Genomic DNA, 100,310 nt, shown 5'->3' with positions numbered 1-100,310 from the left:
CCCCCCCCCCCCCCCCCACCCCCAACGGGAGAAATTGCACCGTCAGGTGCTGGTTCGACGGGCGGGAGAACGCCGCTGAATTCAGGCCAGTCCGGCTTCTTCCAGCAGGTGCAGAACATTGGTTTCCGGGCGCGGGCCGATATGGCGGATCACTTCGCCTGCACAGATGCAGCCCATCCGGGCGCAGACTTCCAGGCTGCGGCCAGTGGCCATACCGAACAGGAAGCCGGCGGCAAACTGGTCGCCCGCGCCGGTGGCATCGACAGGCACAATGGCTTCGACCGGGACGTCGATGCGCACGCCGTCATTCAGCACGGTCACCCCGTCGCTGGACCGGGTGCAGACCACCAGCGGGCAGATTGCGGCGGTCGATGCCATCGCGGCCTCCAGGTCATCGGTTTCAAACAGCGCGCAAATTTCGTCCTGGTTGCCGATCACAAAATCCAGTTCGTTGCCGATCAGGTTCAGGAAGCTGTCCCGGTGCCGTTCAACGCAGAACGGGTCGGAAATCGACAGGCCGACCCGGCCGCCGCCCTCGCGGCACTTGCGGGCCGCTTCCATGAAGGCGGTCTTGCCCTTGTCCTTGTCGAACAGATAGCCTTCCAGGAACATGATCCTGGCCTTCCCGGCGGCGTCTTCGGGAACATCCTCCGAACTCAGCTCGGAAGAAATCCCCAGATAAGTGTTCATTGAGCGTTCACCGTCGGGCGACACAAAGATCATTGACCGTGACGTCGGCTGCTTGCCATCCGTAACCGGCGGGTTCACAAAGGCGACGCCTTCGTTGTTCATCGCGTCGGCATAGAATTGTCCCAGCGCATCGCCGCGGACCCGGCCGATAAAGGCGGCCTGCAGCCCCAGCGCGCCGGCGCCCGCAATGGTATTAGCGACCGAGCCGCCCGGGGTCAGCACCCGGTTGCCCATCGCAGCATAAAGATCCTCGCAGCGGTCGCGCTCGATCAGCTGCATGATGCCTTTTTCGATGCCCTGTTCGGCCAGGAAACTGTCTTCGCATTGTGCAATCACATCGACGACGGCGTTGCCGATACCGACGAGCTGATAGGTTTTGGTCATGGTCCCTCCTCGGGAAAATCCGGAGCGGTTCCGGTTCGGAAAATATGCCGCGCCAAAGGTTTATAGGTTCTTGTCTTCATACATGCACAGATCTCGGATCAGGCAGCTGCCGCACATCGGTTTGCGTGCCTTGCAGTGATAGCGGCCATGCAGGATCAGCCAATGGTGGGCGTGCTGCTGGAAATCCGCCGGGATGTTATCCTCCACCGCGCGTTCGACGGCGTCCACATCCTTGCCCGGGGCAATGCCGGACCGGTTGCCAACGCGGAAGATATGGGTATCCACTGCTTGTGCGGGCTGTTTCCACCACATATTCAGCACCACATTGGCAGTCTTGCGGCCCACCCCCGGCAGCGATTGCAGTGCGGCGCGGGAATTGGGCACCTCGCCGCCGTAGTCATCAACCAGGATCTGGCTGAGCTTCATCACGTTCTTGGCCTTCTGACGGAACAGGCCGATGGTCTTGATGTGTTCGGTCAGCCCTTCAAGCCCCAGATCCAGCATTTTTTGCGGGGTATCGGCGATCTTGAACAGCGCGCGGGTTGCCTTGTTCACACCGGCATCGGTCGCCTGCGCCGACAGCGCCACTGCCACCACCAGCGTGTAGACATTGACATGTTCCAGCTCGCCCTTGGGTTCGGGCTCAGCTGCCTGGAAGCGCGTGAAAATCTCGCGCAGCGTATGATAGTCGAGTTGCTTTGCCATGGCAGCGCTTATGTACAGGTCAGACCTTAAAGAGCAATTGAAATTGCGGTGCCGGGGCAGTTTGCGGCGGCATGTAAGAGAGCAGGCGGGCAGCTTTTAATGCTGCGTTTGCGGCAGCGGATTTTACAGAATTTTTTCGGCCCGGCACTTCTGTGATTGCCGCCCCGGTCCCGCTTTTCCAAGCGAGCGCGCGGGGCAGGGGATTTCGCAAGTTCCGGGTCGAACGGCCGGAGCGGGCGTAGTAAGTTGGTCCATAAGTCAGAACAGGTTGGGCCGATGAATATCGAAACACGGGAAAACACCTATCATTACGGCGTCATGCGCCGGGCGATTGAGCTGATCGACGACGGCGGCGAGGATCTGACGCTGGAGCAGCTGGCCGCCCGCATGGATATGAGTCCGGCGCATTTTCAGCGGCTGTTTTCCTCCTGGGTCGGTGTTTCGCCCAAACGCTACCAGCAGTATCTGCGGCTGGGCCATGCCAAGGCGCTGCTGCGCGAGCGGTTCACCACGCTGGAGGCCTCGCACGCTGTGGGGTTGTCGGGGTCCGGCCGGCTGCATGATCTGTTCCTGCGCTGGGAGGCGATGAGCCCCGGCGAATATGCCCGCAAGGGGGATGGCCTGCGGATCTTTTGGGGCTGGTTTGACAGCCCCTTTGGCCTGGCGCTGGTGATGGGCACGGAAAAGGGCATCTGCGGGCTGGGGTTTGCTGCCGAAACCGGGGCGGAACCAGCCATGGCGGACATGCGCGCGCGGTGGCAGCAGGCGGAATTCGTCGAGGATCCCGCAGCCCTGCGCCCGCTGGCAGAGGCTGCATTTGCCCAAAAAGGCGAGACCGCGCTGCACATGATCGGCGCGCCGCTGCAGATCAAGGTCTGGGAAGCGCTGCTGCGCATCCCGTCAGGTCACGTCACCACATATTCCGAGCTGGCGCAGGCAATCGGATCCCCAAAGGCAGTGCGTGCAGTTGGAACTGCCGTCGGGCGGAACCCGGTCAGCTGGCTGATCCCCTGCCATCGGGCCCTGCGCAAATCCGGGGCGCTGGGCGGCTATCACTGGGGCCTGCCGGTCAAGCGCGCGATGCTTGCTTATGAGGCGGCGCGGGACGAGGAGGCTGCGGCAGATGATATGCGCGCTGCCGGCTGAACAGGCGCCGCAGCAGGCCCGGATGTGACGGTTTGGCCGGTAACCGGGCTTCGTGGCGCTGGCGGGCGGCTTCGCGTTCCGCTTCATAAGGTTTCGGCAGATGGTGCTGCGTGTCCCAGCGGTCTTTGCCCAGGGTGATCATGGAAATCCATTCATAAGTCAGCATTTTGTGTCTCCTTCTTGGAGGTGCAGAAAACCAGACCACTGCTGACAGCCTGTTGTCAGTGGATTGTGCTAGGGTGTCAGCAGACTGTCACAGGAGCCTGCCCATGCCGCGCACTGGCCGCTTGTTCGAAATCATCCAGATCCTGCGATCCGCCGCAGCCCCGCTGCGGGCCGAGGATCTGGCAGCGAAGCTGGAGGTTTCCAAACGCACCATCTACCGCGATATCTCTGCCTTGCAGGCGATGCGCACCCCGGTCGAGGGGGAGGCCGGGATCGGTTACATGCTGCGCAAAGGCTATGATCTGCCGCCACTGAATTTTGACGAAGAAGAGCTGGAAGCGCTGCACGTGGGTCTGGCGATGCTGATGCGCACGGGGGACGGCGCCTTGCAAAAGGCCGCGGAACGGGTCAGTCACAAGATCAAGGACGTGCATGCCACCGCCGACTGGTTGCAGGTGGCTCCTTGGGGGGCACCGCTGGATGATCCCGAACTGGGCTGTGTGTCCAAGGCGCTGCTGCGCCAGGCGGTGCGGGACAGCTGCAAGCTGCACCTTACCTATCTAAGCCCGGAGCGGGGTGAAAGCCGCCGGACCTTGCGCCCCCTGGCGCTGATCTACCACATTGAATGCACCATGCTGGCTGCCTGGTGCGAGCTGCGCGGCGGGTTCCGGCATTTCCGCACTGACCGGATGCTGGCAGCGGAGTTGCTGGAGGATAGTTTTGCACCAGAGGCCGGCGCCTTGCGCAAGCTGTGGATGGAGCAGGAAAGCTGGGACTTTGCCTTTGCTCCATAACAAGGGCTTAGGCGGATTTTGCGCGGTATTTCGCCCATGATTGCGGATCCTGACTTGAGATGGCGGCGCCGCACCCCGATATTCGTTCGGAATGCCGGGCGTTGCCCGGGACTAAGAAAACAGAAGGCAATTTGATGATGCAGATGAAACTCACCACGGCAGGTATTGTTGCCGCAGCACTGGGCCTGGGCGCCTGCACCGATCCGGCAACCGTTGGCACGCCGGGCAGCAACACCCAGCAGGGCGCGATCCTGGGCGGCATTATCGGCGCCGGCGTCGGCGCTATTGCCAATGATTCTGACCGCGGCCTGGGGGCGGTGACCGGTGCACTGGTCGGGGCCACTGCGGGCGGGGTGATCGGCAACCAGCTGGACGCGCAGGAACGCGAGCTGCGCCAGACCCTGGCCAATGACGATATCACCATCGTCAACACCGGCGACCGGCTGATCCTGTCCTTCCCGAACGATCTGACATTTGCCACCGACAGCGCCGCAGTGGCGCCGGCTGTGCAGGGCGACCTGCGCCGAGTGGCCGACAGCCTGGTGCGCTATCCCAACAGCACCATCCAGGTGATTGGCCATACCGACAGCGATGGCGATGCCGGCTATAATCAGGGCCTGTCCGAGCGCCGCGCCAATGCGGTGGCCAGCCAGATCCAGGCCGGCGGGGTGCCCTATCACCGGATGCGCATCATCGGCCGCGGCGAAGAGCAGCCGGTGGCCTCGAACCTGACGCCCGACGGCAAAGCACGCAACCGCCGCGTCGAGGTGGTGGTGATCCCGCAGGCGGCCTGATCCGGCACCTGACTGTATGTTCGGCAGCCCGCCCCCTCCCGGGGGCGGGCTGTGTTCGTTTCAGGGGGTGCCGGTTTACGTAACGCTGCACAGGGCCTGCGCGGTGATTGCTGTTCCCTGGTACGGGCTGCTTCATACATGATGAGGGCAACAGAGACGCGAACAGAAGGAATACCCCATGGCTGATCCCGTATTGCTCACCCTTTCCGGCTCCCTGCGCCGCGAGGCCACCAACCGCAAACTGCTGGCCGAAGCTGCGCGGGTATTCGGGCCTGCGACCGTGGTCGAGGCGGATCTGCACCTGCCGCTGTATGACGGCGACGCTGAAGCGGCGGACGGCATCCCGCCTGCTGTGCAGCTATTGGCGGATCAGATCGCGGCAGCGGATGCGGCGGCGATCTCTACCCCGGAATACAACAAAGGCCCGTCCGGCGTGCTGAAAAATGCGCTCGATTGGGTGAGCCGCACCGAGGGCAACCCCTGGGCGGACAAGCCGGTGGCGGTGATGTCGGCGGCGGCAGGCCGGGCCGGGGGCGAGCTGGCGCAGGCGCTTCTGCGCGGTTTTCTGGTGCCGTTCCAGCCGCGGATCCTGACTGGGCCGGGGGTGCATCTGGCGGGATCCAGCAAGGAGTTTGATGAGACCGGCAGGCTGACCAGCGGTCACTATGAGGCGACGCTGAGCAAGCTGATGCTGAAGCTGCGCGGTGAACTGGACCGCTGAGCTTGCCTTGCTGCAGCGCGGGGTTAAGGTGACGGCATGAAACGTGATATGGCCTTCACTCCCGTGCAGCATTCTATGGACATGATAGACCCGGCCCGGGCGGCTGCCTTTCAGGCGGCGCTGGGACGGCGTATGGACATCTCGGCGGGCAGTGTGCTGCCGCCGTTTTTTCATCAGCTCTACTTCTGGAAGCCGCTGCCGCCCACGGATTTGGGCCGCGATGGCCACCCTAAGGTGGGCGGCGCTGGTCTGATCCCGGACATGGGCCTGCCGCGACGGATGTGGGCCGGCGGGCGGCTGCGCTTCGCGGCGCCCTTGCGGGCCGGGATTGCGGCAGAAAAAACGTCCGTGCTGGAAAGAGCTGAGAAAAAAACGGGCCGCACCGGGCCGTTGGGGCTGGTCACATTGCGTCATGAGATCCGCCAGCAGGGGGCGCTGTGCCTGACGGAATGGCATGATCTGGTCTACCGCGAAGACCCGGATCCGGCGTCACCCAAGCCGGTGCCGCCTGCGGCCCGCACTGATGAGACAGAGGTGCGGCAGATCTCGTTCAACTCGACCCTGCTGTTCCGGTATTCTGCGCTGACTTTCAATGGGCACAGGATCCACTATGACCTGGAATATGCCCGTGAAACAGAGGGCTACGCGGGGCTGGTTGTTCACGGCCCGCTGCTGGCGCAGCATCTGATGCTGCTGGCGGAAGAACTGATGGGACCGCTGGCGGAGTTTTCCTTCCGGGCGTCTTCACCGCTGATGCATTTCGAGACCGCCAGCCTGTGCTGCAATGGCCAGGACCTGTGGGTGAGCGGCCCGGACGGGCGGCAATGCATGAGCGCAGTCGCAGTGCCCAGAGGCTGAAACGGGGGGCTCCCGCGCCCCAAGCTGCCCTTGCCGGGCAGATTAGCGGCTTGGGCGTGGCGCTGCTGCGCAGCGCAGGGAATATTGCTGAGAAGCGCTTGACGGGCAATGCTGCCCCTCAAGGCGCGAATTCAATTGTGAACTGCCCGTTGACGCCTCAAGGGTGAACCGCGCGTGCCGCGCGACGGCTGCGCCGCCCTTGACCCGCCAAAGGGCAGGAGGCGCGCGCAGGTCAGAGATTGTTTTCGACGCGGAAACCTTCGGGGATGCTGTCCGCATCCTCCAGCAGCAGATCGGCCATCACTTGGGCCGCTTTGGGGGCCATGCCAAAGCCGATCTTGAAGCCCCCGTTGGCGATGAAATGACGGTCGCGTCCAGGCCAGGCACCCAGCATCGGGGCGCGGGACTTGGCGCGGGGGCGCACGCCGGCCCAGCGTTCGATCACCTCGGCGCCGTGCAGCACCGGCACCGCGGTGCGGGCGCGTTCGACGATATCGTCGAGCTGGGCGTCGGTCGTCTTGCCGTCCTCAAATTCACGCTCGCTGGTGGAACCGATGGCCAGGGTGCCGTCGGCGTGCGGAATGATGTGCAGGCTGTCGGCGTAAAGCTGCGGCACCGCGCCCTCGTGAAAGCGCAGGAGCGCGGCCTGGCCCTTGACGCCGCCGCCCACAGTTTTGCCGAACGCCTCGTTCAGCTCCAACAGGCCGGCGTAGCCTTTGGCGTGGACCACCTTGCCCTGATCGGCGGCCTCCGGCTGCACTTCGACCCCCATCACAGCAAGGGCAGAGACCAGTGCCGCACAAGCGCGGCGGGGGTGCATCCGGGCGCTGAGAGTGTCGTGAGTGACATAGCCCGTTGCGCTGGGCGGCACCCAGGGGCCGAGGCTGTCCGCCTTGCAGACGCGCCATTCGGCGGCGTCCTTCCACAGCTCGCGGGCGGTGATTTCGCGCTGACGGGCAAGTTCCAGCGTGCGCGCGTCATTGATCGGCTGCAGCCGCCCGGTGCGGCCGTAGCCTGCGGAGACGCCGCCGGCCGCCTCGACCCCGGCCCAGAAACCTTCGGCCATCAGCAGGCTTTCCAGCTGAAACTGCTTCTTGGCGTTCCAGTTCTCCGGCACATGCGGTGCCAGCGCACCGACAAGACCACCGCTGGAACCGGCGCCTGCTCCGAACGGGTCCGCGATCTGCACATGCGCGCCGCGCCGGGCGCAGATCCAGGCGATGGACAGGCCGAATATGCCAGCCCCGCGCACCGTTACATCTGCCATTGCCATTTGAGGATCCTTTCGCCAGTGTCGCGCCGTTCCGGACAACCACTTAGGGGATTATAGCATGGCAGACCAGCAGGCCCGCCTCAGCTGGCGCGATGGCACCGTGCCGGTGTCGGACCAGTTCGATGATCCCTATTTCTCGCTTCAGGACGGGCTGGCGGAAACTGAGCATGTGTTTCTGGCCGGCAACGACCTGCCTGCGCGCTTTGCGCCCGGATTCCGCATTGCCGAACTGGGGTTCGGAACCGGCTTGAACATGCTGGCTGTCTGGCGCGCCTGGGAGGCGGCAGGGCAGGCAGGGCCATTGCACTTCACCAGTTTCGAGGCTTTCCCGATGGCGCCCGCCGACATGGCCAAAGCGCTGGAGGCCTTCCCCGCGGTTGCCCCCTGGGCCGCGCGGTTTCTGGAGAAATGGCAAGGCACTGGCACCTGTGATCTAGGCAGCCTGCAACTGGAGGTGATTGCCGGCGACGCGCGCGTGTCGCTGGCGGAGTGGACAGGGCAGGCGGATGCCTGGTTTCTGGACGGGTTCTCTCCGGCCAAGAACCCCGAATTGTGGGAAGAGGCACTGATGGGCGAGGTTGCGGCGCATACCGCGCCGGGCGGTTCGGCGGCGACCTACACGGCGGCAGGTTTTGTGCGCCGCGGGCTGGAGGCCGCAGGATTCGAGGTGACCCGCATCCCCGGTTACGGGCGCAAGCGGCATATGACAAAGGCAGTGAAGCCATGACACAGGCAGCCCCGGCCCGGGCCCAGACCAATAACGTGCCGCTGGGCATTCTGCTGATGATTGGCGCGACGGTTGTCTTTGCATTGCAGGATGGTATCTCGCGCCATCTGGCGGGCACCTACAATACCTACATGGTGGTGATGGTACGCTACTGGTTTTTTGCCGCCTTTGTGATGTTCCTGGCAGCACGGGCGCCGGGCGGCATCCGGGCTGCGGCGGGGACCGATCAGCTGTGGCTGCAGATATTCCGCGGTGTTTTGCTGGTCGGTGAAATCTGCGTGGCGGTTTACGGCTTTACCGTGCTTGGCCTGATTGAGAGCCAGGCGGTGTTCATCTGCTATCCGCTTCTGGTGGCGGCCCTCAGCGGGCCGGTGCTGGGCGAAAGCGTCGGCTGGCGGCGCTGGGCGGCGATTGGCGTCGGGTTGATTGGCGTGCTGATCATCCTGCAACCGGGCATGGGGGTGTTCAACCCCGCGGCAATCATCCCGTTTATCTCGGCGCTGATGTTTGCCGTCTACGGTCTGGTCACCCGCTATGCGGCGCGCAAGGACAGCACCGCCACCAGCTTCTTCTGGACCGGGGTTGCCGGCATGGTCTTCATGACCGCCATCGGTATCTGGTACTGGGAACCGATGAGCCAGACCGACTGGTTCTGGATGGCGCTGCTGTGCGTGTCCGGCGTGACCGGCCATTGGCTGCTGATCAAATGCTACGAGATGGCCGAGGCCAGCGCGGTGCAGCCTTTTGCCTATTTCCACCTGATCTGGGCGGCGGCGCTGGGCATGGCCGTGTTCGGCGAGGTGATCCGCACCAATGTCGCCATCGGCGCCGGTATCATCATCGGGGCAGGCCTGTTCACCCTATGGCGCGAACGCGTGAAGGGTTGAGCCGCGCAGTTCCTCTGAGAACGGGACGGGCAGCGGCGCCTTGCCCAGCCGGGCGCGATAGACCGGCAGGCTCTCAGTAACCCGCATTACATAGTTGCGGGTCTCGTTGAACGGGATGTGCTCGATCCAGTCGACGATATCCGGGCTGCCTTCGCGCGGATCGCCATAGCGCTGCATCCACGCTGCGGGCCGGTGCGGCCCGGCATTATACCCTGCTGCCATCATCACCACATTACCGCGGAATTTGCCGGCCAGCCCAGCCAGGTAATTGGCCCCCAGCTTGGCGTTGTAATCCCATTCGGCGGTCAGGCGGGAGGTCTTGTGGCCTGCCAGGATGCCCAGCTCGGTGGCCACCAGTTTGGCTGTGGCAGGCATCACCTGCATCAGCCCGCGCGCGCCGGCATGGCTGATCACCGCCGGGTCGAACTCGCTTTCGCGGCGGGCGATGGCCAGGGTCATTTCCTCGGCCATCGGCAATTGCCGCTTGGCCACCGGGTGCAACGGGTAGTAGGCGCCTTCCAGCTCCACCCCGCCGCGGGCCGCGCGTTTAGAGATCATCACGGCCAGATGCGGCTGGTTCAGCTCCACCGCCATCTGCCCGAGCTGGCGTGCCTGCACCGGCGGCAGCGTTTCGACCAGATGGGTGAAAAAACGCTCGGCCAATGCCAGATCGCCAGCTTTCAGAAGTTCGAGCCCGGCCCTGGTGACCGAGGATTTGGCAAAACCGGCCTTGCTCCAGTCCGGCAGGTCAGCCGGTTTCACCAGCGCCGGATCAAACGGGCGGCCCAGCTGTTCGGCGGCCAGCAGCCCATAGAATGACGTCTGGTACTCCGCACCCTTGGCATAGGCCTCATGCGCCTTGTCCGGCTGGCCCATCGCCGCATAAGCGCGGCCCAGCCAATAGCCGCCGCGTCCGATCGAAATCGGGGTCTCGACCGAGGCCAGGAAGCGCTGAAAATGCACCGCGGCCAATTCCGGGTCCCGCAGTTTTTGCAGGGCGATATATCCCGCCAGCCATTCACAGTCCGAGTAGCCATAACCGTCCTCGGGTGAGGAGAAATGATAAGCGGCCAGCTGATAGGCGCGTTCGTAATCCTTGTCCCGCATCACTTGCCGCGCCAGATCGCGGCGGCGGCGCAGCCATTTGGCTGGTTCGCCCAGTTTTTCGGCACTGGTGCTGCGTTCCATCAGCATCTGAATGGCGCCATCCTGCAGCCGCTTGCGGTCGCGCCAGGCAAACCGGTCATAGGCAAGGCCTGCAGATCCCTTCAGCCGGTCCGGAACGGCCTCGATTTTGGCATCCACTCCGGGCGCGCGTTCCTGCAGGGCGATGCGTGCCTCCGCCAGCTTGCGCTCGCCCTCGGGCACCAGTGGCAGCATCCGTTTGGAACTGACCAGATGATCCTCCCACAACAGCCGGTCCAGCCGCGCCGTATGATGCGGTTTCAGCAGCTTGGAAAAATCCCTCAGGTATGCCTTTTGAATGGCGCTGCCCATTGCCTTGGTGCGCCAGGCCAGAACGATCTCCGCCTCGCCATCGCCGCGCCGCCCGGCGGCAATCAGCGCCTTGCCCAGGCTCAGCGCGCCTTCGGCGGTCTGCGGGCGTTCATCTGCGTAAAACGCCAGAATGGCATCGCGGCCGGCGGCCGCAATTGCATCCTCGTTCCGGCGCCGCAGATAGGCAAGACCAGGCCAATCCCGCCGCCGCTCCAGAAACGCCATCACGTCGCGGGCCGAGCCCAGCCCGGCCCGCAGCCGGTGCCATTCGATGATATCGCGGGCGGTGCTGTGCCGCTGCCCGGCTTCGCGGGCGGCCAGATCCCATTTCTCTGCCCGCATCAGATCCAGGGCGGACCCAAGGCCGCGCGCCAAGGCAGGCGACCCGGGAAGGGCCGCCGAGATTAGCAGAATAAGGGCCAGGATGCGTGTCATCTCTTGCATTTTCCAGCGGTCCGGGGATAGAGGCTTGAACGTTACTCATTGGCGTGCCGGTATCAACTCAAATCCCCGGCATTCTATATCTTGACGGCGGCGGATTGCCGCCTGCACCTGCAGCAAAGGGAGCGTGCCCATGTTCAAAGGCTCTATGCCAGCACTCGTCACCCCGTTTTCGAACGGCGAGCTGGATCTGGATGCGCTCAAACGCTTGGTGGAATGGCAGATTGCCGAAGGCTCCACTGGTCTTGTGCCCGTCGGCACCACCGGCGAAAGCCCGACGCTGACCCATGACGAGCACGAGCTGGTCATTGCGGAAACGGTCAAGGCGGCAGCAGGCCGGGTGCCGGTGATTGCCGGTGCCGGCTCCAATAACACCGTCGAGATGATTCGATTCGTCGAGTTTGCCAAGAAGGCCGGCGCCGATGCGGCGCTGGTTGTGACCCCCTATTACAACAAGCCGACCCAGCGCGGGATGGTGCAGCATTTTACCGCAGCCCATGACTGCGCGGATCTGCCGATCATCATCTACAACATTCCGGGCCGTTCGATCGTCGACATGACCCCGGCCACTATGGGCGAGCTGGCCAAGCTGCCGCGCATTGCGGGTGTGAAGGATGCCACCGGCGATCTCGCCCGTGTCAGCCAGCAGCGCGCCTCCTGCGGTGCGGAATTTGTGCAGCTGTCCGGCGAAGACGCCACCGCGCTGGGCTTCAACGCCCATGGCGGGGTGGGGTGCATTTCGGTCACCGCCAATGTGGCGCCGAAACTTTGCGCCGAATTCCAGGCCGCGACCCTCGCGGGCGATTACACATCGGCGCTGGCCTATCAGGACAAGCTGATGCCGCTGCATGAAGCGATCTTCATCGAGCCGGGCCTGGCTGGTGCCAAATACGGCCTGTCGAAACTCGGCATGTGCGGCGAAGAGGTCCGCTCGCCGCTGACCACGCTGGAAGATAGCACCAAGGCCGCCATCGACGCTGCCATGGGGCATGCCGGCCTGCTGTAAGTCTCGGGTCACTGTCACAAAATCAAGGGCGGCCTCCGATGGAGCGCCGCCCTGTTTGCTTCTTTCTGGTCTTCAATACCCCGGGGTGAATTGCCCCTTGAGGGGCAAGAGGGGCTGGCCCCTCTCTCCCGCTCAATCCAGTGCTTTGGCCAGATGCCGCGTCTTGTCGGGATTGCGGGTCACGTAGATCCGGGAAATCCGGCCATCCCGGATTTCCAGCGCTGTTGCTTGCAGAATGCCGTCCTCTGCCCAGTTCAATATGGCCGGCTGGCCGTTCAACTGGCAGAACCGCCAGCGGTCCGGCGTCCTGCGGCCGGATTTGCGGGCAAGCCCCTCAAGCAGCCGCAGCACCTTGTCCCGCCCGTAGATCGGGTTGAGAGCCGCCATTGCCTTGCCGCCGCCGTCGGAGATCAGCTGAACCTCCTGGGTCAGCAGCCGGGTCAGCGCCGCTGTGTCGCCGGTCTTGGATGCGCGGAAAAAGGCTTCGGTCAGATCGCGTCCCTGGTCCGGATCCGCGGGGGCATGCGGCCGAAGCTTCTGCACCTTGCGCCGGGCCCTTGCCGCGAGCTGGCGGCAGGCCTCCGGGGTTCGGTTCAACGCCGCGGAAATGTCCTCATAGGCGTTGTCGAAGATATCGTGCAGCAAAAAGGCGGCGCGTTCCAGCGGCGACAGGGTCTCCAGCGCCAGCAGCAGGGCAACGGTGACATCGTGATCCAGAAGCTCGGTCGCGTCTTCTGTCAGAATCGGTTCGGGCAGCCATTCACCAGGGTAGGTCTCGCGCCGGGCGCGGGCCGATTTCAGCTGGTCCAGGCACAGACGCGTGGTGATCCGTATCAGATATCCGGTCGGATCCTGCACCTGCGTTTGCGGGGCTGCCTGCCAGCGCAAAAAGGCATCCTGCAGGATGTCCTCGGCGTCGCTTACGCTGCCCAGCATCCGGTAGGCGGCCGCAAATAATCGCGGCCGCGCTTTCAGAAACGCATCGGTTTCGTCTGTTTCGGGGTTTGCAATCACGCGGCAGTTGCCTCCTGTCCGGCAGGATGCGAGGTGCGGAAGCCGATTGCAATCCGGTTCCAGGCGTTGATGGTGGAAACCACCAGTGTCAGCGCCGCCTGTTCACGGGGGGAAAACTGCTGTGCGACCAAATCATAATCCGCGTCCGGCGCCGCAGTGGCTTCAATCCTTGTCAGGGCTTCGGTCCAGGCCAGGGCGGCCTGTTCCCGTGCGGAGTAAAGCGAGGACTCCCGCCAGGCATTCAGCAGATGCATCCGGTCTTCGCTCTCACCTTTCGAGCGCATATCATGCGTGTGCATGTGAATGCAGTAAGCACAGCCGTTGATCTGCGAGGCCCGCAGTTTCACCAATTCAATCAGACTGTGTTCCAGCCCGCTGTCTTTGAGCGTGGCTTCAAGCGTCAGCATCGGCTGAAACAAGTCGGGGGCGGCTGCGAAGTAATCAAGGCGCTGGGTCATCATTCTGTTCCTTTTCAGATGGCTTCAGGAACAGGACGAGACAGCAGGGGCGTTTGTGACATGCCGCCGTAAAAATACACAAAAAAATCGGGGCGCCGCAGTGGGCGCCCCGGAATATGTCAGCGTTTGCCGTAGTAGAGGCCGACCACATGTTCGGCCTGCGCAAAGAACAGCCAGCGCGATACGGCGATGCCAGCGATGTGCGAAATGACCGCAAGGGCTGCAAAAAGATGTTTGATCACCACACCCTGAACCGGGGTCAGGATCAGCAGCAGGGGCAAGGCAAAGCCCAGCACAAATGCGATCATCCGCAGCTTCTGCGCGTGTTTGCGGCCCACCACATGCACAAATTCGCGCAACAGGTAGTTGGAGCCGGTGTGCGGCGGTTCAAAGGCGCGGACCGTACCGCGCTCGCCCAGACCGGTGGCGGTGCCGATGTCGGTGCCGGAGGCCTCCAGCGCGCGGTCGCCCTTGGCCCAATAGGCCAGTTGCACAGCACCTGCGATGGCCAGCAGCCAGGGCGCCACGGCCTCGGCCCCCGCCAGCAAGGCGCCGCCAGCAAGGCTGAAGGAGAGGAACATCACCGGTGTCAGTTCCATATTCCAGCGCGGGATGGTCTTGAGCTGTGTGTAGATCATCGAGGTGGTGAATACCGTGGCAAGGCTGAGAGCGGCGCCGATCCAGCCCAGCAACGTCCATTGGCTGTCCAGGAACACCGCGCCAAGCGCGTAAAGCCCCATGACCAGCAAGGCACCGACGGCGCAGACACCCTCGCGCGACAGCCAGCTGGTTTTCCACTGGGTGAATGCACGCCAAGCACGCTCCGGGCGGCCAAGGTGGAAGGTCGAGGCCATCAGGCCGCCGCAAGCCAGGCCAAAGGCGATGGCGTAAAAGACAAAGGCCACTGTGCCGGTCACCGCGGGTTGGCCGAGACCAAGGAATGCCAGCAGGCCAAAGCCCAGCCCCGACAGTGTGGTGAAGATGATGACGGATGGTGCGGGATGCATCAGTTCGCCCCCCCTGAAGATCGGCCTGAAGATTGACCTGGAATTTTGTCGAGTGCCTTGTCCAGCCAGCCCAGGAAACCCTGAGGTTCTTCAGCGACTGGCGCCAGCAGCGGGGCGAGGATGTCGATCTCTTCTTCGATTGTGTCCTTGGGCCGGGGCGGCAGGTATTTGTTCACCGGTTTGGTGCCCATTTCCGGCATCAGATCCATGCCGCCGCGCTCCGCCACCAGTTTGGAGACATCGCTGCCGGGATCGCCAAGGTCGCCGAAATGGCGCGCACCTGCCGGACAGGTCCGAACACAGGAAGGAACGCGGTCCACCTCCGGCAGGTTTTCGTTATAGATCCGGTCCACGCAAAGCGTGCATTTCTTCATCACACCTGCGGCCAGGTCCAATTCGCGTGCGCCGTAAGGGCAGGACCAGGCACACAGGCCGCAGCCGATGCAGTGGTCCTCGTTCACCAGCACGATGCCGTCTTCCACCCGTTTGTAGCTGGCGCCGGTGGGGCAGACGGTGACGCAGGGCGCGTCTTCGCAGTGCAGGCAGGATTTGGGGAAATGGATCAGCTGCGCTGCCGGGTCCGGCTGGCTGCTGCAGGGGGATGGCTTCACCTCATAGGAATGCACCCGGTTCAGGAAGGTGCCCGAAGGGTCGCTGCCGTAAGGATCCTGGTCCGACAAGGGGGCACCATAGTTTTCGGTGTTCCAGCCTTTGCAGGAAATCACACAGGCATGGCATCCAACGCAGGTGTCCAGGTCGATGACCAGACCCATTTTGCGGTCGGTCTTGGCGGGAAGCTCAGTCATTGCATACTCCGTGTGCGGCTTGCGGAGCCAAGAAAATTTGAATTTTCTTGGCAATTTTCTTCGAAGAAAATTGCGCCCGTCATTTGCCTACTTTCCACTTCAGTTCTTTCGGGCCGGTGCCAACGGGCGACTCCTGAGCAGGGAAGGCCGGCTGGCTTTCCTGCAGGTCAGCCGGGGCTGCGGCCTTTTCGATTTTGACTTTCAGGTCGAACCAGGCCGCCTGGCCGGTGATCGGATCCGAGTTTGCCCACCGCATGCCGTCGCCCTTGGGGGGCAGCAGTTCATGGATCAGGTGATTGAGCAGGAAACCCTTGGAGGCCTCCGGCGCGTCTTCTTCCAGCGCCCAGGCGCCCTTGCGCTTGCCGATGGCGTTCCAGGTCCAGACAGTGTTGTCGTTGAGCGCCGCCATTTCCATCACCGGCACGGTGATCGACCCATGCGGCGAGGTGACCTTGGCCCAGTCACCGTCCTGCAGGCTGTTCTCGCGCATCAGCTTGGTTGGAACATACAACGGGTTACGGCCGTGCAGCTGGCGCAGCCAGGCGTTCTGGGTGCCCCAGGAGTGGTACATCGCCATCGGACGCTGGGTCAGCGCGTTGACAGTGAAGCCCTCGTTTCCCTGCTGGTCGGTCTCGTACCATATCGGCAGCGGGTCCATCACGTCCTTGACCCGCTGGCGCAGATGTTCGGGCGGCTGGCGGTCGCCATGGCCTTCGGCGGCCAGCTGGAACTTGCGCATCGGCTCGACGTAAAGCTGGAACAGATAGGGCTGCGGGCTGTCATAGATACCCATGTCCACGGCCCAGTCCTGATAGGCAGTGTTCCAGGGTTTGTAATACCCTGCCTCTTCGGGGATGTGGGCCACATGGAAGCCGCCGTTTTCGATGTATTGGTTCAGCTGTTCCGGGTTCACTTCGCCGCGGCCGGTCTTGCTGCCGTCTGTGCCGCGGAAACCGGACAGCGGGCCAATCCCCGGCTTGCGCTCGTGGTTGACGATGTAGTCGGCGTAGTCTTTCCACTTGGCGGTGCGGTCTGCATTGGTGAAGCCCGGCAGCTTCATCCGGTTGGCGAGCTGGACCAGCACCGTCTGGAAGCCGCGCACATCGCGGTCCGGCTCAATCACCGGCCAGCGGATGGCATCGGCTGCGGCATCCGCCTCGCAGATCGGGCGGTCCAAGAGTGAAATACAGTCGTGGCGCTCCAGATAGGTGGTATCGGGCAGGATCAGGTCGGCAAAACTCACCATCTCCGAAGAATAGGCGTCCGAATAGATGATATGCGGGATCTTGTAGTCGCCGTTTTCATCCTTGTCGGTCAGCATCTCCATCACACCTTTGGTGTTCATGGAGGAGTTCCACGACATGTTGGCCATATACATGAACAGCGTGTCGATCTTGTAGGGGTCGCCCGCATGCGCGTTGGAGATCACCATATGCATCAGCCCGTGGGCCGACATCGGGTTTTCCCAGGTGAATGCCTTATCGATCCGCGCCGGGCTGCCGTCTTCCTTCAGTGCCAGATGTTCCGGTCCGCGGACAAAGCCCAGGTGCGGACCGTCCAGCGGGGTGTCGGGGGTTGCCTTGCAATGCGGGGTCGGGTGCGCCTCGACCGGTTTGGGGTAGGGCGGTTTGAAGCGGAAACCGCCGGGGACCTCAACCGTGCCAAGGATGATCTGCAGCACATGCAGCGCGCGGCAGGTCTGGAAACCGTTGGCATGGGCCGACACACCGCGCATCGAGTGCATCGAGACCGGGCGGCCGGTCATCTTGGTGTGTTTTTCACCACGGAAATCGGTCCATTCGACGTCCAGCTCAAACGCCTCGTCAAAGGCGACGCGGGCCAGCTCGCCCGCAATGGCGCGAATGCGTTTGGCCGGGATGCCGCATTTTTCCGCGACGGCTTCGGGGGTGTATTCGTCGGCCAGGTAACGCTCGGCCATCTGGTGGAACACCGGACGGTGGGTGACGCCATCTGCCTCGTACACAGCCGACAGGTCGGGGCGCACGCCGGGCTGGTCGAACGGGGTCAGCTTGCCGGTGTTGCGGTCGATCACCAGCATCTTGCCGTCATCGTCCCGCAGGAACAGGCCCTTGTCCGGCCCTTCGGAGGCATTCACCAGCACCGGAGCATTGGTGTAACGGCTGAGATAGTCGAGGTCGATCTTGCCGGCCTTCATCAGCACGTGAATCATCGACAGAATGAACAGCCCGTCGGTGCCCGGCGTGATACCGACCCATTCATCTGCAATCGCGTTATAGCCTGAGCGGATCGGGTTGACGCCGATCACCCGTGCGCCGCGCTTCTTGATCTTGCCCAGACCCATCTTGATCGGGTTGGAATCGTGGTCCTCGGCGACGCCGAACAGCATGAACAGTTTGGTGTGGTCCCAGTCGGGCTGGCCGAACTCCCAGAACGCGCCGCCCATGGTGTAGATGCCCGCGGTCGCCATGTTGACCGAGCAGAAACCGCCGTGCGCCGCATAGTTCGGAGTGCCGAAGCTTTGCGCCCAGAAGCTGGTGAAGCTTTGCGACTGGTCGCGGCCAGTGAAGAACGCCAGCTGCTCGGGCGCCTCGTGGCGGACCGGCTCCAGCCAGCCCACCGCAATTGCCAGCGCCTCGTCCCAGGAGATTTTCTTGTATTGGCCCGAGCCGCGCGGGCCGGTGCGGATCATCGGCGCCTTCAGCCGTGACGGCGCGTTGACCTGCATAATGCCGGCCGACCCCTTGGCGCAGAGCACGCCCTTGTTCACCGGGTGGTCGCGGTTGCCCTCGATATAGGCAACCTTGCCGTCTTTCATATGCACGTTGATGCCGCAGCGGCAGGCGCACATGTAACAGGTGGTCTGCCGGATCTCGTCCGAGACCTTGGGCGACGTGTTCAGGATTGGCTGCTGATGGGTCATGGGCGGGTCCTGTTGGGTGTTTCGGGCGACCGTATGACGGAAAGCCTCAATTTGGGAATAGTGTTCTGCGAGGGTTCGGATTTTTGGGAGGATGGTTCAAATATCCGGACCCGGGGCGCCTGCGGCCTGCAGGATGGTGACGGCGATAATCTGGGTGACGTCTTCGGCGCTGCAGCCGCGCGACAGGTCGTTGGCGGGTTTTGCCAGCCCCTGCAGCACCGGGCCGATGGCGGAGTAACCGCCCAGCCGCTGGGTGATCTTATAGCCGATGTTGCCGGCATCCAGATTGGGGAAGATCATTACATTGGCCTGGCCCGCCACGCTGGAACCGGGCGATTTGCGTTCCCCGATGGCAGGCACAAAGGCGGCGTCGAACTGCAGTTCGCCATCAGCCTGCAGATCAGGATGCGCACTCTGAAACTGGCTCAGGGCCTCGGTCACCTTGTCCACCGCCGGATGCTTGGCGCTGCCTTTGGTGGAGAAGCTGAGGAAGGCCAGTTTCGGATCCACCCGCAGCAGCGCGCTGGCTGACCGCGCCGAGGCGGCGGCGATTGAGACCATCTCAGCCGGGTTCGGATCAATCACCAGGCCGCAGTCGGAATAGAGCATCGCCCGGGCGCCATCGGGGGCGCCGTCGGGCGGGTACATCAGAAAGAAAGAGGAGACCATGCCCGCATCCGGCGCCATGCCGATCACCTGAATGGCACTGCGCACCACATCTCCGGTGGTGTGGACTGCACCGCCAACGGTGCCGGTGGCGTGGCCCAGACGCACCAGCATGGCGGCATAGACCAGCGGGGTTTCGGCAGCGGCGCGGGCCTTGGCCTCATCCACGCCCTTGTGCTTGCGCAGGCTGTGGTACTCAGCCGCGAAGGCCTCGGTCAGCCCGGATGCGGCCGGGTCATGAACCGCGACGCCCTCGCTTGCGCTGGCACCTTCGGCTTGCAGGGCGGCGGTGACGTCGGCTTTGGGACCGATCAGGATCACATCGGCGATACCGGCCTGATGCGCGGCCAGGGCACCCGCCACGACGCGGGGATCGCTGCCCTCGCTGAGCGCGACAACAGGACGGATGGCCGGGGCTTCGGCCTGCAGCAGTTCGAGGGGCGAGAGTGTTTTGGTCACGGGCATTGGTCCTGTAGCTGCGGTTCGGGGCGTCGGGCGTTCAGAACGCCAGCCGCGCAATATTGATCAGCGAAAAGGCGGTCAGCATCAGCACCACCGCGCGCCGGAACAGTCTTTGCGAGACCGCATGAAAACCGCGGGAGCCGGCCCAGATGCCAAGCCCCAGAATGGGAAAGGCCAGCAGGATGCCGGTCAGCGTTTCCGGACCAACCAATCCGTTTGCGGCCATCACCGGCAGCGCCATCAGGTCGATGCCGGTCAAAAATACGATCATCGTGGCGCGGAACACCGCAGGCGGCACCGGTTGTGCCGTCAGGAAGGCCGCCACCGGCAGCCCGCCGACCCCGGCGCTGTTGGCGATGCCTGCAATGGCGCCGACGCCTGCGGTGCCATTGCGCCCGACCGGGCGTTCCAGTTGCCAGCCGCTCAGCAGTACCAGGCTCAGCACCAGGATCAGGCACGAGATCGCCAGCCTCGCCTCATACTCTCCCAGCCGGGCCATGATGGCGATGGCGGGCACGGTGGCGACCGCGGCACCGGCCAGCAGGGCAAAGGCGCGGCGCCAGTCGATATGCGGGCGGATGCCGCGCGCCTGAAAGACGGTCATGGCGATTTCGCAGGAAAACACCACCGGGATCAGCGGCAGCGGATTGGTGGTCAATGCTGCCAGAATGATAAAGATCGCGGAAAATCCAAAGCCGGAAAAGCCGCGGATCAAGGCCGCCGCGAATAACGCGGCGGCCAGATAGGCCCCCTGGCCCATTGAAAGGTCAAAGGGCAGGGGCATCAGGTTCAGACCTGCTGCGGACGCATGTCGTCCTTGCTGATGCCAGCAACGGCGACCGGTTTCTTCATTGCGTCGCGGCGGAAGGGCTCACCCAGTTCCTGGTTGATCATCGCTTCGATCAGGGTGGTGATGCCTTTCTTCTGGTCTTCGCAGGCCTGACGCAGGGCGTCGGTCAGCTCGTCCTGGGTGCGGGCAATCACACCTTTCAGGCCGCAGGCATTGGCGATGCCGGCATAGGAGACCTGCTGGTCCAGTTCTGTGCCGACAAAGTTGTCGTCGAACCACAGGGTGGAGTTACGCTTTTCCGCGCCCCACTGGTAGTTGCGGAAAACAACCTGGGTCACGGCGGGCCATTCTTCGCGGCCGATCGCGGTCAGCTCGGTCACTGCGATGCCGAATGCGCCGTCGCCCGAGAAACCGACAACCGGAACGTCGGGGCAGCCGATTTTCGCGCCGACAACTGCCGGCAGGCCGTAACCACAGGGGCCGAACAGGCCGGGGGCCAGGTATTTGCGGCCGTCTTCAAACGACGGGTAGGCGTTGCCGATGGCGCAGTTGTTGCCGATGTCCGAGGAGATGATCGCATCTTTCGGCAGGCCGGCCTGGATTGCACGCCATGCGCGGCGCGGGCTGAGCCAGTCGGGCTTGGCAGCGCGGGCACGTTCGTTCCAGGTGGTGCCGGGATCGTCCTGCTCGCTGTCCATCGAGGACAGTTCCTGGGCCCAAGCCGACTTGGTGTGCGAGATCAGCGCCTTGCGCTCATCGCGGCCCGCGTCGCCTGCAGTGTCTGCCAGTTGGCCAAGGATCGTGTCTGCAACGGTTTTTGCGTCGCCGACGATGCCCACGGATACTTTCTTGGTCAGGCCGATGCGGTCCGGGTTGATGTCAACCTGGATGATCTTCGCGTCGGTCGGCCAATAGTCGATGCCGTAGCCGGGCAGGGTCGAGAACGGGTTCAGGCGGGTGCCAAGTGCCAGCACCACGTCAGCCTTGGAGATCAGTTCCATGCCGGCCTTGGAGCCGTTGTATCCCAGCGGGCCTGCAAACAGCGGGTGCGAGCCGGGGAAGGCGTCGTTGTGCTGGTAGCCAACGCAGACCGGGGCGTCCAGACGCTCGGCCAGGGCCATGGACGCGGGGATCGCGCCGCCGATGACAACGCCGGCACCGTTCAGGATGACCGGGAACTTGGCGTTCGACAGCAGCTCGGCTGCCTGGCTCACCGCATCCGCGCCGCCGGAGGGCAGTTCAAAGTCGACGATTGCAGGCAGGTCGATGTCGATCACCTGGGTGAAATAGTCGCGCGGCACGTTGATCTGGGCCGGCGCCGAGTTGCGCTTGGCCTGCATGATCACGCGGTTCAGGACTTCGGCCATGCGCGAGGGGTCGCGCACTTCTTCCTGGTAGCAGACGCAGTCGGCAAACATGCGCATCTGTTCCATTTCCTGGAAACCGCCCTGGCCCATGGTCTTGTTCGCGGCCTGCGGGGTGACCAGCAGCAGCGGGGTGTGGTTCCAGTAGGCGGTTTTCACGGCGGTCACAAAGTTGGTGATGCCGGGGCCGTTCTGGGCAATCATCATCGACATCTTGCCGGTGGCGCGGGTGTAGCCGTCCGCCATCATGCCGCCGGAACCTTCGTGGGCGCAGTCCCAGAAGGTGATGCCTGCCGGCTCAAAGATATCGGAAATCGGCATCATGGCCGAGCCGATGATGCCAAAGGCGTGTTCGATGCCGTGCATTTGCAGGGTTTTGACGAAGGCTTCTTCGGTGGTCATTTTCATGGCGGGTTCTCCTGAGTGAGACGCGGAATTCCCCCGGGCGCAGTGCCGGGAATTGACTCTGGTTTAGGGGGCGGGGGGAGGCCGGGTTAGGGCCAGTTACCAAACCCGGATAGGTCCAAAACTGGCAAGATGAAAATAGCAAAGGTGGATTTTCATATACGCTTCAGCCGGTCACGCTGTGCAGGCGCATGAATACAGATGGCGCGGCAAATGATACGTTTGGTATCATTTGCCACGCCATTCTCAGCTGAATTCCGGGTTCAGCCTTGCTTCAGTGCCTTGGCAATCAATGCCAGGCCAGGCTCGATCCTTGTGACGGGTATTGAAGAATAGCCAAGCCGGTAATAATTCTGCTGCCGGTGCTCGGCGCCAAAAAACGGTGCGCCGGGCTCAATGATAACGCTCTTTTCCTTCAGCCGTTCTGCAACAGTGGTGGTATCCACCCCGTCCGGTGCCCGCATCCACAGGGCCGAGCCGCCAAAGCTGCCGACGCCGGCAATGGCGAGGCCGTGCTTGCGGATGGCATCCTCGATCACTGCGCGGCGGTCATGCAGTACCTTGGCGGTACGCCGGATCTGGGCGTCGTAATGGCCCAGCGACAGGAAATAGGCGACGGTGCGCTGGACATGGCCCGGCGGGTGCCGCAGCACGCTGGCGCGCAAGGCCCGGGCCTGGCGGATAAACGGTTCCGAGCCGACCAGATACCCTAGCCGCAGCCCGGGAAACAGCGATTTGGAAAAACTGCCGGCATAGATCACCCGCCCTTCGGTATCGAGAGACTTCAGCGAAGGGGAAGGCGCGCCCAGAAAGGACATTTCGAATTCGTAGTCATCCTCGACGATCACCGCGTCGATTTCACCGGCCCGCTGCAGCAACTCCTTGCGCCGTTCCATCGGCATGGTGAAGGTGGTCGGGCTTTGATGGCTGGGGGTGCAGAAGATCACATCGGTGTCTTGCGAAATCTGCTCGGGCGGCAGCCCGCCGTCATCGACCGGAATGCAATCCACCTGGCAGCGGGTCTGCACCACCTGGTCGCGCAGGGTGTAATAGGCCGGATCCTCCACCGCAGCCCGCCGCCTGCGGTTCAACAGCAGCTGGCAGGTGATCCACAGCGCATTCTGGGCGCCCAGGGTGATCAAAACCTCTTCAGGCCGCGCAGTGATCCCGCGCCGCGGCAGCGTGTGGCGGGCGATGTACTCGATCAGCAGCGGATCGTCCTGGTCAAAATAATCATTTGCCAGCGCGGCAAAATCCTTTTGCCCCAGCGCCCGCAGCGCGCACAGCCGCCAATTGGCATGGTCAAACAGCGAGGCATCGGCTTGCCCGTAGATGAACGGATAGCGGTACTCGCGCCAGTTCTGTGGTTTGCGCGGGGTGTCGCCGCCGGTAAAGCTGCGCGCCAGCACCTTGCCCCAATCCATCGCATCGCCGGACTTCTGCTGCGGCGTGTAGGAGGGCGGCACCGGCGCATTGTCGGAAACAAAATACCCCGACCGCCCGCGCGAGGTAAGGTAGTCATTGGCCAAAAGCTCGGTATAGGCCAGCGTCACGGTGATCCGGCTGATCCCCAGATGCGCCGCCAGTTTGCGCGACGACGGCAGCTTTTCCCCGACCCGAAACCGGCCGGACAGAATGCCCTCGGCAATCATCTCCTGGATCTGCGCTTGCAGAGTGCCCTGGGCGTCAGGGTTGAGGAAAAAGGTATCGACGGAAATGCCCATGCGCGCCACCTTAGGGTGGACTTAAACGCGGTGCAATCTGGACTTAGGGCCAGTTTCGGGAAATCTGCGGCTTGCTTTGGTCTAGCTGGGAGTGGCAGCTTGCCGCCATGCTTAAAGTATTAGGTCATTTGGCAATTGTTGTTCTTTTTACGATTCTCAGCCAATTGGGCGGCATCGCTTGGTTGACCGCGCTAGTCTTCCGGCGGCGGCTGTTGGCGTTCCTGATCTTATACACAGGCCTCAGCATGGCTGCCGTTTGGGTAGCGCCGCATTTCGGCCGGGTAGTACTCAGCTGCGGGGGGCGCGGGCCTTTGCATGTGCAATCCTGGGTCTACTGCGCCTTGAACCGGAACTACGTGACGCCAGAACTGGCAGAGTTGCTGCAGGACACCGCCGTGGCTATGAATCAGGCCTTTCCCGGCACGGTGACACAAGTACTGGACGCGAATTTCCCCGTGCTGCCCGGGTTCCCGCTGCTGCCGCATCTGTCCCATGACGATGGCAACAAGGCCGACCTTGCCTTTTACTATGCGGATGCCGAGGGGTATGCGCCTGGGGTTACCCGGTCGCCCTTGGGCTATTTCGCATTTGAGCAGGGGCCAACGGACTGTCCCGGCAACTGGCTGACTCTGCGCTGGGATATGGGCCTCTTGCAGCCGCTCTGGCGGGATTTGAAGGTCGACGCCGGCCGGACCGGCCATCTGCTGCAGGTCTTGGCAGCGGATAAGCGGGCCGGAAAGATTTTTTTGGAACCGCATTTGCAGGACCGCTTAGGGGTTCGCTCCAGCAAGTTGCGCTTCCAGGGTTGCCGGGCGGCGCGGCATGACGACCATATTCACTTGCAACTCTGATCCGTGCTGCCTGCTTATGCTTCTCCGGGCGCAGCGCTCATGCGGCCAAGAAGTATCAGGTGAGCCGGGCGGCACTGGTGTTTTGACCCGTTTCTTGCGGTTTTAAACACCCGGCGGCGGCAAGCGCAAGAAACGGGTCGAGCGCAGCTGGGCGGGGCGTTTAGGTCAAAGCCATTCAACCACTGGAGGCTTTGACGATGGAACTGAAAAACAAGACACTTATCATTACCGGCGCCAGCAGCGGCATAGGCGCCGCCGCGGCACTGCTGTTTGCAGCAGAAGGGGCCAATGTTGTGCTGGGGGCCCGGCGGCAGGCCGAACTGCAGACCCTTGCCGGGCAGATCAATCAAAGCGGCGGCAAGGCTGCCTGTCTTGCCGGCGATGTCACCAGCGAAGCCTATTCGGCAAACCTGGTGGCGCTTGCCGTGGAAGAATTCGGCGGGCTGGACGGGGCCTTCAACAATGCGGGCATGATGGGCGATATGGGGCCGGTGGAGCAGATGGACGCCGCCAATTGGAACGCGGTAATCGCAGCCAATCTGACGGGGGCATTTTATTCGGCCAAGGCGCAGATTCCGGCGCTGAGGGCGCGGGGCAGCGGTTCGATTGTCTTTACCGGGTCCTTTGTCGGCGTCAGCAACGGCGGCATGCCCGGCATGGGGGCCTATGCCGCGTCCAAGGCCGGGCTGGTGGGGCTGGTCCAATCGCTGGCCTCTGATCATGCGGCCGAAGGCATCCGGGTGAATGCCCTGCTGCCGGGCGGGACCAGGACTGCGATGGCCGGCGATGATCCGGATACCCACAGCTTTATCGCCGGGCTGCACCCGATGAAGCGGATGGCCGCCCCGTCTGAAATTGCTCAAGCCGCGGTGTTCCTGTTGTCGGACCGGTCCAGTTTTGTGACCGGAGCGCCGATGGCTGTGGACGGCGGGGTTGCCGTGCGGCTGGTCTAGGCCCCTGCACCTAAAACCTAAAACGAAAAAGCGCCCCGGAATTTCCGGGGCGCAGTTTGTTCGTCCAACAGGGAGAGGTTGTCAGCCGAATACTTTGGTCAGGGCCTTGTCGACCGCATCGCAGATCTGGTCGATGTCATCCGCAGTGGCGATCAGCGCCGGGCTGAAGCACAAGGTGTTGTTGCGGCCCGGCAGCGAGCGGTTGGTGACACCGATGATCACGCCCTGCGCGCCGCATTCCGCGACAACCTGCTGGGCCAGCTTCTCGTCCACCGGCTCTTTGGTTTCGCGGTCGGCAACCAGCTCGGCGCCCAGGAACAGGCCCTTGCCGCGCACATCGCCGATCACTGCATGCTTTTCTTTCAGCGCGGCCAGGTTGCTGAGCATCCGCTCGCCCATGGCGGTGCAGTTGTCCAGCAGGTTCTCTTCTTCGATGATGCGCATGTTTTCCAGCGCAGCAGCGGGACCTGCGGTGCAGCCGCCAAAGGTCGAGATGTCGCGGAAATAACCCATCGGGTCCGAGGCATCTTCCTTGAACATGTTGAAGACTTCCTCGGTGGTCACCATGCAGGCAATCGCCGCATAGCCCGAAGCCACGCCTTTGGCCATGGTCACAAAGTCGGGTTTAATACCGTACTGCTGGTAGCCGAACCATTTGCCGGTGCGGCCAACGCCGCAGACCACTTCATCGATGTGCAGCAGCACGTCGTGCTTCTTGCAGATCTCCTGCACGCGCTCCCAGTAGCCTTCGGGCGCTTCGATGACACCGCCGCCTGCGGTCACCGGCTCCAGGCACAGGGCGCCCACGGTTTCCGGGCCTTCGCGCAGGATCACTTCCTCAATAGCGTCTGCCGCGGCAATGCCGAACTCGCGGCCGGACAGGTGTTCCAGGCCCAGTTCATGCTTGCGGTATTCCATGCAGTGGGGGACGCGGACAAAGTCCGGTGCAAAGGGCCCGTACTGCGCGTTGCGCTCGTCCTGGCCGCCCGCCGACATGGTCGCCAGGGTAGAGCCGTGATAGTCGCGGTCGCGGTACAGGATCTTGGTTTTCTTGCCGCCGTATTTCTTGTGGGCGATCTGGCGGATCATCTTAAAGGCCTTCTCGTTGGCCTCGGATCCGGAGTTGGTGTAGTAGACGCGGGTCATGCCCGGCATCTTCTCGATCAGTTTTTCGGCAAACAGCGCACCGGGGATGGAACCGGCGGAGTTGGCGAAATAGCAGATCTTCATCATCTGTTCGTAGACAGCTTTGCAGACGCTTTCGCGGCCATAGCCGACGTTGACGGTCCACACGCCGCCGGAGACCGCATCCAGGAACTCCTTGCCGTTCTGATCCCAGACGCGCATGCCCTTGCCTTCGACAATGATGCGCGGGTCAGCAGTTTCCAGCGCCTTGTGCTGGAACAGGTGATGCCACATGTGGGCCTTGTCGGCCTCAACCACACGGGAGAGATCGTTTTCGTTGAACGTGCCGTCCATGACATGTCCTTTCGGCGTTAGAAGTGAAACTGGCTGCCCGGAACCCTACAGGGCTTCTGAGGCGTATTATGTACCAGAAACGTCAGATTCCGGGAATTCGTTAGGGCCAGAGCATGTGCTTGCTTAGGTCCAGAGACGTCCGGTTCAGCGAATTAGCGGCGCGGCGCCGACTGCGGATTGCCCTGGAACAAATGTTCTGAAGTTACCGGCTTGAGAGCGGATGTCCCAAAGGGGCAAGCTGCAGGCATCCTGGGCGCAAGTCGCGGCTGGGCGGACCGCAAAGGAGGTAGCCGGTGGCGGAATACAGATTGATGGTGGCCCCGAACGGCGCCCGCCGCGGGCGTGGCGATCATCCTGAATTGCCGGTGACGCCGCAGCAGACGGCAGCGGCGGCTGCAGCCTGTTATGCGGCCGGCGCCCAGGCGCTGCATCTGCATGTGCGCGACGATGCCGGGCGCCATTCGCTGGATGCGGGCCGTTACCGCGAAGCCCTTGATGCGGTGCGGGAAAGCGCGCCGGGAATGGCGGTGCAGATCACCACGGAAAGCGCCGGTGTCTACGACGCTTCTGCCCAGCTCGCCTGTTTGGAGGCGTTGCGCCCTGCTGCGGCTTCGGTTTCCATCCGGGAAATGGCCCGGGACACCAGCGTCGCCGCGCGGGCCTATGCGCTGTGCGCGGAGGCAGGGACGCAGGTGCAGCACATCCTGTATGGTCCGGACTGCATCGCTCAGCTGCGCGTCTGGTATCAGGACGGCACCGTGCCGGGCCGTATGCGTGATGCGGTCTTTGTTCTGGGCAAATACATCCCGCCGGTTCTGGCGCAGCCTGACGGGCTCGCGGCCTTCCGTGACGCGGCGGCAGATTTGCGCCTGAACTGGACTGTCTGCGCCTTTGGCCGCCACGAGCACGCCTGCCTGCTGGCCGCCATCGCCGCGGGCGGGGATGCGCGAATCGGATTTGAGAATAACATCGAAACACCGGAAGGCGGGCTGCTGGCCGACAATGCAGCCTCGGTTGCCGCCTTCGTTCAGGCCGCGCGGGATGCGGGCCATCGCCTTAAGGAGTGCTGATCATGTCCCACGTCTTTCCCCGCCACACCAAGGCTGCGCTGCCCACCGCCGTCGCGGGCGAGGGCTGCTATCTGATCGACGCAGACGGTAAGCGCTATTTCGACGGCTCTGGCGGTGCTGCGGTGTCCTGCCTCGGCCATTCCGACGCTGATGTGATCAAGGCGGTTCAGGATCAGGTCGGCAAGCTGGCCTTTGCCCACACCGGTTTCCTTACCTCGGATCCCGCCGAGGAGCTGGCGGATCTGCTGGTTGCCCATGCGCCGGGTGATATCGACCGGGTGTATTTCGTCTCCGGCGGCTCCGAGGCGACTGAGGCGGCGATCAAACTCGCCCGCCAGTACCATCTGGAACGCGGCGAGCCGCAGCGCTGCCGCATTATCGCCCGCAAGCAAAGCTACCATGGCAACACCCTTGGGGCGCTGGCCGCAGGCGGCAACGAATGGCGCCGCACCCAGTTTGCCCCGCTGCTGATCGAGATCTCCCACATTTCGCCCTGCTACGAATACGTCGGCCGGGGTGACGGAGAGAGCAGCTTTGACTATGGCCAGCGGGTGGCAAATGAACTGGAGGCGGAAATCCTCCGCCTTGGCCCCGAGACCGTGATGGCCTTCATGGCGGAACCGGTGGTCGGGGCAACCTTAGGTGCGGTGCCGGCGGTCGCGGGCTATTTCAAACGCATCCGCGAGATCTGCGACAAATACGGCGTGCTATTGATCCTGGATGAAGTCATGTGCGGCATGGGCCGCACCGGCCATCTGTTTGCCTGCGAGGCGGACGGCGTGGCGCCGGATATCCTGTGCATCGCCAAGGGGCTGGGCGCCGGTTATCAGCCGATTGGTGCAATGCTTTGCACCCGCCAGATATATGAGGCGATCGAGCACGGCTCAGGTTTTTTCCAGCACGGCCACACCTATATCGGCCACCCGGTGGCGACGGCTGCCGGCCTTGCCGTGGTCAAGGCGATGCTGGAGCGCGGGCTGGTGCAGCGTTGTGCCGAAATGGGAGAAAAGCTGCAGGCAGCGCTGGAGGACCGGTTCGGCCGGCACCCCAATGTCGGCGATATCCGTGGGCGCGGGTTGTTCCGCGGGGTCGAGCTGGTCGCCGACCGCGACACCAAGGAACCTTTCGATCCGGCGCTGGGTCTGGCCAAGAGTATCAAGAAGGCAGCGTTTCAGGCCGGATTGATCTGCTACCCGATGCCGGGCACCCGCGACGGTCAGAACGGCGACCATATCCTGCTGGCACCGCCGTTCATCATCACCGATGAGCAGATTTCCGAGGTGGTGGATAAGCTGGAGGCCGCCATCACCCAGTGCCTGCCGCAAGCTTAAGCTGCTCAAAGAAATACTAACCGCCTGGCCGCAGGCCGGGCAGCGCCCGCCCCATGGGCGGGCGCTGCCCTCAGCGCATTTTGCTCCCGGTATTGCCTAGCTGCTCCAGAATGCCGGCGTAATTCTCCACCCCTTGCGCACCGGTCACCAGATGGCGGCCATCAAACACCATCGCAGGCACACCGCGGATGCCCTGGCTCACCCAGAACGCTTCGCGCTGGCGCACGCTGTCGGCATGATTGCCGCTGTCCAGCGCAGCACGGGCTTCTGAACCGTCCAGGCCTAGGTTCCCGGCAGCTTGCGTCAGAACCTCCGGATCGGAGACATCTTTGCCATCGGTGAAATAGGCCGCCAGCAGCGCCTGTTTCATCTCATGGCCTTTGCCGCGTTCTTCCGCCCACTCGATCAGCTGATGCGCCTGGAATGTATTGTAGATCCGCATCCCGTCAAAGAAGCGGAAGGTGAAACCCAAGGCCTCCCCCAGTTCCGTCAATTGCCCCCTGACCTGCGCCGATTGTTCCGCCGTGCTGCCGTATTTCGCGGCCAGATGCTCCCTCAGGTCTTCACCTTCCGCCGCCATGTCCGGGTTCAATTCAAACGGCTGCCAGTGGATGTCGAGAACCGCCCCGGCGCGGCGGGCGGCAAAGGCCAGTTGGTTGTACCCCACCGCGCACCAGGGGCAAACCACGTCCGAGATGATATCCACCCGGAGGGCGGGGCGGGCTTCGGAAGTTTCCATGAAGCGGGTCCTTTTATTTTCAACGCGTTGAAGGGGAGATGGGGGCGGCGCATCCGGAAAGCAACCTGCGAGCGGCGCCCCATCTATGCAGAATAGGCCTGGTTACGGGCTCGCCGCGAAAGGATCAGCGGACTGGAGCGGTTTGGGCGTGCCGGTATCCTTGCCGGCGGCGGCCTCGCCCGGGGCAGCGATTGCGCCGGCTTGCCAGGATTGCAAATTGCGTACAGCCTTAGTTCGGGCCTGACTGCAAGCCGCCCGCTTTGCCCGGCCCCGTCAAAGGAGACTGCTATGCCCCGGATCGACACGCTCCTCTCTGCCTTCCCCCGCGCAAGTCTACTGGGCGGACCGACACCCCTGGAACGTCTCAACCGGCTGTCCGCTGAGCTGGATATCGACCTGTGGATCAAGCGTGACGACCTTACCGGTCTGAGTTTTGGCGGCAACAAGACGCGCCAGCTGGAGTTCTATATCGGTGCTGCGCGCGCGGCTGAGGCCGACACCATCCTGATCACCGGCGCGGTGCAATCAAACTTTGCCCGCACGGCCGCCGCCGCGGCTGCGAAATACGGCATGCAAGCGGTGCTGCAGCGAGAGGAGCGGGTGCCGGGCATGGATCCGCTCTACCATAGTTCAGGCAATGTTTTCCTATCTGACATCCTTGGTGCCGGGGTGATGAGCTATCCCGGGGGTGAGGATGAGGCCGGCGCGGATGCCGCGCTGGAAACCCGTGCCGAAGACCTGCGCGCCGAGGGCCGCAACCCCTACATCATCCCGCTTGGCCTTGGCCATCCGCCGCTTGGCGCGCTGGGCTATGTGCAGGGCGGGGCGGAACTGGCAGCGCAGATTGGCGGCTTTGATGCAGCCGTGGTGCCGTCGGGCAGTGGAGCGACCCACGCCGGGTTTCTGACCGGAGTGCGTCTTGCGGGCATCACCTCGCCTGTCTTTGGCATCTGCGTGCGCCGTGATGCTGCGTTGCAGAAAGAACGGTTGGGGACAGTGGCGGATGCGCTGGCAGACCTGATAGGCATCCCGCGCCCATTTGGCAGCGACGGAATCCTTACCTGGGACGGTGCGCTGGCACCGGGCTATGGCCGCGCAGGCCCCGCCACCCGCGCCGCACTGCAGCGCATGGCCAGGGCAGAAGGGATCCTGCTGGACCCGGTCTATTCTGCCAAGACCTTTGCCGGTCTGCTTGGCCTTTTGGAGGAGGGCAGCATCCGCAAAGGCCAGAAGGTGCTGCTGTTGCACACCGGTGGGCTGCCGGCGCTGTTTGCCTATCAAAACGACCTTGGATTTGGCGGCGCGCAGGCACCATGACCGGCTGCCAACGGATATCGTGCAGGCCCTGGGCTGAACTTTTTCGCCGCTGTCCCCGCGGGGACACGGCGGAGTAACTACGGGCCGTGAAACGGCCGCCGGTCATGGCAGGAGCAGAGCTGACCGGTGGATTTTGCGGTGACCTAACCCTTGCCGAGCTGGCTTGCGTCCCGCGCAACTGCTTCGATTGCTGCCCAGTTGCCAGACTTGACCAGATCGGCAGGCGCCACCCAGCTGCCGCCGGCGCAGACCACGTTAGGCAGGCTCAGATAGGTTTCCGCATTGGCGGGGCTGATGCCGCCGGTGGGGCAGAAGGAGATTTGCGGCAAGGGCGCGCCGATCGCTTTCAGCGCGGGCACGCCGCCTGAGGCTTCTGCCGGGAAAAACTTCAGCATCCCATAACCGCGCGCCAGCAGGCGCATCGCCTCGGTTGCTGTCGCAGCACCGGGTAACAGCGGCAGGCCGATGGATTCGCAGGCGTCCAGCAAGTCATCCGTCGCGCCGGGAGAGACGCCGAACTGCGCGCCGGCCTCCTTGGCGGCTTCGGCGTCTTTAGGGGTGATCAGCGTGCCGGCCCCGACCACACCGCCCTTGACCTGTGCCATCTCGCGGATCACATCCAGCGCAGCACCTGTACGCAGGGTGACCTCCAGTGCCGGCAAGCCGCCCGCGATCAGCGCTTCGGCCAAGGGGCGGGCATGGGCCGCGTCGTCGACCACCAGCACCGGCATTACCGGCGCCAGGGTGCAGATCCCGCATGTGCGCAGGCTGGCGTCCTGAGGGGTTATCCGCGTCATTTCAAACTCCAAAAACGCTGGCGCCTTCGTCGGCCGAAGCGACCGAGCGGCGGAATAGGGAAAACAGCTCACGCCCGGTGCCGTGCTGATAGGCGCTGAGGTCGGCAGTGGCGGTATCGCGCTCCAGCACGCCTTCGGTGAGGATTTCCATCGTGCCGCGCACCGCGTCCAGCCGCAGCATGTCACCGTCCTTGAGTTTGGCTATCGGGCCGCCGTCCAGCGCTTCGGGCACCACATGGATCGCGGCAGGGATCTTGCCGGAGGCCCCGGACATCCGCCCGTCGGTGACCAGCGCCACCTTCTGGCCCTTGCCCTGCATGATGCCCAGCATCGGGGTCAGGCTGTGCAATTCCGGCATGCCGTTGGCCTTGGGGCCCTGGAAGCGCACCACAACAATCACGTCGCCGGTCAGCTCACCTGCCTTGAAGGCGGCCTTGGCTTCTTCCTGGTCATGAAAGACGCGGGCGGGGGCCTCGATCACTTGGTGCTCCTTGGCCACTGCCGAGACCTTGATCACTGAAGTGCCCAGGTTTCCGGTCAGCCGCTTCAGCCCGCCGGTCGCCTGGAACGGCGCATCTGCCGGGCGCAGCACCGCGTCGTTCAGGCTTTGCCCCGGACCGGCGCGGAAAGTCAGGCCGTCTTCGGACAGGAACGGTTCCATCACGTAATTTTCCAACCCGTCGCCTGCCACGGTTTTGGTGTCGGGGTGCAGGCAGCCGGCCTTCAGCAGTTCGCCGATCATGTAGCCGAGGCCGCCGGCCGCGTGGAAATGGTTCACGTCAGCAAGGCCGTTGGGGTAGACCTTTGCCAAAAGCGGCACCGCTTCGGACAGATCTGCAAAGTCCTGCCAGTCCAGCAGGATGCCGCCCGCACGGGCCATTGCGATCAGATGGATCAGCAGATTGGTGGAACCGCCGGTGGCCATCAGCCCGACGATGCCATTGGCATAGGCTTTCTCGTCCAGAACGTCGCAGACCGGGGTATAATTGTTCCCCAATGCACTGAGCGACAGCGCACGTTTGGCGCCCTCAACCGTCAGCGCCTCGCGCAGCGGTGTGCCGGGTGTGACAAAAGAGGAGCCGGGCAGGTGCAGGCCCATGAACTCCATCAGCATCTGGTTGGTGTTGGCGGTGCCGTAGAAAGTGCAGGTGCCGGGCCCGTGATAGGCCGCCATTTCTGCCTTCAGCAACTCTTCGCGGTTGATTTCCCCGGCCGCAAACTTCTGGCGGATCTTGGCTTTTTCATCGTTGGCGAGGCCGCTGGTCATCGGACCTGCCGGCAGGAGAACCGCCGGGATGTGGCCGAACGCCTGGGCGCCGATCACCAGCCCCGGCACGATCTTGTCGCAGACGCCAAGAAAAACCGCGGCGTCGAATACATTATGGCTGAGCGCGATGCCTGCGGCCATGGCAATGGTGTCGCGGGAAAACAGGCTCAGCTCCATGCCGGCCTCGCCTTGGGTGACGCCGTCGCACATGGCAGGCACCCCGCCCGCCACCTGGGCGGTGCCGCCGGCCCGGCGCACAGCGTCGCGGATCAAGCCTGGGTAGGTTTCAAACGGCTGATGCGCCGACAGCATGTCATTATAGGCGGTGACAATTCCCAGATGACCCTTGGCACCCTGGGCCAGTGTCTGCTGATCCGCCCCGGTGGCGGCATAAGCATGGGCCTGGCCGGAGCAGGACAGATGCGCCCGCGCAGGTCCCTTGCCGCGGGCAGCAGCCATCCGTTCCAGATAGGCCGAGCGGGTGACCTCGCTGCGGGCGATGATACGGTCGGTGACGGCGGCCAGGGTGGGGTTCAGGGTCATGGGGTGCCTTTGTAGCAAACTGCGGGGGCAAAGGGGAGGGCAGTCATCTCAGGTTCCGATACTGCGCCAGCGGCGGCCGTCGCGGTGGATCAGCAGCAACGAGTCATCAGGTCCCGTGCTGCCGCTGTCATAGGGCTGCGGCGCTTCGCCCGCGTCCTCCCAGCCGGCGATGATCGGGTCGGCCCAGGCCCAGGCGGCCTCAACCTCGTCGCCGCGCATGAACAGGGTCTGGTTGCCGCGGATCACATCCATGATCAGCCGCTCATAAGCGTCCTGCGGGCGGCCCGATTCAGGCAGCTCATCCGCAAATGTCATGTCCAGATTGGCCCCCGTCAGGCGCATGCCGCCCGGGCCGGGGTCCTTGATTGTGGTCTTCAGCGTAATGCCCTCATCCGGTTGCAGACGGATCACCAGCACATTGCCATGCACGGTGCCGGAACCTTCGAAGATGTTGTGCGGCGGGTCGCGGAAATAGACGGCGATCTCGCTCACCCGCTCGCGCAGGCATTTGCCGGTGCGCAGGTAGAAGGGGATCCCGGCCCATCGCCAGTTCGCCACTTCAACCTTGAGCGCGATATAGCTTTCGGTGCGGCTGGACGGGTTGGCGGCGTGGTCACGGTAGCTGCCGCCGGCTTTGCCGCCGTTCCGGCTCCGGTACTGGCCGCGGGCGATGCTGGATTGGGGCACCGGGCGCAGCGCCTCGATCACTTTGACCTTTTCATCGCGCACGGCGTTTGGGGTGAATTGCGCGGGCGGCTCCATCGCTGTGAGGCACAGCAGCTGCATCAGATGGTTCTGCACCATGTCCCGCATGGCGCCGGATTTATCGTAGTATTCCCCGCGCCCTTCAACGTCGATGCTCTCAGCCACGGTGATCTGCACATGGTCGATGTGCGAGGAGTTCCACAAGGGTTCAAACAGCGAATTGGCAAAGCGCAGCGCCATCAGGTTCTGCACGGTTTCCTTGCCCAGGTAATGGTCGATCCGGTAGATCTGCCGTTCCTCGAAATGGGCCCGCAGCGCGGTGTTCAGGGATTGGGCTGAAGCCAGATCATGGCCAAAGGGTTTTTCCAGCACGATGCGGCTGTCCGGCGTGGCGATGCCGGTCTCGCTGAGGCGGCGGGCAATGTCGGTGAACAGCGGCGGGCCGACCGAGAGGTAGAAGGCGCGCACCGCATCGTCGCGCAGTTTCCCGTGAATCACATCCCAGCCGGCATCGCCGCGTGCATCTACCGCGACATAGTCCAGAAGGGCGGTGAAAGCGGCGATTTCCGCAGGCGTGGTCTCTACATCCTGGCCGAAATCGCGGATCGCATCGGCGGTCTGGGCGCGGAATTCTTCGGCGGTCAATGTGCTGCGCGAACTGCCGATGATACGGCACGCATCGCTGAACTGACCGATCTGGAAGCGGTGAAACAAGGCCGGCAGGATCTTGCGGCGGGCCAGGTCGCCGGTCGCGCCAAACAGCACGAGGTCAAAGGGTTCAACGGGGATGACGCGGGAAACCATTGATTTTACATCGCTGTTCTACAGAGGCCAGGCCATTGTGCCGCTTGGGGCGGGGCAATTCAATTGCCTCTGTTGCCATACGGCTGGTTAAAGTTGAGTTATCGCTAACATATGGGGCCGGTGAGGGCCATCCGGAAAAATGAGGCGGCTGCCCGCTTGCAAACAGGTCAGCCTTGCTGCCGGAATGTTTCGCGTGCGAAACATTGGGTCAACAGTACTGATCAATTGTTGCCCTGTCCCGGACTTCCCGCTTGAATTGACCGCCGGCTTGAGGAATTGGGAAGCCATGAGCATGTTTCACTGCCCCAATTGTGCCAGCCCGGTGACCCCGAAGGCCGCCACGGTCAAGCTGACCGCTTGCGAGGCCTGCGGCACTACCCTGTTCATCGAGGATGCGCAGGCGCGGCTCGCAGGCGACGCAGGTGTCATGCATGACACCCCGCTGCTGTTCGGCCTTGGCAGCGCCATCCGGTTAGGCGGCCACCAGTTGCAGATCCTGGGCCACGCGCGGTTTTCCTATGGGCGCGGATATTGGGACGAGTTTTGGGCGCTGGATGACAAAGGCGCGCCCTGCTGGGTCTCGATAGATGAGGGCGACATCGTGATGCAGCGGGTGCTGCAGCGCGCAGCCTGGCCGCGGTATGACGGCTATCTACGGCTGGGGCAGCGCATTGACCATGACAGCGTGGAGTTCGCAGTTGCCGAAGAAGACGATGCCGAATGCATCGCAGTGCGCGGCAGTTTCGATCAGCCCCTGCTGGTGGGCGAGCGCTATCGCTTTGTAAACTTGCAGGGCGATGACGGCACGCTGTTGTCAGCGGAGTTTCAGGGCAGCCGCCGCGAATGGTACCATGGCCAGTGGTATGACCCGTTTGAGGTCGAGGTGCTGGCATGACCCGGAACGCTGAATTGAAGGCGGTCAACTGCACCTCCTGCGGCGCAGGGCTGGATATCCTGGGCGGCGGCCGGGTGACGGTGCATATCTGCCCCTATTGCGGCACTGAACTGGACGCGTTGGACAATTACCGCGCTGTTCGCACGTTCAACGATATCAAACGCCCGATCAGCCCGTTCGCAATCGGCATGACCGGCACTCTGTTCGGTGCAGACTACACCGTGATCGGCACATTGCAGCACGAGGAACGCTGGGGCGTGCGGACCTGGATCTGGGTGGATCACCAGCTTTTTTCCCCGACCCACGGCTATGCCTGGCTGACGATTGAAGATGGCCATTTGGTTTTCACCCGCCGTTACCGCCGCCCGGTGTGGATGTCGGTGCATTGGGTGGAGCGCTCGGAACACCGGCCAAAGGTGCATGCGGGATCCCGGACGTTTCAGTATTACGGCACCTCGACCAGCCGGATCACCTTTGCCGAAGGGGAGTTCACCTGGTCCCCGAAAAAGGGTGAAAAAACCACAACGGTCACTGCGCTTGCTGATGACGCGATGCTGAGTTTCGCCCAAACCGGCAGCGAGCGTGAAACTTGGCTGTCGCAATACTTGCCTGCCGGGGATGCTGAAGCAGGATTCGGCATCCAGACCGGGTTGAAGCCGCATGGCACACATCCGTTGCAGCCCTTTAAGACCGGGCCGGATTTCGACTTCATAAAATGGGCCTCTGCCGCCTGTGCCGTGGTGTGCCTGATCATCGGAATGAACTTGCAGGGACGCTCTGGCGAGGTTGCGCTGAAGCGGACGGTTCTGACGGCTGCTGACCTGCCGGCAGAGCTTCCTGTGATAGTCAGTGAAGCCGGCAAGCTGACACGCATCAGACTCGCAGGAAATACAAATAACAGCTGGGCTTTTGTCGGGATTGAACTGACCGACCCGGAGGATGAACCCGTGTTCCAAGCTGGACGCACGGTTGAGTATTATCATGGCCGCAGTTCGGATGGGAACTGGAGCGAAGGCGACAACAAGGCGCAGCTGACCTTCCGGCCGCTGATGGCCGGCACCTACACGCTGAGCCTGGAGGTTGAGGAAAGCGGCCACTGGACGGAGCTGAGCTACCCGCAATCCACGCAAGCGCGCCCGAAAACTGCGGCACAAAACCGGCCGGCGCTCAGCAAACTTACGGTTTCAGCGAAATCCGGATTGTCCTCCGGGCTATATATGGGCTTTCTGGCCATCGCATTCGGCCTGCTGGCCGGGCAGGGTTTCCTGCGCGCCTGGTGGCATCGCAAGGCGCGCTGGCGCGGCAGTGATTGGGTGGAAGACGACGACTAATGAACCTGTTCCGCATCATCTTTCTGGTCATGTCCGGCCTCTCCATCGCCGGGGCTGCTTATGTCTCGTATCAGGGCTACGGCGGCGAGAGCCGCGACCTGGACACATCCATCCGCGCCGCCAGCGGCGGGCGCTATTCAAACGGCAACGTCAAATAACCGGGGGACCCCATGGAGTATTTCTCTGCCATCCAAGCCGCTGAGCTGATCAGCACTGTGTTTTATACCTTTGTCGGCGTGGCGCTGATGGGGGCGGTCTGGAAAGTGATCGACTGGATGACGCCCTTTCCGATCATGAAGGAGATCGAACAGGACCAGAACATGGCGCTGGCGGTGCTGATCGGCTTTCTGTTCCTGTCCATCTCGATCATCATTGCGGCTGTCATCCTGTCATGACCGGCGCGGCCCCTGACAGCGGGGGCGTGCGGCTGCGCGAGTTCTGGCTGCTGGCGGCGACCTTTCTGGTGGCGGTCTCGGGGCTGATTTACGAGCTGATCGCGGCGACGCTGTCCAGTTACCTGCTGGGAGATTCCGTGCGCCAGTTCTCGCTGGTGATCGGGGTGTTCCTGTCTGCGATGGGGCTGGGCGCCTGGCTGTCGCGTTTTGTCGGTCAGGCGATGAGCGGCTTTATCTGGGCGCAGATCGGGCTGGGGGTGGCGGGCGGTTTCATGGCGCCGGCGATCTTCTTTTCCTATGCCTGGATGGAGAGCGTTTCGGTGCCCCTGTACGGGCTGCTGGTGCTGGTTGGTGTGCTGTCTGGGATGGAAATCCCGCTGATTGCGCGGGTGCTGAAGCAGATCGGCGCGCCGGAGTTCCGGTTCGAGAATGTGCTGAGCGTGGATTATGCCGGCGCGCTGGCGGCCTCGGTCGCCTTTCCGCTGCTGATCATTCCGCAGCTGGGGCTGATGTCGGCCAGCCTGAGTTTCGGGGCTTTGAATCTGGGTGTCGCCGGCCTGTCGCTATGGGTGTTCCGCGCTGATGCCAGCCGGGCGCAGGCCGCAGTCTGGGCCGTGGTTTTTACCGCCACGCTCGCGGGCCTGTGGCAATCCGAGCGGCTGGTGTCGGTGGCCGAAGCCGATCTGTTTGAGGACGACATCATCCTGAGCGAGGCAACGCCGTATCAGCAGATCACCGTGACCCGCTACAAGGACCGGGTGCGGCTGTTTCTGGATTACTCGATCCAGTTCGATACGTTGGATGAGCACCGCTATCACGAAAGCCTGGTGCATCCGGCGATGGGGCTGGCGCCGCGGCGCAAGGATGTGCTGATCCTGGGCGGCGGCGATGGCATGGCAGTGCGCGAGGTGCTGCGTTGGGCGGAGGTGGAAAGTGTCACGCTGGTGGATCTTGACCCGCGGGTGACAGAGCTGTTCCGCGGCCATCCGCAGTTGTCGGCGCTGAATGGCGGGGCGCTGAAGGATTCACGTGTAACCATCCGCAACATGGATGCGTGGAAGTTTGTAGAGGGGACGGATCGCGTCTTTGACGTAATCATCGCGGATCTGCCGGACCCCAAGAATCTGGCGTTGTCCAAGCTGTACACCCGGCAGTTCTATGGCGCGCTGATGGAACGGTTGAGCGCGCAAGGGGTGGTGGTGACCCAGGCCGGCTCGCCTTTGTTTGCCCGCAGCGCTTTTTGGTCGGTGGCGGGGACGCTGAAGGCGGCGCGCAATCCCTACCGTTTGGGCGAGGGGCTGCAGGTACTGCCGTATCACGCCTATGTGCCAAGCTTTGGCGATTGGGGATTTGTGCTGGCCACGCCGCAGGCGCTAAGGCCGCGGGAACTGACACTGCCTGCGGGGCTGAAGTTCTTGAATGCCGCTGTCTGGCAGGCGGCGCAGGTCTTTGGGGATGACACCGGGCCGGTTGACGTGGCGATCAACTCGCTGCAATCCCATGCGCTGGCCGGGTATTATCAGGACGGCTGGGACCAGTGGTTTGAGTAAGGCCGTATCCCGGCACGGGAAACAGCTCGGAACATATCTGATTTTGGCGGCCGGCCTGTCGCGGGACCCGGGCAAGCGTTGATTTGATCAAATCTTGCCCGGAGCTGTTTCAGCCGTTAAGCATATCCAGCAAAGACCAAGGCACCAACAGGGAGGAATGCCCATGACCCCGCTAGCCGGCCTTAAGGTGGTTGAGCTTGCCCGTATCCTGGCCGGGCCCTGGATCGGCCAGTCGCTGGCGGATCTGGGCGCTGAGGTTGTAAAGGTGGAAAGCCCGGACGGCGACGATACCCGCAAATGGGGGCCGCCGTTCATTGAGCGGGACGGCGATAAAACCGCCGCTTATTATTATGCTGCCAACCGGGGCAAGGACTGTGTCGTTGCTGATTTCCGGACTGAGGAAGGCAAGCAGACTGTCCTTGATCTGATCCGTGACGCAGACATTCTGATCGAGAACTTCAAGGTCGGCGGTCTGAAGAAATACGGACTGGATTACGACAGCCTGGCGCAGATCAACCCGCGGCTGATCTACTGCTCGGTCACCGGTTTTGGCCAGGACGGGCCTTATGCCAAGCGGGCGGGCTATGACTTTCTGCTGCAGGGCATGTCAGGCTTGATGTCGATCACCGGCGCGCAGGATGGTCAGCCGCAGAAGGTGGGGGTGGCGATCACCGATATTGTCACCGGGCTTTATGGCACGATCGGCATTCTTGCGGCGGTGGAGCAGCGCCACACAACGGGCCGCGGCCAGCATCTGGATATGTCGCTGATGGACTGCGCGACGGCCTTGCTGGCGAACCAGGCGATGAACTATCTGGCGACCGGCGACAGCCCGGTGCGGTTGGGCAATGACCATCCGAATATCGCGCCTTATCAGGTGATGGCAGTGAAGGACGGCCATGTGATCCTGGCGGTGGGCAATGACGGGCAGTTCCTGCGGCTGTGCGATGTGCTGGGGCTGGCCGAGGCCAAAGCGGATGCGCGGTTCCAGACCAACCAGCTGCGGGTTGCCAACCGCAAGGTGCTGACGGCGGTTCTGGAGGAGGTGCTGGCGGCCTGGACGCAAACGGATCTGCTGGCAGCGCTGGAGGCGGCAACAGTGCCCGCGGGGCCGATCAACACCATCGGGCAGGCCTTTGAGGATCCGCAGATCCAGCACCGGCAGATGCAGATCGCGCCGGAAGGCGTACCGGGGGTGCGGGGGCCGTGGACGTTTTCGGAAGCGGAGCTGGCGCTGGAGAAATCAGCGCCGACGCTGCCGGAGTAACCTGCAGCCCGGCACGCGGCAGAGCGGGTGCGGTTATACCTGAGGGCCTGTGCTCAGGCTCAGCGGCGGTTGTTCTCCCAGCAGGCGCCGTACCTTCGGGTCAATGCGGGGGCTGGCCTCAGGGTAAGCACCGGTTGCGGCAAGCGCCTCGCGGGCCGACGTCCTTTCGCCGATCCGCACCCAGACGGTGTTTGTGGCGAAGGGCGCCTGGCCGGGGCCTGCGGAGATCCCCAGGGTCAGCCCCTGCAAGTAGGAGACCTGCTGCGGATGGGCGGGCATCAGCACTGTTTCGGACAGATAGCCGCCGCCGCGGCGGGGCGTTTCATACATGCAGATCCGGTTGTTGCGGAGGGTGGCCATGCCGGCATAGCGGCTGCGCTGGCGAATACTGCCGTCGCGGGCAATGGCGCGCTCAAACGTGTGGGTAACGGCGCAGCCGTCCTGCGGGCGCAGCCAGATCAGCGTGCGCAGAATCTGGCCGGGCCAGGTCGGGGTGCGGAAATAACCGTGGTAGACGCCCATGAAACGGCGCAGCCGCCGGGCCTGATCGCGGAACAGGCTGCCGAATTGCAAGGCCGGGGCCGAGACCGCGGCGGCAGCACCCCTTTGCTGGCGAAAGTCCTGATGCGGGGTAAACAGCGCCTCCTCCTCCAGCCCGAAGTAACGCGCGATGCGGTGCAGATTGTGGGCCGAAGGCAGGCCGTGCCCGTTGAGATACCGGTTAAACTGCTGCCGGTTCATACCTATCTCGCGGCAGACTTGGGCGATGCTGCCGGTATCGGCGCACAGCCTTCGCAAATTGCGGGAAAAATCGTCGGGCATCGGTGCGGGCTTTCACGGAATGGCTGTCTGACTGCGTACACTCGCTTACATATGCGTACAAGTGATCACTTTTCTTTCGATGCCGGTTTGGCAAGAGTACCGCCAAAGGGCACCGCCCGGAACTGAGACAAGGAAGACCCAATGCCCGGCACATTCAGCATCATTGAAAACACCTGGATCACCCTGCCGGACGGGCGCAAGCTGGCGGCGCGGATGTGGATGCCCGAAAGCGAGGGGCCGTTTCCGGCAATTTTGGAGTATTTGCCCTATCGCAAGCGCGACGGCACAGCGCCCCGCGATGAAACCACGCATCCGGTTTTTGCCACCGAAGGCTATGCCTGCATCCGGGTGGATATTGCCGGCACCGGCGACAGCGAGGGCGTGTTTGACGATGAATACTCCGAGCAGGAGCTGAGCGATGGCGAGGCGGTTCTGGCCTGGATCGCAGCGCAAGACTGGTGCGATGGCAGTATTGGCATGATTGGCATCAGCTGGGGCGGTTTCAACGGGTTGCAGCTGGCGTTCCGCCGCCCGGAGGCGTTGAAAGCGGTGGTCTCGGTTGCCTCGACCGTGGATCGTTATGCCGATGATATCCACTACATGGGCGGTTGTCTCCTTAGCGACAACGCCAACTGGGGCAGCCAGATGTTTGCCTATCAGTCGCGCCCTGCGGATCCTGAGCTGCGCCCGGACTGGCGCGCGGATTGGATCAAGCGGATCGAAGAGATGCCTTTCATGGCCGCGGACTGGCTGCGGCAACAGACCAGGAATGGCCAGTGGAAGCATGGATCGGTCTGCGAGGACTGGCCGGCGATCCAGGCACCGGTGCTGGCAATCACCGGCTGGGCGGATGCCTATGTGAATGCGCCGCCCGCGCTGGCCGCCAATCTGACCGTGCCGGCCAAGGCGATGATCGGCCCGTGGGAACACCGCTATGCCCATATCGCCAAGCTGGATCCGGCGGATTTCCATGGCGAGGTGCTGACCTGGTTCGGCAAATGGCTGAAGGGCGAGGAGACCGGGGCGGAAGACCTGCCGGACTACCGTGTCTACATGCAGGAGCATTTCAATCCGTCGATGCAGAACAAACCGCGTCAGGGGCGCTGGGTGGCGGAAGCCGCGTGGCCCTCACCCAATGTGCAGGAGCGGGTGATGCATCTGGGCACGGGCGTGCTGGCCGGAGAGGCTGCAAGCGGCACTCAGACAGTCAGCAGCCCGGCGACGGTGGGGCAGGCGTCGGGATATTTCTGTCCGGGGATGCGGTTCGACAATGAACTGGCGGGCGATCAGGCTGGCGACGATGCGCTGTCTGCCTGTTTCGACAGCGCACCGCTGGCAGAACCGCTGGAGCTGCTGGGCCGGCCGCGGGTCAAGGTGGCGTTCAGCGTCGACAGGCCGGTGGCGCAGCTGGTGGCGCGGCTGTGTGATGTCTCGCCTGAAGGTGTCTCGCAACGGATCACCTTCCGGCCGCTGAACCTGACCTGCCGCAACGGGTTTGAGGCGCCGCAGAAACTGGTGCCGGGTGAGCGGTATGAAGCGGAAATCGAGCTGAATGAATGCGCGCACCGTCTGAAGGCGGGGCACGTGCTGCGGCTGGCGCTGTCGACGTCCTACTGGCCGATTGTCTGGCCCGCGCCGGAGGCAGCAAAAGTCACGCTGCATCTCGAAGCTTGCACGCTGGTGTTGCCTGAGCGGCGGGTTTCGCAAGAGATCGACCCGCAGGCCCCTGGCGCGCCGCGGGACTATCCGGTGCTGCAGGCGGAGCAGCTGCGGGCGGCTGGCGGCACCTCCAGGACCTGGACCCGGGAAGACGGCGCGCTGGTGCTGGATACCTTTGACGATTACGGCAAGGCGGTGGATCCCAGCCACGGCATGAGCGCAGGCAGCCATGTCTCCATGCATTACGAAGTGCATCCCGATGATCCGGCCACTGCAGCCTTTGCCAGCGACTGGAATTTCGAATTCGAGCGTGGCGGCTGGCAGGTTGCAATTGACACTGAAAACAAGGTGACCTGCGACCGGGAGAATTTTTACCTCTGGCGCCGGGTGACGGCCTATGAGGGCGCAAACAGGGAAGTGCTCCTGACCAAGGAATGGCAGGAAGTGATTCCGCGCGGCGTGCTGTAATCCAGGGCGGGATGCGGGCGGGTTTTCGGCAATTCGTCCGCATTTGCCTTGGTTTTGACATAGTGCGTTACCAAAAACACACAGGCCTTTAACCATTTGATTGCAAATTAAACCCTCAGCGGGCTGCCGTTGCCTTGGCCGTGCGGGCCAGTATCTTGGTTAACGAGCGGTTAACAAACAGTATTGGGGGCGAGAAAGTGCAGCTTTCCGTTGTTGTGCCCTGCTACAATGAAGAAGAGTCGGTCCCCATGCTGGTGGAGCGGCTGGTGCAGGCCATTGAACCATGGGCGCAGGACGCCGAGATCATCCTGGCGGATGACGGATCCAGCGACCAAACCTGGGCGGCGATAGAGGCGGCCCATGCCAAATATCCTGTGGTGCGCGGCATCCGCCTGTCGGCGAACCGCGGTCATCAGGTGGCGCTGACTGCGGGGCTGGAGGCTGCGCGTGGCGCGCGTGTCTTTATGCTGGACGCCGATCTGCAGGACCCGCCGGAAATCCTGCCGGACATGATGATGATGATGGACCGCGGCTATGACGTGGTTTACGGGCGCCGGGCTGAACGGCAGGGGGAGACCCTTTTCAAGAAGATCACGGCCTATGGGTTCTACCGTTTCCTGAATACGCTGTCGGATGTGGATATCCCCAAGGACACCGGCGATTTCCGTCTGGTCAGCCGCCGCGCGTTGGACGCAGTGCTGGCAATGCCCGAGCGCGCGCGGTTCATCCGCGGCATGTTTGCCTGGGCAGGCTACAAGCAGATCGGGTTGGAATATGTGCGCGATGCGCGGGTTGCCGGTGTCACCAAATACCCGTTCCGGGCCATGCTGCGCTTTGCGACGGACGCGCTGACCGGGTTCTCCACCAAGCCGCTGAAAATGGCGACGCGGTTGGCGTTCCTGAGCCTTTATGTGACTTTCCTGATGGCGGTCTATGTGTTCCTGTCGCTGATCCTTCACAACACCGCGCCGGGCTGGGCGTCGATGCTGCTGGCGATTTCCTTCTTCTCGGGCATTCAGCTGCTGACGCTGGGGATCATGGGGGAATACATCGGCAGGCTCTATATGGAGAGCAAGCAGCGGCCCATGTACTTTTTGTCGGAAGAAACCGGCACTGCGGCGGCGGCTGATCCGGTGAACATCGAAACGGCCCCCCGGCACAAGGAAGCATCGTAAGGATGGCTGTTTTGGGGGGCGATTCCGGTCAGGTTCTGCGGTTCTCGATTGTGGGCGCGACGGTCGCGGGGCTTTATGTGCTGGGCTATACCGCGTTGCTGGCATCGGGGCTGGCACAGGCGTCCGCAAATGTGCTCGCCTTTGCCGTTGCTGTCGCTGTTCAATATGTACTGCAAACGGCTTGGACCTTTCGCCGCCCGTTGGGCATGCCGGAGCAGATGCTGCGCTTTTCCTGCACCATCGCTGCGGGATTTGCCGTCTCGGCGCTGATCACCGGTGTGATCGGTCCGGCGTTGGGCTGGGCGGATTGGCTGTCCGCCGCTGCCGTCACGGTGATCCTGCCGGTTCAGAATTTTATCATCTTCCGCCTCTGGGTGTATGCCGCGGCTGGCTGACAATCGATCGGAGCAACTATGTCCCATATCTATTCCAACGAGTTTTACGATTACATCGACCAGGGCGCGCGATCTTCGGCGCAGGCGATGATTTCGGTGGTGCAGCCGCATCTGCAAGCGGGCAGTGTGCTGGATCTGGGCAGCGGCCGTGGCGTTTGGCTGAGCGAATGGATCAAGGCCGGTGTGATGGATGTGGCCGGCGTTGATGGCGATTATGTAGATCGCGACCGGCTGGCAATCCCGCGTGAGCAGTTTCACGCAGCTGACCTGACCAAACCCTTTGACCTGAAACGCAAGTTTGACCTGGCGCAAAGCCTGGAAGTGGGTGAGCATCTGCCCGAGGCGGCCTCGGAGCGGCTGGTGGATAGCCTGACCTGCCACGCCGACCGGGTTCTTTTCTCAGCCGCGGTGCCGGGGCAGGGAGGGGAATTTCACATCAACGAAAAGCCACTGTCATTCTGGCAGGAGATGTTTGCCGCGCGCGGCTTCTCTGCCTTTGACTTTGCCCGGCCCCAACTGAAGGACATCGACGGCGTCGAGCCTTGGTACCGCTATAACACCGTTCTATACGCCAATGCCGCTGGGCGAAAAAACCTGCCGCAGGCGGTGCTGGCTGCGGAAGTACCGGCTGGACAGAACGTGCCGCTGGCTGGCAGCCTCGGCTGGCGGATGCGGAGGGGGATCGTCTCGCTGATGCCGCAGCCAGTGGTCACCAGAATTGCCCAGGGCCGCGCTGCGGTGCTGGCCCGCCGTGCACGCCGCCTGCAGGAGGCGGCAGGATGACACTTGCCACCGCCGGCAGTACTGCTACGGGGCGACCTGCAGTGCCGCAGTTGCTGGTAACGGTAGCTGCGGTCTTTGCCTTGATGCTGTTGGCCGCGCTGTTCCAACTGCATGATCCAATGATCCGGCATGACGACTATCCGGCGCTGCTGGCGGATCCATCATTGTTCTATTCCAAAACTCTGACCGAAGGACGTTGGGTCAACTATCTGTGGCATTTGCGCGGCGTAGTGACGCCGGCCTGGGTTAACTTCCTGGCCTACCACCTGCTGTGGGCGATCTATCTGGGCTGTCTGGTGCATAATGCTCTTGGTCGGCAAGCTGAGGTCTGGCAGCGGGTGATGGTAGCGTTGATTGCCGGGCTGTGTCTGCCATCGGTGCTGATCTCGCTGTGGTTCAACACATTGCTTCCGGGGCTGGCGATTCTGGCGCTCTATGGCTGGCTTGCCACCCGGCTGAGCGAACGGGCGTGCCGCTGGCTGATGCTGGTCTTTGTTCCGGCGGCGCTGATGTCTTATACGACCTACCCGTTTTTGATCCTCGCGATGAGCCTGACCCGCGCAGACGCCGCGCGTTCGGCAAAGGATCTCGCGGGTTTGCTGATTTTGTTCATCGCCAGCTTTGCCCTTGGAATGCTGGCAATCTACGCGCTGAACTATGCCGAACACGGGGTGTTCGGCGTGCCGATGGCAGACTGGCGCAATCCCAGCCCTGCGACGGATCTGGCCTCGGCATTGAAAAATTCCAAACTGGCCGCGGATTTCCTGGTGAACCTGGTGCTGAAAGGCGGTTACAGCATCACCGGGCTGGCGCTGCTTCAGACTGCGGTGCTTGGCTGTGCCGTGTGGGCCCTGTGGAGCCGGGACAAATGGCGGGCGCTGTACATGCTGTCCGGAGCCGGGCTGGGGCTGGCGCTGATCTGCCTGCAGGTCATTCGCAGCGGCATCGACATGCCGGTGCGGTCCGGCGGGTTTCTGTGGGCATTTGGCGCAGTCTTTGTCGGCTTGTTCGCCCTTCAGCTGCGTGACGGCGGGCGGGCCCGGCTGAGCCGCAACCTGCTGTTTGGCTTCACGGCCCTGTATGTGATCTTTGCCGGGCTGACCCACTATTTCTCTACCGAATGGAACCGGTTGAGCCAGGACATGGCGGCAGAGCTGGCTGACGGGGAGGGGACGGTTTATGTCACCGGAACCTATCTGTCCCTGGAAGCGGCCAACAAGTCGGACCTGCAAAAGGATCAGTCAGTCGAATTCCGGCTGAATTACCTGACGGGGCGGGACATCGTGATGTGCGAAAGCCGGCCTGAAGCCTGTGCCGGCCTGCCCGGGGAGCTGCGCGGCGGCTTGCTGGAGGGGCAGGGCTATGAGGTGCGTCATATTGATGGCGGTTCTTCGGTGCTGATGCTGTCGCCCAAGGCGCTGCGTGAAGGCAAGCTGGAGGCCGCCCGGAAAAACCGCCAGGCTGACGAATAACGCCGGGCACTGGCCCGGCGGTATGATCCGGCGGTTCGGGGCTGCCTTAGAAATCGAGGCCCAGATCCAGGGTGCGCGCCGAATGTGTAAGCGCGCCGGAGGAAATGTAATCAACCCCGGTTGCAGCCACTTCGGCAATGCGGTCAAGGCGCATGTTGCCAGAGGCTTCGGTCACCACCTGGCCCTTGGCGATCTCCACAGCCTTGGCCAGGGTGGGGGTATCCATGTTATCCAGCAGAACCACATCGGCACCGCCGGTGGCGATGACTTCGGTCAGCTGCTCCAGAGTATCGACTTCGATTTCCACCTTCATCATGTGGCTGACGCTGGATTTGGCGGCGTCCAGAACGGCGCGCACCCCGCCAGCCGCGGCGATGTGGTTGTCCTTGATCAGGATGGCATCCGACAGGCCGAAACGGTGGTTGTAACCGCCGCCATGCAGAACCGCCTGCTTCTCGGCGATGCGCAGGCCCGGCGTGGTCTTGCGGGTGCAGGTGATGCGGGTGGCGGTGCCCTTGGCCTCGGCGGCAAAGGCAGCAGTAAGGGTGGCAATACCGGTCAGCCGTCCGGCAAAGTTCAGCGCCACACGCTCGCCCGACAGTATCGAGGCGGCAGAGCCGTCGATGGTCATCAGCGTGTCGCCCTTACGGCAGGGGCTGCCGTCGGGCAGGAGCGTTTCCACCTTCAGCCCGGTATCCACCAGGTGAAAGGCGATCCGGGCGATCTGCATGCCGGAGACCACGCCGTCCTCGCGGGCGTTAAGCCGGGCGGTGTAGGCGGCGGTGGCCGGGATCACAGCGCGGGTGGTGATGTCGCCGTTCTGGCCTAGGTCTTCCATCAGCGCTGCACGCACCATCGGTTCCAGGATCAAGTCGGGCAGGGTGGCGAATTGGGTGCTCATGTCGGCTCCTTCACGGCCCGGGGGCAATCCGGTCACGGATCGCCATGGCCTCGTCCAGGGTGATGCGGGTGCGGTGGGCCTGCGCAGGGTCGGCCGTGGGGAAGTCGTCGCGGAAATGACCGCCCCGGCTTTCCTTGCGCTGAAGCGCAGCGGCGGTGATCAGCGTGGCGGTAGCGCACATATTGGCGAAATTCTCGTCTGCGGCCTGCCCGGCTTCGAGCCGGGCTATGGCTGCCAGCGCCTGTTTCAGGCCTTGGGCGGTACGTCGCACGCCGGCATGCGCGGTCATGGTTTCCCGCAGGTTTTTGACCGCTGCAGCGTCCAGATTCTGTCCGCCCGGCGGGAAGCTCGGGTGGATCTCATCCACATTTACGGGGGTATCCAGCGACGCGATGTCCTGAGCTGCGTTGCGGGCATAGACCAGCGCTTCCAGCAACCCGTTAGAGGCCAGACGGTTGGCGCCATGCAGGCCGGTGGAGGACGCCTCGCCGCAGACCCAGAGGTTTTTCAGGCTGCTGCGGCCCTGCATGTCGGCCTCGACCCCGCCCATGTGGTAATGTGCGGCGACGGCAACCGGGATCGGGTTCTGCACCGGGTCGATGCCCGCACGGGCGCAGGTTTCTGCGACCGTGGGGTAGCGGGTCAGCACCGCGGCGCCGAGTGCTTCGGTTGTGTCAAGCATCGGGCGGCGGCCGCCTTGGGTTTCGGCGAAGATTGCGCGGGCAACGATGTCACGGGGGGCCAGTTCGGCGTCCGGGTGCTCAGCCAGCATGAAGCGTTCACCATCCGCGTTGATCAGCACCGCGCCTTCGCCGCGCAATGCTTCGGTCGCCAGCGGGGCCGGGTCCTCGCCGATGTCAAAGGCGGTGGGGTGGAATTGCACAAATTCCGGGTCGGCGATGCGGGCGCCGGCGCGGGCGGCAAAACCGATCACCTGACCGCGGATGCGGGGCGGGTTGGTGGTATGGGCATAAAGCCCGCCGGAGCCGCCGCCGGCCAGCAGCACGCCGGGGCATTTGACCAGCACCGGGGCAGAAGGCGTATCGGCGCGGGTGATCCAGATGCCGGTAACGGTATTGCCTTCGGTTTCCAACCGCACAGCCTGGGTGTTTTCCAGCACCTGCACGGACGGCGCTGCGCGCACGGCAGAAATCAATGTCTGCATGATCTTGCCGCCGGCCTGGTCGCCCTTTACGCGCACCACGCGGGCGGCGGAATGGGCCGCTTCGCGGCTCATCACATAATTGCCGTCCGCATCGCGGTCAAATGGCGTGCCAAGGTCGGTCAGGTCGACGATATGCGCGCGCGCGACCCGTGTGACCATCGCGGCCACCTTAGCATCGACCGTGCCGGCGCCTGCCTGCAGAGTGTCGGCGGCGTGGGCCTCGGGCGTGTCATGATTGGCCATGGCTGCCGCGACGCCGCCCTGCGCCCAGGCAGAGCTTGCGCCCTTGCCCAAGGTTTCCGGTGAGATCACCAGAACCGGCCGCGGTGCCAGCTCAAGCGCGGCGTAGAGCGCGCCAAGACCTGCGCCGGCAATAACAATGCGGCCGGTTTCGATCACAGATCAGACGCCAAGTTTCTGGCTGAGGTCAATCATCCGCTGAACCGCCACACGGGCCTTTTCGGCCACAACTTCATCGACCACGACCGGCTCGGACATGGTGTGCAAAGACCAGAGGATTTTCTCCAGCGTGATCTTCTTCATGTAAGGGCACATGTTGCAGGGGCCGACAAAATCCACCTCGGGCAGCTGATCGGCGATGTTCGAGGCCATCGAACATTCAGTGATCAGCATCGCCTTTTCCGGCTTTTCATCAGTCACGTATTTAAGAATGCCGCTGGTGGAGCCTGAGAAATCGGCCTCGTTCACCACATCGGGCGGGCATTCCGGGTGGGCGATCAGCCGCGTGCCGGGATTCCATTCGCGGAAATCGCGAAGATCCTGGGCGGTGTATTGCTCGTGCACGATGCAGGAGCCTTCCCACCAGACCACGTTTTTCTGCGGCACCTGTTTGGCGACGTTCTGGGCCAGATACTGGTCCGGTGTCATGATCACGGTGTGGCTGTCTTGCGCCGCGACGATCTGTGCCGCGTTCGACGAGGTGCAGCAGATGTCAGATGCGGCTTTCACCTCAGCTGTTGTGTTCACGTAGGACACGACCGGTGCGCCGGGGTATTTGGCGCGCATTTGTTCGATGCCCTCGGCGGTGATTGATTCCGCCAGCGAGCAGCCGGCCTCCATGTCGGGAATCAGCACCGTCTTGTCCGGGCTGAGAATCTTGGAGGTCTCAGCCATGAAATGCACGCCGCACTGGACGATCACATCGGCCTCGACGTTTGCCGCCTCGATCGCCAGCTGCAGGCTGTCGCCAACCACGTCCGATACGCCGTGATAGATCTCGGGCGTCATGTAGTTATGCGCCAGGATCACCGCATTGCGCTGCTTTTTCAGCTCAAGGATGGCTGCAACATAGGGCGCATGGGCGACCCATTCGATGGGGTTCACCACACGGTTCATCCGCGCGTAAACATCCGTCATCTTTTCGGCAAGGGCAGGATTGGGCGCCAGATCATACTGGCTGGCGAGTTGATCCCGCATGGATTGCAGGTCGAACATGGCAAGTCCTCAAAGTTGCGTCCAAGGGGACACTTTGGACGGGGGTTGTTTCATGTTCATTTGGCGCACGCAAGCACGCGAGAAGGCTTTTGCAGCCAAAAGCGGTGATTTGGCGCTAACAGGCGGCATCTTCGGGAAGCCGTTACTTCTCAAATGGGTATCGGGGGCAGAATTTTCCAGCCGGATTGCCGTTTTTGGCTGTCCCGGCGTCTGCTCCTGTGATTTGGAGCCGCGCAAAGCCATGTTAGACCGGGCCGGCAGTTGGCCTTTGGGAGAGTGACCGGACGCGATGAATGATCTGTGGGCAGGACTGAGCCAGGCCTTTTGGCTGCTGGCGGCGCTGGACGCGGATCTGGTGGAAATCACCCTGCGCTCGCTGCGGGTGACGCTGACTGCGCTGGCGATTGCCTGTGCCATTGCGCTGCCCTTGGCGGCGTTTCTGGCGGTGCGCAGGTTCCGATTGCGCCGGGCCACAATTGCGGTGCTGAATGCGCTGATGGGGCTTCCGCCGGTCGTAGTGGGGCTGGTGGTCTATGTGTTCCTGTCGCGGGCCGGACCGTTTGGCGTGTTTGGCCTGCTGTTCACACCCACAGCGATGATCATCGCGCAGGTGATCATTGTTGTGCCCTTGGTAGCCTCGATTGCGCATCAGTCATTGCGGGAACTGTGGAGCGATTACCACGATCTGCTGATCTCGATGAACGCAACCCAGCTGCAGCGCATTCGGGCGCTGTTGTGGGACGGGCGGCGGGCGCTGCTGACTGCGGCGCTGGCGGGCTTTGGCCGGGCGATTGGCGAGGTTGGCGCGATCATGGTGGTGGGCGGCAATATCGACCACGCAACGCGGGTGCTGACTACGGCAATAGCGCTGGAAACCGGCAAGGGCGAGTTTGCCATGGCGCTGGGGCTGGGATTTGTGCTGATCGCGCTGGCAATTGCAGTCAATTTGGCGATCCACTGGCTGGGCCGGACGGAGAGCGAGGGGCGTTGGTGATGCAGATGTTCCCGCTGGTGGCCAAGGGCGCTTTGGTGCGCCGCCGCAGCAAGCTTCTGGTCGGGCCGGTGGATCTGACGCTGGGCGGGCAGGGTACCTCGATTGTGGTGGGTCCCAATGGGGCGGGCAAAACGACGCTGCTGAAGATGCTGCATGGCATAGTGCGGATGAACGGCGGCAGCCTGGAGTGGGCCTGCCCGCTGGAAGAGGCGCAAAAGCACCAGGCCTTTGTGTTCCAGACCCCGGTGATGATGCGGCGCTCGGTGATCGAGAACATCGCCTATCCGTTGCGGTTGACCGGCCTGGCCCGCAAGGAAGCGCGTGCACGGGCGGCGGATTGGGCCGGCCGGGTGGGGCTGGGGGCAATCCTGGAGCGCCAAGCGACTATGCTGTCCGGCGGTGAGCGGCAGAAGCTGGCTCTTGCGCGCGCCCTGGTGCGTGAGCCGCAGGTCCTGTTCCTGGATGAGCCCTGCGCGGCGCTGGACGGCCGCGCCACCCGCGAGATCGAGGATATTCTGGCCCATGCATCGGAAAGCGGCACGCGGCTGGTGATGTCCACCCACAATATGGGCCAGGCCCGGCGGCTGGCGGATGAGGTGATCTTTGTCCTGCAGGGCCGCATTCATGAATTCAGCCCGGCAAAAGATTTCTTTGCCGGACCCGGAACCCCTCAGGGACGCGCATTTCTGAACGGAGATATTGTAGAATGAAACATCTGATTATTGGTGCGGTTGCCTCAATGGCAATGGCCACGGCAGTGCTTGCGGAAGAGATGAAGATGGCGGTGACCACTTCTTTCCACAATTCCGGCCTGGCCGGGATCCTGCTGCCGGAGATCAAGAACGATCTTGGTCTGGATCTGCAGCTTTTGGTAGTTGGCACCGGTCAGGCGCTCAGGCTGGGCGAAGCCGGTGACGTCGATGCGATTCTGGTGCATTCCAAGACGGCTGAGGGAAAGTTCCTGGCTGGCGGGTACGGCACCCACCGCCGCGAGATCATGTATAATGATTTTGTCTTCATTGGTCCAAAAGCGGATCCGGCCGGCGTGTCCGGTGCCGCGGATGCTGCAAGCGCGCTGCAGAAGATTGCAGGCGCAGAGACCGCCTTTGTCAGCCGCGGCGACGACAGCGGCACCCACAAGAAAGAGCTGAGCCTGTGGGCATCGGCCAGCCTTGATCCTAAGGATTTCGGCGACTGGTACCGCGCGGTTGGTGCGGGGATGGGGGCTGCTCTGAATACGGCGTCAGGCATGGACGGTTACATCATGTCGGACCGTGCAAGCTGGCTCAACTTTGGCAACAAAGGCGGCTTGGCGCTGCTGTTTTCAGGCGATCCGGTGCTGTTCAACCAATACGCCTATATCCCGGTGAACCCGGAAAAACATGGTCACGTGAAGAACAGCCTGGCGGTGCAATTGGAGGCTTGGCTGGTTTCTGACAAAGCACAAGAGCTGATCAACGGGTATCAGATCAATGGCGAGACGCTGTTTGTGTTCAACGCCAAACAATAGCGGTTTTTGATCTGCACGCTAAACCTCTGCTGTCAGCGGGGGCCTGTTCCATTGCGGTGGTACTCCCGCCCGTTCCGGGTATCAAAGATACCCTGCAATGGTTGGGCGTGGCAGCCGTGCTGCGCACGCCAGGGGGCGTTGCAATTGAACAAACTGCAATTGAGGTCGAAGTGGTTGCGCGCCGCGCGTCAGCGCGGCGCGCGGCCCAACTGAGAGGTGCATTTTCAAAATGCGCCGGAACAGGCGGGAGCTTTTTGCTTCAGGTCTCGCCGCCGACGGTCAAGGTGACCCGATCGCCGGCAAACCAGGTTCGGCCAAACTCGACGGGGCGGTTCTCAGGATCTGTATTGATGCCGGTGGTGCGCAGGATCGGGCTGCCTTCGGCTATCTTCAGATGCAGGGCCTGGGTCGCGTTGGCGAGTTTGGCCGTGATCCGGGTTTCGGCGCGGGTGTAGTCCTCAACACCCTGTTCTTGCAATGCGGCCGTGACCGAGCGCAGGTCTTTCAATGCGTTCAGAATCCCCGGAAACCGGTCCGCGGGAAAGATGCTTTGAAACAGGGCAATGGGCTGGCCGTCAGCAAGGGACAGGCCGTCATAGACATGCACCTGGGCGCCGGGATCCAGCTGCAGCGCATTGGCTTCACGGGGCGCCGCGGCGCGGGTCTCCAGCATCAGGATCTGTTTGGCAGGGCTGCGCCCCTCGCGGGTCAGGTTCTGGTGAAAGCGCACCCGCTTGCCGATTGGATAATCCGTCGGCTTGGCCGCCACGAACACTCCGGCGCCGCGGCGCGGGTGCACCAGGCCCTGTTCCGCCATATCGGCCAGCGCCCGGCGCACAGTGTGGCGGTTCACTCCGAAACGGGCCGACAGCTGCGCCTCGGCGGGCAGCTTGCCGCCAGTCTCGTAGCGGCCCTGTGCGATGTCGTCTGTCAGGGCAATGGCGATGGACTTCCAAACGGGGGTGCGGGCCATGTCATGTAACTTTCACAAGTCTTGGATTGCGTCGGCAGGGGCGACTCAGATAGTATTTGTCTAGTTGTATAGCTTATATAGACAACCTGGCCAAGAGGCTTAGACAAATGAACAAAGAATTTTCCACAGAAGACCGCAAGGGCTGGATGAGCTTGCTGGCCTCTGCTGATGAGGTCCGGCTCGCTGAGCTGTGGCAAGAATACGGGGCCGATCCCGCCTGTGAATGGCTGCGCGCGCCGGAGGCGGGCGGCGTTATGGTCCGGGGCCGGATTGGCGGGTCCGGCGCCTCGTTCAATCTGGGTGAGATGACCATCACCCGCTGTGCGCTGTCATTGGAGGACGGAACGGTTGGTCACGGCTATGTGCAGGGCCGCAGCAAGTCAAAGGCCGGAATGGCCGCCAAGATTGACGCGTTGATGCAGACCGGTGCGGCGGCGGGCCTGCGTACTGCAGTGCTGGAACCGCTGGCCGCCGAACGCAAGGCCTGCAAGACGGCCCGGGCCGCCAAGGCTGCGGCAACCAAGGTTGAGTTTTTTACAATGGTGCGGGGGGAAGACTGATGCCTCGGCAGTCTCAGAATATGGCCTATGCCGGCGGGTTCAGCAATCCGCCGGTGGTGTCGGCCCAAGCGTTTCGCGCAGCGATGAATGCGATGGCACGGCCTGGTCGGATCGAAGATATCACCGGCGCCATACCGCCCGACGGGATATCGGTTGCTGCTGGAAGCCTGCTGCTGACCCTGTGCGATCCGGAAACCGGTGTCTATCTGGCCCCGGACGTGGACAGCGAAGCCTTGCGCTGCTGGCTGTCATTTCACACCGGCGCGCCTATCGTGGCGGCGGAACAGGCGGATTTTGTCCTTGGCAGCTGGGCTGCGCTGATGCCGCTTGACCGCTTCCGCATCGGGACGCCGGAGTATCCGGATCGCTCTGCCACCCTGATTGTGGAAGTGCCGGCGTTCGGCGCGCCCAATGCCGTCCTGTCCGGGCCCGGTATCAAGGATACCGCAAAGATGGCGCTGCCTGAGCTGGAAGCCTTGCAGAACAACGCGATGCTTTACCCGCTGGGGATGGACTTCTTTTTCACCTGCGGGGCGCAATTGGCTGCGCTGCCCCGGTCCACCCAAATCAACGCGGAGACCTGAACGATGTATGTTGCAGTAAAAGGCGGCGAGCGGGCGATTGACAACGCCCACGCCTGGCTGGCGGAAGAGCGCCGCGGTGATAGGGATGTGGCGGAGCTGTCTCTTGTCCAGATCCGCGAACAGCTAAGTTTGGCGGTAAACCGGGTGATAGCGGAAGGGTCTCTTTATGATCCGGATCTGGCGGCGCTGGCGATCAAACAATCGCGCGGCGACCTGATTGAGGCGATCTTTTTAATCCGCGCTTACCGCACCACCTTACCGCGGTTCGGCTATACGCTGCCGGTGGAAACCGGCGGGATGGCCTGCGACCGCCGGATTTCCGCGACCTTCAAGGATGCCCCGGGCGGCCAGGTGCTGGGGCCGACGTTTGACTATACCCATAGGCTTCTGGACTTTAAGCTGGCTGCGGACGGCGAAGTGCCCGAGGCTCCGGTTGCCGACCCGCGCATGGAAGAAACGCCGCATATCACCGGATTTCTGCAAGGCGAGGACATTATCGAGCGTGAGCCGTCCTCGGACACTGGGCCGGGGGATTTGACCCGCGAGCCGATGTCCTTCCCGGCGAACAGATCGGTGCGGCTGCAGTCGCTGACCCGCGGGGACGAGGGCTTTATCCTTGGCATGGCGTACTCCACCCAGCGCGGCTATGCCCGCAACCACGCCTTTGTCGGTGAGCTGCGCATCGGCACGGTGCCGGTGGAGATGGAAATCCCGGAGTTGGGCTTTGCCATCGAGATCGGCGAGGTGGAGCTGACCGAATGCGAAACGGTGAACCAGTTCAAGGGTTCCAAGACGGTGCCACCGCAGTTCACCCGCGGCTATGGCCTGGTGTTCGGGCAGTCAGAACGCAAGTCCATCGCCATGGCGCTGGTTGACCGCGCGCTGCGCTGGAAGGAACTGGGCGAGGACAACGTCGGCGCGCCTGCGCAGGATGAGGAATTTGTCCTGAGCCATGCCGACAACATCCAGGCCACCGGGTTTCTGGAGCACATCAAGCTGCCCCATTACGTGGATTTCCAATCCGAACTGGAACTTGTCCGCAAACTGCGCCGGGAAGCGGCGGAACTGGCAGAGACGCTGGCGGCACGGGAGGCTGCGGAATGAACGACTACAACTTTGCATATCTGGATGAGCAGACCAAGCGGATGATCCGCCGGGCAATCCTCAAAGGGCTGGCGGTGCCGGGCTATCAGGTGCCTTTTGCCAGCCGTGAGATGCCGATGCCCTATGGCTGGGGTACAGGCGGTGTGCAGGTCTCGGCAGCCACGCTGACGCCGGATGACACGCTGAAAGTGATCGACCAAGGGGCCGACGACACCACCAACGCGGTGTCGATCCGCAAGTTCTTTGAAAAGACTGCGGGTGTTGAGACCACTGAGGAAACCGAGAAGGCCAGCATCATCCAGACCCGTCACCGGATCCCCGAGGCGGAGCTGACCGAAGATCAGATTCTTGTCTATCAGGTGCCGATCCCGGAGCCGCTTCGGTTTCTGGAGCCGCGGGAAACAGAAACCCGCAAAATGCATGCCTTGCAGGAATACGGGCTGATGCATGTGAAACTGTATGAGGACATCAGCCAGCACGGGGCGATTGCCACCGCCTATGCCTATCCGGTGAAGGTCGAAGGGCGCTATGTGATGGATCCCTCGCCGATCCCGAAGTTCGACAACCCCAAGATGGAAATGGCGGCGATCCAGCTGTTCGGCGCAGGCCGGGAACAGCGCATTTACGCGGTGCCGCCCTATACCAATGTCGTTTCACTGGATTTTGAGGACTACCCGTTTGAAGCCAGCAAAGCGGATCACGCTTGCGATCTATGCGCGGCGGAAGACAGCTATTTGGACGAGGTGATCCTGGATGATGCGGGCAGCCGGATGTTTGTCTGTTCCGACACTGATTACTGCCGCTCGCGGCGCGGCGCAGGCCATACCGGCCACCTGGGTGAGGAGGCAGCGCAATGATACCTTTGCTGCAAGTGAAAAACGTTGCCAAAATGTATGGCGCGCGGATCGGCTGCACGGATGTGAGCTTTGATCTCTACCCCGGCGAGGTGATGGGGATCGTGGGTGAAAGCGGCTCGGGCAAGTCGACGCTGCTGAACAGCCTGGCGGGCCATCTGACGCCGGACCGGGGAGAGGTGATCTTTGACACCCGCGGTGATGGTCCTGTGGATACCGTCACCATGTCCGAGCCGGAACGCCGGATGCTCAGCCGCACTGACTGGGCGTTTGTGCATCAGCACGCCCGCGACGGGCTGCGCATGTCCGTCAGTGCCGGCGGTAACATCGGCGAACGGCTGATGGCAGTCGGGGACCGCCATTATGGCGCGATCCGGGAACGCGCTGCGGACTGGCTGGGCCGGGTGGAGATTTCCGGCAACCGCATTGATGACCGTCCGTCAGCCTTTTCCGGCGGCATGCAGCAGCGGCTGCAGATCGCCCGTAATCTGGTAACCGGCCCACGGCTGGTGTTCATGGATGAACCGACCGGCGGCCTAGATGTCTCGGTCCAGGCGCGATTGCTGGATCTGCTGCGGGGGCTGGTTCGCGAAATGGGGCTGAGCGCCATCATCGTCACCCACGACCTGGCGGTGGTGCGTCTTTTGGCGGACCGGCTGATGGTGATGAAGGACGGCCATGTGGTTGAAACCGGGCTGACCGATCAGGTGCTGGATGATCCCCAGCATGGCTATACCCAGCTGCTGGTCTCCAGCGTGCTGCAAGTCTGAGGACAGGGTGATGATTGAACTGAATAAGGTAAGCAAAAGTTTTACCCTGCACAATCAGGGCGGCGCAGTGATCCCGGTGATGGAAAACGCCACGCTGCGTGTAAAGCCGGGCGAGTGCGTTGGCCTGACCGGCGCGTCCGGGGCGGGTAAGTCCACCCTGATGCGGGTGATCTATGGGAACTATCTGGCAGCGTCCGGCAGTGTGATGGTCGGCGGGGTGGATGTTGCCAAAGCCGCGCCGCGTGAGATTCTGGCGCTGCGCCGCGAGACCCTGGGATATGTCAGTCAGTTCCTGCGCGTGGTGCCGCGGGTTCCGGCACTGGATGTGGTGGCTGAGCCGCTGCTTGCGGTTGGCACGCCAATAGAACAGGCGCGTGATACGGCGGCCTCGCTGCTGGCGCAGCTGAACATTCCGGAACGGCTGTGGAGCCTTAGCCCGACCACATTTTCGGGCGGGGAGCAGCAGCGGGTGAATATCGCCCGCGGCTTTGCCTATGGCTATCCGGCGCTGCTGCTGGATGAGCCGACAGCGAGCCTTGATGCCAGGAACCGCGCCATCGTGCTGGGTTTGATAGAACGTGCCAAGGCGCGCGGGGCGGCGATCATCGGCATTTTTCATGATGAGACGGCGCGCCAGCAGGTTTGCGACCGGTTCGTGGATGTGTCGGGCTTTGCGCCCCAGGCCGCGGCATGAGTGCGCCTTCTGAAAAGGGACCCGTCATCGCGGTGGTCGGGCCATCGGGGGTGGGCAAGGATAGTCTGATGTCTGCCCTGGCGGTATCCGGCCCGCAGCTGCGGCTGATGCGCCGGGTTATCACCCGCGCGCCAGAGGCGGGCGGAGAGGACTATCAGGCGGTTACGGAACCTGAGTTTTCTGCGCTGGCAGAAAATGGGGTCTTTGCCCTGCACTGGCGGGCACACGGGCTGCACTATGGCATTCCACGCGACATTGAAATGCTGCGGGAAGGATCGGGCGGCGTGCTGGTGAACCTTTCGCGTTCCGTGCTGCTGAAGGCACAGGACGTGTTCGGGGATTTCATCGTGCTGTCAGTGACAGCCGCGCCGGAGGTTCTGGCCGACCGTCTGCTGGCACGCGGGCGGGAAGATGCGCAAGAGGTGCGGCGCCGTCTGACGCGCGCCGCCAATCCGCTGCCTGAGGGGCTGGCCCGTGTGCATGAGATTGACAACAGCGGTGCGCTCAGCGCGGCGGTGCAGGCCGCGCTGGCCGTCATTCAGCCGGAAAGGGCGTAGCGATGGATCAGGTGGAACCGGCCGTCCGCTGCTTCGCCCACCAGCGCCAGATCCCGGATCACGAAGGGAGCAGGCAGCAGCGGGAGGAGATGCGTGTCGAGCGCGTCCTGCACCGCGGGCAGCTGCGGCTTGGGCAGCTTGCCGGTCAAGGTGATGTGAAAACGGAACTGGTCCAGAACGTAAGGGTAGCCCCAGCGGCTGAGGTTTGCGTCCTGCTCCGGGGGCAGCCCCGCGCCGCGGCGGCGCTCCAGCTCAGCCTCAGAGGCAGGCGCGCGGAACCGGTCAAGCTCTGTCACGCAGGCGGCGGCCAGCGCCTTCAGCGCGGTATCGTCTCCGGCAGGGCGCAGGGCCAGGAAACGGCCCAGCCGCGCCAGTTGCAGACCGTCCAGCGTGACCGGTTTATGCGTGGCGGCCAGCGCCGCGCAGGCGTCTTCAAGCGCCGAACGGGTCTGCCCCTCGGCGAGGCGCATCGGCGGTTTCAGGGTGGCGTGCAGCCCGTATTTGCGCGGCACATCGGTGATTGCCGCCACATCCAGCCCGTGAACCTGCGGGTGAGGCATGTCCAGACCCGCTTCCATGTCCCAGCCCAGCCAGCCGGCGGTAAACCGGCTCCATGCTGCCCCGGCAGGCGGGGCGTAATAGATCGCGTATCGCGTGAATGTCACATTGGCCTCCTAAACGTGGCCTTCCATAGCTCGAAAGATGTGAAGTTCAGATGACAGAAGATTTAATCCTTGCCAATGCCATGCTGGTGCTGCCGGGCGAGACCCGGACAGGCAGTGTTAAGGTCACCGGCGGTGAAATCACTGATATTGCCGAAGGGGCTTCGATCCCGGCAGGCGCAATTGACTGCGAGGGCGACTGCGTCTGCCCGGGGCTGGTGGAGTTGCACACCGATAATCTGGAACGCCACATCCAGCCCCGGCCCAAGGTGGACTGGCCGCATGCCAGCGCCATCATCGCCCATGATGCGGAACTGGCGGGCACTGGGATCACCACGGTGTTTGATGCCATGCGCGTGGGGTCGATCAGCCGCAGGGAAAGCCGCTATGGCGCCTATGCCCGCGGACTGGCGAGCGAGCTGCTGGAGCTGCGGGCGGCAGGCGCGCTGAAGATCTCGCATTTTCTGCATCTGCGGGCCGAAGTTTGCAGTGATACTCTGGTAGATGAATTGAATGCATTTGGAGATGCGGACCGTGTAGGGCTGGTTTCGCTGATGGATCACACGCCGGGTCAGCGGCAATTTCGCGATCTCGCAAAGCTTGAGCAATATGTGAAGGGAAAGCATGGGTTTGATGATGCGGCTTTTCAGGCCCATGTCGCGCATCTGAAAGGGCTGCGCGAAACCTACGGCGACGTGCATGAAGCTGAGGCGGTGAAAGCCGCCAGGCGGTTCGGTGCGGTGCTGGCCAGTCATGACGATACCACAGCGGGTCAAGTGGCTGTTTCAGCCCGTCATGGCATCAGCCTGGCGGAATTTCCGACAACGGTAGAGGCGGCGCAGGCCTGTCATGCGGATGGGATCAAAGTCATGATGGGGGCGCCGAACCTGATCCGCGGCGGCTCGCATTCCGGCAATGTGGCGGCGCATGAGCTGGCGGAGCTGGAGTTGCTGGACATTCTTTCGTCAGACTATGTCCCTGCGGCTTTGCTGATGGCGGCAGTTCAGCTGGGCGATCTGTGGGGCGACATGGCGCGCGGCCTGGGCACGGTAACCCATGCGCCGGCCGATGCAGTTGCGCTGAGTGATCGCGGGCGGTTGGAAACCGGTCAGCGCGCTGATCTGATCCGGTTCCGGCTGAAAGCCGGCGCGCCGGTCCTGCGCGGGGTCTGGTCGCGCGGGGAGCGTGTGGCCTGAGCGGCCCAGAATCCGGAAGCGGGAGGAGCGCCCGCCCTCTTGGGGCGGGGGCGTGCGCTGCCCGGCCTTCCGGGCCGGGCGGTGACCCGGATCAGCCGGCCCGGTAGAACATATAGCGCCCCGGCTGGATGCCATCGGGGCCGTCCAGTTCTTCAAAACCAACCAGCGGCTGGCCGGAGACGATGATGCCGCCAGGGGCCATGACCTGTGCAATGACGGGGGAGAGGGCAGCGGCTTCGGCGACGTCCTTTTCCTTGATCCCGAAGCCGAAGTCATAATGCGCCAAGGCGATTTTGCGCCCCTCAGCCGCCAGCCGTTCCAGCATTGGTTTTGCCTCGCCTTGCAGGAAATCCTGCTCCGGCGGCACGCAGGAGGGATGGCATTGCAGCAACCGGTCAATGACCCAGATCCGCCGGCTGGACAGCGTTTCACGCAGGTGATCATAGGTGCGGCCGTTGCCAAGCCCCATGTCCAGCACATCGCCGCCCAGCGGGGCGACCTGATTTGCGGCCCAGTTCAACCCGTCGCGCTGGGCGGTTAGGCGGCGCAGCATGGAATCAAGACGGCTCATTCAGGACATCCTTTCGTCATAGATCCAGGCCTCTGCCGGGCCATCCAGCAGGCGCACTGCAAGAGCGGCGGTAAAGTTCCAGACCGCCTCGTCATGCACCAGGTGGTGGGTCAGCAGCCCGTAAGGCTCTGCATTGTCGGCATCGCCAAGCCGGCGGTCGCGCAGCTGGCGCGCCACTTGCGCAATCAGCTGCTCCGGTGGCAGCAAACTGCGGCCGCCTTTCCAGTCGATGGGATCCAGGTGGGTGTTCACCCGCAGCAGGCCGGAGGCGGGTTTGGCGCTTTTGCGCGGTGTAAAAGTGGAAACTGCGGTGAAACCGGTACCCGCCAGCCATGTCAGCATTTCCGGAGAGACCCGGTTCCAGGGCGGCACGAACATAGGGCGCAGGCTGGTGCCGAATATCTCTTGCAGAGAGATCAGGCCGCGCTCGGCATCGTCCAGCAGTTCCTCCAGCGGGCGGTGCGCTCCAAACTCGGCTTTCTTCTCGCCGGCGGGCGCGTGGTTCTGATGCGTCCAGCCATGCACCACCGGGATCAGTTGCGGATGATCTGCAACAAAACGGCCAAGATCCGGGGTGACGCCGTGCGGGATCACCGCGAGATGCACCGGCAGGTCCAGGTCCGCAGACAGTGCTGCCAAACGCTCCAGCTCGGTTGAATGGGACATCGCGTCATCATCCCGCCACCACAAAGGCAGCGTCAATCCTGCCGTCTGCCAGTGCTCAAGTTCCCGGTCCAGACCGCTCCAATCCGGTGTCATTCGCGCCCTCCCGCAAGTTCTGCGGCAATCTCCACACTCCGGGCGGCGCCGTCAAACCTGAAACCGCCTGCGACCCGCGGCGGTGCGTGCAATACCGCCTTGACCGCAGCGCATAGCGTCTCAGCTGAGAGATCTGCGGTTTTGACCACTTGGACGCCGTTCAGGGGCGCAAGGCTGGCGGCGCGCAGACCCTGTTCGGTTTCATTCCCGGCATCAAACGGGATCAGCACCGCAGGCGTGCCGGCTTGCAGCAGATCCAGAGCAGTGTTGTAGCCGCACATGCTGACAGAGGCCGCGGCATGGGAGAGCATTTGGCGGAAATCCTTGCGCGCTGGTTCCAGCAGGGCGGGGGAGCCTGTTTTGGCAAATTCTGTGATGCGCCGGGCGGCGTTTGATCCGCCAACCAGCAGCCGCCAAGGCGTGTCCGGCATCAGCTTTGCCGCGTCAAGTGCTGCCTGGTATAGCGGCGTTCCTACGCTGCCGCCGCCAGCACTGACCAGAACCTCGCCTGATCCTGCCTGTGACGGATGCAGGCCGGCAGCCGGAGGGGCAACGTAACCGGTATAGCGCAGCTTGCCTGCAAGCATGCGGGTGACCGGCCAGCTGGCCTCCAGTTTTGTTGCTGCGGGGTCGGAGTGGACCAGAACCGCATCATAAAATTGGGCGATTACAGCATCGGCTTTGTCCGCTTTCCCGGGTTTGGAGGGCGGGGCGAGAATGTCGCGGATAGAGGACAGGATCACCGGCCGCCGGGGCAACGCATGGGCGGCATCAAGCAGCGCAAGAAACTCCTTGCGCAGCGAGCGGCGGCCAAAAGGGTAAAGTTCGGTAATCAGCACATCGGGCTGCATTTCGTTCAGAGCGGCACAAAGAACGTCTTGGCGCCGGATCAAATAGGCAGCGTCCGCCAGCCTTTCGTCCACTGCCAGCAGCCGGGTGAAATCCACTCCATCGGAACGCAACGGCGGCAACTGGATCAGATCGATTCCATCCGTGTCGAGCTGCGGGGCAGGGAAGCCGCCGGAAACCACCTGAACCTGATGGCTGGCAGCGGTGAAAGCGCGGCCCAATGTCAGCGCACGGGCCAAGTGGCCGGTGCCAAGCAGATGGGTTACGGCGATCAGGACTTTCATGGCGCGGCCTTGCGGATCAGCCGGACCGGTTCGGGCCAAGGCATAAGGGCGGCGCCGCTGATTTCCACCACAAACAGCCGGTTGCGTTTGATGCGGAAGGGGGCGGGGCCGTCGAAATCCCAGCCATGGGCGCGTGCCAGGATCATCCGCATGATGCCGATGTGGCAGACCGCTACTGTATCCCGCGTCAGACTGCGCAGCCAGGGTTCTATACAGGTCCAGACCTCGGCAGGGGTTTCACCGCCGGGCGGGCGGTAGTGCCAGCCCCAGTTCTCGATATCGCGGAAACCGCTTGCCGGGTCGGCCTTCAGGTTCTGCCCATGCAGCCCCTCCCAGTCGCCCCAGTTCATTTCGGTCAGTTCATGTGCGGTGCTGGGGGCGCGGCCTGTAATCAGTTCTGCGGTCTCCACCGCGCGCATCAGCGGGCTGGACCAGAGGTCTGCCTGCGTCCAGTCAGCGGGCAGGGCGTAGCCGCGCAGCTCTTTGCGGGCCTGATCATCCAGCGGTATGTCACTGCGGCCCTGGATGCGGCCGGCCCGGTTCCAGGCGGTGTGGCCATGACGCAAAAGGGCGAGGCGGATCATACGCGGGTCTCCATTAGCGGCAGAACGGTTGCCCAGAACTGCCGGGCAGCGGCGGGAGCAAGGTGGCGGGACAAAATGAGGTCACGTGCATCCTTGCCAGCCTCAACGCGCAGTTCGGGGTTTGCAAGCAAGCCTGCGGTAAAACCTGCGAGAGCCTCGGCCCCTTGATCCGGAGCGGGATAGCCAGCGGGCAGCAGCACATCCCGCACGCCGGGCCGGTCCTGGGCTGCGATGGGCAGACCATGGGCCTGGGCTTCCAGATAGACCATGCCAAAAGCTTCGTTCACGCCCGGCCAAAGGAACAGGCTGGCGTTGCCATAGGAGGCAGCCAGCTTCGCGCGGGAAAGCTGGCCGAGGAAGCGCACTTTGTGTCCGTAAGGGGCCATCAGTGCTTCGACTTCGCTGCGGGCGGGGCCGTCGCCGGCAATGTCCAGCCGCCAATCGCCAGGCAGATGAGACAGCATTTCCGAGATAATTTGGTAGGAAGCCAGCTTGTCACCCGGACGCATCATGCCGGCGGTCAGCATCGGGCCGTCCAGCGACGAGGCTTCGGGCAGCTGATCCAGCGGCAGGAAGGGCGGCAGATGGGCCACTGCCTGCGCGCCGCAGCGGTCGCGGTTCAATGCAAAATGGTCCTGCTCGGTGAAATAGAAGATCGCCGCGGCAGCGTCGGCAGCGGCATGGGCCGCTACAGCAAAACCAGCCCATGGTCCGGTCAGGCGTTTCTTGGCGCGGGTGGATTCGATCTGCACATAGGGAATTCCACGGGCGCGGGCGACAGCGGGGCCGATCAGATCCGGCGCCTTGTAATAGTTGTGATAGCTGACCCAGAGGCCGGCGCCGGGCAGGTTGCGGATCAGTCGTTCAGCCTCGGCCTCGGCCTGATTGCGCAGGCTTGCCTGCAACGCCGCATCGCCGGTCTTGTCATAGATCCGCAAGTCAGAAACCAGCTGCACCTCCGCACCGCTGGCGGTGAGCAGCTCCATCAGGTTGCGGGCAATCTCGCGGTCGCCGGACGGCACCGGGTGATGCGGCGGCTTCATCGGTGCGTAGAAGGCGACCCGCTTTCCGGCTCCCGGCTGCATGGCCGGTCAGCTTTCTTGCAGCATGGCACGCAGCCGCCTGGACAGCTGGGCAATGCCGGGATCCATGCCGAAATCAGTGCGCAGGCGGACAAGTGCTGCGCCGGCCATTGCTGCCAGCCGTTGCGGGTGCCGGGCAGCATACAGCAGGGTCTCGGCCAGCGTCTCGGGGCGGTCCTCGCTCAGCAGGCCATGGGTTCCATGAGTGATGAACTCCGGGATCGCAGAAACCGGCGTCGACAGGATTGGCAGGGATTGCGAGGCCGCCTCCATCAGCACATTGGGCAGCCCGTCGCGGTCGCCGTCCGCAGCCACCCGGCTGGGCAGCACAAACAGATCCGAGCGGCGCATTTCCTCGATCACTTCGGGCTGGTCGCAGGCGCCGCGCCAGGTGATGCGGTTGGCAATGCCAGCATCCTCAGCCATGCCCTGCAGCAAATCGCCCAATCCGCCGCCGCCGATATGGGTCCAGTGCCAATCAAGCCCTGAGGGCAGCAGAGCCAAAGCGGCGATCAGCCGGTCAAAGCCCTTTTTCTCGACCAGACGCCCCACGGACATGAACTGGATCGGATCCTGCGGCTGGCGCAGGCCGCGTTCAGGGGGGGCGGGGAACCGCGACAAATCCAGCCCGTGGTAAACCAGATCAACCCGGTCGGGCGTATCGGCCATCTGTTGCAGGTGTTTGGCGCCAAAGCCGGTGCAGGTGGCGCCGAAGGTCGCGCCGTAGTGGGCGGCGGAGAGCTTTTCCTTAAGCTCCCAATCGGGCGAGGTCCAAATGTCCTTAGCGTGGGCCGAAAAGCTCCAGGGCAGCCCGCGCATGATCGCGGCATACCGTGCAACCGAGGACGGCGTGTGCAGGAAGTGGGCGTAAAGCCCCAGCACGTCCGCGGGCATTTCTGCGGCCAGCACACAGGCCTGGCCAAAGCGGCGGATGCGGTTGGGTGTCTGGTCACGGCGCAGATCGGCGCGCCAGATGCGGTAGGCCTCAGCATAACCGGGCAGTTGTTGCGCCATCGTGCGTGCGCGCCAGACCCGCTCCGGCTCATCATGGAGGTATTCGGGAAGGTAGTTCACGCGCGCCTGCAGCTGCGCATGCAGCGGGTGGCGCTTGATGTCGGTGGGGTGGCGCAGAGACCAGATCTCAAGCGCGTGGCCAGCGGCCTCCAGGGCCACCAGTTCCTGTGCAATGAAGGTCTCGGACAGCCTCGGCCAGCCCTTTACCACCACCGCGAGCGGCGGGCGGGGCGTGCTCATTCGGCGGCCTCCTGATGTGTGTCCTGCAGCAGTGCGTCCACCCGGCGGGTGACATAGTCCAACCCGTCCAGCAGCCCCTCAGAGCCGGCGGCAGAGGGCGGCGGCTGGGTGGCCAGCGCGCGGATCGCCTTGGCCAGGGATGGGGGTGTCCAGCCGTCACGGGATTCGTCCAGCATGGTGGTCAGGCCGATTTCCTCGGCCCGGCTGGCGCGGATCCATTGCTCCAGCCGCGGCGTGGTGCGGGGCACGATCACGGCGGGTTTGTCAAAGGACAAGACCTCGCAGAACGTGTTGTAGCCGCCCATGCAGACCACCCCTTGGGCGCCGGCAAACAGCGTCTCGATCTGTGATTCAAAGCCAACTGCGGTAACCCTGCCATTCAGGCGGGCGACACGCTCCTCGAAATCCTCCCGGGTTTCCCCGGACAGGAAAGGGCCATAGACCAGCACGGCGCGCGGGGAGAGCTCCGCGTCGGCTTCGTAAGCCGACAGCACCAGGTCCACCATCATCTCGCCATCGCCGCCGCCGCCAGGAGTGACCAGCAAATAGGGCTGTTCGGGCGGTTCCCCCACCTGGCCAAGATCGCGGCGCAGGTAGCCGGTCCAATGCATCCGGGCCTGCATCTGCGGGGTGAAGGGCAGCCCCGCGGTGGGATCGTACACGGACCGCGGCCCGTAGACCCAAATCTCATCATAGAAATCGCGGGTGGCCTCAACCGCGTGCTTGCGCTCCCATTCGGCGGCCAGCACTTCGGGCTCGTCCAGCACATCGCGCAGGCCCAGCACCATCTTGCAGCGGCCCCGCGATTTCAGCAGGTCCAGCGCCGGCATCAGCTCACCGCGAAAGCCGGTGGGTTCCTTGTCGGCCACCAGCACGTCAGGGTCGTATTGCTCTACTGTAGAGCGGATCAGCGCAGCGCGCAGATCAGCAGTTTCTTCGATGCTCATGCCCATGGTGCGCGAGGCATAAGAGCCGTCGGTACGCTTGATCACACCCGGCAGGCGGACATGATCGACCCGGGTCGGAAAGGAAAACCGCCCCGCAACCGGTGAACCTGTCAGGATCAGCGCCGAAGCGTCGGGATTGGCTGAGGTGAGTGCACCTGCCAGCGCACGTGAACGGCGCAGATGCCCCAGTCCGAAAGTGTCGTGGCTGTAGAACATGATCCGCGGCCCGCGGGTGCCCGCCGCTGCCGGTGTGGTGCTTGCGGTCGTCATTGAGTTGCCTGATCAGGTTGCCGGGCGGCGGATGGCCGAAATCCGGGGCCGGCGGCGCAGGAACCAGGCCAGCCGGTTTTGCCGCTCGTCCCCGGGCGCGTGCTCGTGTGCTCCGCCATCTTCCGCCTCAGTTTGCGCGCCCCAGAAGCCGGTTGCGGCGGGGGCACGGTCAGTGTTTGCTTTTGCTGCCGCTCAAGCCCGGAGGGTGTTTGCCAGTCCAGTCTCTGCAGCAGTCCGCCCAAGGGGCGGGTATATGAATTGGTATAGCCCGGAGCCTGTGTGCATGCAATCATGCGCCTTTGTTGCCTGCCGCACAGGAAATTGCGTCCGCGCCATTTGCGCAACGCTCCGCTGCGTGGTTAATTTGACGCAAGTTTCCAAAAGGATAGGCGGTCATGCTGCAAGTTTTGTTCCGGGTTCTCATTTGCGGCCTGCTGAGTTTTGGCCTGGCCGCTCACGCAGGCGCGCAGGAAAGTGAAGCGAGCGGAGCAGATACATTGTCCCGTGCGATCGAACAGGCGGCGGAAAGCGGTGTCAGTGTGGTCGTGGTGGACAGCAGCGGCAAGTTGCTGAACGCGCCGCCGGACGCGGAACAGGCAGCGGACCATCCTGCATCCGACACGATGGAGCAGCCCTCGGCGCTGATGAAAGCGCAATCCAGGGTCGGCGCCTTCCGGGCTGAATTGAGCAGCCGCCTGGAGGCGCTGCCCTATTCGCGGCTGGAGGTGGAATGGATCCTGCGGGAAACCAGCCCGGACGGCCGGATCATGACCTATGTCGAGGTGCTGTTCTGGAGCGTGCTGTTCCTGCTGATCGGCCGCTGGCTGTCGACGGAAATCTACGGAAAGCGCTTTGCCAAGCGTTTCGTCGTGGCGCGGATCCGGCAGAACCCGGAAGGTTATCAGGAAAAGATGCCCTTCCTGGTCTACCGGTTCCTGATGGGGATTGGCGGGACCGTCTTTGCGATGGTCTTTGCGGCGCTGATTTCCTATTTGATCTTCGGTGCTTCGGGCGACCCCTCAATCGAATTCACGGCAACTGCTGTCTACACGGCGTTTTTCCTGGCCCGCACGGTGTCCGATCTGTGGCGGATGGTGCTGTCGCCGTTCCTGGCCCAGTACCGGATACCGGTGTTTTCAGACCGGGACGCAAAACGGCTCTATATCTGGGCGTCCCTGCTGGCGACCTATGACATTTCCTCGACGCTGTTTGCCACCTGGGTCGGCGATTTCGGCCTGAATTACAATGTCTATGCACTGGTATACGGGGTTTTGGCACTGGTCGGGATGCTGGGCAACCTGCTGATGGTGCTGGTCAACGGGCGCGCCATATCCAATGCCATCCGTGCCGGCCGCGTGCCGGAAAAATGTTCCTGGCTGGTGCGTGTTCTGGCAGTTGCCTGGGCGCCGGTTCTGATGGCTTACATGGCTTTTGGCTGGCTTAAGCTGGCCTTTGATCTGGTGCTGGAAAAGGATATTTCGATCCCGTTGATGGCGGGCAGTTATTTCGTTCTGACCACGATCCTGATTGTCTATGGCGCGATCAACTACTTCATCGAGCGCTATTTCAACCGCACCCGGCGAATGCAGGCTGCCATGGCAGCAACCGGGCAGGAAGGTGCCGCCACGGAAGCAGAGGGTATTTCGGAGCAACGGGGGGAAGAGGCTGCTCCGGATGAGGCGGAGACCGCTGCGGAAGCCGCAGATGCACCGGCCGCAAGACATCCTATTGGCACGTACCAGGATCTTGCCCGCAGAGTGGCAGGCATTCTGGCTTTTGTAGTCGGGGCCTATTCACTGGTGATTGTCTGGAACCCGGACGCCCAATGGACCGAAACCACTGCGGCTGAACGGGTGATCGATGTGACGGTGATCCTGTTCATCGGCTTTATTGTCTATCACCTGTTCCGGATTTGGATCGACAGCAAGATCGATGAGGAAGCCGGCGATGTTTCGGAGGCAGAGCTGGGTGATGAAGGCGGGGCCGGGGGGGCCAGCCGTCTGGCCACTTTGCTGCCCTTGTTCCGGGGAACGATCCTGGCGGTTGTGCTGGTCTCGATCGTGCTGATCGTTCTGCTGGAACTGGGTATTAATGTCAGCCCGCTGTTCGCCGGTGCCGGTGTTGTCGGTCTTGCGGTTGGCTTTGGTTCGCAGACGCTGGTGCGGGATATTTTCTCTGGCGCCTTTTTCTTGATCGATGATGCCTTCCGCAAGGGCGAATACATCGACATCGGCGACGTGAAGGGCACGGTCGAGAAGATCTCGGTGCGGTCTTTCCAGCTGCGCCATCACCTCGGGGCGCTGCACACGATCCCCTTTGGCGAGATCAAGGTTCTGACCAATTACTCGCGTGATTGGGTAATGATGAAACTGCCGATGCGCGTGACCTATGACACTGACGTGGAGAAGGTTCGCAAGCTGATCAAGAAGCTTGGCCAGAAGCTGATGGATGACCCTGTTGTCGGACATACCTTTATTCAGCCGCTGAAGTCCCAGGGTGTGATCGAGATGCAGGATTCAGCGATGATTATCCGCGTGAAATTCATGACCAAACCGGGGGATCAGTGGATTGTCCGCAAACGGGTGTACCAGGAGATCCGTGAATTGTTTGCCCGCGAGGGCATCAGATTTGCTCATCGCGAGGTCACCGTGCGGCTGGCGCCGGACCAGGCTGATGAGATGACGCCGAAGCAGAAAGAGGCTGCCGCAGGGGCAGTGCAGGCGGCGATTGACGACGATCTTCTGGACGAGATGGGCGGCCCGGGCGGCGATGACCGCTGAGCAGATGCCTGACCGGCGACCTCCCGCCCCCGCGCTGGACCGCTAGCGCGCTCCGCTTGGGGTTGGGCGTGGCGCCGCGCTGGCGCGCGCCGCTGCCTCCGGCGGAGGTATTTCTCCCAGAAAGAAGCCGCCGCTGCGGAATCCGGTTTTGTTCTGGTTGAGAATTTGCCGGGGTGAACTGGTTGCAAGCCAAGAGGGGCAGCGCCCCATTTCCATTGGTTATTCCGGCCAGCATGCCGGGGCGCTGCCGCAATGGGAGGCGGGCCGGCCCCAGCGCATTTTGCTGGTGTCCAGGGCAAGCGGCGCAGCAAGGCGGCGGCCCGGCCCCCAGCCGCTGTTTTCTATCTCCTGGGTGAAGTCGCTGTGTGCCGGTTTGACGACATACGGTCCTTTGGCACATTTCTGCATTCCACCAAGCAGTTCTGCGGTGCGGGCAAGCGATAGATGCGCTGCGGGCACCGCCGCCCTTTGGGCTGCAGTTGCCAAGGCCGAGAGCACCGCTGCTGCCATCAAATAACCCGTGGCATGGTCCAGCGCTTGTACCGGTAAAGGGTGCGGATCGTCCGCCTTGGCCTGGACGCGGCCTGTATCGGCGATGCCTGCACTCATCTGCACTAGGCTGTCAAAACCGCGCCGCTGGGCCCAGGGGCCGGTCCAGCCATAGGCATCCAGAGAGGCTTCAACCGCATTGGGAGCGATCCGGCGGCGGGCGTCCGCGCCGTAGCCCAGACCATCCAGCGCACCGGGACGGTAGCCATGCACCAGCACATCGGCCTTGGACAGCAACGCCTCAAACTGCTGGCGGTCCACTGTATTGCGCAGATCCAGGGAAGCCATGCGCTTACCCAGCGCAACATCGGTGATGACACCAGGTTCGTCCCAGCCGGGCGGGTCGATACGCAGCACATCGGCGCCAAATCCGGCCAGAGTGCGGGTGGAAACCGGACCGGCCAAAACCCGCGTGAGGTCCAGCACTTTCAGTCCAGCCAGCGGGCGTTCGGCTGTTGCCATTGGCCGCTCACGCAGGTGGATGACACGGGGCGACTGCCATAGGATCAGCGGTTCCGCCGCCACAGAAAGACCTTGCGGATGCGTCAGCCAAGCCGCTCGGCTGCGCATGGCGGCGGCCACACCTCCTGCGTTTATGATGTCGTTTTCGAGATGACTGGCCTGCCATTGTTTCACGGCAATTGCCACGGCCGCGCGGTCTCCTGCGCAGTCCAGTACTTTCAAGGCAGCTTGCCGGTGGTGCGGCAGGTTGGTGTGCAGGCGGATCCAGCCATCTGCGGTTTCATAATTGCCGGCCACCGGATCCCACAGGCTGGGAAGTTCCCAGCCCTCGGGGCGGAAACTATAGCTGAACCAAAGTGATGCCAGGCGCTGGTCCACCGTGACGTCCGGTGCAACGGGCGCAAGGTTCAGGGCCTTTACCAGCCGCGCCAGCTCCAGCCCCACGGCGGCGACTGAGGCATTGGCAAGTTCCGTAACCGCAAAGGCGCTGCGCCAGTGTCCTGCGCCGGTCAGGCGGTAGCTGCCAGGCGCCGGCAGGGCAGTGAGCAGGGTCATTGCTGGTAAGGATCCAGGCTGTCGCGCAACCCGTCACCGAGGAAATTAAATGCAAGAACGACAATCACAATCGGCAGCATCGGGATCGCGGTCCAAGGGTAGATTTCGATCGAGGCCAGGTTTTGCGCGTCATTCAGCATCACGCCCCAGCTGACCGCCGGCGCGCGCAGGCCAAGGCCGAGGAATGACAACGCGGTCTCGCCCAGGATCATCGCCGGGATTGACAGGGTGGCCGAGGCGATCAGATGCGACATGAAATTTGGCAGCAGATGCTTGCGGATGACGCGGCCTGAAGATGCGCCCATCATTTCGGCGGCGCGCACGTATTCCTCTTCGCGCAGGGACAGGAATTTTGCCCTCACCGATCTTGCAAGCCCCGGCCAGTCGAGAATGCCAAGGATGATCGATATGACAAAGAACACCGCAACCGGCGACCAGTTCGAGGGCACCGCGGCAGACAGCGCCAGCCACAAAGGCAGCTCGGGCAGGGACCGCAGAACTTCGATCACCCGGTTGATCAGCCAATCGGTTTTGCCGCCGAAATACCCCGCCAGCGAGCCAAAGAAGATACCGAGCACAAAGGACACGGATATGCCGATCAGCCCCACAGTAAGCGACAGCTGCGCACCATAGGAAACGCGGCTGAAGATGTCGCGGCCCAGCCGGTCGGACCCCAGGATAAAGATTGTCGCCTCTTCGGTTGCGCAGAACAGGTGGCGGTTGCTTTCGATGAGACCGGCCAGTTTATAGGTCTTGCCCTCACAGAAGAATTCAAGCTTCAGCGGGCGCGAGGTGTCGGGACTGAACTCCCACTGGAAGGTTTCCAGGTTGGCCTCGGAGGTCATTGGATAAACGAAGGGGCCCACGAATTCGCCTTCGTGGAACAGCTTGATCGATTGCGGCGGGGAATACAGATGCTCTGAAAAGCGCTGGTTTGGTCCGTAGGGCGCAAGGAAGCCGGCGAACGGGATCATGAGGTAGGCGATCAATAGGAACAGGCCGGAAATCAACCCTAGCTTGTGGGTCTTGAATTTGCGCCAGACCAGCAGCCAGTTCGGCGCGTCCAGGTCCTTGCGCTCCAGCTCCAGCAGCGAGGCCTGCGGGTCGAAAGCTTCGTCATCGACATAACGTCCATCAGGCAGCCGGGTCATGCGCCGCGCCCCTCATACCGGATCCTCGGGTCAAGCAGCACCAGCAGAACATCTGAAACCATGGTGCCGATCAGCGTCAGCAAAGCGACGAACATCAACACAAAGCCCGACAGGAACATGTCCTGGGTTTTAAGCGCCGTCAGCAGGGTCGGCCCGATGGTTTGCAGCCCCAGCACCACCGACACCAGCACCGAGCCTGAGATCATGGCCGGCAGCAGGTTGCCGATGTCGGCGACAAAGGGGTTGAAGGCGACGCGCAGCGGATACTTGGCCAGCATCCGCGAGGGTTTCATGCCCTTGGCGATGGCAGTTTCCACATATGGTTTACCCAGTTCGTCCAGCATGTTGGCGCGCAGCCGCTGCATCATCGCGGACGCACCGGCGGTGCCGATCACGAAGGTTGGAACGATCAGGTGGACGAGAATGGACTTCACTTTGTCCCAGTTCATCGGCACGCCTTCGTATTCGGGGGCCATCAGCCCGCCGATCGGCAGGTCGAACCAGCGGTGGCCATAGTAGAACAGGATCAGCGCCAGCAGGAAGTTTGGCGTAGCGAGACCCAGGTAACCGATGAAAGCCGAGGTGTAATCAATCCAGGTGCGGGCCCGCGCGGCAGCCAGCACCCCCAGCGGCAGCGCCACTGCATAGACAAAAACCACGGCGGACAGGTTTACCAGAACTGTAAGCCACAGGCTGTCGCCGACGATATCGGCAACCGGGCTGTCGAATTCGAATGACCAGCCGAAATTTCCCTGAATCATGCCGGAGAACCCGTGCGGGCCGGGCATGAAGCCCATCCAGATCATGTATTGCTGCCACAGCGGTTTATCGAGCGCATATTCCTGCCGAAGGAATTCCGCCTTGGCGACGCCTGCGGACTGGCCGGTGGCCTGCAGCTCGGCAATCTGGTTCGACAGATAGTCGCCCGGCGGCAGGTTGATGATGGCAAAGACCAGCACCGACACCACCAGAAGCGTAAGCAGCATGGTGCCAAACCGGTAAATGGCGTAACGCAGAATTTCCATCAGCCCTGGCCATCCTCAAAAAAGAACTCATCCGGACGGTAAAGGCCGAAATGGGCGCCGGGGTCCCAGGCCCATATTGCCTGTTTGGGCACATTGCGCAGGCGATTGCTGACCACGACGGGCTGGGGTGCGGCGGCCACAACGCCGATGGCATAGACCTGATCGGCGTGGATCTGCAGCATGGCGCGCCAGGCGGCGGCACGCTCGGCATCTGTCGTCGCCATGTTCCAGTCCTGCATCAGATCCATCAGTTGCTGCGCCGGAGCCATGTCTGGCGGCTCGCCTGCGTCGCCGCCGGTTTGATAGAATTGGCCCCACTTCGGCCAGGACAGGAACACCTGGTCCGTTGGCGCCAGATAGGCAGGCGAGGTATAGACTTGCGGCAAGCCGTTGTCCCAGCCGAACCAGGCAGACGCCATGGTGTTGCCGGAAAACACCCGGTTGCGCAGGATGTCGCGGTCCAGCGGGCGCATCACCAGTTTGACCCCGACATCGCGCCAGTCGTCCGAGATTATCTGAAGTGCATTCTCGACTTCCTGACGCTCACCGGCTGTTTCCACCACCAGCTCCATCAGCCGCCCGTCGGCCAGATAGCGGATGCCGTAGGCGTCTTTCTTTGTAAGACCGGCCTCGTCCAGCAGCCGGTTGGCCTGCTCCGGGTCGAAATCCGCCCAGGCGGCACGCAGGGCGGGGTCGAAAAATTCGCTCTGCTCCAGCACCGTCATGGCGCCGGACTTGGCCAGATTGAAATAAAGCGCCCGGTTGATGGCCCGGCGGTTGATGGCCAGGGACAGCGCCCGGCGCACCCGGACATCGCGCAGCACCTCGCGCCAGACCGGATCCTTGGCATTCAGGTTCGGATAGATCGCGATCTGCGAGGCGGCACCGGAGCCCCAAAGATAAGTCTTGTAGTTTGCGCCGTCTTTTTCGCCTTTGCGCAGGATCGGGATATCCCGGAACCCCAAACCGCGGGCCTGCAGGTCGGCTTCCCCTGCGTTGGACTTAGCCGCTACCAGCCCGGCGGTCACAATTTCCATTTCCACGGTGTCGATATAGGGCAGCTGCACGCCGCGGCTGTCGATCCGGTGGTAATAGGGATTGCGCACGAACTGATGGCGGATCTTCTTGCCTGGCGAGGCGTTGATCCAGGGCTGCAGCGTCGGAAGCTCGTGGTTATCGAGCTTGTACATGTTGTCGTATTTGTTGTGCAGCGCGGCCCAGCTTTTGACGCGGGCGTAGTCGACTTCCTCTTCCAGCGCATCCGGGTCGGCGTAATCGGCGTGGAATTGTTTCAAGTATTCTGCAGGCCGGTAGATGAAAGGCGGGCGCGCCTGGGCCAGCATGTGCAGGAAACTGGGGTTCGGGTCGTCCCATTCGTAGATGATTGTGGCTTCGTCCGGGAAGCTTACGCGCGGCAGCTTGCCGTTGACGCGCAGGAAATCCGGCGGACCGGCCGGGCTGAGCAGCTCGTGGTTGGCGACATCCTCCCACCAGTAGCGGAAATCGGCAGAGGTGAAGGGATCGCCGCTGGACCAGCGGTGGCCGCGACGCAGTTTGAGGGTGTAACGCCGGTTTCTTTCGTTCTCATAGCCCAGCAGAATGTCAGGCTGCAGGCGGTAGCGTTCGTCATAGCCCGCCAGGCGGGCATAGCCGTATACCACCATCTGGCGGATATCCTTGGAACGGGTCACCATGGTGTTCAGCGTGCCGCCTTCGGTGCCAAAGTCCCGGCCCTTGGCTGCCAGGTCGACCACCAGCGGCACCTCTGGCAGGCGTTTGGCCACCGGGGGCAGATAGCCCGCCTTGACTTCGGAACTCCAGAACTTGCTTTCCTGGACCTCGGGGCCGCACAGGGCCGAAAGCGGGGCAAGGCAGAAGGCAGCCGTCAAAAGGGGTTTCAGGGCATCAAGCATGGCAGCGCACCTTATGGCCGGGTTCCAGGTGTTTCAGGTTTACCAGTCGCGGGGCATCAGATCCGTTAAAGCGGAATTCCTCGGGCCAGCAGTCCGGCGCGCCTGCGCCCTGGGCCACCAGTTTCAAGTCGATGGGCCGGTCGATATCGGGTTCCGGCTGGGCTGCGATCAGCGCCTTGGTGTAGGGGTGCTGAGGATTATAGAACAAGGTTTCCGGCGGTGCCTGCTCGACAATCAACCCGCGCCGCATCACGGCGACTTCATCTGCGATGCGGGCGACCACGGCCAAATCATGGCTGATGAACAGATAAGACAGGTTTTGCCGGTCGCGGATTTCCTCGAGCAGCAGCAGGATCTGCTCCTGCACTGAAACATCCAGCGCCGAGGTCGGCTCGTCGCAGACGATCAGCGCCGGCTCCAGCATCAGAGCGCGCGCGATCGACAGCCGCTGGCGCTGACCGCCGGAAAATGCGTGCGGATAGCGTTTCAGCATGTCTGGCGACAGGCCGACCAGCCGCAGCATGTCCGCCGCCTTGTCCCGGCGTTCGGCACGAGAACCGATGCGATGGATGTCCAGCGGCTCGGCCAAAGTATCCTGAATGCGCATCCTGGGCGAAAGCGAGGAGTAAGGGTCCTGGAACACCATCTGGGCCTGCCGCTGAAAGGCGGTGCGCGCGGCGCGGTCCATGCTGTGCACGGTGACCGCCGGCTGATCCGGATCAGGGCGGAACAGCACCTCGCCGCCGGGATCCGGAAGCTCTGCCCCCAAGGCAATTCGTGCGGCTGTGGTCTTGCCCGAGCCGCTTTCACCGACAACTGCCAGGGTTTTCCCGCGGGCTAACCGCAAATCAACCTCGCGGCAGGCATGGATCAGGGTCGGAGCTTGCCAGCCCTTGCTGGCTCTTAATGTGTAGGTCTTGGAGACCGACTTCATTTCCATGATCAGGTCATCGCGTGACGGCGGGATGGCGACGACCGCTTCATCCGGAATTTCCGGTGCAGCGTTGAACAGGGCCTTGGTGTAGGGGTGGGCAGGGGTGCGCAGCATCGGTTCCGCACGGCCGGATTCCATCACCCGGCCCTTGTGCATCACCACCACTTGCTCTGCCATATTGGCAACCACCCCCAGATCATGAGTGACCAGGATCATCGCCATACCGGTTTCGCGCTGCAACTCTTTCATCAGCCCCAGAACCTGGGCCTGTGTGGTCACGTCCAGCGCCGTGGTCGGCTCATCCGCGATCAGCAGGTCCGGCTTGGCCACCATGGCCATGGCGATCATCGCCCGCTGGCGCATCCCGCCGGACAGTTCGAAGGGATAAGATCTGTAGGTGCGTTCCGGATCGGGGAAGCCGACCCGCTCAAAGCATTCAAGAACCTCCTTGCGTGCCTTGCGTTCGGACTTGCGGCCATGCAGCCACAGCACTTCGGACACCTGATTGCCGATCCGGTGCAGCGGCGAAAGCGAGCGCATAGGCTCCTGAAAAATCATCGCGACGGTATTGCCGCGAACGTCGCGCATCCGCCGTTCGTCGAGCGTCGCAAGGTCAAGTTCGCTGCCGCGGGTGTTCAGCAAAATGCGCCCGGAGCGCAGCTGCGCCACCTTCGGCAGGATGCGCAGCACGGCCCGGCAAGAGACCGTTTTCCCCGAGCCGCTTTCCCCGACCAAGGCGAGTGTTTCGCCTGGCTGCACAGCAAAGCTGACGTCCTTCACGACGGGGTCGCCCTTGCCAAACCCAATGCTGAGATTTTCAACGGAAAGCAGCGGGTGCATTCAGAATTGTCCGCCCGGCTGGTTCAAGGCACTCATGAGATCTTGTTTTCCCCTGTTTTTTGGCCTCACCTTCGCGCGCTGAAGGCTGCTTAGTCAAACCCCATTTGCCCAGATGCCCGTTGTGCAAGGAAAAATTGATGGGCTTCCCGGTTGCACTGCGGGCACTTCACCAGTGCCGTCATCCCGCAATCGCCCTGCATATCCGGTGTTTTCGGTCCGGTGTCCCAAGGAGGAATAACAGTTTCTCACATTAGCGTGCCGGCACGTGTTTTATGGTGCAATGCTGAATCCCGCCCTCCGGACGCTGCGGACCTGCTGTGGCCCCGGCGCCACTCGGTCCTTGCCGCAAATGGCTGCTGACAGGATTGCATTGTTGGCGCCGGCAGTCAGCCCGGCATAGGATGCCAGGGAACGCACGCATTCCGAAAGGCCGCACATGGCGCAAAAAACTGTTCTGCACCGGGACGATCCGGAAGCCGAGCCGCTGGTCGGCAATATTAAGGTCACCCGCAACGACTGGCTGAATGTCGCGATGGACGTGCTGATCTCGGACGGGGTGGAGCAGGTGAAAGTGCTGGCGCTGGCCGAGCGGATGCAGGTTTCGCGCTCGTCGTTCTACTGGTATTTCAAATCACGCCAGGACTTGCTGGATGCGCTGCTCAAGACCTGGGAGCAGACCAATACCGCCGGCATGGTCCGCCAGGCCGAGGCGCCGGCCAAGGCCATCACCGGGGCAGTGCTGAATGTGTTCCAGTGCATCGCCAACCCTGATCTGTTCAATACTGCGCTGGACTTTGCCGTACGTGACTGGTCGCGCCGTTCCGGCAAGGTGCGCAGCCTGCTGGACCGCTCGGACCGGCGCCGGGTCGAGGCGCTGACGGCGATGTTTGCCCGCTACGGCTATGCGGACCGGGAAGCAGTGACCCGGGCCAAGGTGCTGTACTACATGCAGCTCGGCTATGAGATGGCGGATCCGAATGAAAGCCACGCGCACCGGCTGGAAGTGACGCCCGAGTACCTCAAGGTCTTCACCGGGCGCGACCCGTTGTCCGAAGAGATGGCGGACTTCACCGAATTCACCAAGCAGCACTGGGACGTCTGAGACACCAGCCGCGGCCGCGGGCGTGTGGTGTTACAGGCTGCGGAGAATACCCTCAGCCTGCGTGCGCGCCTCCTCAGCTGCTTTCAGCCGGACCGGGCCATAGCCGCGGATATCCATCGGCGCTTTCAGTACCTTCAGGCAGGCCTCATGCGCATCGGCACGGTAACGGCTGGCGATGGTCTTCAGCGCGGCCTCGAACCAGGCCAGCAGGTCGCGGTGCAGGCGGGCTTCTTCGTGATAACCGAAGATATTGAAGGCCGAACCGCGCAACGTCTTGCCCTTGGCCAGCAAGTGCATCGCCGGTCGCAGCCAGGCCCCAAAGGCCCGTTTTACCGGGCGTCCGCGGGCGTCCTTTTTCCAGTTCAGCAAAGGCGGCGCGAGGTGGTATTTGACACTGAAATCCCCCTCGAACTCATCCTCAAGCTGGTGCTGGAAGGCGTCGCTGGTCAGCAGCCGGGCAACTTCATATTCGTCTTTGTACGCCATCAATTTGAATAGCGCCCGCGCCGCGGCTGCGGTCAATTCTTCCTGTGCCTCCGCAGGCAATGCGTCGCGGAACCGGCTCAGGGCAGCGGTGTAGCGTCCCGCATAAGCCATGTTCTGATAGCCGGTGAGGAAAGTGGCACGGCGTTCGATCAGCGCGTCCAATGTTTCCGTCTTTGCGGGTGTCTCCTCAAAGTGGCTGGCGACCAGTTTCGGGTCCTCCGCCATGGCACGGCCTATGGCAAAGGCGAGGCGGTTTTTTTCAATGGCTACGCCGTTCAGCTCAATCGCCTGGTCCAGCGCCCCGGCACTGACCGGCACCAGCCCTTGCTGCCAGGCAAAACCCAGCATCATGACATTTGCCAGCACAGCGTCGCCCAGCATTGTCTCGGCGGCTTCATTGGCGTTGAAACCGGACAGGTTTTGCGGTCCGACGGCCTCGGCAATGGTTTTCTCGCGCAGGCCTGCCATCAGATCAGCATCGCGGCGCAGCACCAGATCGCCAGTGGGCATTTCCGCCCGGTTCAGCACCACCTTGGTGCCTGCGCGGTAATGGGCCGAGGCCTTGGGCGCCGAGCTGACCACCACGTCGCAGCCGATAACCGCATCCGCGCCGCCTTGTTCGATACGCACCTGGTTCAAGGTTCCGGGTTCTTTGGACAGCCGGATGTAGCTGAGGACAGTTCCGAACTTCTGCGCAAAGCCGGTGAAATCCAGCACGCTTGATCCCTTGCCTTCTAGATGGGCCGCCATGGTGATCAGCGCGCCGACCGTGACAACACCGGTGCCGCCGACTCCGGTGACCAGCAGGTCGAACGGCGTCTTGAGAGAGGGCAGTTCCGGCGCCGGCAGCTTGGCGGTCAATGCGGCGGCGGCCAGACCAGCGGGTTTTTTCTTCTTCCGGGTGCCCCCTTCTACAGTGACGAAAGAAGGGCAGAAGCCGTTCAGGCAGGAGAAATCCTTGTTGCAAGTGGACAGGTTGATCTTGCGCTTGCGGCCAAAGGGCGTTTCCTTCGGTTCCACGCTCAGGCAGTTGGATTCAACCGAGCAATCGCCGCACCCCTCACACACCAGGTCGTTGATGAAGGCAAAGCGTTTCGGGTCCTCCATCTTGCCCCGCTTTCGGCGGCGGCGTTTTTCAGTTGCGCAGGTCTGTTCGTAGATCAGAACAGTGACGCCGGAGATGTCGCGCAATTCCCGCTGCACCGTGTCCAGCGCGCTGCGGTCATGGAAGGTGGTGCCGGCGGGGAAGTCGCTGCGGACAAACTTGCCAATGTCGTCCGAGACCAATGCAATCCGTTCCACTCCCTCGGCGCGGCAGGTCTGGGCGATGCCATGCACCGAGACCGGCCCGTCCACCGGCTGGCCGCCCGTCATCGCCACTGCGTCATTATATAAGATTTTGTAAGTGATATTGGTGCCGGCCGCGACTGCCTGGCGGATCGCGAGGCTGCCGGAATGATACCAGGTGCCTTCGCCCAGGTTCTGGAACACATGCTTGTTTCCATTGAACTGCGAGGCCACGGTCCAGGGCACGCCTTCGCCGCCCATCTGCGCATAGCCGGCTGTATCGCGGTCCATCCAACTGGCCATCACGTGGCAGCCGATGCCGGAAAACGCCTTGGATCCTTCGGGCAGCTTGGTCGAGCTGTTGTGCGGGCAGCCGGAGCAGAAATAGGGCGTGCGGGCGGCGCCGGGCACGTTCAACAGCTTCGGCGGTTCCGCCGTGAGTGCTGCTGCCTTGGCTGGCAGGTTTTCCTCCGGGAAAAAACTATCGAGCCGTGCGGCAACAATGGGGGCAAGCAGCAGCGGGCTCAACTCCCCGGTCCAGGGGATCAGAGGCTCCCCTTGGCTGTCGTATTTGCCGACCATCTTTTCGGGCTTGCTGCCGGGCCAGTCATAGAAGTTTTCCTTGAACTGGCTTTCAATGATTCCGCGCTTTTCCTCGACAACCAGCACTTCCTGCTTGCCTTTGACGAACTTCAGCGCGTCGGTGCGGTCCAGCGGCCAGACCATGCCGACTTTGTAAATGTCGATCTTCAGGCGGCGGCAGGCGGCCTCATCCAGCCCAAGAAGGCGCAGCGCTTCCATCAGATCAAGATGACCCTTTCCGGTGGAAACAAAACCAAAACGCGCGTCCTTGATGTCGTAAATCCGCTTGTCGATCGGGTTGGCCTCGGCAAAGGCGCGAACGGCATCCAGCTTGGCGTGAATGCGGGTCTCAATCTCGGGCGAGGGCAGGTCGGAGCGGCGGATATGCAGCCCGCCCGGGTAATCCGCCAGCTCCGGGCAGATGAATTCACGGTCCGGCTGCAGGTCCACCGAGCGCGCGCTCTCAACGGTCTCCGACACCGCCTTGAAGCCGACCCAAGTGCCGGAGTAGCGCGACAGGGCAAAGCCGTATTCGCCAAAAGCCAGATACTCCGACACATCTGCGGGGTTCAGCACCGGCATGAACCAGGACATGAATGCTACATCCGACTGATGCGGCATCGAGGAGCTGACACAGCCGTGGTCGTCACCAGCCACCACCAACACACCGCCCTTTGCGGAGGAGCCATAGGCGTTGCCATGCTTCAGCGCATCGCCGGAGCGGTCGACGCCCGGCCCCTTGCCGTACCACATGGAAAACACACCCTCGACCTCGCAATGCGGGTCCAGCACGGCTTGCTGCGCACCCAGGACAGCTGTGGCGCCAAGGTCCTCGTTCACCGCGGGCATGAACTTGATCCGGTTTGCCTGCATCCGGTCCTTGGCGCGCCAGAATTCCAGGTCGACTGCCCCCAAAGGCGAGCCGCGGTAACCTGAGACAAAGCCCGCGGTATTCAAGCCGGCTTCCTGATCGCGGCGCGCCTGATCAAGCATTATCCGGGCCAAAGCCTGAGTGCCGGTCAGGAAAACCCGGCCCTGGGTCATTTCGTACCGGTCGTCCAGCTTGTAGCTGCGGAAATCGTGGCTCAGCTTGGTCATCTCGGGGAGTCCTTGCGCGGAAAATGTGCTTTCCGGAAAAGTAATCCACAATGTTTGAAAAGATTTGCCCGAGTTACTGTTTTTGTGGGAATTTATGGTTAGAATTTCCGAATGACAGTTATCTGGTGAAGAAAGTGACCGGAACATGAAGCTTGACGACCGCGATTCCCGTATCCTCACCTTGCTGCAGGAAGACTCCCGCATTTCCAACGCTGATCTGGCTGAGGCCGTGGGCATGTCGCCGTCGGCCCTGTGGCGCCGGGTGCGGGCGTTGGAGGAGGCGGGCATTATTGAACGTTACGGTGCGGTGGTGAACGCACCGGCAATGGGGCTGGGGTTCCAGGCTATCGTGCATGTGCATTTAACCCGCCACGATCCGGACAAACTGGTGGAGTTCATTCGCGCGGTTGAGAGCAGTCCGCTGGTTCAGGAATGTTACGCAACGACGGGGCAGTCCGACTATCACCTGCGGGTTCTGGCGCCGGATCTGGATGCTTATAACCGGTTTCTGGAGGGTTTCCTGTTCCGCCTGCCAGCGGTAGCCAGCGCCCAGACCAATGTGGTGTTGCGCACGATCAAACGGGACAGGCCTGTTGTGCCTTAGAAAGTCCGCCTGCGGCGGGAGTATTGCTGCAAGGAAGACCCGCAAGACTGGCGGGAACGAGGACCACCCTTTAATTTCATCTTTGCAAAAATACTCCGGGGGTCTGGGGGCTGGCCCCCAGCGTGCGGTTTTTTCACATCGCCGCGTATTTCACCCAGGCCCAGGCCATGGCGATATAGGTCAGCTGGTGCAGTGCCTGATCTGATCCCATGGCCTGCCAGAACATCGCTTGCTGCGGGTTCAGCTTTTTACGCTCGGAAAACCGGGCCTTGCCGAAGTCGATGTGAAAATGCACGACCCATTCCAGCGCCGCCAGCACCAGGATGAACGGCACAGGTGCGCTGAACAACGCGTAGACAATGGCTGAGCCGATCACGTGGACACCCGCATGCTGGGCACGGCCCATATGGACATAGGCGCAGCGGCCGGACAGCATCTTGGGGGTTTGCAGAAAGAAGTCGGCAAACAGGTGTTTGACCTGCAACGCGCAGAGCAGCAGCAGAACGGATCCGACATATTCCGGCAAACCTATTGACCTCCAGCATGGATACCTCGCTGGAACCTTACGGATTTTTCGCCGTCTGGCAAATGCCGCGCCGGCAGGGTGCCGCAACGGGACAAGGCGGTCTTCTGCCCATTGCCTGTTCCTGCCAAACCGCGCTACCCATAAGGCAGACCACATCCGAAGCCGCCATTTATGGAGCTTTCCCCATCGAACGCTCTTTGTTCCGTTTCATCTGGAAGTACTCGAAACGCGACCAGCTGGTGCTGCTGCTGGTCACGGCCTGCCTGTTCCCGCTTCTTTACCTGACGCTGGAGCTGCCGAAACGGATCATCAATGATGCAATCGGCGCTGAGACCTCCACCATAACCCTGATGGGGCAAAGCTTTGATCAGCTGACCTTCCTGTGGATTCTGTGCGGCGGCTTTTTGTTGGCGGTACTGTGCCACGGCCTGCTGAAAATGCGCATCAACACCATGAAGGGGGTGCTGGCCGAGCGGATGCTGCGCCGCTTCCGTTATCAGCTGATTGCCCGGGTGCTGCGCTTTCCGCAACCATATTTTGAGCGGGTCAGCCAGGGCGAGCTGGTGTCCATGGTTACTTCGGAATCCGAGCCGATGGGCGGGCTGATGGGGGATGCGGTCAGCCAGCCGGTGCTGCAAGCCGGGCAGATGCTGACCATCCTGTTTTTCCTGTTCCTGCAGAATTTCTGGTTCGGAATGGCAGCCATCGCGCTCATTCCTTTGCAAGGCTGGCTGATCCCGATGCTGCAACGGCAGATCAACCTGCTGAACAAAAAACGCATCAAACAGGTGCGGGCGCTGGCGACTGAGATCGGCGAAAGCGCCGCGGGTGCTGCGACGCTGCGGATCAATGGCGGCTGGCGCTACCGGATGGCGATCATCACAGCGCGGCTGGGGCGGCTGTATGACATCCGCTTCGAGATCTACCAGAAAAAATTCTTCATGAAGTTTCTCAACAACTTCATCACCCAGCTGACGCCGTTTTTCTTTTATGCCGTCGGCGGCTTTCTGGTGCTGCAGGGCAAAGTCTCATTGGGCGCATTGGTGGCGGCGCTTGCCGCTTACAAAGATCTGGCGTCGCCCTGGAAAGAATTGCTGACCTATTACAACCAGACCCAGGACATGGGGCTGCGCTGGGACGTGATCCTGGAGCGCTTTGCACCGCAGGGCATGGTGGATGAAAAACTGCTGGTCGGCGAGCCGGAGGAGCTGGAGCGCCTGCGCGGAGATGTGGTCCTGGATGCGGTCAATGTGCGTGACACGGATGGTAATCCGGTGCTGGAGGAGCTGAGCGCAACCTTCCCCGCAGGGCAGGTCATCGGTATTGCGGCCCCCTCCGAAGAAGACCGCCGGGCCCTGGCGGAACTGCTGACGCGGGAAATCCTGCCCGCAACAGGGACGGTGACGGTGGCCGATCAGAACCTCAGCGGGCTGCACCAGGCAACGGTGGCAGCGCGGATCGGCTATGCCACCTCGCGGCCGGTTCTGTTTAAGGGATCTTTTGGCGACAATGTGATGATGCCAATGCGGCTGCGCCCGTTGGGCGCGGCCCACAACTTGCAACAGCTGGAAATAGCCAAACGCGCGGGCAACAGCCCGGATCCCTTTGATGCGCCCTGGCTTGATCCCAAACTGGCTGGTTTTTCCAGCGAGGCGGAACTGCGGAGCTGGTGGCTGCAGCTGGTTGAAGGGATCGGATCCGATACCGCCCTGTTCCGCCGGGGTATCGAACAGTGTTTCGAGGCACCCGCCCACCCGGATCTGGCGGAGCGACTGGTCGGATTGCGCGCGTCGGTGCGCAAGGCCATTCTGGACGCCGGTCTGGATGTGCACGTGCATTTTCTGGAACCAGAAGCATACAACCCGGCGCTGCCGGTTGCGGAAAACCTGCTGTTTGCAGCCTCGCAGCAGGCCATGACCGGTGAGGTCTTGCATGGTCATGCGGAATTTCTCGATCAGCTCAAGCAGTTGGGGCTGGACGAAGGGCTGGTGGCGCTGACCCGTGATGTGGTGGAGATGCTGCGGCAGATCTTTGGTATGGATGGCACTGGCCACCCGCTGTTCCGCAAGCTGGGCCTGGATGTGGGCGCCTATGAAACAGCGCTGTCGCTGGCCGACCGGCCCGGAACCGTCAATGCGTCAGCGCTCAGCCGCGAGGAGCTGGCGCAGCTGCTGATCGTGCCTTTCACCATTTCGGCGGAACAGATCGGCCCGGCCTTTGAAGAGGAAATGAAAGAGCGGATCCTAGGCTTTCGCCGCAGCCACGGGCAAAGCTTGCTAAAAGCTTTGGGCGCGGGCTTTGTGCCGTTTGCAGAAGAGGCCATCGCCCCCACGCTGACGGTTCTGGAAAACGCTCTGTTTGGCAAAATATCGGACGCAGCCGGGGCCAAGGGCGATGAGGTGCGCAAACTGGTTTCCGAACTGATGGTGCGCGAAGGCTTGCGTGACCAGGTGGTGGAGCTGATCTTTGACATGCCGATTGCGGTGGGCGGGCAGGGGCTGGCCGCCAGCTTTGCCGAGCCGCTGGCCTTTTGCCGGGCCACAATCAAGAAACCGGATATCCTGATCCTCGATTCCGCGATGGCAAGCTATGATCAGGACACCCGGGTCGCGGTGCATAAGAACCTGCGAAAGCTGTTGCCCGGCACCACGCTGATCTATCTTGCCCCCAGCTTTCAGAGCCCGGATGTATTTGACGTCTTCTTTGAACTGCGCCAGGGCCGTCTGGTCAGCGACGAGGCGCAGGCCGCGGCAGCGGGCGACGGGGCGGCCAGCCAGGACCTGGCCCGCAAGCTGAGAGCACTGGAACAGACTGAACTGTTCTCCGGCTTGAACCGCCGCCAGCTTCGTCTTCTGGCCTTTGGCGCCCGCTGGTATGATGCCAAGGCGGGCGAGGTGGTGTTCCTGAAGGATGATGAAGCATCGGACGGGGCGTATATGATCCTTGAAGGCGAGGCTGAGCTTTTCTTGCCGCAGCCGGGCGGCGAGGACCGGCTGATTACCACGGTTGGCCCCGGGCGGCTGGTGGGGGAACTGGGTCTGATCCGGCATGAAGCCCGGGCGCTGAGCATGATTGCGGCGACGGACCTCAGCTGCCTGCGGATCGGCGAAGAAGAATTCCTGGCAGTGGTGGAAAATGACGCTTCTACGGCATTCAAGCTATTGCAGGTGGTGGCGGGCTACGTCTCCAATTGATCCAGGAATTGAGACAGGGAACAAGAACATGAAACTGCTGCGGTACCGCGCGGGCGGGGAAGTACGGCCTGGCCTTCTGGACAGTACAGGCGCAGTCCGGGATCTATCGGCGCATGTGCCGGACATCACCGGTGCGGTGCTGGGGGACGAAGCCTTGGGCCGGCTGGCAGCGTTGGACCCGGCAGAACTGCCGCTGGTGAAAGGACATCCGGAGCTGGCGCCTTGTGCCGGGCAGACGGGGAAGTTTCTTGGCATCGGCCTCAACTACACCGATCACGCCGAGGAGATGGGCATGGCGCTGCCGGAGCATCCGATCCTGTTCCTCAAGGCGTCCTCGTCGATTTGCGGACCGGATGATGACGTGATTCTGCCGCGCGGCTCAGTGGCGGCGGATTGGGAGGTCGAGCTGGGCGTGGTGATCGGCACCGCAGCCAAATATGTCTCCGAAGCAGATGCATTGAACCATGTGGCGGGGTATTGCGTGGTCAACGATGTGTCCGAGCGCGACTATCAGACCAAGCTGACCGGCCAATGGACCAAGGGCAAGAGCTGTGACACTTTCGGGCCGATCGGCCCCTGGCTGGTGACGCGGGACGAGGTGCCGGACCCGCAGAATCTGTGGCTGACCTGTGATGTGAACGGCGCGCGGCGGCAGACTGGAACCACGGCCACGATGGTGTTCACCGTGGCACAGATCATCTCGCATCTAAGCCAGCTGATGACCTTGCATCCGGGTGATGTGATCGCCACCGGCACCCCGCCGGGCGTCGGCATGGGGTGCAAACCGCAACCGGTCTATCTGCGGCCCGGCGACGTGATGCGGCTGGAGATCGAAGGGCTGGGAGTGCAGACCCAAACGGTGCGGGCTGACTGCTGACAAGCTGCTGGCGGGGTCTCCCGCCCGTTCCGGCGCATTCGCAGAATGCGCCTCCGCGGTTGGGCGTGGCGCTGCGCCATGCGCAGCGCGGGCCTGCGTGCAGCAACGCTGAAGCGGGCTGAAAGGAACGTGCCTGGCTGCCAGATTGACCGCCGCCAGCACCCGCGGAAACAAACGTTCAAGCGCCGCTGCAGAATTGCTTGTACAGCAAGGCTATCAATTCTTGTGTGTTGCCGTCGGTCAGAGAATAGAAAACCGTCTTGCCTTCCCGCCGCGTGGCAACCAGATCATCTTCACGCAGCCGGGCGAGCATTTGGCTGACCGCGGCCTGGCGCATATTTAACAGGGCTTCCAGCTCGCCCACGGATTTCTCGCCGGTGCCAAGATGGCACAGGATCATCAGCCGCCCTTCATGGGCAAGCGTTTTGAGGAAAGCAGCCGCTGCTGCGGCGCGCTCCTGCATGTCGACTGGCGTTTCCGGGTCGATGAGGTCGTTGATCTGGACAGGCAATATGCGGCATCCTGGCTGGTCGTCTGCCGCATATTGCCTCTATTTTCCGGACCAAGTCACCCAGGAATTACGGCCTCAGTCCACGATCGGCGGAGAGCCACCGGCAAAGGCGTTGCCATTGGCGTAATCACAAGGCGCTTCTTGCATATTGAGGTGCAAGTCAGTTCCGGTGAACGGATGGGCGCGGGCAAGGTCTTCGTCCACCTCGATGCCCAGCCCCGGTGCCTCTGGCGGGGTGACAAACCCGTTCTCTACCCGGATAGACCCCTTGATCAGCTGATCGTGAAAGGGGGTTTCGATGGTTTCCAGCAACAGAATGTTCGGGATTGAGGCTGCCAGGTGGATGTTGGCCGCCCATTCCACCGGTCCGGCATAAAGATGCGGCGCCATTTGCGCGTTGAACACTTCGGCAATGGCCGCGACCTTTTTCATTTCCCAGATCCCGCCGGCGCGGCCCAGGGCGGGCTGCAGAATCTCGGCGGCACCAGCCCGCAGCACTGCAGCGAATTCCGCCTTTGCGGTCATGCGTTCGCCGGTGGCCACAGGAATGCGCAGGTTGCGGGCAACGCGGGCCATGTCTTCGAAATTGTCAGGCGGTGTGGGTTCTTCGAACCAAAGCGGGGAATAGGGTTCTATTGCCTGGCCCAGGCGGATGGCACCGGCGGTGCTGAACTGGCCATGGGTGCCAAACAGCAGGTCCGCCTTGTCACCCACGGCATCGCGGATCGCCTTGCAGAACGCCACCGACATCGAGATATCCGACATCGCAGGCATATGCCCGCCGCGCATCGTATAGGGGCCTGCGGGGTCGAATTTCACCGCAGTGTAGCCTTCGCTTACCTTTTGCGCTGCGGCCTCGGCAGCCAAGTCAGGCGAAGTCCAGAACTCCGTGATGTTCTGATGCGGCAGCGGGTAGAGATAGGTATAGGCGCGGATGCGGTCATTCATCCGCCCGCCAATCAACGCATGAACGGGACGGCCGCGGTCCTTGCCCAGAATATCCCAGCAGGCGATTTCCAGGCCCGAGAAGGCCCCCATCACCGTGAGGTCCGGACGCTGGGTGAAACCCGAGGAATAGGCGCGGCGGAACATCAGTTCGATGTTTTCCGGGTTTTCCCCGGCCATGTGGCGCGCGAATACGTCGCGGATCACATGGGTCATCGCATCGGGGCCCACTGACGACGCGTAGCATTCGCCCCAGCCGGTGATGCCGGTGTCCGTGGTGACTTTCACCAGAATCCAATAGCGTCCGCCCCAGCCAGGGGCAGGCGGGGCGGTTACGATGATATCCAGATCTTGCAGTTTCATGGTTCAGGTCTCCGAAGCCTCGGCAAAGGCGGCTAGTTCCTTGCCGATCTCATCAACTGCGGCCCCTGTGCTGAAAAAGGCCAGGTCAGGGGCCTCTGCATCGTCCATGAAAACCTCGATCTCGATCTGCACCCGCGATCCGTCAAATGCGCCGTCAATCCGCCAGCGGCGGGCTTCGTTCAACGCCATGTCCTGGATCGCGCCGGTAACGGAAGTGGTGAAGTCCGCAGGCAGGCCGAAACGGGGGTTGTTGGCCAGCCGGATCAGGAATGGGCCGACACTGCCGGCTTCAAAATTCATCGAAGTCTCAGAGGTGATCGGCGGCGCCTTGGGGGCCTCGGGTTTGAAGAGATCGGTCAAAAATTTCAGCACGCCCTGCGCTCCGCCTTGAAAGTGTCAGCCGAAGACAATCACATTGCGTTTTGCTGAACCAGTCTTGGTGTCGGCAATCGCCTCGTTTATCTGGTCCAGACGCCAGCGGCCCGAGATCAGCTCATCCAGTTTCAACCTGCCCTGCTGGTAGAGGTCCACCATCCAGGGGATATCGCGCTGGATCACCACATCGCCCATTTTGGAGCCGATCAGCCCCTGGCCAACAGCTGCCAGAACCACCGGTTCATAAGCAGCCTTGGCGCCTGAATGCGGCATCCCGATCAGCACCGCCTTGCCGCCGCGCGCCAGGTAGCGGGGGGCCTGTTCATAGGCCGGGATGGCGCCAACGGTGATCAGCACCGCATCAGCGCCGCGGCCGCCAAGCGCCTTGTATGCGGCCTTCCATGGCTTTTCTTCGGTGGCGAGTACCCCGTGGGTAGCGCCGAACTCCTTGGCGATCTCCAGTTTCCCGGGGCTCATGTCCACTGCAACGATGCGGCGGGCGCCGGCAATGCGGGCGCCCTGGATGGCGTTGAGGCCGACGCCGCCGGCACCGATCACCACCACATCCTGGCCCGCACGCAGTTGCGCCGCATTGACCACCGCGCCCACGCCGGTGATCACCCCGCAGGAAACCAGCGCCGCGGCGTCCTTACCCATGTCTTCCGGGATTTTCACGATCTGGCGCTGGTCCACCACAACCTTCTCGGCAAAGGCGCCGCAAGCCATAGCCTGATCCAGCGGCTTGCCGTCCGCGGTTTTCAGCGGGCCGCGCAGGGTGTCATGCGGCGTTTCGCAGATCACCGGCCTGCCGCCAGCGCAGGAGGGGCAGGTGCCGCAGCTGCGGATCAGGGTCACCACAACAGAGTCGCCCCCGGTAAACCCCTGCACACCGGTGCCGACTGCGGTGATCACCCCGGCGGCCTCATGTCCGTAAACTGCGGGCAGATGCCCGCCCCAGGCGCCCTCGGCATAAGAAATGTCGCTGTGGCAGATGGCAACCGCGTCCAGCGTGACCTCGACCTCGCCCATTCCAGGCGGCGCCAGCTGCACCTCCTCGATCACCAGAGGAGCGCCGAATTCATGGCAGACGGCGGCTTTGATGGTTTGCATGTTCTTTCTCCCCGTTTTCAGGCAGCGTGGCGCGGTGGGCACCCGGCAAGCAAGCTGGAATGCGGCAGCAGCCCGGCAGAGCGGCGCTTTTACGCGACGGAAGTTTTGCTGCGCAGGAACACTGCGCAGCCGATCGCCATCATCAGCAGCGCCAGCAGGAACGGCGCGCCAGGCAGGTAGAGGCCGGCGCCTTCGCCGGTGAAGCGGGCAAACACCGCCGTCATCATCAGCGGTGACAGGATCATCGCCAGCGCATTGACGGCGGTCACTACGCCTTGCAGTTCACCCTGCTGGTTGTCCTCAACCGCCTGTGCCATCATTCCTTGCAGCGCGGGCTGGACAACTGCCCCCAGGGCCGAGACCGGGATCAGCAGCAATGCTAGGGTGCCGCTGGAAATAAAGGCAAGAATGCCGAGGGCAATAAACTCAAACAGCTGCCCCCAGATCACCGTCCGCCGCTCGCCGAACCAGATCACTGTATAGCGCAGCAGCCAGCCCTGCACCAAAGCCATCGAGATACCGTAGACCGCCAGCGACAGGCCGATCACCTGCGGCTGCCACCCGAAACGTTCCAGCGTGAAATAGGCCCAGATCGCAGGGTAGACATAGATCGCAACAGAATAGAGGAAATAGACCCACAGCAGCGGTTTGACGCCCGGAATGCGCCCGACTGCGCGGAAGGCACCAAACGGGTTGGCGCGGCGCCAATCAAAGGGGCGGCGGTTCTTGTCCTGCACCGTTTCGCCCATCACAAACCATCCGAGGGTGAAATTTGCCAGCACCAGAACCGCGGCGGCATAAAACGGCGCCCGCGTGCCCAACTCGCCCAGCAGCCCGCCCATCAGCGGCCCCAGCACAAACCCGGCACCAAAGGCCGCACCCAGCAGGCCGAAATTGGCGGCCTTTTTCTCCGGCGGCGAAATGTCGGCGATATAGGCGCCCGCTGTCGAATGCGTCGCGGCGGTGATCCCGCCCAGAATGCGGCCCAGAAGCAGCAGCCACATAGTGCCGGCAAGGGCCATGATCAGATAGTCCAGCGCCATCACAAACAGCGACACCAGCAGCACCGGCCTGCGCCCCACCGCGTCGGACAGGCTGCCGAGGACCGGGCTGAACAGGAACTGCATCACTGCAAAGACAGTGCTGAGCACACCGCCCCAAACTGCTGCCTGCGCCAGCGTACCGCCCTGCACCCCGGTGATCAGGCCAGGCATCACCGGCATGATCAGCCCAATGCCCATGGCATCGATCATCACGGTCGCCAGGACAAAGACGAGGGACAGGCGGCTATGGCGTTCAGCCCTGCCGCATTCGTCCATTTTTGCCGGCAGCACAGGCAATTCTGCTCTCCTTAGCGGGTTCTATTCGCCGCCCGGTTTTTCTGTCTTCTTGGCAAATTGCAAGGCTTCCCACGGGGCCCGGCCCATCTGCTGTGCCGGATCAAACAGGGCTGCCGCGTCCAGTTCCGGGTACGCTTGCGCCGCCAGCTCCTGCAGCGGGGTTCTTGTGGACTGTGCTTCCTGGCACAGCAACTTGACCGCCGCCTGCGCATCAGGCCGCGGCATCTTAGCGGCGAGGGCAAAACTCAATGCCTCGGCGTGGATCATGCCCAGCCCGTCCGACAACGCGGATGCCATGGCCGCCGCATTCGGTGCGAGGCCCGCGCTGAGCGCTCTTCCGGTCTTTGCGGCACTGGCTGCGCCCAGCACGATTTGGGGCAGGCACATCCATTCGGTGAACCAGGCCGCCCCGTCACGCTGATGCTGCTGGATTGAAGCGCCTTGCAGGACGGAAAGCAGACCGCTGCCCTGCCGCGCCAGCGCCGCCAGAACCGAAGGCGCCACCGGGTTCTGTTTCTGCGGCATGGTTGAGGACGCGCCGGCTCCACCCAGCGAAATCTCCCCGATACCGCTTTGCACCAGCGCGGTGCTGTCCTCTCCCAGCTTGCCGAATGCGAGCGTCACGCGCACCAGCCAGTCCGCAATCCGCAGGACCGGGGTGCGGTTGGTGTGCCAGCTGTGTCCGGGATCGCCCAGCCCCAGCCCATTGGCCATGGCCGCGCGTACCTCGGCTGCTTGCGGCCCCAATGCAGATGAGGTTCCCGCAGCACCTGACAAGGACACCAGCAGGCAGGAGTGGCGCAAGCCGGGCAGTTCCTCCAGCAACCCCAGCAGCGGCGCACCCCAGCCCGCCGCCACCGCACCGAAGCTGGTCGGGGTGGCGTGCTGGCCATAGGTGCGGGCGGCCATCGGCAACTCTGCATGTGTTTTGGACAATGTGCCAAGCGTTTTTACTGCTGCGGTCAAATCCGTTTCTATCAGCGCCAGCACCTGGCGCAGCCGCAGCATCAGCGCGCTGTCCATGATGTCTTGCGAGGTGGCGCCCCAATGCACATACTGCGCGTGCTCTGGCGCTTTCATTTCTTCCCGGAACGCTGCGACCAGCCCTGGCACCGGCACGCCGTTCTGCCCTGTGGGCCGCTTCAAAACACCGGGATCAATGGCGATTTCCACCACGGCCCGGCTGATTGCGGCGGCGCTCTCCTGCGGGATCACTCCGGACGCGCCCTGCGCCTTGGCCAGCGCGCCTTCCACCAGCAGCATGGCACGCACCTCTGCGCTGTCAGAGAACAGGCGGCTGGCCTCGCCGCTGCCGAAGAGATCACCGTAGACTTGGCTGTCAAAGACGGAACCTGCCATCAGAAGTCCTTTGCGATTTGCCCGATCAGATCGGCGAGCCCGTCGGGGTCCGCAAAGAAGGGCGAATGGGATGTTTTCATGTCATAGACCCGCTGCGGCGGCAGCTGCGCCGCCATTTGCGCCTGGTATTCCGGAGGGATCACCCGATCGCCTGAGCAGCTGATACAGGCCTTGGGCACGCTTTCGAACCGTTCAGACAGCTGGATCGCTGTGTCCTGAGGCCGGATCGGCTGAAGGCAGAGGTTTTGCAGAGCAAAGCGAACAGCCTCCGCCGGGCAATCGTGATAAAATAAGTCCGGCGCGGTTTCGGGCAGGAATGTGTATCCTGTGCCGGCCGGGTTCTTGGCGGTTGCCCCGAAAAGTGTTTGCCGCGGCCCGGCCTTGCGCATACCGATCAAGGACATGCCGTTGACAGGTAAATAGGCGCAAAGATAGATCAATCCACGCAGGTTTTCAGGTGCTGCCTCAGCCGCGGCGGAAATGGGAAAACCGCCCCAGGAATGCCCCAGCACGAGGGTGTCCGGAGTGGAGGCTGCTGCGATGACCTCAGCCGTTTCTGCCAGCGTGACGCCTGCCGGATCCCGGCCATCGCCATGACCGGGCAGGGTGATTGCACGGGCGCTGTGGCCGCTGGCTTCCAGTGCCGGGATCACATCGCGCCAGCACCAGGCGCCATGGCAGGAACCATGGATCAGAAGAACCTCAGCCAATGTGCCCGGTCTCCTGCAGAAAAGCGGTCAGGCGCGCGGCGTATTCTTCAGGTTGCTCAACGCAAGGGATATGACCTGCGCGGCGGATCAGGTGGAACCGGCTGCCGGGGATAAGATCGACCGTCTCGCGCACCAGATCGGGCGGGGTGGCTCCGTCCTCCGATCCCGCGATGCCCAGGCAGGGAAGCCGCAGACCGCTGGTGGGTGTATAGAAATCAGTGCCCGCAATTGCCGCGCAGCAGCCGGCATAGCCATCGCGGGACTGTTGAACCAGCATGTTGTGCCAAAGCTGCAGTTGAGGCGACGCGCGATAGCCGCGGGAAAACCAGCGCTCCATCACGCTATCGGCCAGTGCCCCGATACCCTGCGCTTGCACCATCTGCACGCGGTCCTTCCACATCTCGGCGGTGCCGATCTTGGCCGCAGTGTTCGACAGCACCAGCGCCCGGATCTGGTCCAGCCGCTTCACTGCCAGCCCTTGTGCAATCATGCCGCCGATTGACAGCCCAACAAAGACGCAATCGCGTACCTCCAGAAGATCCAGCAACCTTTCCGCATCGCGCACCAGCGCGCCCATCGAATAGGGGGCAGGCGGGCAGGACGACAGCCCATGGCCGCGCTTGTCATAACGGATAACGCGCAGGCCCGCGGGCAGCCGCTCTACCACCGCATCCCAGACCCTGAGGTCAGTGCCCAGCGAATTGGCAAAAACGATGGGGGCGCCATCCGCATCTCCGTCAATGCGGTAGTGAAGCTGGACATCGCCCAGGTCTGCGATCTGCATGAAATGCCTCATTTCTGTTCCGCCGCAGTCTACCTGCGCCTTGGCGGCGAGGTAAACCAACCGCTGGCCGCAGGCGGTGGAATTTTCTTGAGGAAGAAAATTGGCCGGGAAAATCGGATTTTTCCGGCCCCCCTCAGCTGCGCAGCTCCATATGGGCCATGATCTGCCCGTGATCGGAAGCGAGTTTGTTGTAAGGCGCCTCCGGGTGGCTGCCGTCGGTCAGATGATCGTTGAAGACACTGTAGTACTGCATCTCCCCCAGTGCGCCGTTCCAGGCAGGGTCGAAATGGCGGGACATGTAGATCTGGTCGATGCTTTCATGCACGCCGCCAAAGGCGGTGGTGTAGACCACATCACGCAAGCTCTTCTTCAGAAACATCTTCTCGGCCGAGCGTAGCCGCACCCGGTCGATGGCTTCGCGGATCTGCCTGTCTTCTTCCTCGCTATAGCGGTCGCCGCCGTGCCGGGCGTCGTGGCGCAGCATCCAGGCGTAGTTCCTGAATGGTGCTTCGCCCGAGATGATTTCGCTGCTGACCGCGTGTTCGCCGTCATTGAAATCCCCCAGCACCATGACCGGGCGGCCTTGTTCCAGCTCGTCCAGCACCGCACGGCGCAGCACCCAGGCTTCTCCCATCCGCCGCAACGCTGCGCGCAAGGCCCCCAGGGCACGGCCCGCGGCGTCATAAGCTGTCAGCACAGATTCCGGGGCGTACTCCGCCCCTTGCGGCGTGATGTATTCACCCAGCTTCGATTTCAAATGGCAGTTGAAGACGGTGATAACCTGATCGCCAACCGGCACGCGCACTTTCAGAACCGGGCGCGACAGGCGGCGCAGGGTATAGAACCCAGCGTCGTCATCTTCGCCCAGGCAAGCCATCGGAATATCCAGCGGCTGAGCCAGCTCCTGGATCACCTCTGCTTCGCCTTCGAAGCCGAACCGCGACAGCACCGCAAGACCCGGGCGCCGCTTTCCAGGCTCGCCCGTGTCATTGACATTCGGAGCGAATGCCAGCGCAGCCTCAGCATAAGACCCATAGGCCAGCTTCTGAAAAATCGCCTTGCGGTGATAGCGCTTGGAGGGGTCGGGGATGCTGGCTGCATTAGCCTCTGCCCCGCGCCGGTCCGCTTCGGCAATCACCTGGCGCAGCGGAGCCTCTTCAAAGATCTCTTGAAACCCAACGATATCGGCATTCAGCGTCAGCAGCTGGTCGGCCATCCAATCTGCTTTCCACGCATATTCCTCGGGCGTGTAGCTTTGGAAACGGTAGTATTCCCGCTCGGGTCCGATCAGATTTTTGACGTTGAACGAGGCGATGGTGAAACGTGTCATGAACGGCCCCCTTGGCTGCCGGACGGATTGCCGTGCGGTCAGAGTTCAAGCATAACGCGCCAGCGCCTCCTGGAACAGCGCTGCATCCACATTGCCGCCAGTGGCCACTGCAATCACGGCCTCGCCGCCGATCTTGCCAGGGTGGAACAGGGCCGCTGCCAGCGACGCAGCCCCACCGGGTTCCAGAACGATCTTCAGCCGCAAAAAGGCCAGCGCCATCGCCCGCAGCGCCTCTTCTTCGGTGATGACCAGGCCCGGCCCGCACAGGCGGCTGAGGATAGGAAAGGTGATCTCTCCCGGCTGCGGTGTCAGGATCGCGTCGCAGATGGAGCCCGATTGGCTGGGGTTCTGCCGGATTTCACCAGCGGCCAGCGAGCGGGTCACGTCGTCGAACCCTTCCGGCTCCACCGGTCGCACCCGCAGGCCTGGCGCGTATGCCTCCAGCGCCAAAGCGATCCCCGACGACAATCCGCCGCCGCCGCAGTTGACCAGAACCTCTGCTCTGGTGACGCCTTCGTCAGCTGCCTGCTCTGCAATCTCCAACCCGCAGGTGCCTTGACCGGCAATTACCAGCGGTTCGTCATAGGGTTTGATCAGAGCCAGCCCGCGTTCTCCGGCCTGGCGGGCGCCGACGGTTTCGCGGCTTTCCCCGCCGGCGCGGTCGTACAGCACAACCTCGGCGCCCAGATCACGGGTGTTCCGGATCTTCAGCTGCGGCGCATCAGCGGGCATCACGATCACAGCAGGCGCATTGTGCGCTTTGGCTGCCGCAGCCACGCCTTGCGCATGGTTGCCGCTGGAATAGGCAAGCACACCCCGCGCGCGGGCCTCTTCCGGCAGCGCCGAGACCGCCGACCAGCCGCCGCGGAACTTGAAGGATCCGGTGTGCTGCAGGCATTCCGCCTTCACAAACAGACGCCGTCCGGCGATTTCGTCCAGAAACGGCGAAGACAGCAGCGGCGTGACGCGGGCATGGCCTTTCAGCCGCGCTGCCGCAGCTTCGATCATGGCGATTGAGGTCATTTGATTTGGTCCAGTACAGCATGGATGAGGGCAAGCGCCTCTGGCTCGTCCAGAAAGGGCACATGGCCGCGGTTCGGAATTTCCACGGCTTGCAGTGCAGGCAGGCGGCGCTGCATTTCCACATAGGTTCCGGCGCTCAAAATGTCCGAATTTGCGCCGCGGATGATTCCGCAGTGCAGCCCGTCCAGGGTCATGAAGAGAGGCCAGAGATCCGGGGGAGGGCCAGCCTCCGCTTGTGCCAGCAGCGCGTCCCGCAGACGTGGATCATAGCGCAGGCTGAGCCCGCCGGCATCTTCGTCATAGAATGCCTCGGCCTCCTCGCGCCAGCGTGCAGCCGGAACACCGGGAAAGGCCGGTGCCATCAGGGCAGAAAGTGCTTCTGCAGCCTGTGCATGTGTCTTTGCAGCCGGGCGCCTGCCAACGTAGTCCATGATCCGGGAAATGCCATCTGCGGGGATCTCGGGGCCGACATCATTCAGGATTACCGCCGCAAGCCGGTCTTTGGCGATGGCGGCCAATGTCATCGCAACCAGGCCGCCGCGCGAGGTGCCCAGAATGGCAGCGCGGCCCAACTCCAAATGATCCAGCAGCTCCAGCGCATCCTGCGCCTCGCGCAAAACATTGTAGGTCATGAAGTCCGGATCATGATCCGACTGCCCCCGTCCGCGGGCGTCCAGGGTGATCATCCGGCAGCCTGCGGCATGCGGCGCGAAATAGCGGAAATCGCGGCTGTCCCGGGTCAGGCCAGCCAAGCACAGCAGCGGTACACCCTCCCCGGCATCGGAGTAATGCAGCTGCAACCCGTCTGAGGTCTCAAAAAACGGCATGTGTGAACGTTTATTCCTTGGCCAGATCGGGAATTGTGGTGAGGTCCGGAAGGATATGCGCCGGTTTCCAGGGCAGCCTGTCAACAGGCTCGCCCGCCCGGTTGACCCAGGCGGTGACAAACCCGTAGCCGGATGCCCCCGCCGCGTCCCAGCCGTTGGAGGAGACAAACAGCACCTCCTCGCGGGCGCAATTGAACCGGGCGCCAACCATATCGTAGACGCGGGCGTCGGGCTTGAAGATGCCGACGCTCTCCACCGACAGCACGCCGTCCAGCACATCGCCCAGCCCGGCTGATTGTACTGCACCATCCAGCATGGCAGGGGATCCATTGGACAGGATTGCGGTGTTCATGCCGGCGGACTTCAGCGTGTTCAGCATTGCGGGCACTTCCGGATAGGCCTGCAGCTGCCAGTAAAGATCAAGCAGCCGCTGGCGCAAGGCGGCATCTGCTGCCAGCCCGGCCGCCTCCATCGCCCAATCAAGCCCGTTCTGCGTCACATCCCAGAAATCGGCATGGGCATTGGTGATCGCCCGCAGCCAGGTGTATTGCAACTGCTTCAGCCGCCAATTGTTGGCCAGCTCCGCCCAACTGTCCTGCAGATGCGGAAATTCCGGCTCGCTGGCGGCCTGCCGCGCCGCAGCGGTCACATCGAACAAGGTCCCGTAGGCGTCAAAGATACAAGTTGTAATTGGCATGGGGCGCTCCCTTTGCCGAAGCGTTGCACGAAGCCCCGGGCGGGCAAAGCGGGAAATTGTATCCATACGGGTTTACATCACATTCGCGGACGCTAGGCTGCGCTCCTTTATCAACCCGCAACCGATTGGAGGTCATATGACCGGGGTAAAGAACGGCGACACCGTGCGCATCCACTACACAGGCAAGCTGACGGATGGCACCGTTTTCGACAGTTCCGAGGGCCGTGATCCGCTGGAATTCACCGTTGGTGCGGGGCATGTGATCGCTGGCATGGATGCGGGGCTTGAAGGCATGTCCGTGGGGGAGAGCAAGACGCTGGAGATCCCCTGCGCCGAAGGATACGGCCCGATCAACCCCGCCGCACGCCAGGAGATCCCCCGCGAAGGCATCCCCGAGGATATCCCGCTGGAACTGGGTACTCAGCTGCAGATGCAAAGCCCGGACGGCCAAGTGCTGCCGGTGACCGTGGTCGAGGTCGGCGACGAGACAGTCACTCTGGATGCCAACCATTTCCTGGCGGGCAAAGATCTGGTTTTCGATATCGCGCTGGTCTCGGTATCCTGATGTCCGGTCTGCGGGCAGGCGGCACTCCCGCGCCCGCAGGTCTTCCGGCTGTGCCGGAAAACACTTGGCGGCC

Annotated in this window: 92 protein-coding genes; 42 read left to right on the top strand and 50 right to left on the bottom strand. The window is 62.9% G+C overall.

Features of this window, described 5'->3' with window-relative positions; all coding sequences use genetic code 11:
* Positions 1-81: 81 nt before the first annotated feature.
* Together L1069_RS11975 and nth are read right to left on the bottom strand one after the other, a co-directional pair.
* Entirely contained in the window at positions 82-1,074 is a 993-nt protein-coding gene (locus L1069_RS11975) for an adenosine kinase (protein WP_237455834.1), read from the bottom strand.
* Between the two features lie 60 nt (positions 1,075-1,134).
* On the bottom strand, positions 1,135-1,779 hold the full coding sequence (gene nth / locus L1069_RS11970) for an endonuclease III (RefSeq protein ID WP_237455833.1): 645 nt from the start codon (positions 1,777-1,779) through the stop codon (positions 1,135-1,137).
* A gap of 276 nt (positions 1,780-2,055) precedes the next feature.
* Here nth and L1069_RS11965 point away from each other — a divergent pair, with 276 nt between their 5' ends.
* The 5 genes from L1069_RS11965 to L1069_RS11945 all read left to right on the top strand — a co-directional run bounded on the left by L1069_RS11965 (position 2,056) and on the right by L1069_RS11945 (position 6,257).
* Positions 2,056-2,925, top strand: a complete 870-nt coding sequence (locus tag L1069_RS11965) for a bifunctional helix-turn-helix domain-containing protein/methylated-DNA--[protein]-cysteine S-methyltransferase (protein WP_129372082.1) — start codon at positions 2,056-2,058, stop codon at positions 2,923-2,925.
* Positions 2,926-3,194: 269 nt separating this feature from the next.
* Entirely contained in the window at positions 3,195-3,884 is a 690-nt protein-coding gene (locus L1069_RS11960; protein ID WP_237455832.1) for a YafY family protein, read from the top strand.
* Positions 3,885-4,018: 134 nt separating this feature from the next.
* Positions 4,019-4,678: an OmpA family protein gene (locus L1069_RS11955; protein ID WP_129372080.1), complete on the top strand. Its 660-nt coding sequence runs from the start codon at positions 4,019-4,021 to the stop codon at positions 4,676-4,678.
* Positions 4,679-4,856: 178 nt separating this feature from the next.
* Positions 4,857-5,399 carry an NADPH-dependent FMN reductase gene (locus tag L1069_RS11950; RefSeq protein WP_237455831.1) on the top strand — a complete coding sequence of 181 codons (543 nt, stop codon included), beginning with the start codon at positions 4,857-4,859 and terminating at the stop codon, positions 5,397-5,399.
* A 36-nt stretch (positions 5,400-5,435) separates the two neighbouring features.
* Positions 5,436-6,257, top strand: a complete 822-nt coding sequence (locus tag L1069_RS11945) for an acyl dehydratase (protein ID WP_237455830.1) — start codon at positions 5,436-5,438, stop codon at positions 6,255-6,257.
* Positions 6,258-6,489: 232 nt separating this feature from the next.
* On the opposite strand, the gene L1069_RS11940 is transcribed toward L1069_RS11945, so the two are convergent.
* Complete coding sequence (locus tag L1069_RS11940; RefSeq protein WP_237455829.1) at positions 6,490-7,530, bottom strand: FAD-dependent oxidoreductase; 1,041 nt, start codon at positions 7,528-7,530, stop codon at positions 6,490-6,492.
* 58 nt (positions 7,531-7,588) lie between these two features.
* Here L1069_RS11940 and mnmD point away from each other — a divergent pair, with 58 nt between their 5' ends.
* Both mnmD and L1069_RS11930 read left to right on the top strand, forming a co-directional pair.
* Entirely contained in the window at positions 7,589-8,257 is a 669-nt protein-coding gene (mnmD, locus tag L1069_RS11935) for a tRNA (5-methylaminomethyl-2-thiouridine)(34)-methyltransferase MnmD (protein ID WP_237455828.1), read from the top strand.
* The gene (locus L1069_RS11930; RefSeq protein ID WP_237455827.1) at positions 8,254-9,144 is read left to right on the top strand and encodes a DMT family transporter; all 891 of its coding nucleotides are present in this window, start codon (positions 8,254-8,256) and stop codon (positions 9,142-9,144) included. Before mnmD ends, L1069_RS11930 begins: the two co-directional genes overlap by 4 nt.
* On the opposite strand, the gene L1069_RS11925 is transcribed toward L1069_RS11930, so the two are convergent.
* Complete coding sequence (locus L1069_RS11925; protein WP_237455826.1) at positions 9,118-11,076, bottom strand: lytic transglycosylase domain-containing protein; 1,959 nt, start codon at positions 11,074-11,076, stop codon at positions 9,118-9,120. The genes L1069_RS11930 and L1069_RS11925 overlap by 27 nt on opposite strands.
* A 139-nt stretch (positions 11,077-11,215) precedes the next feature.
* On the opposite strand from L1069_RS11925, the gene dapA reads away from it, so the two are divergent.
* On the top strand, positions 11,216-12,088 hold the full coding sequence (gene dapA, locus L1069_RS11920; RefSeq protein WP_237455825.1) for a 4-hydroxy-tetrahydrodipicolinate synthase: 873 nt from the start codon (positions 11,216-11,218) through the stop codon (positions 12,086-12,088).
* 132 nt (positions 12,089-12,220) lie between these two features.
* On the opposite strand, the gene L1069_RS11915 is transcribed toward dapA, so the two are convergent.
* The 9 genes from L1069_RS11915 to L1069_RS11875 form a co-directional block, all read right to left on the bottom strand.
* Entirely contained in the window at positions 12,221-13,102 is an 882-nt protein-coding gene (locus L1069_RS11915) for an RNA polymerase sigma factor SigJ (RefSeq protein WP_237455824.1), read from the bottom strand.
* On the bottom strand, positions 13,099-13,560 hold the full coding sequence (locus L1069_RS11910) for a carboxymuconolactone decarboxylase family protein (protein ID WP_129372072.1): 462 nt from the start codon (positions 13,558-13,560) through the stop codon (positions 13,099-13,101). Before L1069_RS11910 ends, L1069_RS11915 begins: the two co-directional genes overlap by 4 nt.
* A 119-nt stretch (positions 13,561-13,679) precedes the next feature.
* A complete protein-coding gene (locus tag L1069_RS11905; protein ID WP_237455823.1) occupies positions 13,680-14,567 on the bottom strand; it encodes a DmsC/YnfH family molybdoenzyme membrane anchor subunit in 888 nt (295 codons plus the stop codon).
* Positions 14,567-15,373 (bottom strand): 4Fe-4S dicluster domain-containing protein, encoded by an 807-nt coding sequence (locus L1069_RS11900; RefSeq protein ID WP_129372070.1) that lies wholly within the window; start codon positions 15,371-15,373, stop codon positions 14,567-14,569. Before L1069_RS11900 ends, L1069_RS11905 begins: the two co-directional genes overlap by 1 nt.
* Positions 15,374-15,452: 79 nt before the next feature.
* Entirely contained in the window at positions 15,453-18,275 is a 2,823-nt protein-coding gene (locus L1069_RS11895; protein WP_237455822.1) for a molybdopterin oxidoreductase family protein, read from the bottom strand.
* 96 nt (positions 18,276-18,371) lie between these two features.
* A complete protein-coding gene (gene pta / locus L1069_RS11890; RefSeq protein WP_237455821.1) occupies positions 18,372-19,406 on the bottom strand; it encodes a phosphate acetyltransferase in 1,035 nt (344 codons plus the stop codon).
* Between the two features lie 34 nt (positions 19,407-19,440).
* Complete coding sequence (locus L1069_RS11885; protein ID WP_129372067.1) at positions 19,441-20,187, bottom strand: sulfite exporter TauE/SafE family protein; 747 nt, start codon at positions 20,185-20,187, stop codon at positions 19,441-19,443.
* Between the two features lie 5 nt (positions 20,188-20,192).
* The gene (gene xsc, locus L1069_RS11880; protein ID WP_129372066.1) at positions 20,193-21,965 is read right to left on the bottom strand and encodes a sulfoacetaldehyde acetyltransferase; all 1,773 of its coding nucleotides are present in this window, start codon (positions 21,963-21,965) and stop codon (positions 20,193-20,195) included.
* Positions 21,966-22,225: 260 nt separating this feature from the next.
* A complete protein-coding gene (locus L1069_RS11875; protein ID WP_237455820.1) occupies positions 22,226-23,686 on the bottom strand; it encodes a PLP-dependent aminotransferase family protein in 1,461 nt (486 codons plus the stop codon).
* 245 nt (positions 23,687-23,931) lie between these two features.
* Between L1069_RS11875 and L1069_RS11870 the strand changes: the two genes are divergently transcribed.
* Positions 23,932-24,537 carry a hypothetical protein gene (locus L1069_RS11870; RefSeq protein WP_237455819.1) on the top strand — a complete coding sequence of 202 codons (606 nt, stop codon included), beginning with the start codon at positions 23,932-23,934 and terminating at the stop codon, positions 24,535-24,537.
* Positions 24,538-24,734: 197 nt separating this feature from the next.
* Positions 24,735-25,490, top strand: coding sequence for an SDR family oxidoreductase (locus tag L1069_RS11865; RefSeq protein ID WP_237455818.1), 756 nt, complete (start codon positions 24,735-24,737; stop codon positions 25,488-25,490).
* A gap of 81 nt (positions 25,491-25,571) precedes the next feature.
* On the opposite strand, the gene L1069_RS11860 is transcribed toward L1069_RS11865, so the two are convergent.
* Positions 25,572-26,969, bottom strand: coding sequence for an aminotransferase class III-fold pyridoxal phosphate-dependent enzyme (locus tag L1069_RS11860; protein ID WP_129372063.1), 1,398 nt, complete (start codon positions 26,967-26,969; stop codon positions 25,572-25,574).
* A gap of 293 nt (positions 26,970-27,262) precedes the next feature.
* Here L1069_RS11860 and L1069_RS11855 point away from each other — a divergent pair, with 293 nt between their 5' ends.
* Both L1069_RS11855 and L1069_RS11850 read left to right on the top strand, forming a co-directional pair.
* Positions 27,263-28,039 carry a 3-keto-5-aminohexanoate cleavage protein gene (locus tag L1069_RS11855; RefSeq protein WP_237455817.1) on the top strand — a complete coding sequence of 259 codons (777 nt, stop codon included), beginning with the start codon at positions 27,263-27,265 and terminating at the stop codon, positions 28,037-28,039.
* A gap of 2 nt (positions 28,040-28,041) precedes the next feature.
* Positions 28,042-29,370 (top strand): aspartate aminotransferase family protein, encoded by a 1,329-nt coding sequence (locus tag L1069_RS11850; RefSeq protein ID WP_237455816.1) that lies wholly within the window; start codon positions 28,042-28,044, stop codon positions 29,368-29,370.
* 70 nt (positions 29,371-29,440) lie between these two features.
* On the opposite strand, the gene L1069_RS11845 is transcribed toward L1069_RS11850, so the two are convergent.
* Complete coding sequence (locus L1069_RS11845; RefSeq protein WP_237455815.1) at positions 29,441-30,109, bottom strand: DsbA family oxidoreductase; 669 nt, start codon at positions 30,107-30,109, stop codon at positions 29,441-29,443.
* A gap of 288 nt (positions 30,110-30,397) precedes the next feature.
* On the opposite strand from L1069_RS11845, the gene L1069_RS11840 reads away from it, so the two are divergent.
* Positions 30,398-31,426 carry a D-cysteine desulfhydrase family protein gene (locus L1069_RS11840; protein ID WP_237455814.1) on the top strand — a complete coding sequence of 343 codons (1,029 nt, stop codon included), beginning with the start codon at positions 30,398-30,400 and terminating at the stop codon, positions 31,424-31,426.
* A gap of 143 nt (positions 31,427-31,569) precedes the next feature.
* Here L1069_RS11840 and eda read toward each other — a convergent pair whose 3' ends face one another.
* Genes eda through zwf form a run of 3 tightly spaced genes read right to left on the bottom strand, consistent with a single transcriptional unit; the run spans position 31,570 to position 35,542 of the window.
* Positions 31,570-32,223 carry a bifunctional 4-hydroxy-2-oxoglutarate aldolase/2-dehydro-3-deoxy-phosphogluconate aldolase gene (gene eda / locus L1069_RS11835; protein ID WP_237455813.1) on the bottom strand — a complete coding sequence of 218 codons (654 nt, stop codon included), beginning with the start codon at positions 32,221-32,223 and terminating at the stop codon, positions 31,570-31,572.
* A gap of 1 nt (position 32,224) precedes the next feature.
* Complete coding sequence (edd, locus tag L1069_RS11830; RefSeq protein ID WP_237455812.1) at positions 32,225-34,033, bottom strand: phosphogluconate dehydratase; 1,809 nt, start codon at positions 34,031-34,033, stop codon at positions 32,225-32,227.
* 48 nt (positions 34,034-34,081) lie between these two features.
* The gene (zwf, locus tag L1069_RS11825; RefSeq protein ID WP_129372057.1) at positions 34,082-35,542 is read right to left on the bottom strand and encodes a glucose-6-phosphate dehydrogenase; all 1,461 of its coding nucleotides are present in this window, start codon (positions 35,540-35,542) and stop codon (positions 34,082-34,084) included.
* 286 nt (positions 35,543-35,828) lie between these two features.
* On the opposite strand from zwf, the gene L1069_RS11820 reads away from it, so the two are divergent.
* From L1069_RS11820 to L1069_RS11795, 6 genes are all read left to right on the top strand, one after another.
* Complete coding sequence (locus L1069_RS11820; protein WP_237455811.1) at positions 35,829-36,437, top strand: DUF4178 domain-containing protein; 609 nt, start codon at positions 35,829-35,831, stop codon at positions 36,435-36,437.
* Entirely contained in the window at positions 36,434-37,768 is a 1,335-nt protein-coding gene (locus L1069_RS11815; RefSeq protein ID WP_237455810.1) for a DUF4178 domain-containing protein, read from the top strand. Before L1069_RS11820 ends, L1069_RS11815 begins: the two co-directional genes overlap by 4 nt.
* Entirely contained in the window at positions 37,768-37,926 is a 159-nt protein-coding gene (locus L1069_RS11810) for a hypothetical protein (RefSeq protein WP_167738058.1), read from the top strand. The genes L1069_RS11815 and L1069_RS11810 overlap by 1 nt, the downstream gene beginning before the upstream one ends.
* 12 nt (positions 37,927-37,938) lie before the next feature.
* On the top strand, positions 37,939-38,163 hold the full coding sequence (locus L1069_RS11805) for a DUF350 domain-containing protein (RefSeq protein ID WP_129372054.1): 225 nt from the start codon (positions 37,939-37,941) through the stop codon (positions 38,161-38,163).
* Positions 38,160-39,713: a polyamine aminopropyltransferase gene (locus L1069_RS11800; protein WP_237455809.1), complete on the top strand. Its 1,554-nt coding sequence runs from the start codon at positions 38,160-38,162 to the stop codon at positions 39,711-39,713. Before L1069_RS11805 ends, L1069_RS11800 begins: the two co-directional genes overlap by 4 nt.
* 163 nt (positions 39,714-39,876) lie before the next feature.
* A complete protein-coding gene (locus L1069_RS11795; protein WP_134829013.1) occupies positions 39,877-40,980 on the top strand; it encodes a CaiB/BaiF CoA-transferase family protein in 1,104 nt (367 codons plus the stop codon).
* Positions 40,981-41,013: 33 nt separating this feature from the next.
* Here the strand turns inward: L1069_RS11795 and L1069_RS11790 are convergent, their stop codons facing one another.
* The gene (locus L1069_RS11790) at positions 41,014-41,802 is read right to left on the bottom strand and encodes a helix-turn-helix transcriptional regulator (RefSeq protein ID WP_237455808.1); all 789 of its coding nucleotides are present in this window, start codon (positions 41,800-41,802) and stop codon (positions 41,014-41,016) included.
* Positions 41,803-41,943: 141 nt separating this feature from the next.
* Between L1069_RS11790 and L1069_RS11785 the strand changes: the two genes are divergently transcribed.
* From L1069_RS11785 to L1069_RS11765, 5 genes are all read left to right on the top strand, one after another.
* Complete coding sequence (locus L1069_RS11785; protein WP_237455807.1) at positions 41,944-43,929, top strand: CocE/NonD family hydrolase; 1,986 nt, start codon at positions 41,944-41,946, stop codon at positions 43,927-43,929.
* A gap of 197 nt (positions 43,930-44,126) precedes the next feature.
* Positions 44,127-45,104: a glycosyltransferase family 2 protein gene (locus tag L1069_RS11780; RefSeq protein ID WP_129372049.1), complete on the top strand. Its 978-nt coding sequence runs from the start codon at positions 44,127-44,129 to the stop codon at positions 45,102-45,104.
* Between the two features lie 2 nt (positions 45,105-45,106).
* Entirely contained in the window at positions 45,107-45,499 is a 393-nt protein-coding gene (locus tag L1069_RS11775) for a GtrA family protein (protein ID WP_129372048.1), read from the top strand.
* Between the two features lie 18 nt (positions 45,500-45,517).
* Positions 45,518-46,282, top strand: coding sequence for a methyltransferase domain-containing protein (locus tag L1069_RS11770; protein ID WP_237455806.1), 765 nt, complete (start codon positions 45,518-45,520; stop codon positions 46,280-46,282).
* Positions 46,279-47,754, top strand: coding sequence for a hypothetical protein (locus tag L1069_RS11765; RefSeq protein WP_237455805.1), 1,476 nt, complete (start codon positions 46,279-46,281; stop codon positions 47,752-47,754). The genes L1069_RS11770 and L1069_RS11765 overlap by 4 nt, the downstream gene beginning before the upstream one ends.
* A 46-nt stretch (positions 47,755-47,800) precedes the next feature.
* Here L1069_RS11765 and nadC read toward each other — a convergent pair whose 3' ends face one another.
* Genes nadC through nadA form a run of 3 tightly spaced genes read right to left on the bottom strand, consistent with a single transcriptional unit; the run spans position 47,801 to position 51,275 of the window.
* Complete coding sequence (nadC, locus tag L1069_RS11760; RefSeq protein WP_237455804.1) at positions 47,801-48,655, bottom strand: carboxylating nicotinate-nucleotide diphosphorylase; 855 nt, start codon at positions 48,653-48,655, stop codon at positions 47,801-47,803.
* Between the two features lie 10 nt (positions 48,656-48,665).
* Entirely contained in the window at positions 48,666-50,219 is a 1,554-nt protein-coding gene (locus tag L1069_RS11755; RefSeq protein ID WP_237455803.1) for an L-aspartate oxidase, read from the bottom strand.
* A 3-nt stretch (positions 50,220-50,222) separates the two neighbouring features.
* Positions 50,223-51,275, bottom strand: coding sequence for a quinolinate synthase NadA (gene nadA, locus L1069_RS11750; RefSeq protein ID WP_129372043.1), 1,053 nt, complete (start codon positions 51,273-51,275; stop codon positions 50,223-50,225).
* 52 nt (positions 51,276-51,327) lie between these two features.
* Between nadA and L1069_RS11745 the strand changes: the two genes are divergently transcribed.
* The 4 genes from L1069_RS11745 to L1069_RS11730 are packed head-to-tail and all read left to right on the top strand — an operon-like array spanning position 51,328 to position 53,779.
* On the top strand, positions 51,328-51,555 hold the full coding sequence (locus L1069_RS11745; RefSeq protein ID WP_211037718.1) for a hypothetical protein: 228 nt from the start codon (positions 51,328-51,330) through the stop codon (positions 51,553-51,555).
* Positions 51,556-51,564: 9 nt separating this feature from the next.
* Entirely contained in the window at positions 51,565-52,269 is a 705-nt protein-coding gene (locus L1069_RS11740) for an ABC transporter permease (RefSeq protein ID WP_129372042.1), read from the top strand.
* Positions 52,269-52,979 carry an ATP-binding cassette domain-containing protein gene (locus tag L1069_RS11735; protein WP_237455802.1) on the top strand — a complete coding sequence of 237 codons (711 nt, stop codon included), beginning with the start codon at positions 52,269-52,271 and terminating at the stop codon, positions 52,977-52,979. Before L1069_RS11740 ends, L1069_RS11735 begins: the two co-directional genes overlap by 1 nt.
* Positions 52,976-53,779: a substrate-binding domain-containing protein gene (locus L1069_RS11730; RefSeq protein WP_129372040.1), complete on the top strand. Its 804-nt coding sequence runs from the start codon at positions 52,976-52,978 to the stop codon at positions 53,777-53,779. Before L1069_RS11735 ends, L1069_RS11730 begins: the two co-directional genes overlap by 4 nt.
* Positions 53,780-54,038: 259 nt before the next feature.
* Here L1069_RS11730 and phnF read toward each other — a convergent pair whose 3' ends face one another.
* Positions 54,039-54,752, bottom strand: coding sequence for a phosphonate metabolism transcriptional regulator PhnF (gene phnF, locus L1069_RS11725; protein WP_237455801.1), 714 nt, complete (start codon positions 54,750-54,752; stop codon positions 54,039-54,041).
* A gap of 107 nt (positions 54,753-54,859) precedes the next feature.
* Here phnF and phnG point away from each other — a divergent pair, with 107 nt between their 5' ends.
* From phnG to phnN, 7 genes are read left to right on the top strand one after another with little or no spacing between them, the layout of a single operon-like run.
* Positions 54,860-55,312, top strand: a complete 453-nt coding sequence (gene phnG / locus L1069_RS11720) for a phosphonate C-P lyase system protein PhnG (protein ID WP_237455800.1) — start codon at positions 54,860-54,862, stop codon at positions 55,310-55,312.
* Positions 55,312-55,896 (top strand): phosphonate C-P lyase system protein PhnH, encoded by a 585-nt coding sequence (gene phnH, locus L1069_RS11715; RefSeq protein ID WP_237455799.1) that lies wholly within the window; start codon positions 55,312-55,314, stop codon positions 55,894-55,896. The genes phnG and phnH overlap by 1 nt, the downstream gene beginning before the upstream one ends.
* 3 nt (positions 55,897-55,899) lie before the next feature.
* Positions 55,900-57,000: a carbon-phosphorus lyase complex subunit PhnI gene (locus L1069_RS11710; protein ID WP_237455798.1), complete on the top strand. Its 1,101-nt coding sequence runs from the start codon at positions 55,900-55,902 to the stop codon at positions 56,998-57,000.
* Positions 56,997-57,857 (top strand): alpha-D-ribose 1-methylphosphonate 5-phosphate C-P-lyase PhnJ, encoded by an 861-nt coding sequence (locus L1069_RS11705; protein WP_237455797.1) that lies wholly within the window; start codon positions 56,997-56,999, stop codon positions 57,855-57,857. Before L1069_RS11710 ends, L1069_RS11705 begins: the two co-directional genes overlap by 4 nt.
* Positions 57,854-58,624, top strand: a complete 771-nt coding sequence (gene phnK / locus L1069_RS11700; RefSeq protein ID WP_129372034.1) for a phosphonate C-P lyase system protein PhnK — start codon at positions 57,854-57,856, stop codon at positions 58,622-58,624. The genes L1069_RS11705 and phnK overlap by 4 nt, the downstream gene beginning before the upstream one ends.
* Before the next feature lie 10 nt (positions 58,625-58,634).
* Complete coding sequence (phnL, locus tag L1069_RS11695; RefSeq protein ID WP_237455796.1) at positions 58,635-59,318, top strand: phosphonate C-P lyase system protein PhnL; 684 nt, start codon at positions 58,635-58,637, stop codon at positions 59,316-59,318.
* Complete coding sequence (phnN, locus tag L1069_RS11690) at positions 59,315-59,875, top strand: phosphonate metabolism protein/1,5-bisphosphokinase (PRPP-forming) PhnN (protein ID WP_237455795.1); 561 nt, start codon at positions 59,315-59,317, stop codon at positions 59,873-59,875. Before phnL ends, phnN begins: the two co-directional genes overlap by 4 nt.
* Here the strand turns inward: phnN and L1069_RS11685 are convergent.
* Complete coding sequence (locus L1069_RS11685; RefSeq protein ID WP_237455794.1) at positions 59,857-60,540, bottom strand: DUF1045 domain-containing protein; 684 nt, start codon at positions 60,538-60,540, stop codon at positions 59,857-59,859. The two genes, phnN and L1069_RS11685, sit on opposite strands and share 19 nt — an antisense overlap.
* Positions 60,541-60,590: 50 nt before the next feature.
* Here L1069_RS11685 and L1069_RS11680 point away from each other — a divergent pair, with 50 nt between their 5' ends.
* Positions 60,591-61,733, top strand: a complete 1,143-nt coding sequence (locus L1069_RS11680) for an alpha-D-ribose 1-methylphosphonate 5-triphosphate diphosphatase (RefSeq protein ID WP_237455793.1) — start codon at positions 60,591-60,593, stop codon at positions 61,731-61,733.
* A gap of 91 nt (positions 61,734-61,824) precedes the next feature.
* On the opposite strand, the gene L1069_RS11675 is transcribed toward L1069_RS11680, so the two are convergent.
* Genes L1069_RS11675 through L1069_RS11645 form a run of 7 tightly spaced genes read right to left on the bottom strand, consistent with a single transcriptional unit; the run spans position 61,825 to position 68,333 of the window.
* Positions 61,825-62,304, bottom strand: coding sequence for a class I SAM-dependent methyltransferase (locus L1069_RS11675; protein WP_237455792.1), 480 nt, complete (start codon positions 62,302-62,304; stop codon positions 61,825-61,827).
* Positions 62,305-63,063: a polysaccharide deacetylase family protein gene (locus L1069_RS11670; protein ID WP_237455791.1), complete on the bottom strand. Its 759-nt coding sequence runs from the start codon at positions 63,061-63,063 to the stop codon at positions 62,305-62,307. It lies immediately after the preceding gene.
* Positions 63,060-64,196, bottom strand: a complete 1,137-nt coding sequence (locus tag L1069_RS11665) for a glycosyltransferase (protein WP_237455790.1) — start codon at positions 64,194-64,196, stop codon at positions 63,060-63,062. The genes L1069_RS11670 and L1069_RS11665 overlap by 4 nt, the downstream gene beginning before the upstream one ends.
* A complete protein-coding gene (locus L1069_RS11660) occupies positions 64,193-64,780 on the bottom strand; it encodes a histidine phosphatase family protein (protein ID WP_237455789.1) in 588 nt (195 codons plus the stop codon). Before L1069_RS11660 ends, L1069_RS11665 begins: the two co-directional genes overlap by 4 nt.
* Positions 64,777-65,865 (bottom strand): glycosyltransferase family 4 protein, encoded by a 1,089-nt coding sequence (locus tag L1069_RS11655; RefSeq protein ID WP_237455788.1) that lies wholly within the window; start codon positions 65,863-65,865, stop codon positions 64,777-64,779. The genes L1069_RS11660 and L1069_RS11655 overlap by 4 nt, the downstream gene beginning before the upstream one ends.
* Positions 65,866-65,871: 6 nt before the next feature.
* Positions 65,872-67,116 carry a glycosyltransferase family 4 protein gene (locus tag L1069_RS11650; protein ID WP_237455787.1) on the bottom strand — a complete coding sequence of 415 codons (1,245 nt, stop codon included), beginning with the start codon at positions 67,114-67,116 and terminating at the stop codon, positions 65,872-65,874.
* Positions 67,113-68,333 (bottom strand): glycosyltransferase, encoded by a 1,221-nt coding sequence (locus L1069_RS11645; protein ID WP_343328057.1) that lies wholly within the window; start codon positions 68,331-68,333, stop codon positions 67,113-67,115. Before L1069_RS11645 ends, L1069_RS11650 begins: the two co-directional genes overlap by 4 nt.
* A gap of 395 nt (positions 68,334-68,728) precedes the next feature.
* Here L1069_RS11645 and L1069_RS11640 point away from each other — a divergent pair, with 395 nt between their 5' ends.
* Positions 68,729-71,113: a mechanosensitive ion channel domain-containing protein gene (locus tag L1069_RS11640; protein WP_237455786.1), complete on the top strand. Its 2,385-nt coding sequence runs from the start codon at positions 68,729-68,731 to the stop codon at positions 71,111-71,113.
* Between the two features lie 219 nt (positions 71,114-71,332).
* Here the strand turns inward: L1069_RS11640 and L1069_RS11635 are convergent, their stop codons facing one another.
* The 5 genes from L1069_RS11635 to L1069_RS11615 are packed head-to-tail and all read right to left on the bottom strand — an operon-like array spanning position 71,333 to position 78,542.
* Entirely contained in the window at positions 71,333-72,679 is a 1,347-nt protein-coding gene (locus L1069_RS11635; protein ID WP_237455785.1) for a CoA transferase, read from the bottom strand.
* Positions 72,676-73,830: an ABC transporter permease gene (locus L1069_RS11630; RefSeq protein ID WP_134829034.1), complete on the bottom strand. Its 1,155-nt coding sequence runs from the start codon at positions 73,828-73,830 to the stop codon at positions 72,676-72,678. The genes L1069_RS11635 and L1069_RS11630 overlap by 4 nt, the downstream gene beginning before the upstream one ends.
* Entirely contained in the window at positions 73,827-74,855 is a 1,029-nt protein-coding gene (locus L1069_RS11625; protein ID WP_129372020.1) for an ABC transporter permease, read from the bottom strand. Before L1069_RS11625 ends, L1069_RS11630 begins: the two co-directional genes overlap by 4 nt.
* Positions 74,855-76,768 (bottom strand): ABC transporter substrate-binding protein, encoded by a 1,914-nt coding sequence (locus L1069_RS11620; RefSeq protein ID WP_237455784.1) that lies wholly within the window; start codon positions 76,766-76,768, stop codon positions 74,855-74,857. Before L1069_RS11620 ends, L1069_RS11625 begins: the two co-directional genes overlap by 1 nt.
* The gene (locus tag L1069_RS11615) at positions 76,761-78,542 is read right to left on the bottom strand and encodes an ABC transporter ATP-binding protein (protein WP_237455783.1); all 1,782 of its coding nucleotides are present in this window, start codon (positions 78,540-78,542) and stop codon (positions 76,761-76,763) included. Before L1069_RS11615 ends, L1069_RS11620 begins: the two co-directional genes overlap by 8 nt.
* A 436-nt stretch (positions 78,543-78,978) precedes the next feature.
* Between L1069_RS11615 and L1069_RS11610 the strand changes: the two genes are divergently transcribed.
* A complete protein-coding gene (locus L1069_RS11610) occupies positions 78,979-79,644 on the top strand; it encodes a TetR/AcrR family transcriptional regulator (protein WP_134829037.1) in 666 nt (221 codons plus the stop codon).
* Positions 79,645-79,674: 30 nt separating this feature from the next.
* Here the strand turns inward: L1069_RS11610 and L1069_RS11605 are convergent, their stop codons facing one another.
* On the bottom strand, positions 79,675-83,097 hold the full coding sequence (locus L1069_RS11605) for an indolepyruvate ferredoxin oxidoreductase family protein (protein WP_237455782.1): 3,423 nt from the start codon (positions 83,095-83,097) through the stop codon (positions 79,675-79,677).
* Positions 83,098-83,242: 145 nt separating this feature from the next.
* Here L1069_RS11605 and L1069_RS11600 point away from each other — a divergent pair, with 145 nt between their 5' ends.
* Positions 83,243-83,701 (top strand): Lrp/AsnC family transcriptional regulator, encoded by a 459-nt coding sequence (locus L1069_RS11600; protein ID WP_129372015.1) that lies wholly within the window; start codon positions 83,243-83,245, stop codon positions 83,699-83,701.
* A gap of 133 nt (positions 83,702-83,834) precedes the next feature.
* Here the strand turns inward: L1069_RS11600 and L1069_RS11595 are convergent, their stop codons facing one another.
* A complete protein-coding gene (locus tag L1069_RS11595) occupies positions 83,835-84,227 on the bottom strand; it encodes a DUF3307 domain-containing protein (protein ID WP_129372014.1) in 393 nt (130 codons plus the stop codon).
* Between the two features lie 197 nt (positions 84,228-84,424).
* Between L1069_RS11595 and L1069_RS11590 the strand changes: the two genes are divergently transcribed.
* Entirely contained in the window at positions 84,425-87,421 is a 2,997-nt protein-coding gene (locus L1069_RS11590; protein WP_237455781.1) for an ABC transporter transmembrane domain-containing protein, read from the top strand.
* Between the two features lie 28 nt (positions 87,422-87,449).
* Positions 87,450-88,298 carry a fumarylacetoacetate hydrolase family protein gene (locus L1069_RS11585; protein WP_237455780.1) on the top strand — a complete coding sequence of 283 codons (849 nt, stop codon included), beginning with the start codon at positions 87,450-87,452 and terminating at the stop codon, positions 88,296-88,298.
* 178 nt (positions 88,299-88,476) lie between these two features.
* Here the strand turns inward: L1069_RS11585 and L1069_RS11580 are convergent, their stop codons facing one another.
* The 12 genes from L1069_RS11580 to L1069_RS11525 all read right to left on the bottom strand — a co-directional run bounded on the left by L1069_RS11580 (position 88,477) and on the right by L1069_RS11525 (position 99,672).
* Positions 88,477-88,761, bottom strand: a complete 285-nt coding sequence (locus tag L1069_RS11580; protein WP_129372959.1) for a metalloregulator ArsR/SmtB family transcription factor — start codon at positions 88,759-88,761, stop codon at positions 88,477-88,479.
* A 123-nt stretch (positions 88,762-88,884) separates the two neighbouring features.
* Positions 88,885-90,117: a mandelate racemase/muconate lactonizing enzyme family protein gene (locus tag L1069_RS11575; RefSeq protein ID WP_237455779.1), complete on the bottom strand. Its 1,233-nt coding sequence runs from the start codon at positions 90,115-90,117 to the stop codon at positions 88,885-88,887.
* Between the two features lie 3 nt (positions 90,118-90,120).
* The gene (locus L1069_RS11570; RefSeq protein ID WP_237455778.1) at positions 90,121-90,489 is read right to left on the bottom strand and encodes a hypothetical protein; all 369 of its coding nucleotides are present in this window, start codon (positions 90,487-90,489) and stop codon (positions 90,121-90,123) included.
* A gap of 24 nt (positions 90,490-90,513) precedes the next feature.
* A complete protein-coding gene (locus L1069_RS11565) occupies positions 90,514-91,602 on the bottom strand; it encodes a Zn-dependent alcohol dehydrogenase (protein ID WP_237455777.1) in 1,089 nt (362 codons plus the stop codon).
* Between the two features lie 89 nt (positions 91,603-91,691).
* Complete coding sequence (locus L1069_RS11560) at positions 91,692-92,921, bottom strand: TCR/Tet family MFS transporter (RefSeq protein ID WP_237455835.1); 1,230 nt, start codon at positions 92,919-92,921, stop codon at positions 91,692-91,694.
* A gap of 42 nt (positions 92,922-92,963) precedes the next feature.
* Positions 92,964-94,301, bottom strand: a complete 1,338-nt coding sequence (locus tag L1069_RS11555; protein ID WP_237455776.1) for an adenylosuccinate lyase family protein — start codon at positions 94,299-94,301, stop codon at positions 92,964-92,966.
* Positions 94,301-95,011 carry an alpha/beta fold hydrolase gene (locus tag L1069_RS11550; RefSeq protein ID WP_237455775.1) on the bottom strand — a complete coding sequence of 237 codons (711 nt, stop codon included), beginning with the start codon at positions 95,009-95,011 and terminating at the stop codon, positions 94,301-94,303. The genes L1069_RS11555 and L1069_RS11550 overlap by 1 nt, the downstream gene beginning before the upstream one ends.
* Complete coding sequence (pcaD, locus tag L1069_RS11545) at positions 95,004-95,795, bottom strand: 3-oxoadipate enol-lactonase (protein ID WP_237455774.1); 792 nt, start codon at positions 95,793-95,795, stop codon at positions 95,004-95,006. Before pcaD ends, L1069_RS11550 begins: the two co-directional genes overlap by 8 nt.
* A gap of 133 nt (positions 95,796-95,928) precedes the next feature.
* Entirely contained in the window at positions 95,929-97,125 is a 1,197-nt protein-coding gene (locus L1069_RS11540; RefSeq protein WP_129372006.1) for an endonuclease/exonuclease/phosphatase family protein, read from the bottom strand.
* 45 nt (positions 97,126-97,170) lie between these two features.
* Positions 97,171-98,148, bottom strand: a complete 978-nt coding sequence (locus L1069_RS11535) for a threonine/serine dehydratase (RefSeq protein WP_237455773.1) — start codon at positions 98,146-98,148, stop codon at positions 97,171-97,173.
* Positions 98,145-98,975 carry an alpha/beta hydrolase gene (locus L1069_RS11530; protein WP_237455772.1) on the bottom strand — a complete coding sequence of 277 codons (831 nt, stop codon included), beginning with the start codon at positions 98,973-98,975 and terminating at the stop codon, positions 98,145-98,147. Before L1069_RS11530 ends, L1069_RS11535 begins: the two co-directional genes overlap by 4 nt.
* Before the next feature lie 10 nt (positions 98,976-98,985).
* A complete protein-coding gene (locus L1069_RS11525; RefSeq protein WP_237455771.1) occupies positions 98,986-99,672 on the bottom strand; it encodes a haloacid dehalogenase type II in 687 nt (228 codons plus the stop codon).
* A 136-nt stretch (positions 99,673-99,808) separates the two neighbouring features.
* Between L1069_RS11525 and L1069_RS11520 the strand changes: the two genes are divergently transcribed.
* Positions 99,809-100,237 (top strand): peptidylprolyl isomerase, encoded by a 429-nt coding sequence (locus L1069_RS11520; RefSeq protein ID WP_211038690.1) that lies wholly within the window; start codon positions 99,809-99,811, stop codon positions 100,235-100,237.
* The last annotated feature ends 73 nt before the right edge of the window (positions 100,238-100,310 follow it).

The organism is Leisingera sp. MMG026 (assembly GCF_021654205.1).
In the GTDB taxonomy this organism is placed as follows: domain Bacteria; phylum Pseudomonadota; class Alphaproteobacteria; order Rhodobacterales; family Rhodobacteraceae; genus Leisingera.
The sequence above is the reverse complement of the archived record's forward strand: the minus strand, read 5'-3'. Positions and strand labels throughout refer to the sequence as shown.

What these genes read in the sequence shown, in the direction of transcription:
- L1069_RS11975 (WP_237455834.1), bottom strand. Translation starts at nt 1,074, where the DNA reads ATGACCAAAACCTATCAGCTCGTCGGTATCGGCAACGCCGTCGTCGAT.
- nth (WP_237455833.1), bottom strand. Translation starts at nt 1,779, where the DNA reads ATGGCAAAGCAACTCGACTATCATACGCTGCGCGAGATTTTCACGCGC.
- L1069_RS11965 (WP_129372082.1), top strand. Translation starts at nt 2,056, where the DNA reads ATGAATATCGAAACACGGGAAAACACCTATCATTACGGCGTCATGCGC.
- L1069_RS11960 (WP_237455832.1), top strand. Translation starts at nt 3,195, where the DNA reads ATGCCGCGCACTGGCCGCTTGTTCGAAATCATCCAGATCCTGCGATCC.
- L1069_RS11955 (WP_129372080.1), top strand. Translation starts at nt 4,019, where the DNA reads ATGATGCAGATGAAACTCACCACGGCAGGTATTGTTGCCGCAGCACTG.
- L1069_RS11950 (WP_237455831.1), top strand. Translation starts at nt 4,857, where the DNA reads ATGGCTGATCCCGTATTGCTCACCCTTTCCGGCTCCCTGCGCCGCGAG.
- L1069_RS11945 (WP_237455830.1), top strand. Translation starts at nt 5,436, where the DNA reads ATGAAACGTGATATGGCCTTCACTCCCGTGCAGCATTCTATGGACATG.
- L1069_RS11940 (WP_237455829.1), bottom strand. Translation starts at nt 7,530, where the DNA reads ATGGCAATGGCAGATGTAACGGTGCGCGGGGCTGGCATATTCGGCCTG.
- mnmD (WP_237455828.1), top strand. Translation starts at nt 7,589, where the DNA reads ATGGCAGACCAGCAGGCCCGCCTCAGCTGGCGCGATGGCACCGTGCCG.
- L1069_RS11930 (WP_237455827.1), top strand. Translation starts at nt 8,254, where the DNA reads ATGACACAGGCAGCCCCGGCCCGGGCCCAGACCAATAACGTGCCGCTG.
- L1069_RS11925 (WP_237455826.1), bottom strand. Translation starts at nt 11,076, where the DNA reads ATGACACGCATCCTGGCCCTTATTCTGCTAATCTCGGCGGCCCTTCCC.
- dapA (WP_237455825.1), top strand. Translation starts at nt 11,216, where the DNA reads ATGTTCAAAGGCTCTATGCCAGCACTCGTCACCCCGTTTTCGAACGGC.
- L1069_RS11910 (WP_129372072.1), bottom strand. Translation starts at nt 13,560, where the DNA reads ATGACCCAGCGCCTTGATTACTTCGCAGCCGCCCCCGACTTGTTTCAG.
- L1069_RS11905 (WP_237455823.1), bottom strand. Translation starts at nt 14,567, where the DNA reads ATGCATCCCGCACCATCCGTCATCATCTTCACCACACTGTCGGGGCTG.
- L1069_RS11900 (WP_129372070.1), bottom strand. Translation starts at nt 15,373, where the DNA reads ATGACTGAGCTTCCCGCCAAGACCGACCGCAAAATGGGTCTGGTCATC.
- L1069_RS11895 (WP_237455822.1), bottom strand. Translation starts at nt 18,275, where the DNA reads ATGACCCATCAGCAGCCAATCCTGAACACGTCGCCCAAGGTCTCGGAC.
- pta (WP_237455821.1), bottom strand. Translation starts at nt 19,406, where the DNA reads ATGCCCGTGACCAAAACACTCTCGCCCCTCGAACTGCTGCAGGCCGAA.
- L1069_RS11885 (WP_129372067.1), bottom strand. Translation starts at nt 20,187, where the DNA reads ATGCCCCTGCCCTTTGACCTTTCAATGGGCCAGGGGGCCTATCTGGCC.
- xsc (WP_129372066.1), bottom strand. Translation starts at nt 21,965, where the DNA reads ATGAAAATGACCACCGAAGAAGCCTTCGTCAAAACCCTGCAAATGCAC.
- L1069_RS11875 (WP_237455820.1), bottom strand. Translation starts at nt 23,686, where the DNA reads ATGGGCATTTCCGTCGATACCTTTTTCCTCAACCCTGACGCCCAGGGC.
- L1069_RS11870 (WP_237455819.1), top strand. Translation starts at nt 23,932, where the DNA reads ATGGCTGCCGTTTGGGTAGCGCCGCATTTCGGCCGGGTAGTACTCAGC.
- L1069_RS11865 (WP_237455818.1), top strand. Translation starts at nt 24,735, where the DNA reads ATGGAACTGAAAAACAAGACACTTATCATTACCGGCGCCAGCAGCGGC.
- L1069_RS11860 (WP_129372063.1), bottom strand. Translation starts at nt 26,969, where the DNA reads ATGGACGGCACGTTCAACGAAAACGATCTCTCCCGTGTGGTTGAGGCC.
- L1069_RS11850 (WP_237455816.1), top strand. Translation starts at nt 28,042, where the DNA reads ATGTCCCACGTCTTTCCCCGCCACACCAAGGCTGCGCTGCCCACCGCC.
- L1069_RS11845 (WP_237455815.1), bottom strand. Translation starts at nt 30,109, where the DNA reads ATGGAAACTTCCGAAGCCCGCCCCGCCCTCCGGGTGGATATCATCTCG.
- L1069_RS11840 (WP_237455814.1), top strand. Translation starts at nt 30,398, where the DNA reads ATGCCCCGGATCGACACGCTCCTCTCTGCCTTCCCCCGCGCAAGTCTA.
- eda (WP_237455813.1), bottom strand. Translation starts at nt 32,223, where the DNA reads ATGACGCGGATAACCCCTCAGGACGCCAGCCTGCGCACATGCGGGATC.
- edd (WP_237455812.1), bottom strand. Translation starts at nt 34,033, where the DNA reads ATGACCCTGAACCCCACCCTGGCCGCCGTCACCGACCGTATCATCGCC.
- zwf (WP_129372057.1), bottom strand. Translation starts at nt 35,542, where the DNA reads ATGGTTTCCCGCGTCATCCCCGTTGAACCCTTTGACCTCGTGCTGTTT.
- L1069_RS11820 (WP_237455811.1), top strand. Translation starts at nt 35,829, where the DNA reads ATGAGCATGTTTCACTGCCCCAATTGTGCCAGCCCGGTGACCCCGAAG.
- L1069_RS11815 (WP_237455810.1), top strand. Translation starts at nt 36,434, where the DNA reads ATGACCCGGAACGCTGAATTGAAGGCGGTCAACTGCACCTCCTGCGGC.
- L1069_RS11810 (WP_167738058.1), top strand. Translation starts at nt 37,768, where the DNA reads ATGAACCTGTTCCGCATCATCTTTCTGGTCATGTCCGGCCTCTCCATC.
- L1069_RS11805 (WP_129372054.1), top strand. Translation starts at nt 37,939, where the DNA reads ATGGAGTATTTCTCTGCCATCCAAGCCGCTGAGCTGATCAGCACTGTG.
- L1069_RS11800 (WP_237455809.1), top strand. Translation starts at nt 38,160, where the DNA reads ATGACCGGCGCGGCCCCTGACAGCGGGGGCGTGCGGCTGCGCGAGTTC.
- L1069_RS11795 (WP_134829013.1), top strand. Translation starts at nt 39,877, where the DNA reads ATGACCCCGCTAGCCGGCCTTAAGGTGGTTGAGCTTGCCCGTATCCTG.
- L1069_RS11790 (WP_237455808.1), bottom strand. Translation starts at nt 41,802, where the DNA reads ATGCCCGACGATTTTTCCCGCAATTTGCGAAGGCTGTGCGCCGATACC.
- L1069_RS11785 (WP_237455807.1), top strand. Translation starts at nt 41,944, where the DNA reads ATGCCCGGCACATTCAGCATCATTGAAAACACCTGGATCACCCTGCCG.
- L1069_RS11775 (WP_129372048.1), top strand. Translation starts at nt 45,107, where the DNA reads ATGGCTGTTTTGGGGGGCGATTCCGGTCAGGTTCTGCGGTTCTCGATT.
- L1069_RS11770 (WP_237455806.1), top strand. Translation starts at nt 45,518, where the DNA reads ATGTCCCATATCTATTCCAACGAGTTTTACGATTACATCGACCAGGGC.
- L1069_RS11765 (WP_237455805.1), top strand. Translation starts at nt 46,279, where the DNA reads ATGACACTTGCCACCGCCGGCAGTACTGCTACGGGGCGACCTGCAGTG.
- nadC (WP_237455804.1), bottom strand. Translation starts at nt 48,655, where the DNA reads ATGAGCACCCAATTCGCCACCCTGCCCGACTTGATCCTGGAACCGATG.
- nadA (WP_129372043.1), bottom strand. Translation starts at nt 51,275, where the DNA reads ATGTTCGACCTGCAATCCATGCGGGATCAACTCGCCAGCCAGTATGAT.
- L1069_RS11745 (WP_211037718.1), top strand. Translation starts at nt 51,328, where the DNA reads ATGTTCATTTGGCGCACGCAAGCACGCGAGAAGGCTTTTGCAGCCAAA.
- L1069_RS11740 (WP_129372042.1), top strand. Translation starts at nt 51,565, where the DNA reads ATGAATGATCTGTGGGCAGGACTGAGCCAGGCCTTTTGGCTGCTGGCG.
- L1069_RS11735 (WP_237455802.1), top strand. Translation starts at nt 52,269, where the DNA reads ATGCAGATGTTCCCGCTGGTGGCCAAGGGCGCTTTGGTGCGCCGCCGC.
- L1069_RS11730 (WP_129372040.1), top strand. Translation starts at nt 52,976, where the DNA reads ATGAAACATCTGATTATTGGTGCGGTTGCCTCAATGGCAATGGCCACG.
- phnF (WP_237455801.1), bottom strand. Translation starts at nt 54,752, where the DNA reads ATGGCCCGCACCCCCGTTTGGAAGTCCATCGCCATTGCCCTGACAGAC.
- phnG (WP_237455800.1), top strand. Translation starts at nt 54,860, where the DNA reads ATGAACAAAGAATTTTCCACAGAAGACCGCAAGGGCTGGATGAGCTTG.
- phnH (WP_237455799.1), top strand. Translation starts at nt 55,312, where the DNA reads ATGCCTCGGCAGTCTCAGAATATGGCCTATGCCGGCGGGTTCAGCAAT.
- L1069_RS11710 (WP_237455798.1), top strand. Translation starts at nt 55,900, where the DNA reads ATGTATGTTGCAGTAAAAGGCGGCGAGCGGGCGATTGACAACGCCCAC.
- L1069_RS11705 (WP_237455797.1), top strand. Translation starts at nt 56,997, where the DNA reads ATGAACGACTACAACTTTGCATATCTGGATGAGCAGACCAAGCGGATG.
- phnK (WP_129372034.1), top strand. Translation starts at nt 57,854, where the DNA reads ATGATACCTTTGCTGCAAGTGAAAAACGTTGCCAAAATGTATGGCGCG.
- phnL (WP_237455796.1), top strand. Translation starts at nt 58,635, where the DNA reads ATGATTGAACTGAATAAGGTAAGCAAAAGTTTTACCCTGCACAATCAG.
- phnN (WP_237455795.1), top strand. Translation starts at nt 59,315, where the DNA reads ATGAGTGCGCCTTCTGAAAAGGGACCCGTCATCGCGGTGGTCGGGCCA.
- L1069_RS11680 (WP_237455793.1), top strand. Translation starts at nt 60,591, where the DNA reads ATGACAGAAGATTTAATCCTTGCCAATGCCATGCTGGTGCTGCCGGGC.
- L1069_RS11675 (WP_237455792.1), bottom strand. Translation starts at nt 62,304, where the DNA reads ATGAGCCGTCTTGATTCCATGCTGCGCCGCCTAACCGCCCAGCGCGAC.
- L1069_RS11670 (WP_237455791.1), bottom strand. Translation starts at nt 63,063, where the DNA reads ATGACACCGGATTGGAGCGGTCTGGACCGGGAACTTGAGCACTGGCAG.
- L1069_RS11665 (WP_237455790.1), bottom strand. Translation starts at nt 64,196, where the DNA reads ATGAAAGTCCTGATCGCCGTAACCCATCTGCTTGGCACCGGCCACTTG.
- L1069_RS11660 (WP_237455789.1), bottom strand. Translation starts at nt 64,780, where the DNA reads ATGATCCGCCTCGCCCTTTTGCGTCATGGCCACACCGCCTGGAACCGG.
- L1069_RS11655 (WP_237455788.1), bottom strand. Translation starts at nt 65,865, where the DNA reads ATGCAGCCGGGAGCCGGAAAGCGGGTCGCCTTCTACGCACCGATGAAG.
- L1069_RS11650 (WP_237455787.1), bottom strand. Translation starts at nt 67,116, where the DNA reads ATGAGCACGCCCCGCCCGCCGCTCGCGGTGGTGGTAAAGGGCTGGCCG.
- L1069_RS11645 (WP_343328057.1), bottom strand. Translation starts at nt 68,333, where the DNA reads ATGACGACCGCAAGCACCACACCGGCAGCGGCGGGCACCCGCGGGCCG.
- L1069_RS11640 (WP_237455786.1), top strand. Translation starts at nt 68,729, where the DNA reads ATGCTGCAAGTTTTGTTCCGGGTTCTCATTTGCGGCCTGCTGAGTTTT.
- L1069_RS11635 (WP_237455785.1), bottom strand. Translation starts at nt 72,679, where the DNA reads ATGACCCTGCTCACTGCCCTGCCGGCGCCTGGCAGCTACCGCCTGACC.
- L1069_RS11630 (WP_134829034.1), bottom strand. Translation starts at nt 73,830, where the DNA reads ATGACCCGGCTGCCTGATGGACGTTATGTCGATGACGAAGCTTTCGAC.
- L1069_RS11625 (WP_129372020.1), bottom strand. Translation starts at nt 74,855, where the DNA reads ATGGAAATTCTGCGTTACGCCATTTACCGGTTTGGCACCATGCTGCTT.
- L1069_RS11620 (WP_237455784.1), bottom strand. Translation starts at nt 76,768, where the DNA reads ATGCTTGATGCCCTGAAACCCCTTTTGACGGCTGCCTTCTGCCTTGCC.
- L1069_RS11615 (WP_237455783.1), bottom strand. Translation starts at nt 78,542, where the DNA reads ATGCACCCGCTGCTTTCCGTTGAAAATCTCAGCATTGGGTTTGGCAAG.
- L1069_RS11610 (WP_134829037.1), top strand. Translation starts at nt 78,979, where the DNA reads ATGGCGCAAAAAACTGTTCTGCACCGGGACGATCCGGAAGCCGAGCCG.
- L1069_RS11605 (WP_237455782.1), bottom strand. Translation starts at nt 83,097, where the DNA reads ATGACCAAGCTGAGCCACGATTTCCGCAGCTACAAGCTGGACGACCGG.
- L1069_RS11600 (WP_129372015.1), top strand. Translation starts at nt 83,243, where the DNA reads ATGAAGCTTGACGACCGCGATTCCCGTATCCTCACCTTGCTGCAGGAA.
- L1069_RS11585 (WP_237455780.1), top strand. Translation starts at nt 87,450, where the DNA reads ATGAAACTGCTGCGGTACCGCGCGGGCGGGGAAGTACGGCCTGGCCTT.
- L1069_RS11580 (WP_129372959.1), bottom strand. Translation starts at nt 88,761, where the DNA reads ATGCAGGAGCGCGCCGCAGCAGCGGCTGCTTTCCTCAAAACGCTTGCC.
- L1069_RS11575 (WP_237455779.1), bottom strand. Translation starts at nt 90,117, where the DNA reads ATGAAACTGCAAGATCTGGATATCATCGTAACCGCCCCGCCTGCCCCT.
- L1069_RS11565 (WP_237455777.1), bottom strand. Translation starts at nt 91,602, where the DNA reads ATGCAAACCATCAAAGCCGCCGTCTGCCATGAATTCGGCGCTCCTCTG.
- L1069_RS11560 (WP_237455835.1), bottom strand. Translation starts at nt 92,921, where the DNA reads ATGGACGAATGCGGCAGGGCTGAACGCCATAGCCGCCTGTCCCTCGTC.
- L1069_RS11555 (WP_237455776.1), bottom strand. Translation starts at nt 94,301, where the DNA reads ATGGCAGGTTCCGTCTTTGACAGCCAAGTCTACGGTGATCTCTTCGGC.
- pcaD (WP_237455774.1), bottom strand. Translation starts at nt 95,795, where the DNA reads ATGCAGATCGCAGACCTGGGCGATGTCCAGCTTCACTACCGCATTGAC.
- L1069_RS11540 (WP_129372006.1), bottom strand. Translation starts at nt 97,125, where the DNA reads ATGACACGTTTCACCATCGCCTCGTTCAACGTCAAAAATCTGATCGGA.
- L1069_RS11535 (WP_237455773.1), bottom strand. Translation starts at nt 98,148, where the DNA reads ATGACCTCAATCGCCATGATCGAAGCTGCGGCAGCGCGGCTGAAAGGC.
- L1069_RS11530 (WP_237455772.1), bottom strand. Translation starts at nt 98,975, where the DNA reads ATGCCGTTTTTTGAGACCTCAGACGGGTTGCAGCTGCATTACTCCGAT.
- L1069_RS11525 (WP_237455771.1), bottom strand. Translation starts at nt 99,672, where the DNA reads ATGCCAATTACAACTTGTATCTTTGACGCCTACGGGACCTTGTTCGAT.
- L1069_RS11520 (WP_211038690.1), top strand. Translation starts at nt 99,809, where the DNA reads ATGACCGGGGTAAAGAACGGCGACACCGTGCGCATCCACTACACAGGC.